This window comes from Stenotrophomonas sp. 85239_Sma (assembly GCF_056481725.1).
Window position 1 is genome coordinate 4,071,657 of record NZ_CM151163.1, and the last position, 111,330, is coordinate 4,182,986.

General features: G+C 65.4%; 108 protein-coding genes, 1 tRNA gene, 2 pseudogenes and 2 riboswitches (2 of these 113 running past the window's edge). Of the genes and pseudogenes, 40 read left to right on the forward strand and 71 right to left on the reverse strand.

Features of this window, described 5'->3' with window-relative positions; translation table 11 throughout:
- The 6 genes from qatD to ACYKG1_RS18890 all read right to left on the reverse strand — a co-directional run.
- Positions 1–96 carry the beginning of a Qat anti-phage system TatD family nuclease QatD gene (gene qatD, locus ACYKG1_RS18865; RefSeq protein ID WP_478471107.1) on the reverse strand. 708 nt of this gene lie to the left of the window's left edge, so the window shows 96 of its 804 coding nt (coding positions 1–96); the start codon lies at positions 94–96; its stop codon lies off the left edge, out of view.
- A gap of 5 nt (positions 97–101) precedes the next feature.
- Entirely contained in the window at positions 102–1,475 is a 1,374-nt protein-coding gene (gene qatC / locus ACYKG1_RS18870) for a Qat anti-phage system QueC-like protein QatC (RefSeq protein WP_478471108.1), read from the reverse strand.
- On the reverse strand, positions 1,472–2,017 hold the full coding sequence (qatB, locus tag ACYKG1_RS18875) for a Qat anti-phage system associated protein QatB (protein WP_478471109.1): 546 nt from the start codon (positions 2,015–2,017) through the stop codon (positions 1,472–1,474). The genes qatC and qatB overlap by 4 nt, the downstream gene beginning before the upstream one ends.
- Before the next feature lie 312 nt (positions 2,018–2,329).
- Positions 2,330–4,276, reverse strand: a complete 1,947-nt coding sequence (gene qatA / locus ACYKG1_RS18880; protein WP_478471110.1) for a Qat anti-phage system ATPase QatA — start codon at positions 4,274–4,276, stop codon at positions 2,330–2,332.
- 405 nt (positions 4,277–4,681) lie between these two features.
- Positions 4,682–5,464, reverse strand: a complete 783-nt coding sequence (locus ACYKG1_RS18885) for a phage exclusion protein Lit family protein (protein ID WP_478471111.1) — start codon at positions 5,462–5,464, stop codon at positions 4,682–4,684.
- Positions 5,465–6,394: 930 nt separating this feature from the next.
- The gene (locus ACYKG1_RS18890) at positions 6,395–6,862 is read right to left on the reverse strand and encodes a hypothetical protein (RefSeq protein WP_478471112.1); all 468 of its coding nucleotides are present in this window, start codon (positions 6,860–6,862) and stop codon (positions 6,395–6,397) included.
- 515 nt (positions 6,863–7,377) lie between these two features.
- Between ACYKG1_RS18890 and ACYKG1_RS18895 the strand changes: the two genes are divergently transcribed.
- Positions 7,378–8,160 (forward strand): hypothetical protein, encoded by a 783-nt coding sequence (locus ACYKG1_RS18895; RefSeq protein ID WP_154264517.1) that lies wholly within the window; start codon positions 7,378–7,380, stop codon positions 8,158–8,160.
- Between the two features lie 6 nt (positions 8,161–8,166).
- Here ACYKG1_RS18895 and ACYKG1_RS18900 read toward each other — a convergent pair whose 3' ends face one another.
- Both ACYKG1_RS18900 and ACYKG1_RS18905 read right to left on the reverse strand, forming a co-directional pair.
- The gene (locus ACYKG1_RS18900) at positions 8,167–9,213 is read right to left on the reverse strand and encodes a YagK/YfjJ domain-containing protein (protein ID WP_154264518.1); all 1,047 of its coding nucleotides are present in this window, start codon (positions 9,211–9,213) and stop codon (positions 8,167–8,169) included.
- Positions 9,214–9,425: 212 nt separating this feature from the next.
- Positions 9,426–9,665 carry a helix-turn-helix transcriptional regulator gene (locus ACYKG1_RS18905; protein ID WP_154264519.1) on the reverse strand — a complete coding sequence of 80 codons (240 nt, stop codon included), beginning with the start codon at positions 9,663–9,665 and terminating at the stop codon, positions 9,426–9,428.
- 489 nt (positions 9,666–10,154) lie between these two features.
- Here ACYKG1_RS18905 and ACYKG1_RS18910 point away from each other — a divergent pair, with 489 nt between their 5' ends.
- From ACYKG1_RS18910 to ACYKG1_RS18925, 4 genes and pseudogenes are all read left to right on the forward strand, one after another.
- A complete protein-coding gene (locus tag ACYKG1_RS18910) occupies positions 10,155–10,514 on the forward strand; it encodes a hypothetical protein (RefSeq protein ID WP_154264520.1) in 360 nt (119 codons plus the stop codon).
- 20 nt (positions 10,515–10,534) lie between these two features.
- Positions 10,535–10,681: pseudogene (locus ACYKG1_RS18915) on the forward strand (helix-turn-helix domain-containing protein); the annotation flags it as partial.
- A gap of 23 nt (positions 10,682–10,704) precedes the next feature.
- Positions 10,705–11,634, forward strand: a complete 930-nt coding sequence (locus ACYKG1_RS18920) for a tyrosine-type recombinase/integrase (RefSeq protein ID WP_154264522.1) — start codon at positions 10,705–10,707, stop codon at positions 11,632–11,634.
- Positions 11,635–11,816: 182 nt separating this feature from the next.
- Positions 11,817–13,280: a KAP family P-loop NTPase fold protein gene (locus tag ACYKG1_RS18925; protein ID WP_164171491.1), complete on the forward strand. Its 1,464-nt coding sequence runs from the start codon at positions 11,817–11,819 to the stop codon at positions 13,278–13,280.
- A 44-nt stretch (positions 13,281–13,324) separates the two neighbouring features.
- Here the strand turns inward: ACYKG1_RS18925 and ACYKG1_RS18930 are convergent.
- Positions 13,325–13,711, reverse strand: a pseudogene (locus ACYKG1_RS18930) (hypothetical protein); the annotation flags it as partial.
- A 212-nt stretch (positions 13,712–13,923) separates the two neighbouring features.
- Between ACYKG1_RS18930 and ACYKG1_RS18935 the strand changes: the two are divergent.
- Entirely contained in the window at positions 13,924–14,145 is a 222-nt protein-coding gene (locus ACYKG1_RS18935) for a hypothetical protein (RefSeq protein WP_152908745.1), read from the forward strand.
- Positions 14,146–14,228: 83 nt separating this feature from the next.
- Here the strand turns inward: ACYKG1_RS18935 and ACYKG1_RS18940 are convergent, their stop codons facing one another.
- Positions 14,229–14,843: a hypothetical protein gene (locus tag ACYKG1_RS18940; protein ID WP_154264525.1), complete on the reverse strand. Its 615-nt coding sequence runs from the start codon at positions 14,841–14,843 to the stop codon at positions 14,229–14,231.
- 62 nt (positions 14,844–14,905) lie between these two features.
- On the opposite strand from ACYKG1_RS18940, the gene ACYKG1_RS18945 reads away from it, so the two are divergent.
- Complete coding sequence (locus ACYKG1_RS18945) at positions 14,906–15,175, forward strand: hypothetical protein (protein WP_154264526.1); 270 nt, start codon at positions 14,906–14,908, stop codon at positions 15,173–15,175.
- Positions 15,176–15,278: 103 nt separating this feature from the next.
- Here the strand turns inward: ACYKG1_RS18945 and ACYKG1_RS18950 are convergent, their stop codons facing one another.
- The 4 genes from ACYKG1_RS18950 to ACYKG1_RS18965 form a co-directional block, all read right to left on the reverse strand.
- Entirely contained in the window at positions 15,279–15,506 is a 228-nt protein-coding gene (locus tag ACYKG1_RS18950) for a hypothetical protein (RefSeq protein WP_197629864.1), read from the reverse strand.
- Entirely contained in the window at positions 15,503–15,814 is a 312-nt protein-coding gene (locus ACYKG1_RS18955; RefSeq protein WP_154264527.1) for a hypothetical protein, read from the reverse strand. Before ACYKG1_RS18955 ends, ACYKG1_RS18950 begins: the two co-directional genes overlap by 4 nt.
- 276 nt (positions 15,815–16,090) lie before the next feature.
- Positions 16,091–16,516 carry a hypothetical protein gene (locus tag ACYKG1_RS18960; RefSeq protein WP_154264528.1) on the reverse strand — a complete coding sequence of 142 codons (426 nt, stop codon included), beginning with the start codon at positions 16,514–16,516 and terminating at the stop codon, positions 16,091–16,093.
- 836 nt (positions 16,517–17,352) lie between these two features.
- Positions 17,353–17,988 (reverse strand): cation efflux transmembrane domain-containing protein, encoded by a 636-nt coding sequence (locus ACYKG1_RS18965; protein WP_154264529.1) that lies wholly within the window; start codon positions 17,986–17,988, stop codon positions 17,353–17,355.
- On the opposite strand from ACYKG1_RS18965, the gene ACYKG1_RS18970 reads away from it, so the two are divergent.
- On the forward strand, positions 17,987–18,484 hold the full coding sequence (locus ACYKG1_RS18970) for a MerR family transcriptional regulator (protein WP_478471113.1): 498 nt from the start codon (positions 17,987–17,989) through the stop codon (positions 18,482–18,484). The genes ACYKG1_RS18965 and ACYKG1_RS18970 overlap by 2 nt on opposite strands.
- Positions 18,485–18,556: 72 nt before the next feature.
- On the forward strand, positions 18,557–20,533 hold the full coding sequence (locus tag ACYKG1_RS18975) for a TonB-dependent receptor plug domain-containing protein (protein WP_154264531.1): 1,977 nt from the start codon (positions 18,557–18,559) through the stop codon (positions 20,531–20,533).
- Positions 20,534–21,161: 628 nt separating this feature from the next.
- On the opposite strand, the gene ACYKG1_RS18980 is transcribed toward ACYKG1_RS18975, so the two are convergent.
- The 3 genes from ACYKG1_RS18980 to ACYKG1_RS18990 form a co-directional block, all read right to left on the reverse strand.
- Positions 21,162–21,794 (reverse strand): hypothetical protein, encoded by a 633-nt coding sequence (locus tag ACYKG1_RS18980; RefSeq protein ID WP_478471114.1) that lies wholly within the window; start codon positions 21,792–21,794, stop codon positions 21,162–21,164.
- A gap of 281 nt (positions 21,795–22,075) precedes the next feature.
- Positions 22,076–22,327, reverse strand: coding sequence for a hypothetical protein (locus ACYKG1_RS18985; RefSeq protein WP_154264533.1), 252 nt, complete (start codon positions 22,325–22,327; stop codon positions 22,076–22,078).
- Positions 22,328–22,620: 293 nt separating this feature from the next.
- Complete coding sequence (locus tag ACYKG1_RS18990; protein ID WP_154264534.1) at positions 22,621–23,292, reverse strand: hypothetical protein; 672 nt, start codon at positions 23,290–23,292, stop codon at positions 22,621–22,623.
- Positions 23,293–23,862: 570 nt separating this feature from the next.
- Here ACYKG1_RS18990 and ACYKG1_RS18995 point away from each other — a divergent pair.
- Entirely contained in the window at positions 23,863–24,054 is a 192-nt protein-coding gene (locus ACYKG1_RS18995; protein WP_154264535.1) for a hypothetical protein, read from the forward strand.
- Here the strand turns inward: ACYKG1_RS18995 and ACYKG1_RS19000 are convergent.
- From ACYKG1_RS19000 to dtd, 19 genes are all read right to left on the reverse strand, one after another.
- Positions 24,051–26,369 (reverse strand): hypothetical protein, encoded by a 2,319-nt coding sequence (locus ACYKG1_RS19000; RefSeq protein WP_154264536.1) that lies wholly within the window; start codon positions 26,367–26,369, stop codon positions 24,051–24,053. The genes ACYKG1_RS18995 and ACYKG1_RS19000 overlap by 4 nt on opposite strands.
- A 3-nt stretch (positions 26,370–26,372) precedes the next feature.
- A complete protein-coding gene (locus ACYKG1_RS19005; protein ID WP_229655253.1) occupies positions 26,373–27,797 on the reverse strand; it encodes a hypothetical protein in 1,425 nt (474 codons plus the stop codon).
- A gap of 201 nt (positions 27,798–27,998) precedes the next feature.
- Positions 27,999–28,715: a hypothetical protein gene (locus ACYKG1_RS19010; RefSeq protein WP_164171490.1), complete on the reverse strand. Its 717-nt coding sequence runs from the start codon at positions 28,713–28,715 to the stop codon at positions 27,999–28,001.
- A gap of 326 nt (positions 28,716–29,041) precedes the next feature.
- Positions 29,042–29,518: a hypothetical protein gene (locus ACYKG1_RS19015; RefSeq protein WP_154264537.1), complete on the reverse strand. Its 477-nt coding sequence runs from the start codon at positions 29,516–29,518 to the stop codon at positions 29,042–29,044.
- Between the two features lie 28 nt (positions 29,519–29,546).
- Positions 29,547–30,128 (reverse strand): HNH endonuclease signature motif containing protein, encoded by a 582-nt coding sequence (locus tag ACYKG1_RS19020; protein ID WP_154264538.1) that lies wholly within the window; start codon positions 30,126–30,128, stop codon positions 29,547–29,549.
- Entirely contained in the window at positions 30,070–30,765 is a 696-nt protein-coding gene (locus ACYKG1_RS19025; RefSeq protein WP_154264539.1) for a phage antirepressor N-terminal domain-containing protein, read from the reverse strand. The genes ACYKG1_RS19020 and ACYKG1_RS19025 overlap by 59 nt, the downstream gene beginning before the upstream one ends.
- Positions 30,765–30,995 (reverse strand): helix-turn-helix transcriptional regulator, encoded by a 231-nt coding sequence (locus tag ACYKG1_RS19030; RefSeq protein WP_100439968.1) that lies wholly within the window; start codon positions 30,993–30,995, stop codon positions 30,765–30,767. The genes ACYKG1_RS19025 and ACYKG1_RS19030 overlap by 1 nt, the downstream gene beginning before the upstream one ends.
- Complete coding sequence (locus ACYKG1_RS19035; RefSeq protein WP_154264540.1) at positions 30,992–31,246, reverse strand: hypothetical protein; 255 nt, start codon at positions 31,244–31,246, stop codon at positions 30,992–30,994. The genes ACYKG1_RS19030 and ACYKG1_RS19035 overlap by 4 nt, the downstream gene beginning before the upstream one ends.
- Positions 31,243–31,443: a helix-turn-helix transcriptional regulator gene (locus ACYKG1_RS19040; RefSeq protein WP_019338908.1), complete on the reverse strand. Its 201-nt coding sequence runs from the start codon at positions 31,441–31,443 to the stop codon at positions 31,243–31,245. Before ACYKG1_RS19040 ends, ACYKG1_RS19035 begins: the two co-directional genes overlap by 4 nt.
- Positions 31,444–31,585: 142 nt before the next feature.
- Positions 31,586–32,518: a DUF6387 family protein gene (locus tag ACYKG1_RS19045; RefSeq protein ID WP_154264541.1), complete on the reverse strand. Its 933-nt coding sequence runs from the start codon at positions 32,516–32,518 to the stop codon at positions 31,586–31,588.
- 28 nt (positions 32,519–32,546) lie between these two features.
- Positions 32,547–33,095, reverse strand: a complete 549-nt coding sequence (locus ACYKG1_RS19050; RefSeq protein ID WP_418080898.1) for a hypothetical protein — start codon at positions 33,093–33,095, stop codon at positions 32,547–32,549.
- Positions 33,085–33,771, reverse strand: coding sequence for a hypothetical protein (locus ACYKG1_RS19055; protein WP_154264542.1), 687 nt, complete (start codon positions 33,769–33,771; stop codon positions 33,085–33,087). The genes ACYKG1_RS19050 and ACYKG1_RS19055 overlap by 11 nt, the downstream gene beginning before the upstream one ends.
- Positions 33,771–34,001, reverse strand: a complete 231-nt coding sequence (locus tag ACYKG1_RS19060) for a hypothetical protein (protein WP_071227852.1) — start codon at positions 33,999–34,001, stop codon at positions 33,771–33,773. The genes ACYKG1_RS19055 and ACYKG1_RS19060 overlap by 1 nt, the downstream gene beginning before the upstream one ends.
- Positions 33,994–34,203, reverse strand: coding sequence for a hypothetical protein (locus ACYKG1_RS19065; RefSeq protein ID WP_154264543.1), 210 nt, complete (start codon positions 34,201–34,203; stop codon positions 33,994–33,996). Before ACYKG1_RS19065 ends, ACYKG1_RS19060 begins: the two co-directional genes overlap by 8 nt.
- 123 nt (positions 34,204–34,326) lie before the next feature.
- Entirely contained in the window at positions 34,327–35,541 is a 1,215-nt protein-coding gene (locus ACYKG1_RS19070; protein WP_154264544.1) for a tyrosine-type recombinase/integrase, read from the reverse strand.
- A gap of 176 nt (positions 35,542–35,717) precedes the next feature.
- Positions 35,718–35,793: transfer RNA gene (locus ACYKG1_RS19075), tRNA-Ile, on the reverse strand.
- A 52-nt stretch (positions 35,794–35,845) separates the two neighbouring features.
- Entirely contained in the window at positions 35,846–36,514 is a 669-nt protein-coding gene (locus ACYKG1_RS19080; RefSeq protein ID WP_478471115.1) for a hypothetical protein, read from the reverse strand.
- 134 nt (positions 36,515–36,648) lie between these two features.
- Positions 36,649–38,502 carry an RNA polymerase sigma factor RpoD gene (gene rpoD, locus ACYKG1_RS19085; RefSeq protein WP_100474042.1) on the reverse strand — a complete coding sequence of 618 codons (1,854 nt, stop codon included), beginning with the start codon at positions 38,500–38,502 and terminating at the stop codon, positions 36,649–36,651.
- A gap of 90 nt (positions 38,503–38,592) precedes the next feature.
- Positions 38,593–39,033 (reverse strand): D-aminoacyl-tRNA deacylase, encoded by a 441-nt coding sequence (gene dtd, locus ACYKG1_RS19090; RefSeq protein ID WP_049401012.1) that lies wholly within the window; start codon positions 39,031–39,033, stop codon positions 38,593–38,595.
- A gap of 61 nt (positions 39,034–39,094) precedes the next feature.
- On the opposite strand from dtd, the gene ACYKG1_RS19095 reads away from it, so the two are divergent.
- From ACYKG1_RS19095 to ACYKG1_RS19110, 4 genes are all read left to right on the forward strand, one after another.
- Positions 39,095–40,015 (forward strand): lauroyl acyltransferase, encoded by a 921-nt coding sequence (locus tag ACYKG1_RS19095; RefSeq protein ID WP_262227898.1) that lies wholly within the window; start codon positions 39,095–39,097, stop codon positions 40,013–40,015.
- Between the two features lie 85 nt (positions 40,016–40,100).
- Positions 40,101–41,237 (forward strand): GTP cyclohydrolase II RibA, encoded by a 1,137-nt coding sequence (gene ribA, locus ACYKG1_RS19100; protein ID WP_478471116.1) that lies wholly within the window; start codon positions 40,101–40,103, stop codon positions 41,235–41,237.
- A 75-nt stretch (positions 41,238–41,312) separates the two neighbouring features.
- Positions 41,313–41,813: a PH domain-containing protein gene (locus tag ACYKG1_RS19105; protein WP_100474045.1), complete on the forward strand. Its 501-nt coding sequence runs from the start codon at positions 41,313–41,315 to the stop codon at positions 41,811–41,813.
- Positions 41,810–43,348: a PH domain-containing protein gene (locus tag ACYKG1_RS19110; RefSeq protein ID WP_478471117.1), complete on the forward strand. Its 1,539-nt coding sequence runs from the start codon at positions 41,810–41,812 to the stop codon at positions 43,346–43,348. The genes ACYKG1_RS19105 and ACYKG1_RS19110 overlap by 4 nt, the downstream gene beginning before the upstream one ends.
- 52 nt (positions 43,349–43,400) lie before the next feature.
- Here ACYKG1_RS19110 and ACYKG1_RS19115 read toward each other — a convergent pair whose 3' ends face one another.
- Positions 43,401–44,459 carry a CDP-glycerol glycerophosphotransferase family protein gene (locus ACYKG1_RS19115; RefSeq protein WP_478471118.1) on the reverse strand — a complete coding sequence of 353 codons (1,059 nt, stop codon included), beginning with the start codon at positions 44,457–44,459 and terminating at the stop codon, positions 43,401–43,403.
- Between ACYKG1_RS19115 and ACYKG1_RS19120 the strand changes: the two genes are divergently transcribed.
- Positions 44,458–45,264 (forward strand): glycosyltransferase family 2 protein, encoded by an 807-nt coding sequence (locus ACYKG1_RS19120; protein ID WP_100474048.1) that lies wholly within the window; start codon positions 44,458–44,460, stop codon positions 45,262–45,264. The genes ACYKG1_RS19115 and ACYKG1_RS19120 overlap by 2 nt on opposite strands.
- 30 nt (positions 45,265–45,294) lie before the next feature.
- Here ACYKG1_RS19120 and ACYKG1_RS19125 read toward each other — a convergent pair whose 3' ends face one another.
- The 5 genes from ACYKG1_RS19125 to def all read right to left on the reverse strand — a co-directional run bounded on the left by ACYKG1_RS19125 (position 45,295) and on the right by def (position 51,326).
- Positions 45,295–46,551: an O-antigen ligase family protein gene (locus ACYKG1_RS19125; RefSeq protein WP_100474049.1), complete on the reverse strand. Its 1,257-nt coding sequence runs from the start codon at positions 46,549–46,551 to the stop codon at positions 45,295–45,297.
- Positions 46,552–46,701: 150 nt separating this feature from the next.
- Positions 46,702–48,411, reverse strand: coding sequence for a glycosyltransferase family 39 protein (locus ACYKG1_RS19130; RefSeq protein WP_478471119.1), 1,710 nt, complete (start codon positions 48,409–48,411; stop codon positions 46,702–46,704).
- A gap of 23 nt (positions 48,412–48,434) precedes the next feature.
- On the reverse strand, positions 48,435–49,766 hold the full coding sequence (gene rsmB, locus ACYKG1_RS19135) for a 16S rRNA (cytosine(967)-C(5))-methyltransferase RsmB (protein WP_100474051.1): 1,332 nt from the start codon (positions 49,764–49,766) through the stop codon (positions 48,435–48,437).
- A 3-nt stretch (positions 49,767–49,769) separates the two neighbouring features.
- Positions 49,770–50,693 (reverse strand): methionyl-tRNA formyltransferase, encoded by a 924-nt coding sequence (fmt, locus tag ACYKG1_RS19140; RefSeq protein WP_478471120.1) that lies wholly within the window; start codon positions 50,691–50,693, stop codon positions 49,770–49,772.
- Positions 50,694–50,813: 120 nt separating this feature from the next.
- Positions 50,814–51,326 (reverse strand): peptide deformylase, encoded by a 513-nt coding sequence (gene def / locus ACYKG1_RS19145; RefSeq protein WP_262083533.1) that lies wholly within the window; start codon positions 51,324–51,326, stop codon positions 50,814–50,816.
- Between the two features lie 126 nt (positions 51,327–51,452).
- On the opposite strand from def, the gene ACYKG1_RS19150 reads away from it, so the two are divergent.
- The 9 genes from ACYKG1_RS19150 (at position 51,453) to ACYKG1_RS19190 (ending at position 60,979) form a co-directional block, all read left to right on the forward strand.
- Positions 51,453–52,583, forward strand: a complete 1,131-nt coding sequence (locus ACYKG1_RS19150) for a LysM peptidoglycan-binding domain-containing protein (RefSeq protein WP_100474053.1) — start codon at positions 51,453–51,455, stop codon at positions 52,581–52,583.
- A gap of 130 nt (positions 52,584–52,713) precedes the next feature.
- Positions 52,714–53,841: a DNA-processing protein DprA gene (dprA, locus tag ACYKG1_RS19155; RefSeq protein WP_478471121.1), complete on the forward strand. Its 1,128-nt coding sequence runs from the start codon at positions 52,714–52,716 to the stop codon at positions 53,839–53,841.
- A 43-nt stretch (positions 53,842–53,884) separates the two neighbouring features.
- Positions 53,885–54,358, forward strand: a complete 474-nt coding sequence (locus ACYKG1_RS19160; RefSeq protein WP_005419622.1) for a DUF494 family protein — start codon at positions 53,885–53,887, stop codon at positions 54,356–54,358.
- A 39-nt stretch (positions 54,359–54,397) separates the two neighbouring features.
- The gene (locus tag ACYKG1_RS19165; protein ID WP_478471122.1) at positions 54,398–55,147 is read left to right on the forward strand and encodes a pilin; all 750 of its coding nucleotides are present in this window, start codon (positions 54,398–54,400) and stop codon (positions 55,145–55,147) included.
- A 49-nt stretch (positions 55,148–55,196) separates the two neighbouring features.
- Positions 55,197–56,126 (forward strand): RDD family protein, encoded by a 930-nt coding sequence (locus ACYKG1_RS19170; protein WP_478471123.1) that lies wholly within the window; start codon positions 55,197–55,199, stop codon positions 56,124–56,126.
- A gap of 200 nt (positions 56,127–56,326) precedes the next feature.
- Positions 56,327–58,804 carry a DNA topoisomerase I gene (locus ACYKG1_RS19175; RefSeq protein ID WP_478471124.1) on the forward strand — a complete coding sequence of 826 codons (2,478 nt, stop codon included), beginning with the start codon at positions 56,327–56,329 and terminating at the stop codon, positions 58,802–58,804.
- 97 nt (positions 58,805–58,901) lie between these two features.
- Complete coding sequence (gene tsaC / locus ACYKG1_RS19180; protein ID WP_478471125.1) at positions 58,902–59,492, forward strand: L-threonylcarbamoyladenylate synthase type 1 TsaC; 591 nt, start codon at positions 58,902–58,904, stop codon at positions 59,490–59,492.
- A gap of 43 nt (positions 59,493–59,535) precedes the next feature.
- On the forward strand, positions 59,536–60,225 hold the full coding sequence (locus ACYKG1_RS19185) for a hypothetical protein (protein ID WP_100474059.1): 690 nt from the start codon (positions 59,536–59,538) through the stop codon (positions 60,223–60,225).
- Between the two features lie 34 nt (positions 60,226–60,259).
- Positions 60,260–60,979, forward strand: coding sequence for a hypothetical protein (locus ACYKG1_RS19190; RefSeq protein ID WP_478471126.1), 720 nt, complete (start codon positions 60,260–60,262; stop codon positions 60,977–60,979).
- 46 nt (positions 60,980–61,025) lie between these two features.
- Here ACYKG1_RS19190 and ACYKG1_RS19195 read toward each other — a convergent pair whose 3' ends face one another.
- Positions 61,026–61,802: an SDR family oxidoreductase gene (locus ACYKG1_RS19195; RefSeq protein ID WP_262083539.1), complete on the reverse strand. Its 777-nt coding sequence runs from the start codon at positions 61,800–61,802 to the stop codon at positions 61,026–61,028.
- 111 nt (positions 61,803–61,913) lie between these two features.
- Between ACYKG1_RS19195 and ACYKG1_RS19200 the strand changes: the two genes are divergently transcribed.
- Positions 61,914–62,129, forward strand: a complete 216-nt coding sequence (locus tag ACYKG1_RS19200; RefSeq protein ID WP_100474062.1) for a hypothetical protein — start codon at positions 61,914–61,916, stop codon at positions 62,127–62,129.
- Positions 62,130–62,227: 98 nt separating this feature from the next.
- On the opposite strand, the gene sppA is transcribed toward ACYKG1_RS19200, so the two are convergent.
- From sppA to ACYKG1_RS19220, 4 genes are all read right to left on the reverse strand, one after another.
- Entirely contained in the window at positions 62,228–64,150 is a 1,923-nt protein-coding gene (sppA, locus tag ACYKG1_RS19205; RefSeq protein WP_100474063.1) for a signal peptide peptidase SppA, read from the reverse strand.
- Positions 64,151–64,265: 115 nt separating this feature from the next.
- Positions 64,266–65,630, reverse strand: coding sequence for an MATE family efflux transporter (locus ACYKG1_RS19210; RefSeq protein WP_100474064.1), 1,365 nt, complete (start codon positions 65,628–65,630; stop codon positions 64,266–64,268).
- A gap of 206 nt (positions 65,631–65,836) precedes the next feature.
- A complete protein-coding gene (locus ACYKG1_RS19215) occupies positions 65,837–66,415 on the reverse strand; it encodes a DUF3106 domain-containing protein (RefSeq protein ID WP_478471127.1) in 579 nt (192 codons plus the stop codon).
- Positions 66,408–67,412, reverse strand: a complete 1,005-nt coding sequence (locus tag ACYKG1_RS19220) for a hypothetical protein (protein ID WP_262083542.1) — start codon at positions 67,410–67,412, stop codon at positions 66,408–66,410. Before ACYKG1_RS19220 ends, ACYKG1_RS19215 begins: the two co-directional genes overlap by 8 nt.
- Before the next feature lie 412 nt (positions 67,413–67,824).
- On the opposite strand from ACYKG1_RS19220, the gene ACYKG1_RS19225 reads away from it, so the two are divergent.
- Positions 67,825–70,002, forward strand: coding sequence for a primosomal protein N' (locus ACYKG1_RS19225; protein ID WP_478472775.1), 2,178 nt, complete (start codon positions 67,825–67,827; stop codon positions 70,000–70,002).
- A gap of 95 nt (positions 70,003–70,097) precedes the next feature.
- Here ACYKG1_RS19225 and ACYKG1_RS19230 read toward each other — a convergent pair whose 3' ends face one another.
- Entirely contained in the window at positions 70,098–70,718 is a 621-nt protein-coding gene (locus ACYKG1_RS19230; protein ID WP_100474067.1) for a glutathione S-transferase family protein, read from the reverse strand.
- Between the two features lie 112 nt (positions 70,719–70,830).
- A complete protein-coding gene (locus ACYKG1_RS19235) occupies positions 70,831–71,610 on the reverse strand; it encodes an NYN domain-containing protein (RefSeq protein ID WP_100474068.1) in 780 nt (259 codons plus the stop codon).
- 123 nt (positions 71,611–71,733) lie between these two features.
- On the opposite strand from ACYKG1_RS19235, the gene ACYKG1_RS19240 reads away from it, so the two are divergent.
- Positions 71,734–73,014, forward strand: coding sequence for an NAD(P)/FAD-dependent oxidoreductase (locus ACYKG1_RS19240; RefSeq protein ID WP_478471128.1), 1,281 nt, complete (start codon positions 71,734–71,736; stop codon positions 73,012–73,014).
- A 103-nt stretch (positions 73,015–73,117) separates the two neighbouring features.
- On the opposite strand, the gene ACYKG1_RS19245 is transcribed toward ACYKG1_RS19240, so the two are convergent.
- The 3 genes from ACYKG1_RS19245 to ACYKG1_RS19255 form a co-directional block, all read right to left on the reverse strand.
- Positions 73,118–73,573, reverse strand: coding sequence for a hypothetical protein (locus tag ACYKG1_RS19245; protein ID WP_262227879.1), 456 nt, complete (start codon positions 73,571–73,573; stop codon positions 73,118–73,120).
- 3 nt (positions 73,574–73,576) lie between these two features.
- The gene (locus tag ACYKG1_RS19250; protein ID WP_100474071.1) at positions 73,577–74,008 is read right to left on the reverse strand and encodes a nuclear transport factor 2 family protein; all 432 of its coding nucleotides are present in this window, start codon (positions 74,006–74,008) and stop codon (positions 73,577–73,579) included.
- Positions 74,009–74,080: 72 nt separating this feature from the next.
- Positions 74,081–74,356, reverse strand: coding sequence for a GIY-YIG nuclease family protein (locus ACYKG1_RS19255; protein WP_014038656.1), 276 nt, complete (start codon positions 74,354–74,356; stop codon positions 74,081–74,083).
- 40 nt (positions 74,357–74,396) lie between these two features.
- Positions 74,397–74,486: riboswitch (glycine riboswitch) on the forward strand.
- A gap of 13 nt (positions 74,487–74,499) precedes the next feature.
- Positions 74,500–74,603, forward strand: a riboswitch (glycine riboswitch).
- A gap of 85 nt (positions 74,604–74,688) precedes the next feature.
- Between ACYKG1_RS19255 and ACYKG1_RS19260 the strand changes: the two genes are divergently transcribed.
- The gene (locus ACYKG1_RS19260) at positions 74,689–75,306 is read left to right on the forward strand and encodes a trimeric intracellular cation channel family protein (protein WP_005411215.1); all 618 of its coding nucleotides are present in this window, start codon (positions 74,689–74,691) and stop codon (positions 75,304–75,306) included.
- A gap of 193 nt (positions 75,307–75,499) precedes the next feature.
- Here ACYKG1_RS19260 and ACYKG1_RS19265 read toward each other — a convergent pair whose 3' ends face one another.
- From ACYKG1_RS19265 to ACYKG1_RS19290, 6 genes are all read right to left on the reverse strand, one after another.
- Positions 75,500–76,573, reverse strand: a complete 1,074-nt coding sequence (locus tag ACYKG1_RS19265; protein ID WP_478471129.1) for a 3-deoxy-7-phosphoheptulonate synthase — start codon at positions 76,571–76,573, stop codon at positions 75,500–75,502.
- Between the two features lie 295 nt (positions 76,574–76,868).
- On the reverse strand, positions 76,869–77,126 hold the full coding sequence (locus ACYKG1_RS19270) for a hypothetical protein (RefSeq protein WP_262083548.1): 258 nt from the start codon (positions 77,124–77,126) through the stop codon (positions 76,869–76,871).
- Positions 77,127–77,292: 166 nt separating this feature from the next.
- Positions 77,293–78,030, reverse strand: a complete 738-nt coding sequence (locus ACYKG1_RS19275) for a DNA alkylation repair protein (RefSeq protein ID WP_478471130.1) — start codon at positions 78,028–78,030, stop codon at positions 77,293–77,295.
- Entirely contained in the window at positions 78,027–78,527 is a 501-nt protein-coding gene (locus ACYKG1_RS19280) for a MarR family winged helix-turn-helix transcriptional regulator (protein WP_478471131.1), read from the reverse strand. The genes ACYKG1_RS19275 and ACYKG1_RS19280 overlap by 4 nt, the downstream gene beginning before the upstream one ends.
- Before the next feature lie 72 nt (positions 78,528–78,599).
- Entirely contained in the window at positions 78,600–79,898 is a 1,299-nt protein-coding gene (locus tag ACYKG1_RS19285; RefSeq protein ID WP_478472776.1) for a sensor histidine kinase, read from the reverse strand.
- 32 nt (positions 79,899–79,930) lie between these two features.
- A complete protein-coding gene (locus ACYKG1_RS19290) occupies positions 79,931–80,638 on the reverse strand; it encodes a response regulator (RefSeq protein WP_478471132.1) in 708 nt (235 codons plus the stop codon).
- Positions 80,639–80,744: 106 nt separating this feature from the next.
- Here ACYKG1_RS19290 and ACYKG1_RS19295 point away from each other — a divergent pair, with 106 nt between their 5' ends.
- On the forward strand, positions 80,745–81,674 hold the full coding sequence (locus ACYKG1_RS19295) for a pepsin/retropepsin-like aspartic protease family protein (RefSeq protein ID WP_478471133.1): 930 nt from the start codon (positions 80,745–80,747) through the stop codon (positions 81,672–81,674).
- A gap of 68 nt (positions 81,675–81,742) precedes the next feature.
- Positions 81,743–82,906: a serine hydrolase domain-containing protein gene (locus ACYKG1_RS19300; RefSeq protein WP_478471134.1), complete on the forward strand. Its 1,164-nt coding sequence runs from the start codon at positions 81,743–81,745 to the stop codon at positions 82,904–82,906.
- Between the two features lie 49 nt (positions 82,907–82,955).
- On the opposite strand, the gene ACYKG1_RS19305 is transcribed toward ACYKG1_RS19300, so the two are convergent.
- The 3 genes from ACYKG1_RS19305 to ACYKG1_RS19315 form a co-directional block, all read right to left on the reverse strand.
- A complete protein-coding gene (locus ACYKG1_RS19305; RefSeq protein WP_014038665.1) occupies positions 82,956–83,567 on the reverse strand; it encodes a DUF6445 family protein in 612 nt (203 codons plus the stop codon).
- 132 nt (positions 83,568–83,699) lie between these two features.
- Positions 83,700–85,349, reverse strand: a complete 1,650-nt coding sequence (gene groL / locus ACYKG1_RS19310; protein ID WP_478471135.1) for a chaperonin GroEL — start codon at positions 85,347–85,349, stop codon at positions 83,700–83,702.
- An 81-nt stretch (positions 85,350–85,430) separates the two neighbouring features.
- Positions 85,431–85,718, reverse strand: coding sequence for a co-chaperone GroES (locus ACYKG1_RS19315; RefSeq protein WP_006396661.1), 288 nt, complete (start codon positions 85,716–85,718; stop codon positions 85,431–85,433).
- 312 nt (positions 85,719–86,030) lie between these two features.
- Between ACYKG1_RS19315 and ACYKG1_RS19320 the strand changes: the two genes are divergently transcribed.
- The 5 genes from ACYKG1_RS19320 (at position 86,031) to ACYKG1_RS19340 (ending at position 94,435) form a co-directional block, all read left to right on the forward strand.
- On the forward strand, positions 86,031–87,821 hold the full coding sequence (locus tag ACYKG1_RS19320; RefSeq protein ID WP_478471136.1) for an endonuclease: 1,791 nt from the start codon (positions 86,031–86,033) through the stop codon (positions 87,819–87,821).
- A gap of 68 nt (positions 87,822–87,889) precedes the next feature.
- Positions 87,890–88,228, forward strand: coding sequence for a divalent-cation tolerance protein CutA (gene cutA, locus ACYKG1_RS19325; protein ID WP_010481118.1), 339 nt, complete (start codon positions 87,890–87,892; stop codon positions 88,226–88,228).
- Positions 88,225–90,606, forward strand: coding sequence for a protein-disulfide reductase DsbD family protein (locus tag ACYKG1_RS19330; protein ID WP_478471137.1), 2,382 nt, complete (start codon positions 88,225–88,227; stop codon positions 90,604–90,606). Before cutA ends, ACYKG1_RS19330 begins: the two co-directional genes overlap by 4 nt.
- A complete protein-coding gene (locus ACYKG1_RS19335; protein WP_478471138.1) occupies positions 90,603–91,166 on the forward strand; it encodes a TlpA family protein disulfide reductase in 564 nt (187 codons plus the stop codon). The genes ACYKG1_RS19330 and ACYKG1_RS19335 overlap by 4 nt, the downstream gene beginning before the upstream one ends.
- Positions 91,167–91,912: 746 nt before the next feature.
- Complete coding sequence (locus ACYKG1_RS19340; protein ID WP_478471139.1) at positions 91,913–94,435, forward strand: PepSY domain-containing protein; 2,523 nt, start codon at positions 91,913–91,915, stop codon at positions 94,433–94,435.
- Between the two features lie 46 nt (positions 94,436–94,481).
- Here the strand turns inward: ACYKG1_RS19340 and ACYKG1_RS19345 are convergent, their stop codons facing one another.
- The gene (locus tag ACYKG1_RS19345) at positions 94,482–97,019 is read right to left on the reverse strand and encodes a methyl-accepting chemotaxis protein (protein WP_478471140.1); all 2,538 of its coding nucleotides are present in this window, start codon (positions 97,017–97,019) and stop codon (positions 94,482–94,484) included.
- A 203-nt stretch (positions 97,020–97,222) separates the two neighbouring features.
- Between ACYKG1_RS19345 and ACYKG1_RS19350 the strand changes: the two genes are divergently transcribed.
- The gene (locus ACYKG1_RS19350; protein ID WP_262227870.1) at positions 97,223–98,065 is read left to right on the forward strand and encodes an arylamine N-acetyltransferase family protein; all 843 of its coding nucleotides are present in this window, start codon (positions 97,223–97,225) and stop codon (positions 98,063–98,065) included.
- A gap of 19 nt (positions 98,066–98,084) precedes the next feature.
- Here ACYKG1_RS19350 and ACYKG1_RS19355 read toward each other — a convergent pair whose 3' ends face one another.
- Positions 98,085–98,456, reverse strand: coding sequence for a VOC family protein (locus ACYKG1_RS19355; RefSeq protein ID WP_100474083.1), 372 nt, complete (start codon positions 98,454–98,456; stop codon positions 98,085–98,087).
- An 83-nt stretch (positions 98,457–98,539) separates the two neighbouring features.
- On the opposite strand from ACYKG1_RS19355, the gene ACYKG1_RS19360 reads away from it, so the two are divergent.
- Positions 98,540–99,256 (forward strand): ABC transporter substrate-binding protein, encoded by a 717-nt coding sequence (locus ACYKG1_RS19360; RefSeq protein ID WP_478471141.1) that lies wholly within the window; start codon positions 98,540–98,542, stop codon positions 99,254–99,256.
- A 54-nt stretch (positions 99,257–99,310) separates the two neighbouring features.
- Here the strand turns inward: ACYKG1_RS19360 and ACYKG1_RS19365 are convergent, their stop codons facing one another.
- Positions 99,311–101,923 carry a TonB-dependent receptor gene (locus tag ACYKG1_RS19365; protein ID WP_478471142.1) on the reverse strand — a complete coding sequence of 871 codons (2,613 nt, stop codon included), beginning with the start codon at positions 101,921–101,923 and terminating at the stop codon, positions 99,311–99,313.
- Positions 101,924–102,059: 136 nt separating this feature from the next.
- Entirely contained in the window at positions 102,060–103,202 is a 1,143-nt protein-coding gene (locus ACYKG1_RS19370; RefSeq protein ID WP_478471143.1) for an alpha-D-ribose 1-methylphosphonate 5-triphosphate diphosphatase, read from the reverse strand.
- Positions 103,203–103,302: 100 nt separating this feature from the next.
- Here ACYKG1_RS19370 and phnF point away from each other — a divergent pair, with 100 nt between their 5' ends.
- Positions 103,303–104,049 carry a phosphonate metabolism transcriptional regulator PhnF gene (gene phnF / locus ACYKG1_RS19375; protein ID WP_262227866.1) on the forward strand — a complete coding sequence of 249 codons (747 nt, stop codon included), beginning with the start codon at positions 103,303–103,305 and terminating at the stop codon, positions 104,047–104,049.
- Positions 104,050–104,088: 39 nt separating this feature from the next.
- Here phnF and ACYKG1_RS19380 read toward each other — a convergent pair whose 3' ends face one another.
- The 4 genes from ACYKG1_RS19380 to ACYKG1_RS19395 all read right to left on the reverse strand — a co-directional run bounded on the left by ACYKG1_RS19380 (position 104,089) and on the right by ACYKG1_RS19395 (position 108,230).
- Complete coding sequence (locus ACYKG1_RS19380; protein WP_262227865.1) at positions 104,089–105,243, reverse strand: TIGR03364 family FAD-dependent oxidoreductase; 1,155 nt, start codon at positions 105,241–105,243, stop codon at positions 104,089–104,091.
- A 10-nt stretch (positions 105,244–105,253) separates the two neighbouring features.
- Positions 105,254–106,549 carry a DUF5690 family protein gene (locus tag ACYKG1_RS19385; protein WP_262227864.1) on the reverse strand — a complete coding sequence of 432 codons (1,296 nt, stop codon included), beginning with the start codon at positions 106,547–106,549 and terminating at the stop codon, positions 105,254–105,256.
- The gene (locus ACYKG1_RS19390; protein WP_100474087.1) at positions 106,546–107,235 is read right to left on the reverse strand and encodes an HAD family hydrolase; all 690 of its coding nucleotides are present in this window, start codon (positions 107,233–107,235) and stop codon (positions 106,546–106,548) included. The genes ACYKG1_RS19385 and ACYKG1_RS19390 overlap by 4 nt, the downstream gene beginning before the upstream one ends.
- Before the next feature lie 89 nt (positions 107,236–107,324).
- The gene (locus ACYKG1_RS19395) at positions 107,325–108,230 is read right to left on the reverse strand and encodes a LysR substrate-binding domain-containing protein (RefSeq protein ID WP_100474088.1); all 906 of its coding nucleotides are present in this window, start codon (positions 108,228–108,230) and stop codon (positions 107,325–107,327) included.
- Positions 108,231–108,328: 98 nt separating this feature from the next.
- Between ACYKG1_RS19395 and ACYKG1_RS19400 the strand changes: the two genes are divergently transcribed.
- Complete coding sequence (locus ACYKG1_RS19400) at positions 108,329–108,472, forward strand: hypothetical protein (protein ID WP_202908131.1); 144 nt, start codon at positions 108,329–108,331, stop codon at positions 108,470–108,472.
- 7 nt (positions 108,473–108,479) lie between these two features.
- Here ACYKG1_RS19400 and ACYKG1_RS19405 read toward each other — a convergent pair whose 3' ends face one another.
- Both ACYKG1_RS19405 and ACYKG1_RS19410 read right to left on the reverse strand, forming a co-directional pair.
- Complete coding sequence (locus ACYKG1_RS19405; RefSeq protein ID WP_100474089.1) at positions 108,480–109,046, reverse strand: GIY-YIG nuclease family protein; 567 nt, start codon at positions 109,044–109,046, stop codon at positions 108,480–108,482.
- 42 nt (positions 109,047–109,088) lie between these two features.
- Positions 109,089–110,642, reverse strand: coding sequence for an alkaline phosphatase (locus ACYKG1_RS19410; RefSeq protein WP_478471144.1), 1,554 nt, complete (start codon positions 110,640–110,642; stop codon positions 109,089–109,091).
- A gap of 118 nt (positions 110,643–110,760) precedes the next feature.
- Here ACYKG1_RS19410 and ACYKG1_RS19415 point away from each other — a divergent pair, with 118 nt between their 5' ends.
- On the forward strand, positions 110,761–111,330 hold the 5' portion of the coding sequence (locus ACYKG1_RS19415; RefSeq protein ID WP_100474090.1) for a D-alanyl-D-alanine carboxypeptidase family protein. The gene runs 225 nt beyond the window's last position; the window shows 570 of its 795 coding nt (coding positions 1–570); its start codon is at positions 110,761–110,763; the stop codon falls past the right edge of the window.

The window sequence follows — 111,330 nt, forward strand, 5'->3', positions numbered from 1 at the left end:
CCTCCGTGCATCGCACTCACGGATGACTCCGAGATGATCCTGGTACAGATCCAAGTGGCAATGGAAGTCGACCCAGCTTGGCGATGCATGACTCATGTCTGTCACTCCGAAGGCCGTGCCTTGACGTTCTCGAGCAGGTCGGCGACCTCTTCCAAGCCATCCCGGTAAACGGCCTCATAGTCCCCCCAATCGTCAGGAAAGTCTATTAGCGGCCCTGGCTTATGGATGTCGAAGCGGGCACGCCCCGGCTTGGTCCGGAGACGCGAGATAGCCAACTGAAACGATCGCACGTGCTCGCCCTCGGCCGACTTGCTGTCGAGCTCGGCATCTTCCAGTTCCTCGAGTTGGTATTCGGTGTCGTCCTCGCCGAATCCACGCTTCAACGCAGCCCGCCTGATCAGGCAGGGAACACAATGTCCGCAGTTCTTCGGCTTCCGCCGCTCCTCGTCCGCGGAGAACCTGGCCTTCGCAGGCGACGAACACGAAATAGTCTCATTGGCATGCTCCCGGAGGAAGTCGATGTCCTCGCACTCCTCGACCATCTCGCCCTTCGTCATATGACGATAGCTATTGTGGAGGGATCCGCCGAGTCCTATGGCTCGCAACAGCTCGTTGAAGCGGGACATGTAATACGGGTGAGTCGTTCGCGTACTCAGCGATCCAAGTCGCAGTGGATCCAGTGGCACGTTCAGCGAGATCAGGCCGTTCTCCGGCACATGGATGGTCACGTTCCTTCCGATGGCGTCCGCTGCGAGTGCGGCCAGGGAGAAAAACAGAAAGGAGCGGGCACGCAAGGTATTCTCTGCCCAACTGCCATCGACCGCTCCCGTCTCGAAACCAACCCGTGCGCGTACCGAAAAGAACGATATGTCTTCATATCGCTCCTCCAGCGCTTTGAGACATACATCCTGGTGTTTGCTGGTAACACTGTCCCAGTAATGACTGATCAGCAGGACGCTTTTTCCCTCCGAAAGAAGGTCAATGGCGCCAATAAAGCTGTCCAGTCCTCCGGAGAAAAGGCACACGTCGGTCGGACGTTCCGCGAGCGTCTCCGTAATCGGCTCAATGATCCGCGCCGCGGACGGCGACCTGGGGCGGAATGTCATCGCCCACCGATCGCCTGTCAGGAAATTCAACGTCCTCTCCAAGAGAGACGCGACCCGCAGCCATGTCTCCTGATCGTGGACCGGAAGACATATCTCCAGTTCCCTCGTCCACCCGTCCTGCCCTTCCTTGCTTCTTTCGACACGTGTATCCGCCGCGGTTATCGCGGCGGCCAGCATCGCCAGGTCCAGAGACCGCTCGGAGGGCTGGAGGCCCAGCCTTTCCAGCTTGGATAGAGCGCCGCCAAGCAGATGGTCGATATCGGCGAATCCATCGAAAGCGAATTCCGTGGCATGCGATCCCTCGAGCCGCGTGGCGACTACCTGCCTGTCATCAACTCCTACCCTGAAAATGATTGATTGCCTGCTCATTCCACATCTCCTGCCATTGCCGAGACCAGTTCGAAAGCGGCTTCGTAGATACGTTCGACAGTCTCCTTCACCTGCTGGTCCGTTTTCTCGACAAGCCCATCGAAATGCTCGCCGAGGTGACCCCGGACGCAGTTGGTTACGAATCCGTGCAGTTGCTCCTGAACCTGCTCGACCCCGTCGACGGTCTCCGGGAAATCGATAGCGTGCGTGCCGATGTCGGCTATCACGCGACCCTCGATGGTGTAGATGACGAAGTCCTGGAAGAACTCGGACAACTGCTCCGGTGTCATCTGCTCGAACGTCTCCCCACCGGCATCTGCAAGATCCGCAATCGCGTCGAGCATGGCCTGCCTCGCGATGGCCTCGTCGATCCGTCCACCGGGTGGACAGATGGTTTCCAGCATCGCGACGAACACGTCCGCCGCCGGCCTACCGGAAAGATGCTGCAGGTTGAGCTTCTGCAACGTCGCAGCCGCGCCCTGCCGGTTGACGTCGCGGATGACCTGCAGCAGCTGGGTTCCGGCGCTGCGGGAGGCGCCCATCCGCCTGGCGGCCTTACGCGCAGACCCGGTCCCATTGCGGACGTACTGCGATATCGATCTACGCAACGTGTCCGAATCACCGCTCCTGACGAACCGCGTGAAGTTGCCCTTTGCGGTGCTGAGCCGACCCGCCGACGAGACGTCCGGCACGGCGGCGGGCACTTTTGGCGCCACCCCTGGCGATGCTCCCGCCGCTCCATCACCACCACCGGGAACAGCTGTGGGCGCGGCGGCGCCTGGCGTGGTGTCGTCAACCCAACTCGGAACAAGCCCACTCGGGGCACCACCGTATCCTTTCGATGTCCCCATGGCTCACTTGTCTCCCATCTTCGAAATAGCGCCGGCCGCAGCCTTGAGGGTGGTGCTGTCTGTCTGCTCGGACCAACTCTTGAGGAGACCTTGGTAATCACGCAAAACGGCGGATTCCTTGAAGACGTTTCCGAACGCTGCGGGTGCCCAGGCCCCCAGCTTGGGCACAGGGAGTTCCTTCGCAAAGTCCAACAACCTCCGCTCCAATTCCGGCCGAATCTTCACCAGCTCCACCAGGCCCCGGGCTCCCGGGGGTTCCTTCGCGAACGCCTCCCCCTGGAGGACGCGCATACGCACGACATCGAAGAGTTCCTCGGCAGCAGCGGCCGTCAATTCCCCCGCCTCCTTCGCGGCAGCCTTCGCCTGGATGGGGCCGGCCATCAAACCGTCCGCGATCTGGTCGAGCCGACTGGCGCTGCCGGAACCACCGAACAGCATCCGCTTGTCGCGGGTGACGAACACGTATGGCCGGAGATCCACGTCGGCCAGCTTGGGTTCGAGAGCTGCCCACGTCCTGATCCAGTCAATCTTCAGCCAGTCCTCGATATCGGTCGGGACCGCCGGTTTGGCCGGCTTGGCACGTATCAGCGTCCCCGCCTTTTGGGGCTCGACAGGCGGCCCATCAGAGTCGGAGGGCGCGGCGATATGCTCTTCGAGGCTCCGAATGCGTGGGGAACGCCCCTCCGCCGCGGCGCTCGCTTCACGCGCAATCTCGTCGAAGAAATCCGGCTTGAATCGCTCCGCCAGCATCAGCTTTGCGAGCACGGGCACGGTTACCTGCGCACCAAATCCGCGCGCCTCACCGATCTCTCTGCGCAACAGCATGGAGTTCAGGAAACGCTTGATCTGGCGAGGGTTGCCCTTGGTCCCCTCCGCAAGCATCGACGTGATCTGGTTCGCCAATACTAGCGCCTGACCGGCGTCCGGATCCTCCTTGCCAAGGGCATCCGCCAACTTTTTCGGCGTAATCCCCTTGCTCAACCAAGGCTGCCGCATATCCTCGCGCGCCTCTTCGAGCAGCTTCTTGAATCCCTCGTCACCCGGGCCCAGCTCTGCTTCGACCAGCAAAAGAGTGATGTAGGTTCGCGTCTCCGCGACGCCGAGAGCGGGAATGCGGAACGGTACCTGGATCAGTTTCTCCAGATAATTCCGTGCATAGCTCACCGGACCCGCAGATGGCGGGAGGTCGGGGAAGTGATCCCTAACGGCATACTCGATCATCATCTCGTCGGCACCAATGACGAATGCGGTTCGATCGACGAAAAGGAAAAGCCGTATTGCCTCCAGCGTACCGATCGCGGTCGGCGGCAGGCACCTGTCCAGATCGTCCACCATCACGACCAACTGTTTCACCTCTGCCGCGTCGAGGAGCTCTAGGAACTCTTCGCGGAACGCGTGGATATGTGCGGGGACGCTGTCTTCCTCGGCCTTCTTGAGAAAGCCGGAGGCTTCGTCCGCGAATCCCTCGATGTCCTCGCGCGAGAGTTCCCCGGCGCTCTTACCGAGCGCGGACCTGGCAGCGCCGATGAGGTCGCCGATCTGACCGAGCGTTGGGATGCCCGTCGCAAGCGTGAATGCGAGTCCACCCGCCTTCTTCGCCGTCTTCAGCCAATCGACACGCTTCAGCAGCTTCTTTGCGGCATCTTTGACTTTCTGTGATTTCGGCCTAGCCCGCTTCAACTCCTCGATGATCGTCTCGAGGACCACGGTCTTCGCGTCCTCGAATCCCTCGAATGCCCAGCCGTTGAACCAGATGCACAGGACACCATCCGTCCCTTCCAAGGAAGATTGCGCCATCTTGAGGACGCTGGATTTACCGGCACCCCAGTCACCATGGACGCCGATAGTGATCGGTACCCCGGGTGATTTCTCGATGAGCTTTACGACGGTCTTGGCGATCGCCTCGTACTGCAACATGTCCGTCGCAGTTTCCTGATCACTGATGAACATCCTTCCCCCTTCAACATTCAGAGCTTCTTTCGACCAAAGCGAACGCATTACCTCAAACGGATCGGACCCAATATCGCCGAACAGGCCTGAAACTCGTGCTGGACAACGACATCGCTCTCTTCTTCCCCCCGAGTATCGGTAAAGTCCGTCTCAAACAACCCGACTCCCTCGGTAAACTCTACAACAGAGGAACCCACAGTTTTTAGCCCATGGAAGTCATAAGGCCAGGTGCCTGAAAGCTAGAGCGTCAGGATATAGAAGCACCCAATGTCTGCTTCGTAGCAACAGTAATAACTCTGCCACAGTTCTGCTTCAACTTGGGGGGAGCTTTGTCGGAAGGATCCGGAGAAGGCCAGAAGCGGACTCTCACGGAGTTGTCTGACGACTAGGCAGGTGACTTTTTGATCAGCGACGCCGTTCTAACAGATCATTAACCAGGTCTGGCACGCTGCGAGGAATCAGTTCTATCGACTGGTGCGTCTCGCGCATTACACCGACTAGCACGCTTGCAGCGACTACCCAAAAGCCCGAGTCAGCGGAGAGGGGAACGTCTTTTATCAAGGCCACCATTCGCTCCCCTACTGAAGGATATTTGTCGGTACCCCATTGTGCCCACTCGTCAGTGATGGTCTGCAGAATCACGCATGCGATGACCATGGAGGCGGCCCTCTTGTAGAGGACCTCTTGGTAGTTGTGATTGTGTTCCTCCGCGTAGATCGCGACTTTGTTCAACAGCATGCCCCGAGCCCAGACGTCGCACGAGATTTCTTCCTCGGGGAAGGAATCTGGGTGCTGTTCGTCGCGGTCCAGCATGACGTGGCGGAACTCGTGCAAGAAAACATAGGCTACAGCTAATAGAGTTAGATCGAACGCCACGCGCTCTTGATCGTTGCGAAGGGCCGCACGGTCATCGGTTGGCTTGGGAATGTCGGGCGGCCATTGGACGACCCCTTTGTCGTCTCCTGCAAGTAAAGTCTTTGCGAGTCGAAGGCGATGCTTATAGTCCTGCTCCAACTGACCCAGTTCGTCATCATCGCGTATCACACTCTCGACACTGCTCTGGGTGATCATCGCGACCACGACGTGTGGTGCGTATGTCTCGATGGCATGCCATGCGCTGAAGCCAATAAGCCAGAATGCGTCCAGCGTCTTGAGGTCAAACCGGATACGTCGCTTATTGGCGTTCATGGTGACGCCGGCGCCATCTGGGACTACCTCTATCGCGGGCGAGTATCGATTCCAAAGTTCTGCGAACTCATCCCGTCTTTCGGGCAAAGCCCCATAGATCAGGTTCCGTACTGCCACGACTGCATGGTCCATAACAAGCAAACGCCTGGCGCTCCACCACGGAGCTGGCTGACAACGATGCCGATTCCATAGCCGACCTGCAACTAGGTGCAAGGCATACAAGACTCGAGACCACGGTGGGTGGTGGGTGACCGTCTTGCGTCGCATCACGTCGGACATCCAAAATCCGTAGAACCCGGACCAACCCCTTCAACAGGAGTTGGTCATGGCAATTCATCACACATCTCAGTCCAACGAGCCTTGGAACAAGGGAAAGTCGATCGGCCAAAAGCCTCCACTCAACTTGAAAGACATCCGGGCCATCCGAATCAGGCTCCAGCTTGGCCAGAAGGTCTGAGATCTAGCCCTATTCAATCTGGCAATCGACTCCAAGCTCCGTGCCTGCGACCTGGCGAAGCTCCGGTTGTCCGATGTATCTCACGGAGCAAATGGCTTCGCGTGCGAGGGTGATACATCAGAAGACCGGCCGACCTGTCCAGTTCGAGATCACCCAAGCGACGTGCGAGGCAGTGCAGGCTTGGATCACCCATGCCGATCTGAAGGCCTCGGATCTCCTATCCACCAGCCAAGTGTCGATCTCGCCCCACCTGTCGACGAGGCAGTACGCCAGGATTGTCCGTCGCTGGGTGGAGGAAGCTGCCCTCGAGTCTGGCTCCTACGGCACCCACACTATGCGCAGGACCAACATGCGGATCGCGGGAGTTGCGACGTCTGCTTGTCGACTCGCAGCAGACACGCCGCCCCAAGAAAGATGCCTCTCACACGAGGAGTCTGCACTACCCAGCGGCTCTACGGTTAGGCTCAATCCTACTAGGCACCGTAAAACTCCTGCTCAGCTGCCATCAGAACGCTGCCAGGGTCCGTCTGAAGAACTTCGATTGGGGTGAATGCACCAAGAAGCACATGGCGGGTCATGAACCACTCCAATTCGCCCCACCCTGTGGACATGCCCTGTGCGCCCAAGAAAAGGCCACTTTGGCGAAGTACTCCTATGATCTCTGCAAGAAATGGTAGCGGTTGACCATCTTTTCCGAATTGCCATTCTGGGTAACGCCAGCTTCCACCGTCCATTTCCCAATAAACAGCCAAGACAGCCCCCGCTCCTCGCAGTTGATTCATCTGCCGAGCCACGTCTTGGTCATCGATTGCGAAGCGCTTGGCCACCTCGACCGAGGTCAGCCAATTGCGCGCAAGCTGGCCTCTCCGCTCTGCGGAGGCCGCCTCCACCGAACACGACGGCTCATCTTTTCCATTCCGTTCTGAACTTTCATGCCCCATGTGGAGATCACCAGAGTTCGCCCCTCGGATCATAGCGCCGTTAACAACCGGTGGCAGTAAGAAACAAGCCCGAGTTTAAGAGGAAGCTCTTTAAGAAGGCGGGGAAAGCACGTCAGCATAAGTTGGCCATTTCGGTCAACTTGTGCCTCACTGGATGATCGTTCGTCGCCACGCCAGGCTTTACTTGGAAATGCCAGCAACTTAGAGCCAACTCATGCTTCGGATGTCAGTACTAGTTGGCCATAACGGTCAACTTGTGCCTCCCCCCACACGGATGATCCAAAGTGCCTGATTCGATGGTGGGCCCACCAGCAACCACAAAGAACCAACAAGTGATTGATATGATTAATATTCAATCCACTTTTATCTACTTTAGACTCACAAAACGACTCACTTCGGCCGGTGCTTGAGAGGCCGGTTCGCGTTGGTTGCGTGCGACGTCGATCGGCCCCAACACTGGCAAACCGAAGGGAAGACCTAGAGAATCTTGGCCCCTTCCACCTTTACGGACAAATATGTTCGGCACAGGAGCCTTCAGGACTGACCTGCCGACGCCCACGCTCCTAGAATGCCTGGAGCGCGCCAAGGCCGAAATCGAGGTCGTATTCTCAGTACGCGGCGTCATCTTCAATCCCGGCGTCACGTTCGCTGATGAATGGGATTGGATACGCAGCGAAGGCGAGGAACGTCCTGACTACGCATCGGAATTTGATGATTGGCTCGAGCTCTTCCGCGCGAAGGGAACCCTACCTGAGGTCTATTTCATCCTTCGAGCTTCGATGAGCCTCTGGTTCGAGGCTGAAAGCGCATACCTCTCAGGCGACCGGGACCGCGCCTGGACGGCACTCGTCCGGTGCAACTTCTTTCTCGGCATGTGCTGTTCACACGAATCCCACCGCGAACGGTCTAGCCGCGCAGGTCGCAATTCTGCCAAGCGCACGCTTCCACTTCGGGAGATGGTCTTGGAGATGCTATCCGCCATGCCCGACAATTCACGAGCCACCAAGCAGGAAATATGGGATGAAATCGTCCCCGCCATGAGTTCTTTCGTTCCTCCTGGAGATGTTCAGGAGGGCCCACTCGATTGGGTGCGCAAATTGGGCCGCCACCCGAAAGAGCAGTACCGAGAATCATTCCATCGACGCGGAAAGGGAGAGAAGAGCAGGCACGGGAGAAGCGCTGACCCGGCGAAGCTCCTACGGACTTGGACCAACAACAACGAAGAAATACGTCAGCAGTTCTTCCGTGTGGTCGCAGGCCCATTGACCACTAGGAGAAAGAGAAGCAGCAACGCGTAGGCTCCCCTACTCTGCAGGTCTGTCAGAGGCGCGTGGGCGACCTGGTCGATAGTCAACCGGGAGCTGCCCCTTGCCAAAGATTCGCCCGATCCCTGGCTCGTTCAATCTGGCGTAGTAGTCGGCCTTAGCAAGATAGAGAATCGCGTGTTTCAGTCGGGCCCTCTTCTCCACGTCATCGTGAGCAACCATGCCGATGCCAACACCGTTGAAGCGTTCGTAGTAGGCCTTATTGGCATTGCAGTTCCAGTAGCCCCCCTCCCCCTTAGTGATCACTTCACGCCAGTACTCTCCAAGCACTTTCCCGATGGCAACATCTTGCCGAATCTCGTGCCCGTTGAAGAGCGCCATCACATGCACGTGATAGGACTTCGAAGGCCCGTACTCAAGCTTCCAGATATACCCGACTAGAGAGGGGAACTTCAGGCGAAGTGCTCGAAGCCAGGCCGTCAGATCCCGCTTAACCCGCTCGGGCGCAATGGACTTCCCTTCAGGCGTCTGCCGATACTCCGCACTGTAGGCCAGATCCACTCGTACCACACAGAGGCGAGAGTAGCGCCTATAGAGCGAGTCCACGTAGTCCACGGCCGACCGGGCATTCTTCCTAGCGCTTCTCTCCTGAGCACTCAGCGCGGCAGTGAAGGAACTATGCAAGGCCTCCTGACGAATCCTGTCCACCCACTGATTGGCAGCAGCGGCATCGACATAGCCCCCGGTAATCACGTCCGCTCTGAATTCCCTGAATTCGCGAGACATGATCTCAAAGTATGGGCTGAGCTTGTGACTGGCGTAGAACTCCTCGATTGCCCAATAGTCCAGATTCTCGAGCATGCGAATTCGCTTGACGACCGGATGGATACGCAGGGCAGCGCGGCGACCCACAACTGCATGCGCGAACAGCTCCCCCTTAGTCCTGACCAACCCCCGCATCGCTTGATCCACCTCGATGATCTGCTGCGGGTAGCTGCGCCATGGTCCCACGACAACGCAGTCCTCACGGTGATCCAGCATTCGATCGCACCACTGGCTAATGAGGTTTTCTTCTTTTCTGTACATGCAGTATCCAGTGCGACATACGTCGCGCTACTACATCTTCCCTGGCGGCTTGATTAGCCCTTCTTTGCCTGGAAGAACGTAGCTAGTTGCCAAGATATAAATGTCCGGAACTACGCTGAACGCCACGCCCTATCGTTCAAGGCCTGGACCATCGTTCGCCCCCAAGAATTGATACCAATTCATCGAGATTACGCGCAGTCGAGTTGGTGTCCCTACGTAATAGGAGCAACACGCTCAGCGATCCTGGCTTGGATCCATCCGTCCACCTCACTCTCAACCCAAACAATCGTGCCGGGACTCAAACGCACGGGCCGGGGGAAGGTCGGGTCATACCTCTTCGAACCCGGCTTGATGGCCGCGTAGATCGTCGAACGACCGAAGCCGGTCCTGCGTTCGACTTCCTGCCTCCTGATGAAGCGCTCAAGAACGCGGTCGTGGCTGGGGGAATTCATCGTGTCGCCTCGTGCTGGAAGGGACACTCAAGCTATGCCCCAAGCTGGCAAGAGTCACGACCGTTAACCGGTTAACGGTCGTTAGCAAAGGCTGCTCGTGACCAAGCTGGCACAAGGGATTCTGTCGAGTTCGTTCCTTTTTCTCGGTCAAGTTGGTTCCATCGGTCCACTTTGGAAAGGCTTGGAAGCCCCGCTGTTGCATGACAGCGGGACTTCCAGCCAGATGGCTACCGAGATGCCTGCCCGCTGATCAAACCAGCAAGGAAGACAACCGCGAACGCGGCCAGGTACTCGAGGGGGGAATTGGATCGTTCGATGAACACGATAGGCTCCTAGTCAGTAGGGAGACGGCATTGCGCCGGCATAGAGGAGAGGCTGATGCCCCTCCGTATCGTGTTATGGGTCTGAAATCCAGTTGATTGATTATCAGGGTTCCGACCTAGCTCGCACTGTGGCAGGGTGCAGGTAGGCACGCAGGATCAGATCCAGATGGACACCCCTGAACCCGACGTCTCCCTACAGGACGAGATCAAAGCTCTCCGACAGCAGTTGGCTGCCCTACGTTTCGACATTCGAGGTAAAGACTGGCTCACCGTTGACGAGGCAGCCCATTACTGCGGCGTGTCGTCCCGCCAGTTTCGACGCAATGCCCCTGAACTCGGCCTTGTGCCCAGAAACTTCATGGGCAAGCAACTCTATGAGAAGAATGAGCTGTACAAAGCAATCGAGAACTCCGGCAACTGGAAATCCCGGGGGACAGCGGGCGCCTCTCTGATCCCGACCTCCCCCCAGATGGAGGAGGCTCTTGCTCGACTGAGGCGCTACGACCAGCGCAGGGGAAAGGGGTAATGGTTCCGACTGACAAGCTAATGACGCTCGCACAGGCTGCGGAGCATTGTGCCTGCCACCCCCGGACACTTCGGCGAGCCATAGACATAGGCGAGCTGGCCGCGTGTCGGCTAGGCCAAGGGAAGAAGTCAGACCGCATCCATCCAGTAGACCTGGCCGCATGGCTGGACAAGTGCAGGGCCAAGACGCTATGCCTATCACCAAGCGCGCCAATGGCCACTATCAAGTTACCGTCGGATACGGCGGAAGAACGCATCGCAAGACTTCTCGACTCTGGTCGTACAAAGACGCGAAAGAGTACGAACGCAGGTACATCTCTGCGCTCAAGGACATTGCGGCCGGTAGAGAACCGGAACGAGTGATCGCCGATGCGGTCGAGCGCTGGCTGATCGACCACGTGCCGCGCCTGCGCTCTGCCACCAAGACGAAGGCCCACGTTCGGGCGCTGCTGCCCTATATCGCAGGTCGGAAACTGGGGGAGATTGCCCAGGTGTGGGCGGAAGTGAAGGCTGCAGAAATCGGCAAAGCCCCGGCCACAGTCAACCACAAGGGGCGCATCTTGCGGCAGATCAGCCGGATGGCGTGGCGTGAGTGGGGGTGGCTGGAGCGGCCTGCCGCTATCGGGCTGCTGCCAGAGAAGCCCCGCGAGACGTTCCTGACGCTCGATCAGGTCGAAGCGCTGGCAAGGGCTTGCCCCAACGCTGCGGCGGGCGACTATGTGCGGCTGGCGGCTTATACGGGCATCCGGCGCGGGCACCTGCTGCGCCTGACGGCTCACGATGTGCGCGGCGGGTTCATCCACCTGGATCGCACCAGCAAGACGCGGACGCTCCAGCTGGTGCCGCTGCATCCCAAAGTGGCAGGTATCGCTGCGCGGCTCCCGCTGGGCGCTAGTGACGATCAGGTCCGGGATTCGTGGGCAAAGGCCCGCGAGTCGTGTGGCCTGCAGCACGTCCGCTGGCACGATTTAAGGCACACGTGCGCCTCATGGCTCGTCATGGCTGGCGTGCCCCTGCACACGGTGTCTGAGGTGCTTGGGCACAGCTCCATGGCGATGACCCGGCGCTATGCTCACCTGTCGCCGGAGCACCTGTCAGACGCAATCAAGAAGATGGCCTAACTCCCGACCGGGTAGATGCTCCTCAATGCGCTCCACACTGGACAAGGAAACCCGGAAGACTTAACAGTTCGACCGCTGCAAACGTGCATTGACGCCCGGTCGTATATCCACGTTGATCGAGGCGATGTCTAAATGGGCAGATGATGGATAGACTCTGGTCAATTAGAGTCAAGGACATTCCAATGATCAGAAAGGAAGCCCCCCCTGTTGTAGACCCAGCCTCACCTTGGAAAGGAGACATCTTCGACCGGACACATGACGGAAAAGTTCTGTCCAACCTAATTGCGAAGAGTGCTGATCAAGCCCTCACCATTTCTCTTCAGGCACCTTGGGGAAGCGGGAAGACCGTATTCCTCCAACGCCTCAAGGAACACATCCGGAATGAATTCCAAATTAAGGCCATTTCAGTCGACACATGGAAATATGACCATCACGGCGATCCCCTTGCCCCGATTCTTGCGCAGCTCCTTGACGTAATTGAGGAACGGGCAAAAAAAGAGCGCCCCAAAAGCACGCTCCGAAAAAAACTAGAGGCGGCTGGCTCCGAGCTAGCAGCTACCGGTGCCAAGTACGTCTTACCCGCGCTAAGTGCTACAGCTAAGGTAACCGTACCTGGCTATGCCCCGTTGGTGGAAGGCGTCGAAAGCCTGGCGGCGAATCTCTTGGAAAGGCAGAGAGAATTGATGAACTCTGAACCAGCCTTCAGATCTGCGCTTGAGGCGGCTAGGGACGCAATCACCGCTCGTAGGCCGACAGGTCCGATCAGACCGATTCTTTTCATCATTGATGAGCTAGACCGCTGCCGACCTGACTATGCCATTCAAACTCTTGAGCGAATCAAGCACCATTTCGATGTGCCAGGGATCATATTCATAGTTGCAACGGACCACGGAAATCTTCCTGCCGCCGTGCAAACGGTTTACGGCGCCCACGTGAACGGGGAAGAATACCTCCGAAAGTTCTTTGACTTTGAATACCACCTCTCCCCAGCATCTCGAGAAGCGGTGACAAAATACTTACTCAGCAGTGCCAGGCTTGGACTAGAAAGCGAGAGGACTTTAGAAGAAATCGTCGGTCACCCGTCGGCCTTTAACATCAAGCAACTCAACGAAGAACAGGTCGAAGAGCTTGACAGGATCGAGTACGGGGTCTTCTTTACAGAGATGTCTTCAGTCTTTCAGCTCTCCCCTCGCGATCAAATTAGAGCATTCACTTTGATATATGCGTTCTACATAACGCGCCCAAAGTCATTCGTCACAATTCCGTTCCTTGACTGCTTTATCGCCTGTCTTAGATTCGGATCTCCACAAAATTACATCCAACTGTCATCGACAGGTGTAATCTCGATTCCGGGCGACTATTCCAACGACCACAAGAATGAGCTCAACTGCCTGAGACCTCAGAACTACAACGAAGTTCTGAACCTTTTTGTTGGAAACAAAGCCAACCACGTCAATTCGTTACGCACAGTGGAAAAGAAGATCAAAGAATCCAATGCGGGCGCAAACCTTGGCGTGCTCGCAGCAGTCACTTCGTTGGCACGGTGCAATCAGTTACGAAATTTTGATTCCTCAGCCTATATCGAGTCTGTGATTCGCCTGAGCAGATCATTAAATAGAGAAGACGAGCTTAGCCAACCCAGCTAGCTTCAATCGCACCAACGACCGCCTGATTCCAGGATATTCCCTCAACGCGCAGCAGCGGCGATGCTCGCTGCTTCCAAGCGCCGTGCCTGTTGCTGCTGCTCGCGGGTAGGCGGCAGGCCTGGCAAAGGCGGCTCCGGCCGAATCGGGGTGCTGTCGGTCAGCCGAGCGACGGCCTCACGCAGCGGCAGCTCAGGATACAGCCTGGCAGCGCACCAACGCTCGGCGTACCGCTTCGCCTGCCGGACGTTGGCGGCGCGCACTTCCTTCACCTGCCACATCTTCTGGCCCTCCATCCATAGCCGGACCCCAGGACCGTCATCAGGCGTGACGCTGGCCGTCTCGCGGCCGTTGTACCAGAGCGCCCAGCGCTCACCGGTCTGGACCCAGCCAGCGGGGATCGGGACGATGCGGAAGCCGTGGGAGGAATACATGGCCGGAAGGATACGACCGGCCGTCTCAATCGCTGCGATTGGCTCAACCGCGAGTCTTAACCTCTCAGGAGGCCCTGCTACACCCCTACCAGCACTGCCTCCTAGGTTGTTCCCTACATGCCAGTGAGCGGTTTTCCTATTGCGAGCATCCAAGTCCGTTGAGATCTTCCAGTTGCCCGCCGGGCATTCATCAACTTGACAATGGAGTGATCATGAAGATCCAAAGTGTCTTGCTTGGTTTGATCGTTGCTGCCGCTGGAGCGGCCGGTGCTGTAGGCGTAGTTCCCGCAGCTAACGCTGCCTCTTTCCACACGTCGTGCGTGCCTGCCGGCGGCGGCATGGCCCGATGCACGCAGACGTTCTGCCACGAGGGAACCTGCTGGGTGACCGACACCTGGACGCAACCGATGCGCGAAGCCATCGAGTTTGATTGATCAAGCGACGGCTTAACTGATGTGCGCGCTGCGGTCCTTGCGGGGACCGCAGCGCATGGCTCCTTCCTGATCGGGCGACGCGCTCAGATTCTGCCAAGGTCCTTCACCACCGCCTGCCCCTGCTGAAGCAACCCGATCAGCAGGCGGCCACCTGCTACTCGCCGGCCCAACTGCTCATTGAGGTAGTTCGCCTGGAGCCTTGCCGCAGCCAGGACATCCTGCGGCGCAAAACTGTCCGGGCGGCCTCTTAGTGGTTCGCCTGGCGAGGCCAAGCCCCCATCGAGCTGTTGCACGACAGCGGGAGTCGCGCTGTCGTTCTTGGCGTAGGCGGTTGCCACCATTCGCCCGCTTTTCGGCGACCAGCCGCCAAGCACAAGCTCTGTGCCCAAGCTCTGCTTCGGAAGGCCCGCGTCGACCGCAGCACGCTCATAGCTCGGCCATACCTTGTCGATCACAAGCCCCAGCTCCTTTGTCAGCTGCTCCATTGTGAAGTCTGCACGGAAGCTTGCCTGGAGGGCGAGCTCGTAGATGCGCAGAAAGAACTGAGTGGACCCGCGTGCCGCCAACACCAAGTTGTACTGAGGGATCAGAAGCATCTTTGCGCCGGACGAATGCGCTCCGGTGCGGGCGTCCTCCGCGAGGGTATCGACCGCGACAAGGAGCTGGTCAGGACGTAACAGAACGTTGAGGATGCTCATAGCGGACTCGCCCAGAGATCGCCAGACTATCGCCCTCCTCGCCCCCGACTGTCGAGACCGCCATGACGACCGAAATCACGGAAATCCTTGATCGCCTTCACGCCTGCGAGGCAGGACTTGAGATGCATCGCGGCTACCTCAAAGCGATGGAGTACGCATTGCGAATCTGCGTACTGACACACCCGGCACCCAACGACCTCTCCAACGCTTGGCATCAGCTTCTGCCAATCCTTGCGGCCAAACACAGGCTGGACAGCAGCGATCTCTTCGCTGCGGCCTTCGAGCAATCGCTGACGGTTCTGACTGAACAAATCGGCGACGCCCACGCCTGATCGTCACTCGTCTGGTGCCGGCGCGGCGCTGCTAACGCGCCTCGGGTTGAGCTGCCTGCGGCCCCGGATCCGACAACCCCAGACTGCCAGCGCGGCCCGACCGTCAGCGGCGATAACGCCGCGCGTGTTCTCGCTCGCAGCTCCCAGGATGGAGGCAGCCCGTCCGAATCAGACAGTGTCGGCGCGCGTCCGGGTCCGCGCTGTAAGCGATGTAGTCGAGAGACTGGGCGAGCATCGCCAGAAACTGATGCTCCGGATAGACCTCGGCCCATTCAGGGAGCCTCTCTTCGAGGCGCCGGAGCATCTCATCGATTTCTGCACGGGTGCTCATGCGGCGTCGGCATAGGGCTCCACCGCTTGGCGAAGCAGGTCCATGCCGGTCTGACTAGGCGTAGCTGGCTCACGACGTTCGCTGAACCCCGTCCAGTCCGCGCGCACGAGATTTTTCAGCTGCGGCGGTTCGATGGGCAGCCAGCGCATCGCGGCTACCTGAAGGCGTTCGAGTACGGACTTCGTGCAGCGGTAATCACCCACCCCAGGCCGGAAGAGCTTTGCCGCGTCTGGACGCAGTTGCTTCCAGGGATTGCAGAGAAACACGCCGGAGATGGCAGCGCCATCTACACGGCGGCCCTGCAGCAAGCGCTCGTGCTGCTGACAGATCAGATCGGGGCACCGACCTAGATCCGCCTTCTCCCTTTCTGTGCGACGTGTGTCGCCACCTCGCAACCCTGCAGATCCCCGCTGGGTATATGGCATGGGGAAAAGACAGTGCGAACGCATCGGAAGCACCATGCGAACGCATTGCGAACGCATGGCCCGAACATGACGAACGCAATGGAAAAGTTAGTTGAGGCGGCAGCGACCGATAGCGCCTCTAGCAAACAGGTCACATTGCGTGATGACCCAGAAGCCTGGTCAAGCCTTCCTTTTCCCACCGTTAGGAGCGTCAGGGGCCTTCTCAAAAGCATCGGCAACCGCTTCGCGCAAGGCGTAACCAACGGTCACGTCGCTCCTCGGAGCACCCGCCCCGGTGGTCTGGCTAACCATCTTCTGCAATTCGCTCTGCTCAGGTTCTTCCTTAGGATTTTTTACGACAGCCTGGTCAGAGACCCCTTTCGTCCCATCGATGATCTTAACCTCCGACTCTTCGACAGACGAATCATCCCCGGATGCGTTGGCGTTCCCTGGACTACCAGTGTCGGTGTCGGTGTCGGTGTCGGTGTCGGTGTTGCCAGTGTTCTGGGAACGCGTACTCAATGACGTGACATCTTGCTCAGTCTCAAGCCCATCCGGACTCGCTTCATCCCCAACCATTTGTGCGTCCTTAGATACTGCGTTCATCGATATCTCCTAGCTCATTTGGTTAGCGGATTAGGCGCTAATCTCCCCCCTTCGGCAAGGAGTGGGAACAACAGGACTTGGCGAATCTTCAGACACTTCACCTCGTCAGCAAGGCTCCATCAGCCAAGACTAGGGATATTCGTAAGCCATTGCTTTTCAAAGAAAACATCGGACTAACCCCTTCCTCATTTACTTCCAGCCTCAGCTCGGCATCGGCCATCAGTCCGCGAGAGTGTCAGGATTGCCCTGACTGGCAGCCACACACGGGCTCTGAGAGGGTTAGGCACACTCGGACAACGATGCGTTCGGAGCCGTATTGAAAATCCTGAACATCTTGGACTTAGAAGCGCCTGTATGGCTGCCCATCTCCCTGTCGCTGTTCTCCTCCGTTCTCGTGGGAGGGATGTACCTTCATGCACAGTTTGAGCTTCACGATCAACGCGCTTGCACAGGGCTCGAGGCGCTTCAAAACGACTCTTTCGCGTTTGAGAAGAGACTGTCCCAATGCCTGAAGGAAGGGCGCACGTTCCCCGCCAGATGAGCTATCCCGTTGAACAAGCCGATCCTTCGGTTCCGCGACCTGCAGGAACTCTGCCAGCCAAGCAAGAGACCTAGGCTCGCCACTGTGATCCGATGGGCTAACGGGTGTGGTATCCGCTTCATGTATGACGGAAGCGGTGGGATCTGGACGACTATGGACGCGCTCAATGAAGCGCTCGGCCTAGCCTCATCAACGCCGCATCTCGATCTGTACGACCCAAGTGATTTCTGAGTCTGAGTAGGCGACGGTCAATGCCCACCACCGTCCCCTGCTCTCGGGCTTTTCTTTAGCGAACTCAGCGTTGCACCGCCCTGGCGGTTCGCCATGCCGGCCACGCCTCGCCAATCACGTCCAATGCAGATTTTAGGAAGAGCAGGGCGATCACCGCGCCTGCTGCGATGTCCGGCCAGCCGCTTCCGGTCAGCGCAACGCCACCGGCAGCCAGCAGTACACCGATGTTGGCGGCGACATCATTGCGAGAACACTCAAAGGTGCTTTTCATGTTGATGTTGAGCGAGCGGAACCGCCACAGCATTGTCAGACACACCAGATTCGCCACCAGCGCAATGGTTCCGAACCCCAGCATCAAGCCGCTGGAAGGCGGCACGCCGTGGATCAGCTTGCTGACCACCTCCACCACGATGAAGACAAAGAAGGCCAGGATCAGCAGCCCCTTGGTGAGGGCCGCACCGGCCTCCCACCGCGCCCCCCGGTTCACTGCCCACAGGCTCAGGCCGTACACGATCGCGTCGCCCAGCATGTCCACTGCATCGGCCTGCAGGGCACTGGAGCGCGCCACGATGCCCGCGACGAACTCGATGAAGAACATCGCCAGGTTGATGATGAGTACTACCACCAGTACCCGGCGCTGCGCACTGTGGAGGGCCAAGGCTTCCAGCTCCTGACGCTTGTGACCGCAGCAGTGGTCCATGGGTGACTCCCGCCAGACTGTGGTCGGGCTTGAAAATGGATGGGGCAACCGTTATCAACCCTGTAGCCCCTACAAGGTCAAGCCCATGTCCACCCACCTCACCATCGGCCAGCTGGCTCGCGAGACCGGCACCAAAGCCGAAACCATCCGCTATTACGAGAAGATCGGCCTGCTGCAGCCGCCGCTGCGGTCGGAGGGCAACTATCGCTACTACGGCGCCCAGGACCAGAGGCGCCTGTCGTTCGTGCGCCGGGCCCGGGAACTGGGCTTCTCCATCGAACAGATCCGCGAGCTGATTGCCTTTGGTGAACAGCGAGAGCACGAGTGCAGTTCGGTGGACGATGTGGTGAAAGCACACATAGCGGACATCACGCGCCGGATCCAGGACCTGCAGGCGCTGCAGGGCGAGCTGGAGCGGATGATCGGCAATTGCCCGGGCGGCCGCGTGGCCGACTGCAGGGTGCTGGAAGCCCTTCAGCCGCAGCCTGCCGCTTGACCTTGTAGCCGCATCAAGGTTTACAACGCCGGGCTACTTCGCCACCGCGCGGCCTTGCCGCTCTGACGATCCATGACTCTCTTGCCCCATCCGCTTGCCCTTGCGCTGAGCGCCGCCCTGCTGTCCGCCGTTGCCGCGGCCAATGCACATGAACCGCCCGCCGCGCAGGACGACCACCACGATGAGGCCGTGGAGCTAGACGCGGTGGTGGTGCAGTCAACCCGGTCAGGGCGTCGCGTTTCCGATGAACCGATCCGGGTAGACGTCGTATCGCAGGAAGAGATCGAAGAGAAGCAGCTGATGTCGCCGGGCAACGTCTCCATGCTTGTGGCCGAGACGGCGGGCGTGCGGGTGCAGAACACCTCACCGGGCATGGGCGCATCCAACATCCGCATTCAGGGCCTGCGCGGCCGGTATACCCAGCTGCTGGCCGATGGCCTGCCGCTGTACGGCGGTCAGTCATCGTCCATCGGCCTGCTGCAGATTCCCCCGACAGACCTTGGCAGTGTCGAGATCATCAAGGGCAGCGCGTCGGCGTTGTACGGTCCGGCAGCGTTGGGCGGCGTGGTGAACCTGATATCGCGCCGACCGAAGGAAACCGCCGAGGCCGAAATGCTGCTCAATGCCACCAGCCGTGGCGGGCAGGACGTGACCGGCTACGCAGCCGGGCCGCTGGCTGAGCACTGGGGCCTCTCGGTGGTGGGTGGCTACCATCGCCAGGACCGCCAGGACCTGGACGGAGACGGCTGGGCGGACATTCCCGGCTACGAGCGTGCCACGGTCCGGCCGCGGTTGTTCTGGGAATCGGAAAATGGAGCGCGTGCACTGCTGACGGCAGGCGCAATGCGTGAGAGTCGGCTGGGCGGAACACTGCCCGGTCAACGGGCGCCCGACGGGCAGCCCTTCGTTCTCACGCAGCGCACGGAGCGCGTTGATGCCGGCGCGGTTGTCGACGTTCCAATGCGCGAGAGCGACCGCCTGCAGCTGCGCGCGTCGGCCATGTCCACCGATCACGACCACGGGTACGGCCCTACGCAGGACAACGACACCCACCAGACCGGATTTGCGGAAATCAGCTATGCGTCCGGCGTAGGCGCCACCAGCTGGCTGGCGGGCATTGCCGCGCAGCAGGACCGGTTCCGTTCCGCCCGATACCCACAGTTTGATTACCGCTACACCGTGCCCGCCCTGTTCGTGCAGGCCGAGCAGGCGCTGCGCGATGACCTTACGCTTTCCGGCAGTGCGCGCTGGGATGACCACAGCGCCTATGGCGGGCATTTCAGCCCCCGCGTGTCCTTGTTGTTCCGCCCTGACGAGTGGACCCTGCGCGCGTCGATCGGCAAAGGCTTCTATGCTCCTACACCCTTCGTCGAACAGATCGAGGCCGCTGGCCTGTCGCGCCTGGAGCCGCTCACCGGCCTTCGCGCGGAGATCGCTACAACCGGGTCCATCGATGCAGGCTACGTGCATGGCCCCTGGGAGCTGAACCTCAGCGTGTTCGCATCCGACATCGACCACGCGGTACGCCTGGTGGAGTCTGCGACCGCGCCGGGTGAACGTGTGCAACTGGTCAATGTGGAGGGCGTCACCCGCACACGGGGTAGTGAACTGCTGCTGCGCTACCGCTGGCAAGACATCACGGTGACCGGCAGCTATGTCTACACCGATGCGCGCGAACCTGGTGAGGAAGGCGCCGGCCGCCGTCTGGTTTCACTCACACCCCGGCATAGCGCAGGCCTGGTTGCCATGTGGGAACAGCATGACCGTGGCCGCATAGGCCTCGAGGCCTACTACACCGGCATCCAGGCGCTTGATGACAATCCTTGGCGTCGACGCAGCCGACCGTATCTGGAAGTAGGTGCACTGGGAGAAATCGTGCTGGGAAGAGTCAGCCTGTTCCTCAACCTGGAGAACATCCTCAACGTCCGCCAGAGCGGCTACAACCCGATGTTACGGCCTCGCCGCGCCGACGATGGCCAGTGGACCGTGGATGCATGGGCGCCGCTGGAAGGCTTTGTGGTGAATGGTGGTGTGAGGCTGAAGTTCTAGGGCATGGCCCAAAGCGGGAGGGAGATGTCCGCTTCAGGTCATAGGGAGACACACGACGACGCTGCGCGGAATGGCTATAGAACGGTTCCTCAGGGCTGCGGAACGGCTCCTAAGCGGTTGGGCTGCCGTGCAGGTGAAAGCCTTCGGTAGAGTCACCTGTCACCTACTTGCCCAACGTCAACCTGCCTGAGGTGTCGACAGCCAGTAAACGCGGCAGCCCCCTTGGAGTTCCTCCACCCGAACCTTTCGCGGGCTGGTCTCCAGCCGCTGGACTAGCGGCGTCTCGGCTTGTCCGACTGCACTCCAAGTCACTTGCCCGGTGAGCGCCGCCAAGTACGCAGATGCAGCAGTCACCCTTGGCTCTTCCTTTTGGCGTTCTTCGGACAGCGCGCGCAAGCGCGCAGAGTGTGTTCTTACTCTCTTTGACATCACCTTGATTCCACCTTGATCAAAACCTTGATAAAGCCTTGATGTCTTCCCAAGGCCAACTATGCCGCTGCAGCTTTGGCATCAGAAATTGACTCGTAGCCTTCAGCAAACCGGGCGCAGGTGTCTTGGTAGTCCGCCCACCAAGCTGAGGTCAGACGCGTATGGGGTCGGTAACGGAGCCGTGCTATCCCAAACATCGTCACCTCAAGCATGTGAGCGGGCGCGGAACCAGCCAGCCACCCCTGCCACTTGTATCGAGCCACTCCTTCTGAGCGACGGTCAGCAGATCGTTGGCTGCAGCCACGCATGCCCCATAGAGCCTTCTCTCTATGTCAATTCCATTCCAAGCGAGCGGGTGGATCGGCTCACCCTTCGGACCTTCGAAAAGGTACGGGACCCACTCAACGAGCCCGAGGCTCTCCAGGATCCCGAATCGCTGAAAGAACTTCTGGCCAGGGGCGTCTACACCCTTCAACCGGTGAGGATCGGTGGCAGCGTTCCCCCATCGAAGGTACGTGTTCTCGACCTCGTACAGCCAAACCACGTGGGCGCCACGCTGACCAATCTTCTCCCGCTTGAAGGCCCTCTCGGTCACCTTGCGGGAAATGCCGCCATCCTCTCGCAGGTTCTGCTGGGCATATAGCTCAACGAAAAGACGAAGGACCATGGGGTCTTGGGTCTGCCGAATCTTGGTCACTGGCGGGATCTCGGATTCGACGCCATCAACGACCGCATTTGGAAGCCAGATATCGTCGCCTTGGCGCTGGATCTTGTACTTCGGCTTCTTGCCGGGCTCGGACAGGACCACGCCTTGTTTGACGAGCGAAGCCACGGCGTCTCGCGCCGTAGTCCAACGTACACCCAGCCTTTTCGAAGCCGCCTCAGCGCTCCACTTGGTGGTGACATTGTCTCCGCCCGTCCCTCGAGCCAGAACAAGAAACGCAGCTCCCTCGTTGATACCAAGAGAGCATGCCTTCAGAAAGCTGTCGCGACCTACAGCAAAGAATCCTTTAGTTGCAGCCATTGATAGATCGCCCCTATTCAACTTCGCTATTTTCATCATTTTGGGCTGTCATACTCGCTCCAAACAAGTGCTACACCCGACCCGCCAAGCTAGTTGATAGGATCAGCCCGATAGGAGTAGTGGCTATCCACCATGACCATGGCGGACCGGCCTACGAAGGCCACGACAAGTCCGCAGGTACACGCCTCACCAACCTCCCCAGGGCACCCGTCCTCATGCAGGAGGTAGTGCCAGTTGATCTTGCCGATCAGATCCTTGGCCAGGCCGGCGCGGGTGATCAGGTCTACGTAGTCCACCTCCCCCTCTGCCGAAAGGACTTGGGGGACATCGCAAAGCAACATGGAATGGCTCCTTTTAGGGACTCCGAATACTGGACGTGGGCTGGCCTAGGCCGTTCCGCTCGCATCGCGCGCCCGCGTAAAGGCGTCGGAAAACTCCGACAACCCGGCATGCCTCGCGCGCATGCGCGTACTGGTCTCGAAACTCCGGGGTGGCGGCCGGCGGGCTCGCGCGCGTAAAGGCGTCCAGAAACTCCCGAGCCCTAGCGAATAAGCCACTGCCTTAGCCCCTGACTTCCCGAAGGACAGCGGCCAGCTGACGGAGCGCCTTCCGCTCCCCGCCCTTCCAGGCGTTCCTAGCCGCCTTGGCTTTTCCTTTGACGCTTCGCGGGCCGGTCGCCCGCTCCCACGGTCGCCACTTCCGGATTGCTTGCGCCTGTTGCCGGCGCCGCTCTGGGGTCCAGCCATTGCGCATCTGGGATTTCCTCCAATAGTTCGTTCGGCCGACTTTTTGTTCCCGCGCGCCCGGTCTCTTCCGGGACCGGCACGGGACTTTCCGGGGCAAGGTTGTTCACCTGCTGGTGGCCACCGGCAATGTTGGCCTGCTTCACGAACGCCACGGCTCTGGGGTTCTTGATCTCGGCCAAGGTCTCCAGAGTCGTCCGGCACTGGGACTGTGCCTTCAGGGCCAGCCGCATGTATGTCTCGGTCGCCCTCAGGTGGCTACCCATGTTGAGGGCCGCTCGCCGACTCATCTCCAGAAATACCGCGTTGAGGGCTATGGCCTGACTGGTGAGAAGTGAGTCGGCCTGCTCGGTTCCTCCACGCTTAGCTCGCTCCACGGCCTGTTGGGTAGCCTCAACCAGTTCGCCTATCTCCGAGCCCTTAGCGAATCCGGAATGCTGAGCGAACAGGAGGGCCAAGAACGCGTTGCTGTTGACCCCGTCTACCAGTTGCTCGGCATGGAGCTCCTCGTCCGATTGGCCAGGCCGGCGGGTGATCTTCAGCTCGGCGATGCTTGGGTCCATTGGGTACTTCCCCCTCAGTTGTCTCGCTCAGACTGCTGGAGCTATGTGGACGCCGCTGGACGGTCCAACGCGCGCGTACTGGTCTCAGAATCGGTGGTAGTCGGCCTACGGCCCGGGCCAGCCGGCTGGTGTACGATCCGCCCAAACAGGGGAGGACTTATGGACAGACTGTTCCCGACCGCGCTCGCCTTTATGGCCCTCTTAGCAATGTCCTGTGTCACCTACGCCCAGACCTATGAGGGAAAGGAGGGAGTCCTGTATGCCTGCGTTCGAGATGGGTTACGGACGTACACCTCTACACCCCTATCGACTGACAGTGGATGCCGGACCATCAAGTACCGCTGGGTAGACAAGCGCCCTGTACAGCCTGATCCGCCCGGGACCTTTATGGGCTACAAGTGCTCCTCAGACTGCAGCGGGCACAGGGCAGGCTATGCTTGGGCCTCAGAGCAAGGCACATCCTCGGTGCAGAACTGCCGAGGGAGCTCCAAGTCGTTCGTGGAAGGCTGCATGGCCTATGTGACATCCAAGACCAAGCGCAACGGCGCCAGGACCAACTGAGGCATCGCGATGGACTGGAAGACCAACAACTACGATCCCCAGAAGAGCTGGGACGCCATGAAGAGCGAGGCCTTCAACCAGCGCTACCCAGAGGGGAAGGCTGGCGGCAGATCCATCGCCCTGGCCATCATTGCCGTCCCCCTGGGTCTCGCCGCAGTGGCTGGGCTGGTGTACTCGGTTCTGACCTTCTTCGGCGGCTAACGGGCGCCGGCCGTCTCAGCCTTCAGACGCTGAGCCAGCTCGACCACCTCGTTGTCGTCCTCTTCCCTGCCAATCTGCAGCAGCGCGTTGATCTGCCCGGCAATGTCGCCGCTATCCCGCTCAGTGTTTCGGGCGAGCCAGCGGACCGTCTTGGGATTGGTCATCATTCTGGCGAGCAGGTTGTTGGCACCTGCCAGGGCTAGAGTCGACGCGACGGTGATTGCGGCCTGGCCCAGATTTCCCTGCAACGCATTCTGTCCAGCGATAAGCCCTGTGCCCCCAAGCGTCACGCCGAGGGCGGTCTGTTTGGCTGTGCCCGGCGGGTTAGCGAACACCTTGCTGCCGCTGCGGATGGAATCGGCCATCCTAGCCAGCTTATTTACGTTCTGGACGTAGTCCGTCCCGAAGCGCGCATTACTGAATAGCTGCTTCTTGGCTTCGGGACTGATGTCCGCCCAGTTGCTCAAGAACGTCTCCATCGAGAAAGCATCGCCGGCAGCGTTCTGGTTGGCTTTGCTAGCGCGCCCCATCCGTTGCAAGAAGGATGCACTGACGTCAGCACGCACCTGAGCAGGGAGCGAGTCCATCACACGCTTCAGGGGAGTGGCGCCATTCCGTGCGCCAGTGAACATGGCCTGGTAGGCAGCTTCCGGGCCCCCTTCCTTTTGAACGATCTTGCCGATAGCGTCCAATCGCTGCTCCCTGAGCCGGTAATAGTTGTTGGCTCTAGCAAACGCCTTCTTGGCCTCCGGCGTCGTGGCGGCAGCCTCCATGTCTCGAGAAAGCGCCGCGTACAGCTTCTTCCACTCAGCATGGGCAGCGTCACGGGTCAGGTACGTCGCCCCGACTTGCTTGCCAACCTTCGAGCGCAGTTCCTTAAGGGCCTGATACGGCAGCGTCCCGTCTGCCATGTTGCCCAAGGTGGTGCTCAGGTTCTGCTCAATGTCAGCTCGGCTCGGCACCGGCTCCATCACAGTCATTCCCAACGACTGCCTGCGCGCATTCCTCTCCGCAGCCTCCTGAGCTTGTCGCTCTAAGTACTGTCTGTAGGCGGCCGCATTCTCACGCATCCCTGGGCGGCTGAGGACTGATGCACCACCGGTGGTATCGCTGACCAGCGCGCGCTCAATCTGCTTGAGAGCCGCCTGATCGAACAGGTGGGAAAGCTCGGGTGCTCCATTGATCGCAGCATTGATTTCCTGGAGCGCGCCTCGGGCATTGGAGACGGGAACCATTTCACCGGCAGGGAGATGGCGATCCAGTTCGCTATACAACCGATCCGAAACCGACTGGGTTCGATCAACAAAGCCACCAGGCCCGTAGATTCCCTGTTGCACGTTCGTTCCGACCTGAGTTGGAGTCAGGTCCGCGCCACCGGCCGATATCCTGTTGGACAGGTCATCTGTGGCGTTACGTGCAGCGGCCGCCTGATCGGCCGCGCGCTGGGCAATCTGGCCCGAGCCACCCGGAGTATTGCCGAGGTAGGTTTCAAGGGCGCTAGCACTACGATTACCAGTGGCTTGCCCGACACTCGGCGAGGTGCCAGAAGCAGCGAAGTCGTCAATCATGCTCTGCACGCCCGAGGCGTCATTCCCCCTCGCCGCCCGGCGCGCGATGCCAGCCGCCGCCGTTGGCACTGTGCCAGTGGCGCTGACACGACCAGCTGTGGCGAGACTGGCAAGTCCGCTCAAGGTGCCAGGTGCAAATCCACCGGCCAGACCGGCCAACAGCTGATTGCCTTGAGTGCCGCCCGCCTCTCGCGCAACAGAAGAGGCTCCTGAGCCAGTAGCAGCAGACACGGCCTGCAGGACCGGCTGAGCAGATAGGAAGCTGGCAAGTTGGTTCGTGACCGGGGCCGCTGCGCTACGGCCTAGGTTTGCCAGCGCGTTAATTCCGCCGCCGATACCAAGGGTCAATCCGGTTCCGGTCAGCGCCTCGCCCACGTCGCCCAACACGCGGTCGCCAGAAGTTTGAGCCCTCGGAAGGCCGAGACGGTCAGCCAGAGCTAAGGCTTCCTCACGGTAGGGACGAGCCTCCTGCATTCCCACAGCGCGCGCGATGGGATTGGCCACGTAGTTGTTGAAAGCATCGCCACCGACAGCGCCGAGCAAGCCGCCAGCACCCTGCAGCACCGAACGAGCGCCATAGGCAAGGTCGCGACTAGGGCCGTATCGCCATCCGTCCGGTGCAACTTGGCTGCGCTGACCGGTGGACGTCGCAGCTGCAGTGGAGCCCGCAGGTTCCACCAGCTCACCAGAGAATCGTGGTTTGCTCTTAACCGGCGAATCTACCGGGATTCCATCGAAACGAGCCATTGCTTACCTCTTTCGGTAGGTTCGACCATCGTCCGGGTCGATGTAGAGAGAGCCGCTGGGAAGAGCCTTGAAGTCCGCATCCGTCTGAGGGCGCGCAGGGCCAACAGGCTGCTCGGGACCGCTACTGACGCTGCCAGTGACCCCGGAGAAATCGGCCATGCCCGTGCCGCGTACCGGGTCGTACCCGTACTGGCGTGCGATCTCCTGGTACTTGCGGGTTGTCCCGGTGATCCGCCCTTCCGCGTTGGTCGCGAGCTGAGCGGCTTGGTTGAGGAAGTCCTGGCGCTGTGTGGGATTCAGCCGCTGGCCACTGATGGCCTTGTTGTAGGCATTACGCACCTGATCCGGAACACCCGCAGCGTTCTGCGCATTGGCAAATTCCTGCTCGCGTACTACTGAGCCCGGGTCCAGCATCTTCATGAACGCGAAGATCAGGCTCAGGTCACCGGCTGCACTCGGCTTGCCGGCCGCCGCCTGGACGTTTCGATACATGGACAGGACGCCCTGATCTTCCTTGAGGTTCTGGGTCACCTCTTTGCGGAGACTCTGCTCTCCCGCAGCAATGGCCTGCGGGGATGAGTTGTCGGCCGGACCTCCGGGGATGGGTGCCAACGCATCTCCCTGATATACGTACCCTTGTGGCGCCTCACGCTGCCTGGGCGGGGTGTACCCCATCCTCCCGGCGGCGGTCAGTTGCTTGTCAGGCAGAATGACATTGTCCAACGTTCCGCCAGCGGCAATATCGGCCTGTGCAGCGGCGAGCTCGTCCGGATTCAAATCCGACCCGAGACTGTAGCGATTGCCTGCCGGGCCTACTCCAGTGGGCGACATCACAGGCTGCTGCCCCGGGCCAGGGAGATCGCTCAGCTTTCGCTCGCGAGGGTCCCAGATCATCTTCACGCTGCCGCCCATTCCATCAGGCATATCGACCATGTTGGCGTTGGCCGGCGCAAACGGCACTTCAGCCAACACCTTACCCGTTGCATCGAAGCGCTTGGATCCCGGCGAAAGGGTGAACTGCTCGCCCTGGGCTGTTGGTTGACCAGCAGCGACAGCCAGTACCTGATCGACAATCGGCATGACCGTGGCCGCGTCGAAGTCGTCAGGGATCTCAGCGCCAAAATTTCGCTTCAAGTACGGAACGGCGCTGCGGTAGATACCAGCTTGCATCTGCGGATTGCCAGCGAACTTAGTGAGCGACTTCGCCAAGCCAACGAGCTTGTCTTGCTGTCGATTTCCTTCGGCCTGATAGGACTGCGCGGTCTTCGGATCAAGGGCAAACGCCCGATCGGTAGCGGGCAAATCTCCCGCGATGACCTTGGGTGCCAGCTGCTGCAACTCTGCCAGCATGTTGCGCTGCGTGACTGCCTTTTGGCGCTCAAGACCGTTCTGCATGCCTTGAGCAAAAGATTCATAGAAGGTGGCCATTAGATTCGGGAGCTCCGTCTGTAGTCGCTTGGCTGCGATTGGGAAGGCGCGCCAGGCGCACCTTCATCGGCAAAAAAAGAAGGCGGCAGCTCTCGGGGGCTGCCGCCTGGACCCGCCCTTGGGGGGACGTGGGGTCCTACTAGATAGGTCGGGATCTGGGTGTTTCTGACTCCCGCGTCCACTGGCGTCCACATGGGTCTACTACTCGCAGGAAGCGCCCATTGCGGCGGCAACTCTCCGGCTGGCGCGGCCCAGCCATTCAAGTAGGCGCCTCTCAGCCGACTGCACCTCGACACGAAACCGCTGCTCTTGGCGGGCGTGGCACTTGGCCGACTCCCGATAAGACTGCTGCTGGCGGCCGGCCAGCAATCTCCGGACCGCTTCCAGCGAAGCCCAGTCTGGGTGTCCGCACGCAGTCATGTGCCGACAGACCAACGGCCAGCTTCTCTCGTCACCGATGGCGTACAGCATCAGCCAGGCGCCAAGTGGACCGTCCAGCTGGGCATCCGCTAGAGCGTGCAGCACCAGCCTGCTCTGCCCCCTGACAGGCGCGGCCTTAAACGATCCTTGCGCCTTCCAGCTCCGTAGCTGGCGAGTACGATCAGCCGCAGCCGGCGAGCGCATCAATGCCTTCTGATCAAAATCCAGCACCGATTGGCGATCCTTCGGGCTGAACCTATCCAGAGCCTGCTTACGGGCCGCCGCCTGCGTCGGCAGGTACTTGGATGCCGCCTGCTCAATCGAGTGCACCCGATGGATAGGCAGGTACGCACCGTCATCCGGGCAGCACTCCTCGCTGGAGCTCCGTCTCGTCGCATGCCGGATTGTGGGGCGTGTTGGCGCCCCGAAGCCAAACGCGCCAGCGATGCTCCTCACCACCAAATCAACTGCCTCGTCCTCCAGCAGCACTACCTCCAAGTACCGCTCATGGTCTCGAGATGCCATGGGCGGCCTCCCAGCGCGACCCGTCCGGCAGACGGACTACTCCGCCTGACGAACCGGTTCGCGCTTCTCCATGGAGGCGTCCAGAAACGACCACCGTGGCTTGAAGCCCTAAAGCCAATGCCTTGGAGCAAGAAGAGCGCGCTCCGCTTGGTATATATCTAGAAGGGTGTACGCATAGCGACCTCGGGGCACTGTGGATAACCGCCTGACTGGCCTGCATTGCGACCTCGTAGGTCTCTATGTGGGCCAACTCAAAGCGGGATTGGCCTGCATAGCGACCACATTGGCCCACATAGCGACTACCCATTGCGATTCCTCCACAGATTCGGTGGAGTTACGGTCGCTGGCTCAAGGTGCTTTTCGGACTCATCGACGGCGTAATAGGTCAGCGCATACAGGCTGCACATGTTCTTGCCACCTTTGCGCGTCTCGATGATCCAGCCTGCGGCGAGGAGCTCAAGCTTGGCGCCGTGCACGGTCGCCTTGCTCCTCCAACCACGGGTCGAGAGCATCGACCAGGGGATGCTCAAATCGCCGTTTTTGCCAGGCCTGTACTGCCGGGCCAGTTCCAGCAGCAGCTTTACGGCGTTACCAGATAGCTGGCCGAACTCCGGCGAGTCGGAAATCCTGTGCTCAAGCATCAGGAACGGCGCGCCCTTCGACCGCCCTACGAGCTTCTGGCGCCGCCTGTCAGTGTTCTTCTTGGGTTGCGCCTGGCCATAGCTTGCGCCGCCCTCTGGAGACCGCTGGGCGCGGTCTTGGCTTGTACTGTGCATGTGCCCCCCAAGGGCAAGGAACACGGCCTCAGCCGCGCTTAGGACGTTTGGCTCTACAGGTCGTCCCTGCGTCCACGTGACGCCAAGTCTTCTTCTTGCGGATGCACCTGATAGTTGAACTATTCACGCCGTAGCGGCGCGCCCAAACCTTGGTTGGAACGATTCCCACCGTGCGCAGGACAGCTTCCACCTCTGCAACGCTGAGCTTGCACTGGGAGGAGGGGCTGCCGAACTTGGCTATGTTCCGTGCGCGTTGAAGTCGGCGATTCTCCGAACCAGTCACCAATTGCAGGTTGTCCAGCCTGTTGTTCGACGCATCACCGTCGAGGTGGTCCACCTCCATCCTCTTGGGTACAGGACCGTGGACGGCCTCCCACACGAGCCTGTGGGCATACCAGGTTGTGCAGGAACCACCTGCCCGGCGGTGAATGACCCTGATGTACCCGTCACGGTATCTCCGGCCTACTGTCCGCCCGCAGGCGCTCCATAGCTCCCCAGTACTCGGCGAGACGAGGAGACCGCTGGCGCAATGCAATAGCCTGTCAGTCGCGCTAGGAAGCATTTGAGGCCTCCCAACCGATCTGCTGAGAGCTGCACCAAATGGCTGCATGCTGCTCAAGGAGAGGCTTGCGCTCACGATATGGCCTGCCCTGCCCGATCCACACCGCGTTCTGCATCCTGAGCTCTTGCTGCAGCTTGAGCTGGTTTGTGGAAAGCGAGTCCTCACAGACGCCGCCAAAGACCCCAGTGATGCAGTGATTCACGAGTCGATGCTCGGTGGCGTAGTCGTAACCCTTCGGGTCCCGGCCCAGCCCAACTAGCGTGTCGTGCAGGATCCGGCACATCACGGTGCCTGCAACGCGCTTTGCCATTGCCGCATCCTGCCTAGTGCCATTCGAGAGGAATGCCGCCGCGAGAACGTCGGCCGCCTGCTCCTGGAACAGAATCACTCGCTCCCTGATGGCAGCCTTCACCTTGTTAGGGTTCACTGTGGCCAGCCAGAACGGGAGCCTAGACAAGGGCAACGCCTGCATCTGGCGACCTTTGCCATCACCGGCAACCATCCCCCTTAAGGCAGACAGTTGCCGGGCCAACACGGGGTGAGATTTCAGCTTCTCGAGCTGCTTGGACCAATCCAGCCCCATGCCTTCCACGATGGGCCGCATGGCCACAAAGGGTTGTCCCTGATGGAGACGGCCGATGAGTTCGGCACCGTGGAAATCGACGTGCACGATTCCAGTGGCCATTAGGCTGCCCTCCCCTCTTCACAACGGGAGTCGATCCAGCACCGCACCGCCTCCGAGTCCCAGGCAGACAAGCGGGCAGCCACTCGAATCGGGCGGGGAAACCGGCCTTCCTTCGCCATCTTGTAGATGAGAGAGCGGGACATGCCGCAAGCGGCGATCACCTCTGGCAGGCGCATTAGGGTTCGGCCCTGAGCGGCCACGCGCCCAAGCCGGATAGCATCGGAGGTCATACCGAGGTCTCCTTATGCTGAGCCCACGCCCGGCGAGCCGTGTCCGGCACCCGGTACTCGGTGAGGGAGTAAGCGCCGTAGCTGTCACGCCTCCGAACGCTGACAGCGAGAAGGAGCCCGCGCTCGATCAAGCCCCAGGCATCCTTACGGCCGGGCTTGGTCTCGGCATGGGGGTGATCTGCGGTCCAGCCACCGAGGTCCAGCAGACGTCGCTGATCTGGGCTCAGATCGGAGAAATCGAATCCGCTCATCGCACGGCCTCCAGTCTGGAGGACAGCACTCGCTGGAGATCGACCTCAGGGATCAGGGATCGAGTTCCAATTTTGACTGAGCGGATCTCGCCCGCTTTGATCAACTCGTAGAGGGTCGTCCGACTGACGCTGAGCCGGCGGCAGGCGTCGGGGATTCGGTGGAGCAGGGGGTCGAGAGCGTTCGTGGAAATGACCATTGTCCGTACCTGTTAGATGGGTACGAACCGGCGTCCGCACCCGCCCGGCCGTGTCCGGGCGGATGTAAAACTAAGCACACAGCATCTCCACTAGAAGGGCCAAATGAGGCCCTCATTTTGTTCCGGCCGTATTGCGACACCTCTACTTTCCGGAAGATTTCTCCGCCCCTGAATTTTCCTGCATCTGTGCCGCATCCTCATTCGCAGCCTGAACTGCCAAAGCCTCTATATTTTCCTTGGAAGCCCAGGCTCGAGCGTTCGGCAGCAGAGTCTTTCGGATGTCATCAACCTCGACTCTACGCCCGACTGGAAACGCCGCGTCGCACATGTCCCCGTAAGTGATCTTGTCCCCCGTGAGTCGACGCCAGTGATCCAGTACAAGCAGTGGCACGTAGCCACTCTGTATCCAGCGGGAATAGTCCGCTCGAGAGAACGGGCGCTTGGCCGCACGATGACTGTCTAGCTGTCTCATCGCCGCCAGCCACTTATCAAAGTCCTGCCGAATGGTTGCATCTGGAACGCTTAGATCAATCGCGACAGCCCTATTGTTGGTCAAAGGCAGTGCAGACTTAGCGAACTCAGGGGAGTCACGGAGCGCGACAAAGAACGGTATACGACCGAATTCCTCATAGGTCCGGACCTGTTCCTTAGCTTCCAGCCACGCTTCGTAATCCGCACTTAGCTCACATTCGATGACGCGTCGAGAGCTACCAACCAATTCCTGGGAACCCTCCAGTTTTTCTAGACGCGCTGCCATTTGCGCGACCGTCCAATTGGTGATCGATGCAACGCTCCCAAAGGCGTAGATCTCTGGGTTGGAGGCATACTTTTCCTTCCACCACTCGTGCCCCTGCCTTCCCAGGCTCTTCTGAAGTGTGCTGAACATCTTTTCGAGCTCCACTCGATGCTCAGCGTCATCCTCTACAACAGAGTGCAGGATCTCGCTGACGTCACTCACGATGGAGAGCTCAACCAGGAGATTCAACCAGTCCTCGGTAGCGAAGTCCGTCAAATCGCCGTAAGCATTCAGATCGAACCAGTCGGGAATTCGGCTGGCGGATTTCGTGCGGGCCACGTAGTTCCTCCTCAATTGAAACTGCCTCTTACCGAGGCCCTATATCCATGGGTGACAATTCAAAGGCGGGATGATCAGACCTATCAGGGATCAGCGACCGGACAGGAACGTTACGCCTTCCTGCGTACTCCTCAACACTGACAGAAGACAGGTCGGTGAGTGCTGCCTCCAGTTGGTCCATTGTGTAAACCTCTTCAACACCCTTGTCAGCGCACATACCGCGAAGCAAGGCCTCTATAAGCGGCGATCCGCACCCAAAGAAGCCCTCTAAGATCCCCTTGTGTACTTCCCCAACGCTACCGCCGTGAGCCTCAGCCACGGAGCAGACAATATCGGCGAGATGGGCACTCCCGCTAGTGCGCGGGTCCGCTGCAGCCGCCCTGAGAGCTTGGAGGAAGGCGATGCAGCAGACCCTCCCAACCTCCCGGCCCATCAGATGCCCACGGGCTTCCGGCATCCTCCAGTAGTCGCCGACCTTGGCATGGCTCTGGCGGTAGAAGGGCAAGCGATGGATGGGGTTTGCACGGGTCCGATTGAATCGGACCGGCCGCCTGAACCTACTTGCATTACTGGCCATGGTTGCCCTCCTGGCTATCTGTGAAGCGTTTCATGACGGTGGCAACGTCCTTCTCCCATTGGTGCATCCATGCCTTTGCCCTTCGCCGCGCGGTCGAAACTGAAATAGGGCGTCCGGCCTGTGCAGCCTCCTGCAGCATCCGTCCTGAGATACGCGTCAAGTTGTCCAGATCAGCTTGGCGGTCTTTGGCAGCCAAGGCTCTGTCCCTCGCCTTCTGCTGGCGACGCAATCGACTTTCAGCCCTCTTAGCCGCTGCTTCCGTCGCTAGTCTGTCTCTCTCCAGGACAGACTTAGGAAACCCGAGTGGGAGCATCCGGTCCGTATCCGAGATAGCGGTCGCGTACCAATGCACGCCTTGTCGGTAGTGATAAAGCGGTTCCTTGAAGAGGTCTGGCCATCCGAGCTCAAACGGTTCTTCATCCAGCGGATGCCAACCTAGCTCCCTGCCACGAGTGAGGAGCCTGGCTGCAGAAACGGACTCAACAATCACTTCACCGCACTCGCCGGGATAGCAAAGCCGGAACTTGTGGTCGATTCGAGCAGCAAGCCAGTCTATGCTGCAGAGCTGATGTCCGATCAAAGTTCGGATCGGTACGCCAGCTTCAAGCAGCGCCTCAATACGGACTTCGAGTACATCCTTTTCCTGCGTAGCCCTCGCTACAGTCGAGCTGAGCATCACAGCACCTCCTGCATCGCGTTTCCTGCAGCAGAAGCCCGCTCGCGGATCATGCTGATGGCAGCAGCTATCGGAGCCGGGAAATCTGCCTCGAACATCGATTGCTCGTTGAAGAGCAGTTGGCAGATCCCCTCAATGTCACCCATGGCAAGGCTTGCTGAGTTCAGCGCCTGGAAAAGGGCATCTTCCCTGCTCAGGGCCGCCGACTCGCCTTGATTGCGCTTAGCCATTGGCGCGCCCCCAGAATTCGAGGGCCAGTGCGGCGGCGAAAAGTGCGAGGCAGACTCGGTAGGTATTGAGGTCGTCGTGGGCGCTGAGCCAGCCGTGGCAAGCGCGGACGATCCTGCTGCTGGCCAGTACGGCCGGAAGTGTGGGCCGGATTTCGGCCGAGCGCGCCCGTTCAGGCGCAACAAGTACAATGCTGCAATCCATGATCGACTCTCCAATAGTCGGTTGTGGTAGGCCGAGCTAGGGGTTCCCGCCCCTTTCTCGGCCGCTTTGTTTATGCCGCTGTGCTTCTTTTTCCGGCCCTCCTTAAAGGCCTATCTCCGGTGATTAGGCGCGCTTGGCTTTGAAGGCCAGCACGTTCGGTTCTGTAACGCGCAGCTGGTCGAGATAGTCAGACCAGGCCTGCATCATCTTCCGGCGTTCCGGCAGGTGGGTTGCCCGGTTGTAGGCCCGCCCAAGCGGATCCTTTACGGCATGCGCCAGCTGATGCTCGATGTAGTCCGGGCGATAGCCAAGCACTTCGTCCAGCACGGTTCTTGCCATCGCTCGGAAGCCATGGCCAACCATCGTGTCTGAGTCGATGCCAAGGTTTCGCAGCGCCGCGTTCAGCGTGTTCTCGCTCATTGGCTTCAACGCGCTGCGGACGCCAGGGAAGACAAATTCGCTCCGCTTCGTATACGGGTAAAGCTCCCGCAGAACCGCAACGGCCTGATCGGACAGAGGGACGATGTGCGGCGTTTTGGTCTTGCTGGTGACGTAGCGCCACTCTGCTGCATCAAGGTCGATGTCAGCCCACTTCGCCTGCCTAAGCTCACCCGGGCGGACAAACACCATCGGGGCTAGCTTTAGAGCGGCTTGCGTGACTAGCGCTCCTTGGTAGCCCCACAGCGCGCGCAGGAGGCCACCTATAACGGCGGGATCGGTCACACTGGCGAAGTGCTTGGTCTGAGGCTGTTCAAGCGCTCCTGTGAGGTCCTGAGCGGGATTACGGTCTGCACGACCCGTAGCAATGGCGTAGCGGAAGACCCGCCCAGCATGCGCGCGGGCGCGATGCGCGGTTTCTACGACACCGCGCTGTTCCAACTTCCGCAGTGCAGCCAGTAGCAAGGGGGCCGTGATGTCCCCAATAGGCAAGTCCGCGAGCCCAGCAAGGTCCTTCTCGATCAGACGACGCTCACGCACGACCGATCCAAGAGAAAGGCCTTCCTTCGTCCGCTTGGCGAGCAACTCCAAGCCGATGGCTCCGAAGGTGTTCGCGGCCCGCTCCCCTTGCGCCGCCTTCTCGACCCTCGCCACCTGAGCGGGATTGGCTCCGCCGCGCAGCAGCGAGCGCAGACGGTCGCGCTCGACGCGTGCAGCCTGCAGCGACATCGACGGGTACTCATCGAGCGTGACGATGCTGGCCTTTCCCAGATAGCGGTAGCGGTAGCGCCACACCTTGGCTCCCGAGGGGCGCACTTCAATGCACAAGCCGTTGGCATCAGCCACACGGAAGGGCCTGGCCTTCGGCTTGAGCGAGCGCAACTTGGTGTCGGTCAGCATGTGAGTCGAGCGCCTGTGAGTCGTCTAGGGGCGTCTAGCCCGCTGACACACAGCCTGACTCACTTTTTTTGTGGATGCAAGTGGATGCCGCTGGACAGCTATGGACGCCTCGCAGGGCTTAAATCAAGCAAATCAAGGGTTTTTCGGACGTCTCTGGACTTCGCTGGACGTCAATGTGGTGGGCCCACCAGGATTCGAACCTGGAACCAAGGGATTATGAGTCCCCTGCTCTAACCGTTGAGCTATAGGCCCGGCGCAGCCTCACAGTGTAGTGAGGCCGGCAAAGGGTTTCCACTGCGCGCCACTACTGCCCCAGGCGCTGCATCAACCGATCCAACGGCGCACGGTTGTGGTATTCACCGCGCAGGCGGCGTTCGCGCTCATCGCACTGTCCGTTGTCGGCCACTACCAGGTCGGTGCCGCGCAGCAGTACTCGCGTCGTGCAGCGCCCCTGATGCAGATGCAGCACGTCCTCATCCTCCTCTGGTGCAGCGCGACCCAGAACCCGCGGCGCCGCTCCCTCGTGGTTACCGGGCACGCTCAGCTCGAATGCGTCCCCCTTGGCTGCGATGTCGATGGCATTTCCGTCACTGTGCTCCCAATGGGCGACCCAGTCGGTCAGGCTGGTCTCGACGTAGCTGCTGGTTTTCATCACGCGCGACTCCGGCGCCCAGCCCACCACCTCTTTGCTCGGCGAACGTGCTTTCACGCAGTAGTAGCTGTTCCAGCGGTCGCCGATCACCAGGCCGGTGCCCAGTTCCATCTCCTCACCACTGCGGCACCCATCCCGTTCCTCGTCCAGGCAGCCTTCTGCCTCGCCCAGCAGCAGCACCTGCCCGGCATCGACCACGCGGCCTACGACATAGTCGAACTGGCTGCTGAAGAAACTCTCGGCATTGCACGGCGGTGGTTGTGGAGTATCCGCCCAGGCAACCAGCGGTGACAGCGAGAGCAGCAGGATCGGCAGTTTCATCGGCATTCCATTGACCAGTGCGAAAACAGGACACGCATCCTTTCCCGTCGCGCGCGACGCGGACGAACGCGGGCAAAAAAACAGACCCCGCTTGCGCGGGGTCTGTCGGGTGCTTCATATGCAGCGGATACCCGTCAATCGATATCCAGGAAGCTGCGCAGCTGCTCCGAGCGGCTCGGGTGACGGAGCTTGCGCAGGGCCTTCGCTTCGATCTGGCGGATGCGCTCGCGGGTCACGTCGAACTGCTTGCCAACCTCTTCCAGCGTGTGGTCGGTGTTCATATCGATGCCGAAGCGCATGCGCAGCACCTTGGCTTCCCTCGGGGTGAGGCCGGCCAGCACGTCGCGCACGGTTTCAGACAGGTTGATGTTAGTGGTGTTCTCGATCGGGGACTCCACGTTGGTGTCCTCGATGAAGTCGCCCAGATGGGAATCCTCGTCGTCGCCGATCGGGGTTTCCATCGAGATCGGCTCCTTGGCGATCTTCATCACCTTGCGGATCTTGTCTTCCGGCATGTCCATTTCCTTGGCCAGCTCCTCCGGCGTAGCCTCGCGGCCGTACTGCTGGAGCATCTGGCGGGAAATGCGGTTCAACTTGTTGATCGTCTCGATCATGTGCACCGGAATACGGATGGTGCGCGCCTGGTCGGCGATCGAGCGGGTGATCGCCTGGCGGATCCACCAGGTGGCGTAGGTCGAGAACTTGTAACCGCGACGGTACTCGAACTTGTCCACGGCCTTCATCAGGCCGATGTTGCCTTCCTGGATCAGGTCGAGGAACTGCAGGCCGCGATTGGTGTACTTCTTGGCGATCGAGATCACCAGGCGCAGGTTGGCCTCGACCATTTCCTTCTTGGCCTTTCGCGCCTTGGCTTCACCGTAGGCCATGGCACGGCTGATTTCCTTCAGCTCTTCCAGGTCCAGCTGGGTCAGCTTCTCGATGTCGATCGTCGCCTGCTGTTCGGCGATGATCTGGTCCTTCACTTCGCGCAGGGCCGACGACCACTTCTGCTTGCGCTTCAGCGCGTCTTCCACCCACTCCAGGTTGGTCTGGTTGCCTTCCCAGGAACGGATGAAGTCCTTGCGCGGCATGCGGGCGGTGACGGTGGCCAGGTTCAGCACGCGGCGCTCATGGGCCTTGATCGACGCCATGGTGTCGCGCAGCTGCTTGGTCAGCACGTCGGTCAGCGGCAGCGGCAGCTTCAGGGTGACGAACACCGCCGACATCTCTTCGCGCAGGCGCGGCAGGTTCTTCTTGTCGCCCTTGGTCGCGGCCTTCCTGAAGGCGTTGAAGGCATCGCTCAGCGCCTGCATGCGCGCAGCGACTTCCTCCGGATCCGGACCGGTCGGCGCGGCTTCTTCATCGCCACCCTCGACATCATCGTCCTCGTCCTCATCGCCTTCGGCGTCGGCATCGCTGCTGTCATCGGCAGCGGCCGCCGGCGGCGCCGGCTCTTCGTCGACCAGGTCGTTGAAACCGACGATCACTTCGGCCAGGCGCTTCTTGCCTTCCTTGTGGGCTTCGTAGTCGGTCAGCAGCGACTCGACCGAGACCGGGAACTGGCCCAGGGCGGCCTGGACCTGCGAAAGGCCTTCCTCGATGCGCTTGGCGATGGCGATTTCGCCTTCGCGGGTCAGCAGCTCGACGGTGCCCATTTCGCGCATGTACATGCGCACCGGGTCGGTGGTACGGCCACCTTCGGTGTCGAGCGCGCTCAGCGCGGCGGCAGCTTCCTCGGCCGCAGTGTCATCGACTTCGCGGTTGCCGGTGTTGCCATCGTTGAGAAGCAGGGTTTCCACATCCGGCGCAACTTCATGGACATCGATGCCCATGCCGTTGATCATGCCGATGATGTCTTCGATCTGTTCCGGGTCGACCATGTCGTCCGGCAGATGGTCATTGACTTCGGCGTAGGTCAGGTAGCCCTGTTCCAGGCCCTTGCTGATCAGTTGCTTGATTTCGGATTGGGCAGGACGTTCGTTGGCCATGTAGTGCTCGCGCCACCGGCTAGGGAGAAATAGGGAACGTAGCATTATACCAGCCCGGGGCCCCGCCTGCCGGGCGGTGGTCCCGGCGGCCTAGGGCCTGAGAAGGAAGGTCACGGGACCGTCATTGACCAGGCTGACGACCATATGGGCACCAAATCGGCCCGTTTCCACCCCTGGCGCGTGATTTTCACGACAGATCTCGACAAATCGATTGAACCCGCGTTCAGCCTCGTCCGGTGGCGCGGCGCTGGTGAAGCTCGGGCGCATGCCCGAACGGGTGTCGGCCGCCAGGGTGAACTGGCTGACCAGCAGCAGGCCGCCACCGGTGTCGCGCAGCGACCGGTTCATCTTCCCGGCCTCGTCGGCGAACACCCGGTAGCCCAGCAGGCGCTCGGCCATCCGCCGCAGCTGGGCCTCGGTGTCACCCGGCTCCATGCCGACCAGGGCCAGCAGGCCGGGGCCAATCTGGCCCACCGCCTCGTCATCGACATGGACGGCAGCCTGGCTGACACGCTGGATCAGGACGAGCATCGTAGGCTTCCAATGAACAGGGCCGGCCACGATAGCAGCGCCCTTGGCTAAACTGGCGCCGATGAATCCGCAACGCAAAGCCCGGCTGGTCTACCGCGCCACCACCCTGTTCGCCCGCCTGCCCTGGCCGCTGCTGCGGGGGCTCGCGCGCGTCCTGGCGTGGACCTGGGTCCGTCTCAATGCCCGTGAAAGCCGCGTCACCCGGCGCAATCTCGAACTGATCTATCCGGAACTGGACGGCGCTGCACGCGACCGCCTGCACCGTGAACTGCTGCGCTCCACGGCGCTGCAGGCCATCGAGACCCTGCGCCTGTGGAGCCAGGAACCGGCCGACAACCTGCGCCTGCACCTGAAGCAGCGCCACGGCGAAGCCCTGTACGACGCGGCACTGGCCAGTGGCAAGGGCGTGATCGTGGCCGCCCCGCACTTCGGCAACTGGGAGCTGCTGAACCAGTGGCTGGCCTCGCGCGGTCAGATCGCCATCGTCTACAAGCCACCGGAGGACGAGGCCAGCGATGCCTTCCTGCAGTTGGTGCGGGGCGGCCAGAACGTGCAGCAGGTGCGCGCCGAAGGCCCGGCCGTGCGCCAGCTGTTCAGGGTGCTCAAGGACGGCGGTGCCACCGGCATCCTGCCCGACCAGCAGCCCAAGGCCGGCGACGGCGTGTTCGTGCCGTTCTTCGGCGTGCAGGCGCTGACCATGACCCTGGTCAACCGGCTGGCCGAGCGCACCGGCGCTACCGTGCTGTATGGCTGGTGCGAGCGCATTGGGCCGGACATGGAATTCGCCCTGCATATCGAAGCGACCGACCCCGCCGTGGCCGACCCGGACCCGCAGGTGGCCGCCACCGCGCTCAACGCCGGCATCGAGCGCATCGCCCGCCGCGACCCGGCGCAGTACCAGTGGACCTACAAGCGCTATACGCTGCGGCCACCGGGCAGTGGCGAGGAAGACCCCTACGCGACCGAAGAGCATCCCCACTGACGGCCGCTCCACCCAGGTCCCCGGCCCCTGCGACCGGCGGCCGCACCACGTTGAATACGACGCCGGCGCCCCCATAGAGACTGCGATGTCCGCCTCCCCCGGTCCTGCCATGCCCGCTGCTTCTTCCCTGTTCGGCGACCCCGCCGCGATCCGCTGCGAACGCGCGGTGGCCGAACTGCGTGCCGGCCGCCCGGTGCTGCTCCACGATGGCCAGGGCCAGCGCCTGGCGGTGATCGCCCTGGACAGCGCCACCGCGAGCAGCTTCGCCGCCTTCGCCGGTGCCGCGCGCGAGCGCCACTACCTGTTCCTGACCGCCACCCGCGCCCGCGTGCTCGGCGTGGAGGCCCCGGAAGGCGCGCGCCTGCCGCTGGCCGGCATTGCCTTCGATGCCCTGCCCTCGCTGGGCTACCTGCGCGAGCCCGGCCCGATGCCGGACGGCTGGAGCGCCGGTGACGCCTTCGATGCCGGCGCAGTGGAACTGGCCCGCCTGGGCCTGCTGCTGCCGGCAATGGTGGCCGTGCGCCTGGATGCCGATGACCGCACCTTCGATGGTGCCGCCGAGGTGGCCCTGTGCGACCTCGCCGAAGGCGCCGCGCATGCCGCCCACGATTACGAACTGGTGGCGCGTTCGCCAGTGCCGCTGCGCGACGTCGGCATGACTACCTTCGCAGTGTTCCGTGGCGGCGTGGCCCAGCGCGACCAGGTCGCGATCATCGTCGGCGAACCGGATCTGTCGGCGGTGGTGCCGGTACGCGTGCACTCCTCGTGCCTGACCGGCGACCTGTTCGGTTCACTCAAGTGCGACTGCGGCGACCAGCTGCGGCACGGCCTGCGCAAGCTGAAGGAACTGGGCGGCGGCGTGCTGCTGTACCTGGACCAGGAAGGCCGCGGCACCGGCATCGCGGCCAAGATGCGCGCCTACGGCTACCAGCACGATGGCCTGGACACCATCGATGCCGATGCACAGCTGGGCTTCGGCGCCGACGAGCGCCGCTACGGCAGTGCGGTGGCGATGCTGCATGGCCTGGGCATTTCGCGCGTGGCCCTGCTCAGCAACAACCCGACCAAGGCACAGCGCCTGCGCAACGCTGGTATCGAGGTGCTGGACTGCATTCCGGTCACCGGCGAGATCACCGCCGAGAACGAGCATTACCTGCGCACCAAGGCTGATCGCGCAGGCCACATGCTGGACGTGGACGCGCTGATCCAGGCTGCGCAGTAACGCAGCCGACCTGCTACCGTCTGCGCGGTGCGGTTTCGGCCGCCATCGCCCGCCCTGCCACCTGACGGAGCCCGCGTGACCGACGTCCCCCTGCCTTCCCCACCCACCGATGCCTGGCAGTCGCTGCCACAACGCGCCGCCCGCCTCGCTGCACTGGAAGGTGCTTTCGGCGGCCTGTTCGTGCCGGGCCTGCCACTGGCTGCGGCCGCCTGGTTTCTAGATCTGCCCGGCGGCCTGTGGACGGCTGCTACCGGACTGTTGATCGGCATTGCCTTCGGTGCATGGCTGGGCCGCCGGCGCTTGACCCGCACCCGCTGGCGGTTGGATGCACAGGGCCTGGGCCTGCGCCGCGACCTGATGTGGCAGCTGGAAACGCGCATTCCCATTTCGCGCGTGCAGCACCTGGACCTGCGTCGTGGTCCGCTGGAACGCCGCGCCGGCCTGGCCACGCTGATCGTGCACACTGCCGGGACCCGCATGAGCGCAGTGACCGTAAGCGGCCTGGATGATGCCGACGCCGAGCGCCTGCGCGACACCCTGTCGCATCAGCTCGACCAGGACGCCGACGCCCTGTGAGCCAGCCACCGCCCCTGCCCGCGTCGCTGCCCAATGGTGGCGAGGATCATCGCCTGCACCCGTGGTCATGGCTGTTCGTGCTGCTGATGCAGCTGCGCCACTACTTCCTGCCGCTGGTCGCGCTGCTGGTGTTCGGCCAGCGCGGCGACCGCGATCCGATGTGGGCACAGTTGATCCCGCTGTCGGCGATTGCCGCGCTGGTGCTGGTATCGGTGCTGCAGTACCTCAGCTACCGCTACCGCATCGGCAACGATGCGATCACCGTGCGCAGCGGGCTGCTGGCGCGCAACCGCCGCGAGATCCCGTTCGCCCGCATCCACAACGTGGAAGTGCGGCAGAACCCGTTGCACCGGCTGTTCGGCGTGGCCGAGCTGCGCCTGGAATCGGCTGGCGGCGTGCGCCCGGAAGCGGAGATGCGCGTACTGAAGCTGGACCAGGCGCTGGCGCTGGAACGATTGGTGCGCCAGCGTGGGCAGGCACCGCAGGCCGCTGACGTTGTCGCCGCCCCCTCGCTCACCGGGGCCGACGCCGAGCACGTGCTGCTGCGCCTGTCGAGCTGGGACGTGGTGCGCATGGGCCTGCTCTCCAACCGGGGTTGGGCACTGGCGATTGCCGCGTTCGGTGTGCTGTTCCAGACCGTGCCGCGGCCGGTGATGGACGCGGCCATCCAGCGTGGCGGCCAGGAAGCCTTCGGTTATGCCAGCCACCTGCATCCCGGCGTGGCCGGCGCCTTCCTGCTGCTGGCTGCCGCGTTGCTGCTGGGCTGGCTGGGTTTGCGAGTGCTTTCGGTGGTGCTGACCCTGTTGCGTTATCACGGCTTCACGCTCAGCGAGCAGGATCGCCGCCTGACCGTGTCGGCCGGCCTGCTCAGCCGCACCCGCAGCAGCGTGGCGCGTCGCCGCATCCAGGCCTGGACGCTGCGCGAAAGCACCCTGCATCGCTGGTTCGGCCTGCGCCAGCTGCGCATCGACAGTGCTGCCGGCGGACCTTCGCGCGATGAGGACCGCGCCCTGCGCGAGCTGGCGCCGCTGGCAACCCAGGAGCGCTGCACGCAACTGGTGCAGCACCTGCTGCCACAGCTGCAGTGGCCTCCGAAGCAATGGCAGTCCATTCCGCAGCGTGGCTGGTGGCGGCTGTGCCTGGGGGCGCTGCTGCTGGTCCCCCTGCTGGCCGCAGCCGCCTACTGGCGCTGGGGATCATGGGGCCTGGTCGTGCTGGCCTGGCTGCCGGTGGCGCTGGTGGTGGCACATCGGCAGATGGCGCGCATGGGCTGGTATCTGGATGACCACTACGTGGCCGTGCGCGGCGGTTGGTGGAAGCGCTGGTGGCGCTGGGCCGAGCTGGACAAGGTGCAGGGCCTGCGCCTGCTGCGCTCGCCGCTGGACAAGCTGCTGGGAACCAGCAGCCTGCAGCTGGATACCGCCGGCGCGCATGGCGATGTGGCGTTGACCCTGCACTACCTGCCGCAGGCGCACGCGCAACATGTGATGGATCAACTGGCGGCGGCGCTGGCACGGCGCAAGCTGCGCTGGTGAGGGTGCACCGCGCATCCACGCATGGCGTGGATCTACTGTAGAACCGAGCCCATCAGCGCTGCGACGGGCCCCAGTACCCCAGGTCCTTGCGGATCTGCAGGTCGCGCACCCAGCTGCCGAATGGCTTGCGCCGCAGCGCGCCCATTTCACCGGACAGGAAATCCTCGGTAGCCGCAATCACCCGCTCACTGGAGCGACCATCGCGATACGGATGGATGGCGTCGGCGTAGCGCACGATCTCCGCCTGCAGCGCAGCGTCCGGATACAGTGCACGCTGCAGCATCGCCGGCAGCTGCGCCGGGTCGTCAAAGTCGATCATGTGCGGCTTGGGCACGCGGTTGCGGAAGGTCACCACGGGCTTGTGCTGGACGATGAACTCCGAAACGATCGACGAGGTATCCGACACCAGCACGTCGGCGGCGCGTTGCGCGGCCATCACCTGTTCGGGCTCAATGAAGCGCGCATTGGCACCGGCCAGCGCGCGGTAGCGTTCGAACAACTCCGCTGGGCACTTCGGGTGCAGGGTCAGCAGCCAGTAGCGGTTGCCCTCGGCAATGTCGGCAGCAATCTGCGCAAGCAGGTGCGGGGCCGCGCTGAGCCGCTCGGTGAAGGTCGAACCAAACAGGATCACCGCACGGTCGCCGGCCGGCGCACGCAGCGCGGCGCTCTCGCCGCCATCGTCGCGGAACAGCGGATCCAGCTTCGGCCAGCCGGTTTCGGCCACCGCGAAGTGGCCCTGCAGGGCGGCGATCTCACGGAACGGCCCGGTGGTGGCCGGCCCCTGCGTGCAGTAGAGGTCGAACATGCCACGCACCCGGAAGTGGCCGCGCGCACTGTCCCGCTTCTCCACGTTGAAGCCATGGAACAGCTGCACCTTGGCGCCAGACAGGAAGGTCGGCACCCAGTTGGCGGCACTGAACACGGCACGCGGCCGCATTGCCAGGGCCTGTTTCAGGCCGATGGTGGGCACCCCGGGCAGGTGGCTGCCGGCGGCGCCGCCCTCGAACCAGGCTGCCACCTCCTGCCCGGAGGCGTGCAAGGCCTGCGCCAACGGGGCGAGAATAGGCAGCGCATAGCGCTCCGTCGCAAACAACAGGTACCCGGCCATCATGTCCTCCACGACCGCTCCCATCGAACGGCCTCGCATCTCGGCCTGCATTATCGCGTTCAACGAGGCCGGCCGCATCGGCGACTGCCTGGCCTCGCTGGCCTTCTGCGACGAGATCATCGTCGTGGACTCGTACTCAACCGATGCCACCGTGGCCATCGCCGAGGCCGCAGGCGCCCGTGTGCTGCAGCGCCCGTTCGATGGCTTCCGCAGCCAGAAGGCCTACTGCGTCGAGCAGGCCCGCCACGACTGGGTGCTGTGCCTGGACGCCGATGAGCGGATCAGCCCGGAACTGCGCGCGGCCATCGAGCAGGTCCGCGACGGCGGCTTCGCCGGCCATGCTGGCTACCGTTTCGCGCGCCTGTCGGAGTACTTCGGCAGATTCCTCCGCCATGGCAATGCCTACCCGGACCGGGTGATGCGCCTGTTCGACCGCCGCCGCGGCGGCTGGCGCGGCAAGCGCGAGATCCACGAGGCGGCCAGCGTCGACGGCAGTGTCGGTACGCTGCGCGGTGACCTGGTCCACTACCCTTACCGCTCGCTGCAGCAGCAGCTGGCCAAAACGGAGAAGTACGCGCGGATGATGGCCGAGCACGAGTTCGCACGTGGCAAGCGGGCCACGCTGGGCAAGCTGGTACTCGCCCCGGCCTGGCGGTTCTGGCGCGGCTTCGTGTTCCGCGGTGGTTTCCGCGACGGCTGGCACGGCCTGGTCTACGCCTACGTGCGCGCCAACTACGTGCGCCAGAAGACCATCATGCTGTGGATGCTGGGCAACGGCCAGGCCGTGGCCGACCCGCCGAACCCCTGATCGCCGGGCCCCGCCCGGCGCGCCGGCGCATCACGTCCCGGTGACTGCCCGGTGGCGCGCGCCTTCGACGATCGCCAGGCCGGTCAACAGGCCGACCAGAGTCACGTAGAAGCTGGCCGTCATCTGGTGCGCGAACATCGACTGGGTCAGGCCGCACAGCGCGTAGGTGATCACCAGCATGACGCCGGCTGCGGCCGGCCCACGGAAGGTCGGCCGTCCGCTGCGGCGATGCAGGCGCACGAACAACCACAGCGGGATGCCGTACACCGCCAGCAGCAGAAGCAGGCCCGGTACGCCCTGGGTCGCCGCCCATTCGGCCACGTCGTTGTGTGCATGCCCCAGGTGGCAGCGCAACTCTTCCGGGTTCTCCCGGCAGACCGGCACGCGCTGCATCGCACTGTCGAAATGACCGATGCCAACACCTACCAGCGGGTGATCGAGGAAAGTCTCCCAGGCAACCTGCAGGCGCTCCACGCGGGCACCGGCGGAGGAATCACTGTCGCCCAGCTCCATCCGCTGCACGTCGCTGTGCAGCTCGCTCAGGCGGACCTGGTGGCGCAGCTCCGGTACCGACAGCAGCAACGTCGCACCGATCGCCAGCATGCCGGCCAGCACCGACAGGCGCGCCGCACCGGTGCGCCAGCGCAGGCTCAGCGCCAGCACCACCAGCAGCGCCAGCAAGGCGGCGAACACACCGCGGCTGCCGGTCAGCACGATGGTGCCGCAGCCGGCAGCCATGCCGAGGATCACCAGCGACCAGCGCCGCGACGGGCGGCAGAACACCAGCAGCACCATCAACACCATCACGATGTCGGCCAGCACGATGGCGTTGGTGAACAGCTCCGCGCGCGGGGCGCCACCCAGCACCTGCCACAGCGACATCGCGAAGGTGGCGAGCAGGCCGGTCAATGACCCATACCAGAGCCACCGCAGGTTGGGACGCAGCGCGCAGACCCACAGCGCGATCCATGGGATGACCACGAACCGCGAACGGTTGTCGACGTCACGCAGTCCCTGCTCGAACAGCACCACCGACAGCACGCCGAGCGCCAGCACCGCCAGCATCAGCCAGGCCAGTACCTTCACCGGCTGACCGGCCATGCCCCGCGCGCGCCACAGCAGCTCCGGCGCCAGCAGGGTGCTGAGCAGCAGCAGGAGACCATACGGCAACAGGTTGATCGGCACGGTCAGCACCAGTGCCGGCAGGCAGAACAGGCCCAGCTGGGCCAGCCCATGTGCTACCCCATGTCGCCCACCGACGGGAACGCCCAGCGGGTCGTCGGCCATGAGGTTCAGGTTGTCCGGTGAAGCTGGCACGTCGGGAAGTATCGCTGCAATCTGCTGGAAGAACGGGACGGACCAACGGGGCGTCCCAGCCTGCTGTTTTACTGCCTTTGGGCCCGCTTGGGCAGACTGGACAAGCGGAAATCGTGGTGGCTAGTCATGTTCCTGCAAACGCCGTCCACGTTCCCGCTCCTCCGCAGTGACCACGCAGGGCACCGTCACCGCCGCCGCCGGCACCAGCCACCAGCGCCGACGGTTGGCTACCCCGGCCAGTTCAGAGCGGTTGCGGTCGACGCACGACAGCATCGCGTACTCGTGCACGAGCAGCCAACGGCGTCCCGGTGCCAGCCGCTGCCAGCGCGTGGCCGCCACCAGCTGCTCGTCCCAGTCAGTCTCGAATCCGAAGGTCGCTGCGGGACGGTCGGCCAGCAGCAGATGCTGTTCCTTCCAGGCCACCAGCCCCAGCTCGGCATCGGGGCCCAGACGTGTACCGACCGTGCGCATCAGGCCACGGGCGGAACTGGAATCGTTCAGCAGCGGGTAGCCGACCAGGCTGTACAGCACCCAGACCACCGCCAGGGTCGACACCAGCGCACGCTGCCGGCGACGGCCACAGGCCAGCAGGCTCAATCCGCCCCACAGGCCCATCGCCAGGATCGTCCACGCCAGCGCGTCGACGGCCCCGGGCGCCAGCCCGCGGCTGTGGGTCAGGCGCAGCTCGAAGGCCGGGTCGCCCAGCAACGCCATCGCGCCGGCCACTGCCAGGCCAAGTGACAACAGGCCGGTGAACAGCCCCACCACGGCCTGCACGTCGCGCCGCTTCAGCAACCCCGGCAACAGCGGTGCCAGCGCCAGGCAGAACATCGGCAGCGCCGGCAGGATATAGACGTCGCGCTTGCCGGCGGGAATCGAGAAGAACAGCACCACCATCAGCCACCAGGCCAACGGCAGCAGATAGCGCGGGTCGTGGCGTTGCAGCCGGCGGCGCCAGGCCGGAATCGCCCAGGGCAGGGCCAGGAACGCCGGGATCCACATCAGCGGCATCGTTGCCAGGAAGTACCAGGCGGGCTGGTGGTGGTCCCAGGAATGGGTGTAGCGCCGCGCCGTCTGCTGGAACAGGATGTCGTCCATGTAGGCGCGGTACTCGTCCGAACCGGTGGCGAAGCCGGCCAGCAGCATCGGCGCCAGCCATAGCGACACCGCCAGCAGGAAGGCCAGCGGCGCCAGCCAGAAGCGCGCGTCGCGCGCGTGCAGGCCCACCCGCGGCCACTGCAGCGCCGCAGCGATTGCCGCGGGCACGATCATCAGCAGCGCCAGCATGCCCACGCCCTTGGTGATCACGCCGATGCCGGCGAAGAACCAGCCCAGCCACCACCAGCTCCAGGCGGGTCCCAGCAGCAGGTGGCGCAGCAGGCCGTAATTGGCCAGGGTGATGAACAGCAGCAGCAGTGGATCGATCTGCGCCTTCTTCGCCTGGAAGGTGAACTGCAGCGCGAACAGCAGCGCCCAGCCGGCATACAGCCCCACGCGCCGCGTCCACAGGCGTCGGCCCAGGTCGACCACGCACCACAGCGTGCCCAGCGCCGCCAGCAGCGACGGCAGCAGGAAGGCCACGCGCCACTGCCCGACCAGGCTGTACAGCGTGGCCTGCCACCACATCAGCATCGGCGGCTTGTCCGAATACAGCTCGGTCCCGCGGTGCGGGAACAGCCAGTGGCCGCTGTCGATCATCTGCTTGGCCACCAGCGCGAAGCGTGGTTCGTCGGACGGCCACGGATCACGAAGGCCCAGCCCGGCGCCCAGCACCAGCAGGGCCATCACCACGAACAACCACGTCTCGCGCGACGCGCGGGATTTCAGCATGGGACTCGGAACGTCAGCGGGGGTCAGGCTGTTTTTAGCAGACGCGCGTAAAAGAAACCGTCAGCATCGCTGTCACCCGGCAGTCGCTGGCGCGCGATCCCCTCGCAGTCCAGGCCGAATGTGTCATCCAGCAGCTGTGCCTGCGCGTCCGGATGCCACTTCAGGAAGGCCCGCACCTGATCGACGTTCTCGGCGCGCAGGATCGAGCACGTGGCGTACAACAGCACGCCACCCGGGCGCAGCATCGACCAGCAGGCCTCCAGCAGGCGGGCCTGCACGCCGACCAGCGCATCGATATCCTCGGCGCGGCGGTGGAACATCACGTCCGGCTGGCGGCGGATCACGCCGGTGGCCGAACACGGAGCATCCAGCAGGATGGCGTCGAACAGGGTGCCATCCCACCAGGCACCGGGGTCGCTGGCATCGGCCACCAGAGTCTGCGCGCCCTCTCCCACACCGGTGCGGGTGTAGGTATCGCGGGCACGCGCCAGGCGCCGCGCATCGATATCCAGCGCCAGCAGGCGCAGGCTCGGGTCACGTTCCAGCAGGTGTGCCGACTTGCCACCGGGCGCCGCGCAAGCGTCCAGCACGCGGGCGCCGGACGCCGGTGCCAGCGCGTCCGCCGCACATTGCGCCGACAGGTCCTGCACCGACAGCGCACCGTCGGCGAACCCCGGCAGCTGGTTCACCGCGATGGGCGCTGCCAGGCGCAGCGCGTCGGCGCTCAGCGGGCTGGCTTCGGCGGCAATGCCGGCCTCGGCCAGCGTGGCCAGCGCCTTGTCACGCCCCCCCTGCTGGCGGTTGGCACGCAGCCACAACGGCGCCGGCTGCAGGCTGGCAGCGAAGATCGCCTCCGCCTGGGCCGGCCAGTCGCGCTCGACGGCATCGGCCAGCCACTCCGGGAAGGCATCGCGCGCAGGCTGTTCCGGGAAACCCTCACGCTGCGCACGGCGCAGGATCGCGTTGACCAGGCCGGCCTGGCGCTCACGGCCCAGCGCGCGGGCGGCGTCGACCGTGGCCGACAGTGCCGCATGCGCCGGCAGTTCCAGCACATCCAGCTGGGCGAAGCCCACCATCAACAGGGTGCGCAGGTCAGCGTCGCGCGCCGACAGCGGCTTCTGCATCCACGACTGCAAGGCGGCGTCATAGGTACTGCGGCGGCGCAGGACCGCAAAGCACAGCGCTTCCAGCAGGGCGCGATCGCGACTGTCGCCCAGCTTGGGCAGCGCCCAGGCCAGTTCCGCCTTCAGCGAGCGGCCACGGGTGAACACCTGCGCCAGCACGCGTGCGGCCAGCATGCGGGTGGCCGCGCCCGGTGCCGCCTTGGCGACGGAGAAATCATTCTGCTTCGACACCGCTCAAGCCCCCACGTGCAGGTCGCGGCGGGCATTGAGGTAGTCGGCGGCAGTGATCGCCTTGCCACCTTCGCGCTGCAGCGTGCGCAGGCGCAGCGCGCCCTGGCCGCAGGCGATGTCGATGCCATCGCGGCTGGCTGCCAGCACCGTCCCCGGCGCCTGGCCATGGGCCAGGTCAAGGGCGACCGCACCGTGGATGCGCACGCGCTCGCCGGCCAGCGTCGCTTCGGCGATCGGCCACGGATTGAACGCGCGCACGGTGCGCGCCAGTGCATCGGCGTCCTGCGCCCAGTCCAGCCGGGCTTCGGCCTTGTCCAGCTTGTGCGCGTAGGTCACGCCCTGCTCCGGCTGCGGCCGCGCGATCGGCTTGATGCCGGCACGCAGCAGGCCCAGGCCATCGGACAGCACCTGCGCGCCCAGTTCGGCCAGCTTGTCATGCAGCTGGCCGCCGGTATCGGTAGCGGCGATCGGCAGCTCCTGGTGCAGCAGCACCGGACCGGTGTCGAGGCCGGCTTCCATCTGCATCAGGCACACACCGGTGGTTGCGTCGCCGGCCTGGATCGCACGCTGGATCGGCGCAGCACCGCGCCAGCGCGGCAGCAGCGAGGCATGCACGTTCCAGCAGCCATGGGTCGGAATGGCCAGTACCGCCTTGGGCAGGATCAGGCCGTAGGCCACCACCACCATCAGGTCCGGCTGCAGGTCGCGCAGCTGCTGCTGGGCAGCCTCGTCCTTCAGCGATTCGGGCTGGTAGACCGGAATGCCACGGGCCACCGCCTCGAGCTTGACCGGCGACGGCGCCAGGCCACGGCCGCGGCCGGCCGGGCGATCAGGCTGGGTATAGACGGCCACGACCTCGTGGTGGCGCGCCGCGGCGCGCAGCGACGACACCGCGAATTCCGGCGTACCGGCAAAGACAATCCTCATGGCTACCCCACTTGCAGGATGGATTCGTGCAGGAAAGAAAACGGCGCCGTCGGCCGGCGCCGTACAGCCCGCGCGCGTCGCGCAGGCACGGGCCACCCGAAGGGCGGCCCGGATGGGCGATCACGCCACGTGCTTGCGCTGCTTGGCCAGCTTCTTGCGCACCATCTCGCGCTTGAGCGGCGACAGATAGTCGATGAACAGCTTGCCATCCAGGTGGTCCATCTCGTGCTGGATGCAGGTGGCCAGCACTTCACCAGCCTCCAGCTGCTGTTCCTGGCCGTTGCGGTCCAGGTACTTCACGGTGATGGTGTCGGCGCGGGTCACGTCGGCGAAGATGCCCGGAACCGACAGGCAGCCCTCCTGGTACACCCGGCCCCCGTCCTTGGCGACGATTTCCGGGTTGATGAACACAAGCGGTTCATTCTTCTCTTCGCTGACATCGATGACCATGAAGCGCTTGTGCACGTCCACCTGGGTGGCGGCCAGGCCGATGCCCGGCGCGTCGTACATGGTCAGGAACATGTTGTCGATCAGCTCCTGGAAGGCCGGCGTGGTGACTTCGGCGGCTTCGATCAACGCAGCCTTGGTACGCAGGCGCGGATCGGGGAACTCGAGAATGGGGAGAAGGGCCATGGCTGTTTCCGGATAGGGGGCCGGCACGCCGGCATACGTCGCAGATTCTAGCTCCAACGCTTGCCTTGCGCCCCGGTTTCTGGACTATAGTGCGCGGACCTGTTGGGGAATCAGGGCTTCACACCTATGTTGCTTCGTTTTCGTACGGTCGTCGCCGCGGCGATGCTGACCGTGGCTGCCTATGCTACCGCCGTGGAAGTGAATGGCGGGCACCCGGACACCTATGTGGTCCGAAAAGGGGATACGTTGTGGGATATCGCCGCACGTTTCCTGCAGAAGCCTTGGCTGTGGCCGGAGATCTGGCAAGCCAATCCGCAGATTGCCAACCCGCACCTGATCTATCCAGGTGACGTGCTGAGCCTGGCCTACCTGGACCGGGTGACCGTGTCCCAGGCCGGTCCGCGCCAGGAGGCCCCGATCGACGCCATTCCGCTGGCCCAGGTCGAGCCGTTCCTGAAGCAGCTGAGCGTGGTCGACAGCGTCAAGCAGCTGCCCTACGTGGTCGGCCTGGAGGACAACCGCCTGCGCGCGTCCGGCGGCGACACCGTCTACGTACGCCTGGCCGATGCCCAGGTGGGCCAGCGCTGGGCCGTGGTACGCCCGACCGTGCGGTACGCCCAGCCCAAGCCGACCGAGGACCTGACCGCCAATGGCGACGTCACCCCCGGCAGCGGAAACCTCTGGAAGGCCTACAACGCGCCCAACGCGCGCCGTGGCGTGCTGGGCTACGAGCTGGCCCAGGTCGCCACCGGCACCATCACCCAGATCGGCGGCGGCAAGGTCGAGGCCTCCACGCTGGTGCTGGACAAGAACGTCGGCGGCCGCGAAGTGCGCGCCGGCGACCGCCTGGTACCGGTCGAGGCCAGGCCGTACGACCTGCAGTTCGTGCCCCACGTGCCCGCCGCGGGTGTCGAAGGCGTGGACGTGCGCGTGCTGGCGGTCACCGACATGTTCACCGCCGGTGGCCCGCGCGATGTGATCGCGATCTCGGCCGGCCGTGCCCAGGGCGTGGACAACGGCACCGTGTTCTCGCTGTGGCGCCCGGGCCGTCATGTGGCGCACCGCATGAAGTACCCGACCTCCTCGCGCATGGACGACTCGCTCAGCACCGGTGCGGGCCGGGTCTCGCTGCCGGACGAGTATGCCGCGCATGCGATGGTGTTCCGCACCTTCGACAACGTCAGCTACGCGCTGGTGATGCAGGGCGTGAAGCCGGTGCAGGTGGGCTACAACGCGCTGCACCCGGACGCGAAGTAACGGTTGCCGGGCTGCCCCGGCCACCGCAGGGAGTGCCGGCCGCTGGCCGGCAGGCACCTCCGGCAAAACCTGACAACCACATGCGAAGGCGCCCTAGGGCGCCTTCGTTGCATGCGGTCGATAGTGGGGAATGACCACGCATGCATATGAGGCGCTGCTGCGCCTGTTGATGGCGGGAGGCGCACTGGCGCCCCGACGGGCCCTGCTGCAGGCCGCAGGCGGTGCGCAAGCCGCCATCGCGCAAGGCACCGCGAACTGGCGCGCGCACGGTTGCACGCCGGAGCAGTGCGCCGCGCTGGAACGCCCCGATACCCGGGCCTGGACAGCCGCCTGGCGCTGGCTGGAGCAGGACAACCATCACCTGCTGCCCTGCATCGATCCGGCCTTTCCGCCATCGCTGCTGGAGGTGCCCAATCCGCCGCTGGCCCTGTTCGTGGCCGGTGACCCCAGCCTGGCCTGGCGCCCATCGGTTGCGCTGGTGGGCAGTCGCTCCCCCACCCCGGGTGGGCGGGCACTGGCCGCACGTTTTGCCGGCTGCTTCGTCGAAGCGGGCCTGGCGGTGACCAGTGGCCTGGCCGCAGGCATCGATGCGGCCGCGCACCAGGCCACGCTGGAGGCCGGCGGCTGCACCGTGGCGGTGATCGGTACCGGCCCTGACCGGGCCTATCCGGACAGCCACGCCCGGCTGCAGGCACGGATCGCCGCCGAAGGCGTAGTGCTCAGTGAGTATCTGCCGGGCACGGCTGCCCGCCCCGGCCACTTCCCCGCGCGCAACCGGCTGGTGGCCGGACTGGCGCTGGCCACCGTGGTGGTCGAGGCCGCCCAGCGTTCGGGCGCGCTGATCACTGCGCGCCTGGCCGCCGAGGCGGGCCGGGAGGTCTGTGCCCTGCCCGGATCGGTGCTCAACCCGCGCGCGGCCGGCTGCCACCGGCTGATCCGTGAGGGCGCGGCGCTGGTCGAGCGCCCCGAGGAAGTACTGGAACTGCTCGCCCCCGCCCTCCGCCAGCAACTGCCGGGCTTGCAATCACGGCTGGCCACCCCCACTGAACAGGCACCGCCGGCACTCCTGCCGGCGCGCTGGGCCGACGACCCTGACTACCAGCGCTTGTGGCGGGCCCTGGACCACAACCCAAGCGGTATGGATTCACTGATCACGCGCTGTGGATTGACGGCGTCACAGGTGTCCTCCATGCTGCTGGCCATGGAACTGGCGGGAATCGTGGTGTGCGTACACGGCCGCTACTGTCGAACTCCCTAGTTTCTTCACCTCCACAGCGTCGCGCGACGCAGGCCGAGGGGCAATGAAAGAGAGCATCCTGGACGTACTGTTGTACCTGTTTGAACACTATTTCAGCGAAGATGCGGACCTGATCCGTGACCGCGATTCGCTCCAGAACGGTCTGATCCAGGCCGGTTTCAGTCCCACCGAGATCAACAAGGCGTTCGACTGGCTCGATGCCCTGGCCGCGCAGCGGCCGAGCGTGGCCCAGGCGCGGGTCGATGGCCCCGTGCGCATCTACCATGGCCCCGAGCTGGACAAGCTGGACGTGGAATGCCGCGGCTTCCTGCTCTACCTGGAACAGCACGGCATCCTCGACGCCGACCAGCGCGAGCTGGTGCTGGACCGCGCGATGGCCCTGGACCAGGACGAACTGGACCTGGACGACCTGAAGTGGGTCGTGCTGATGGTGCTGTTCAACCAGCCCGGCTCTGAAGCGGCCTATGCCTGGATGGAGACGCAGATGTTCATGGACGAGCCAGAACCCCTGCACTGACCGTACACTTGGGGGCATAGCGCATTCAGGAGCGTCCCCGTGAGCGAGTGGTTCCATGCAGAAGGCAACCGGCAGCAAGGCCCGCTGCCGGCGGAACGGTTGGTCGAGTTGTTCCGCAGCAACCAGATCTCCCTGGACACCCTGGTCTGGCGCGACGGCCTGCCGCAATGGCAACCGTTGCGCACCGTCGTCGATGAGCTGGGCCTGATCGTACCGGCGCTGGACGCCGCCGCGCCGGCCGTGGAACCCGAGCCCGAGCCCGAACCACTGCCGCCGCAGCCACCCGTGCTGCCGCCATCCACGCCCTATGCCACCCACACCCCGGCCGGGATCCTGCCGCCGCCGAAGAAGAAGCTCTCCGGCTGCGCCCTGACCGCGATCATCGTCGGTGGCCTGCTGCTGGTGCTGGTACCGATCGTGGCCATCCTCGCGGCGATCGCCCTGCCTGCCTACAGCGACTACACCGTGCGTGCCAAGGTCGCCGCCGCGGTCAATGCCCTGCAGCCGCTGAAACAGCAGGTGCAGCACTTCGCCGACGACGAAGGCCGCTGCCCCGGTGCCAACGATGCCGGCTTCCCGGCCCCGGGTGACTTCACCCAGGCCGGCCTGTCGGCGGTGAACATCGGTCGCTTCAACAACGGCCACTGTGGCATCGAAGCCACGCTGGCCGTGCCCGGCAAGAGCCTCGATGGCGACCTGCTGTGGCTGGAATATGATCGCGACAGCGGCCGCTGGGAATGCAGCGGTGAAAGCGACGACAAGTACCTGCCGCCGTCGTGCCGCGGCTGAGCCACGCGCACGCCAGCGCCTCCAAGGACGATCCAACAGGGAACATGCAATGACCGAGTGGTACTACGCCGAAGGACAGCAACGCCAGGGCCCGCTGCCGGCCCAGGACATCCGCCAGCGCTTCCAGCGCGGCCAACTGAACCTGGACACCCTGGTCTGGCGCGAAGGCATGGCCCAGTGGGCTGCACTTCGCCAGGTGGTCGATGAGCTGGGCCTGCAGACGCTGGCCGACGCCAGCACCGCCACCGCCAGCGGCGGCTTCGATCTGCGCAACGACTACGCTGCCATCGACAACGGCACTGCACCGCTGCCTGGCACGGGTGCGCTCAGCAGCTCGCCCTACAGCGCCCCGGCCGCCGCCGGTGCCGGCGGCCCGCAGCCGGTGATCGGCGGCGAGGTGGTCTACGCAGGCTTCTGGAAGCGCGTAGCGGCCTACATGATCGACTACTTCGTGCTGGCCGTTCCGGGCGGCATCATCGGCGCCATCATGGGCGTGGTGCTCGGCGCCAGCATGGGCGCGGTGGGCAGTGGCGAAACGTCCATTGAGATCGTCGCGCAGCTCGCCAGCGCACTGGTCAACCTGGCCATCGGCGTTGCCTACTACACCTGGTTCCATTCCTCGCAGGGTGGCGCCACGCTGGGCAAGATGGCGGTCGGCATCAAGGTCGTGCGCAGCAACGGTGACCGCCTGACCAGGGGCCGCGCCTTCGGTCGCTACTGGGCCATGCTGCTGAGCAGCTTCACACTCGGCATTGGCTTCCTGATGGCGGCCTTCACCGAGCGCAAGCAAGGCCTGCACGACATGATCTGCGACACCCTGGTGGTCGACCGCTGGGCGTACACCGATCAGCCGCACCTGCAGCGCCATGAGCTGGGTACGGTCACCATCGTGATCCTGGTGCTGACCGGCCTGCTGTCGCTGGCGGGCCTGGTGCTGCTGGTGGCCGCAGTCGGCTTCATCGCCAAGATGGCCTCATGAACGGCCATCCTCACGCCTGGCTGCTTGACAGCCGCTGGCCGGGCGTGATTCCTCTAATAAGTAATAAGGTGAAACCTGAACGCCCGGCACACTACCGGGCGTTCAGCGTATTGATTTGTCCGTGGCCGCTTCACTAATGCGGCCGTTTGCTCCACCCTAGCGGCCCCTCCCCTGCGGCTCGCCCCACAGACACTGCTGCCATGCCCAAGCACCTGCTCATCGTCGAATCGCCGGCCAAGGCCAAGACGATCAACAAATACCTCGGCAAGGACTACACCGTCCTGGCCTCGTATGGGCATGTGCGTGACCTGATTCCGAAGGAAGGCGCGGTCGACCCGGACAACGGGTTCGCCATGCACTACGACGTGATCGACAAGAACGAGAAGCATGTCGACGCGATCGCCAAGGCCGCCAAGGGCGCCGACGACATCCTGCTGGCGACCGACCCGGATCGCGAGGGTGAAGCGATCAGCTGGCATATTGCCGAGATCCTGAAGGAACGCGGGCTGGTCAAGGACAAGCCGATGCAGCGGGTGGTGTTCACCGAGATCACCCCGCGCGCCATCAAGGAAGCGATCAGCCAGCCGCGCGCGATCGCCAGCGACCTGGTCGATGCCCAGCAGGCGCGCCGCGCACTGGACTACCTGGTCGGCTTCAATCTGTCGCCGGTGCTGTGGCGCAAGGTCCAGCGCGGCCTGTCCGCCGGCCGCGTGCAGAGCCCGGCGCTGCGCATGATCGTCGAGCGCGAGGAAGAGATCGAAGCCTTCATCGCCCGCGAGTACTGGTCGATCGCCGCCGAGTGCGCACACCCGTCGCAGCACTTCAACGCCAAGCTGGTCAAGCTGGACGGGCAGAAGTTCGAGCAGTTCACCATCACCGACGGCGACACCGCCGAAGCCGCCCGCCTGCGCATCCAGCAGGCCGCGCAGGGCTCGCTGCATGTCACCGACGTGGCCAGCAAGGAGCGCAAGCGCCGCCCGGCGCCGCCGTTCACCACCTCCACCCTGCAGCAGGAAGCCTCGCGCAAGCTCGGTTTCACCACCCGCAAGACCATGCAGGTGGCGCAGAAGCTGTACGAAGGCGTGGCGATCGGTGATGAAGGCACCGTCGGCCTGATCTCGTACATGCGTACCGACTCGGTGAACCTGTCGCAGGACGCGCTGGCCGAAATCCGCGACGTGATCGCCCGTGATTACGGCATCGCCTCGCTGCCGGACCAGCCGAACACCTACCAGACCAAGTCGAAGAATGCCCAGGAAGCACACGAAGCGGTGCGCCCGACCTCGGCCCTGCGCACCCCGGCCCAGGTGGCGCGCTTCCTGACCGATGACGAGCGCCGCCTGTACGAGCTGATCTGGAAGCGCGCCGTCGCCTGCCAGATGATCCCGGCCACGCTCAACACCGTCAGTGTCGACCTGTCGGCCGGCAGCGAGCACGTGTTCCGCGCCAGCGGTACCACCGTGGTGGTGCCCGGCTTCCTGGCCGTGTACGAGGAAGGCAAGGACAACAAGAGCGCCGAAGACGAGGACGAAGGCCGCAAGCTGCCGGCGATGAAGCCTGGCGACCGCGTGCCGCTGGAACGCATCCAGGCCGAGCAGCATTTCACCCAGCCGCCGCCGCGTTACACCGAAGCGGCGCTGGTGAAGGCGCTGGAGGAGTACGGCATCGGCCGTCCCTCGACCTACGCCTCGATCATCCAGACCCTGCTGTTCCGCAAGTACGTGGAAATGGAGGGCCGCAGCTTCCGTCCCTCCGACGTCGGCCGCGCGGTGTCCAAGTTCCTGTCCAGCCACTTCACCCAGTACGTGGACTACGACTTCACTGCCAAGCTCGAAGACGAGCTCGACGCCGTCTCGCGTGGCGAAGAAGAGTGGATCCCGCTGATGGCCCGCTTCTGGGAGCCGTTCAAGGAACTGGTGGAAGACAAGAAGGAATCGGTTGACCGCGCCGAGGCCAGTGGCGCGCGCGAGCTCGGCACCGATCCGAAGACCGGCAAGCCGGTCAGCGTGCGCCTCGGCCGCTTCGGGCCTTACGCCGCCATCGGCAGCACCGCCGAGGACGCCGAGGAGAAGCCGAAGTTCGCCTCGCTGCGCCCCGGCCAGTCGATGCACACCATCTCGCTGGAAGACGCGCTGGAACTGTTCCTGATGCCACGTGCGCTGGGCGAGGACAACGGCGAACCGGTCAGCGTCGGCATCGGCCGCTTCGGCCCGTTCGCCAAGCGCGGCAGCACCTATGCCTCGCTGAAGAAGGAAGACGACCCCTACACCATCGACCTGGCTCGCGCCGTGTTCCTGATCGAAGAGAAGGAAGAGATCGCGCGCAACCGGATCATCAAGGAGTTCGAGGGCAGCGACATCCAGGTGCTGAACGGCCGCTTCGGCCCGTACATCAGCGACGGCAGGATGAACGGCAAGATCCCCAAGGATCGCGAGCCGGCATCGCTGACCCTGGCCGAGGTGGAGCAGCTGATGGAAGAAACCGGCAAGCCGGTGCGCAAGGGCTTCGGTGCCAAGAAGGCCGCCGCGAAGAAGGCTCCGGCCAAGAAGGCTGCAGTGAAGAAGGAAGCGGCGCCGAAGAAGGCTGCGGCCAAGAAGGCGCCGGCCAAGAAGGCGGTGAAGAAGGCTGCCGCAAAGAAGGCGCCGGCGAAGAAGGCCGTCAAGAAGGTCGCCAAGTAGATTCACGCCATGCGTGGATGAGGGTCAAGGTGTGCGGACCAACGGTCCGCACCTACCGTCCGCACCCACCACCCCTTCTGCACGCAGCAGGGGGATAATGGAGGCCCACGCTGGGCCGGTCGCCGCCATGAAAGAACTCACCCTGGACTCTGCTGTCGCCACGCTCCGCGCCGGCGGCGTGATCGCCTATCCGACCGAAGCGGTCTGGGGCCTGGGCTGCGATCCGTCGCATGAAGCCGCGGTGCACATGGTATTGCGGCTCAAGCAGCGCCCGATCGAGAAGGGCATGATCCTGGTCGCCGCCGAACTCTCGCAGCTGGAGGGCTGGGTACGCCTGCAGGCGCTGCCCGACGCCCGCCAGCGTGCGGTGCTGGCCAGCTGGCCGGGTGCCAACACATGGATCCTGCCGGCCGGTCCGCGCGCCCAACCGTGGGTCACCGGTGAGCACAGCGGCATCGCCGTACGCATCAGCGCCCACCCACTGGTCGCCGCACTGTGCCGCGCCTGGGGCGGTCCGCTGGTCTCCACCAGCGCCAACCTGGCCGGTGAACCACCCGCGCGCAGCCGTGCCGAGCTGGATCCACGCCTGCTGCGCCTGCTCGACGGCCTCCTCGATGGACAGACCGGCGGCCTGGCCCAGCCGACCCCGATCCGCGACGCGCTCAGCGGCAACGTGCTGCGCTCCTGAGCAGACGATTGCACTGCCGCGCACAATCACGCACCCTGCCGCCATGAACCTGCTGCGCACCGCTTTGAGCCTGTGCCTGCTGCTGCCATGGACCGCACCGGCCGCCGAGGACGTGCGCGTCTACCGCTGCGTCGCCAGCAACGGCGCCGTGGCCCTGCAGGACAGGCCCTGCAGCAGCGGCCGGCAGGAAGTGCGTGACCTGCAGCGCCCGCGCGACCCGGCGCCCCGGGTGGTGCGCAGCGATGCGACACCCGCGCCTGCCGACGAAGTCCCGGTGGTACGCGATCGCGAGGTCCGCCACGTCTACATCCAGCCGCCACAGCCGTTGTACGAGTGCGTGAGCGACGACGGGCGCCGCTATACCAGCGACAACAACGAGGGCAATCCGCGCTGGGTGCCGTTGTGGACCAGCGTCTGGCTTCCGCACGGGCACCACGGCCCGGTCCATCCTGGCCCACGCCCGGCCTTCGGCACGCCGGTCGGCACCCCCATCGGTGGAGGAACCGGCTACCGGCCGCCCGCAGTGGGTGTCGGTGTGCAGGTCCCGGCCGGCAGCGTGCTGGTCCGCGACAGCTGCCATGCGCTGCCGCCGCAGGACGTCTGTGCGCGCCTGCGTGACCGCCGCTGGGAACTGGACCGTCGCTACAACAGTGCGCTGCAGAGCGAGCGCACTGCCATCAGCAACGAACAGCGTGGCATCGACGCACGCCTGTCGCGGGACTGCGAACGCTGAGCGCAGCGCCTGCCATGGCATGTACGCTGTGCGCATGAAGAATCCGATCTGGCTGGCCCTGGGCCTGTTCGCCGGCAATGCATGGGCCGACGACGGGGTGATCTACCGCTGTACCTCCAGCAGCAGCGACGTACCCACCCTGCAACGTACGCCCTGCCCCGCCGGCAGCAAGCAGCAGGTGATACGGGTTCCGGCGGCCGCCAGTGCGCCGCCGGCATCGGCCACATCGGCCCCCGTGCCGGCCCCGCCCGAGCCGGAGCCAGCGCTGGCTCCGCCTGCTTCTGCACCCAGCCCGCGACATCCCGGCGATGGCCGCACGATCATGGAGGCCGGCATGGTCGAGCGCGAGGGTGGCGATCTGATACTCGACAGCGCAGCACTGCCGCGCCAGGCCGATGCCACGCCGGACAGCAATGCACCACCGAAGCCACCGCTGCCACCGATCTTCCAGTGCACCGACAATCAGGGCGGGGGCTACCTGCACGAGTACGAAGCCGCCCCCGGGCGCTGCGAACTGATGACCGTACAGGGCCTGGGTGGCGCCACGCCGGTCAATGCCGCCGGCTGCGAAGTGGTGCGCGACCGCTGCGAGGAACTACCGGAGGCACAGCGCTGCAGCAGTTGGCAGCAACGCTTCCGCAACGCGCGCGGCCGTGAGCGGTTCGCCTCGCCGGAAAACCGCGACAACGCCCGTGGGGAACGCGAACGGCTGCAGGGCGTGCTGGAGGCCAGCAATTGCCCGGTACCGGGGTGACAGCCACCCGTAATGCCGGCCAGCGGCCGGCGTTGCCACCGAACGATCAGAAGCCGTAACGCAGGAAACCGCCATCCACCGCGATGCATTCGCCGGTGACATAGCTGGCCGCCGGCAGGCACAGGAAGCCCACGGCTGCGGCCACTTCCTCCGGCTCGCCGATGCGGCGCATGGGCGTGCGGTTGATCACTTCCTCGTAGTAGTCCGGGTCCGACAATGGACCGGACGTGCGCCGCGTGCGGATGTACCACGGCGCCACCGCGTTGACCCGGATGCCATCCTCGGCCCACTCGACGGCCAGGTTGCGGGTCATCTGGTGCATCGCGGCCTTGGTCATGCCGTAGACCACGCCACTGCGCACATGGGTCAGCCCCGACACGCTGCCGACATTGACGATCGACGACGACGCGTGCCGCGCCAGCAGCGGATGCGCGTAGCGCGACAGCTCGAAGGCCGAGAACAGGTTGGTCTCGAAGATCTTGCGCCACTCGTCCTCGGAATACTCCGTGGCCGACCTGGTGACGTTGCCACCGGCATTGTTGACCAGGATGTGCAGGCCATCGCTGTGGTCTTCCACCCAGTCCAGGATCTGGCGGCGGTCCTCGTCATCGGAGACATCGGCCGCCAGCGCGTGCACCTGGTGCTGCGGATACATATCCAGGAGTTCGTCGCGCGCCGTCTCCAGCATGTCGATATCGCGGCCGACGATCATCAGGTCGGCGCCGAGCCCCGCCAGTTCATGCGCGATGGCCAGGCCGATGCCGGCGCTGGCGCCGGTGATCAGGGCGGTCTGGCCGTCCAGGCGCCACCGTTGCTGGGTCATGTGTCCTCCGGGGCCGCGCCCGCTGTGTTTCGATGCCGCAAGGATACGCGCTCACGGCGGGTGCCTGCGGGGGGTGCGACACTGCACGCACGCCCACCGCGGAGAGCCGCCATGCGCATGCTGATCCTGTCCTCGCCCCTCCTGCTGGCCGCCGTGCTGCTGGCGGCCTGCCAGCGGCCGCCGACACCGAACCCGGAGAAGCCACCGGTGCCACGAGCGATGCCGCGCGCGATCAACGAACCGCTGGACCGTGCCAAGAGCGTGCAGAAGACCGTCGATGATGCCGACGCGCGCAAGCGCAGGGCCGAGGCCGACGCGACGCAATGACCGGTGGGGTCAGAGCCTTTTGTGCTGCAAAGGGATCCGACCCCATGAACGAAAACGCCCGGCCTGAGCCGGGCGTTTTCATTCGATACCGTTGCCGGTCAGAACCCGCAGAAGCAGTACGCCAGCGCCTTCACCGGCGCACCGTTGCCCTTCTCGCGAGCCGCGTTTTCGACGAAGCGCAGCTGCGTATCCACTTCCGGCATCGTGCGCGCCAGCATCATCCGCGCCATGCCCGAATCGGACAGCATCCAGGCACCGGCACGGCTGCCAGCGAAGCCGCTGACGAACTGCGCGAACGGCGTCGCCGCCTTCTCGATGTAGCGCACGCGGTAGGCATCGGCCTTGCCCAGCTTGGCACGGCTGGCCGCATCGGCCACCGCATCCTTCAGGCCACCGAAAGCATCGACCAAGCCACGTTCCTTGGCCTGTGCCCCGCTCCACACGCGGCCACGGGCCACCTCGTCCACGGCCTCGACCGGCTTCTTGCGGGCGTCGGCGACGCGACCGGTGAAGTCGGCGTAGCCCTTGTTGATCACCGACTGGATGACCTGGCCCACGGCCGGGTCCATCGGCCGGGTGACGTCGAAGGCACCGGCGAAGCGGGTGGTGCCGACGCCATCGGTATGCACGCCGATCTTGTCCAGCGCGCGGCTGAAGTTCGGGACCATGCCGAAGATGCCGATCGAACCGGTGATGGTCGACGGATCGGCGTAGATGCGATCGGCATTCATGCTGATCCAGTAGCCACCGGAGGCGGCCAGGTCGCCCATCGACACCACCACCGGCTTGCCGGCGGCCTGCAGCGCCACCACTTCGCGGCGGATCTGCTCGGAGGCGAACACTTCACCGCCCGGCGAATCCACGCGCAGCACCACGGCCTTCACGTTGTCGTCGTCGCGCGCGGCACGCAGCAGCGCCGAGGTCGACTCGCCACCGATGCGGCCGGCCGGCAGGTCCCCCGCGCTGATTTCGCCGGCAGCCACCACCACGGCCACCTGCGGACGCGAGTCCACCGGGTTGCGGCGTGCGTCGAGCAGGGCCAGGTAGCGGCCGAAGTCGACATTGCGGAAACCGCCATCGGCATCCTCGTCGGCCACGCCGCGCTCGATCATCAGATCCTCGAATTCCTCGCGGGTCTTCAGCGCGGTCACCAGCTTCTGCTGCAGGGCGAACTTGGCCAGGTCGCCACCGGCGGCAGCGATGCCTTCCGGCAGCGTGTCGATGCCAGCGGCGAGCTGCGCCGGATCCAGGCGGCGGGCCTTGGCGATGTCGCCCAGGTAGCGCTGCCACACGTCGTTCATCCAGAACAGGTCGGCTTCCTTGGAGGCCGGCGACGCGGCGTCGAGCACGTACGGCTCGGCCGCGGACTTGTACTCGCCCACCTTGAACAGGTGCACGTCCACGCCCAGCTTGTCCTGCAGGCCGGTGCGGAAGTACTGGCGGTAGCGGCCGAGGCCTTCCAGCACCACCGAGCCCATCGGGTCCAGGTAGACCTCGTCGGCCTGCGCGGCCAGCAGGTACTGCGACTGGCCCATGCTCTCGCTGTAGGCCACCAGCTGCTTGCCGGAGGCACGCAGATCCTGCAGTGCGGCGGCCACTTCACGCAGCGAGGCGAAGCCGGACGGCTGCAGCTTGTCCAGCTCCAGCACCACGCGCTCGATCTTCTTGTCCTGCTTGGCCGACTCGATCACCCGCAGCAGGTCGCGCAGCTGGATCTCTTCGGCACCGTTGTCACCCACCGCCTTGGCCAGCGCGCGGCTGACCGGATCGGCGCTGAACTGCTCGACCAGGCGGCCTTCCGGCGCGATCACGAGCGTCGTGCGGTCCTGCAGCGACTTGCTGGCGCCGGCGCCCATGCCGGCGGCGATGACGAACATCACCAGCAGCAGGAACAGCAGGCCGAAGAACACCAGGTTGAGAATCAACCGGCGGGTGAAGTTCATGACGTCCCACAGCCCGATGAAGAAGCTGGCGACGGGATTGCGACGCGCCGGGGGCAGCGGGGGCACGGGTTGATTCATGGAACGCTCCGGATGGCTTCTTGCCGTGGTACCAGCATAGCCGGTGCCGCGTGATGCAGCATCGGACACAAGTCAGGGGATCGCCCGTCACGGGTGAACGTGGCGGGCGCGAAGATCAGGACAGCGCGGATTGCCCGATGCGCTGGCTGCTGCGGCGCAGGCGCCAGCCCATCAGGATGGCAGCGGCGGTCAGGCCGACGATCAGGCCGATCCACATGCCCTGCGGGCCCATGCCCAGCCCCAGGCCGAGCCCGGCGCCGAGCGGCATGCCCAGGCCCCAGTACGCGAACATGGCGATGAACATCGGCACGCGGGTGTCCTTCAGGCCGCGCAGCGCGCCGGCCGACAGCACCTGGATGCCGTCCGGGAACTGGAAGGTGGCCGCGTACAGCAGCAGGGTCGAGGCCAGCCCGGCCACTGCCAGGTCGTTGGTGTACACACCCACGATGGCATCGTGGCCGAACAGCAGCACTGCCGCCGACAACGTCTGCGTGCCCATGATGATCGCGTAGCCGGCCCAGGCCGCGCGCCGCACGCCGAAGCCATCGCCACGGCCGACCGCATGGCCGACGCGCACGGTGGTGGCCTCGGCCACGCCCATCGGGATCATGAAGCACAGCTGCGCGACGTTGATCGCGATCTGGTGTGCCGCCGCTTCATTGGCGCCGAGGCGGCCGATCAGCAGTGCGGTGACGATGAACAGGCCGCCCTCCATCAGCACGGTGATGCCGATCGGCAGGCCGGTGCGCAGCAGCTCCCAGATCGCCTTCCAGCGCGGTCCTTCGAAGTGCGAGAACAGCTGCAGGTGGGCGAAGCGCTTGGTGAACCACAGGTAGGTGGCGAAGGCGATCGCCTGCAGCCACATCATCACCGCCGAGGCGATGCCCAGGCCTTCGGCGCCCATTTCCGGGAAGCCGAGCTTGCCGTTGGCCAGCACATAGCCCATCGGTGCCAGCACCAGCAGGCCACCGAAGCCCAGCAACATGGTTGGCAGCGTCCAATGCATGCCCTCGCTGAGATAGCGCATGCAGAAATACAGGGTCAGCGCAGGCCCGCCCCAGCGCACCGCATGCAGGAACGCGGTCGCACCCGGCACGATATCCGGCGCGATGCCGAATGCCGGCAGCAGCGGCGGCACCACGGTGAGGAAGGTGAACATGATCAGGCCCAGGCCCAGCGCCAGCCACAGTGCCTGGCGGAACAGCGGGCCGATCTCGCGCTCGCGGCCGGCGCCATGCAGCTGCGAGACCGAGGCAGTGAGCGAGATCAGGGTACCGATGGGGATCAGCATCGGCAGCCACAGCAGCGCCGTACCGATGGTGACGGCGGCCAGTGTGGCCGTGGCGTGGTGGCCGGCAATCACGTTGTCGACGAAGGAGATCAGACCGGTGGACACATGGCCCAGCACGAGCGGCAGGGCGAGCAGACCGGTGGCGCCGACTTCCTTGCTGAAGCGCGGCGTGGAGGTTGCAGTAGACATAAGGTGCTTGACGCGAACTGCGGTTGCGCGCGAAGGGCACAGGCACCGGGTTGCGGGCGCCCATCTTACGCGGGCGGCGCGTGCATTCCCATGACATGGCGTGAATGCTGGGTTTCAGCAGCCCCACACAAAAAGGGGACGGAGGGGATTAAGTCGCATCCGGCACTAACCGGCCTGAAACGACTTAATCCCCTCCGTCCCCTTTTCTACTGGCCAGCCTGGCGCTTGAGCCAGCTGTCGCGTTCGGCCGCGGGCACGGCGAGGAAGGCGCTGCGCACGGTGTCGCGTTCCTGCGGCGGCGTGCGCTGCGCGACCAGGGTCAGCTGGGCCAGCTGCGCCGGGCTGAGCTGGCGCAGCACGGCCAGCGCGGTCTCGCGCTGCTCCGGCGGCACGAAGCCGAACAGGCCATGCAGCTTGGGGAATTCCAGGCCCAGTTGCGGGCCCAGCCGCCACCCGTCGCGGAACGCCTGGTCCTGATCATGGAACTGTTGGCGCAGGCGCTGCTGCTGGTCTGCGGGCAATGCATTGAATCGCGCAGCCGCCTGCCGGATGCGCTCGCGCTCTCCTTCCGGCAACGCGCGCCAGGCAGCGTAGTCGGCGCGGCGCTGGCGCTGCTGCTGCGCATCGAGCTGGGTGAATCCAGCAGGGGTTGCAGTGGCCGGCGCCGACGCGGCCGGCGAACTTCCCGGGACAGCTGGCGGCAACGGCACGCTCAACGACTGCGGTGCGGCGGACAGCGACAACGGCAGGGCCAGCAACAGGCTGGCGAACACGGGCTTATTCATCGGCAGCAGCGGTTTCCAGCGTGGCGCTGGCCGGCTCCGGCCGGCTCGGCTTGGATTGCGATTCATCCACCGGCAGCGGGCCGCCCGCGGCGGTCCACGCATACAGGTCGGCATCGGCGACCAGCGGATAGTCACGATCGGCCAGCATCGTGGCGTCGTCCGCGGCCTGGGCCGTGGTCGCATCCGGGGTAGCGTTGACCTTGCTCGGCGGCAGGGATTCCACCGTCACCGGACCGGCTTCGCCCACCACGCCCTCCGGCAACGGTGCATCACTGCCGAAGGAATGCCCCTGCCAGTAGCGCCAGCCCAGCGCAGCGGCCAGCAACACCGCCACGGTCACCAGCAGGATCAGCGGACCGCGCCAGCGCGGCTTGGCGTTCGTGCGACGGCGCGTGCCTTCGGCGGTGGCACGCTGATCGCGCTGCGGTGTGCGCCAGCTCGAGGTCGGGGTTTCATTGTGGGCGGCCGGTGCGGCTGGCTGCTGCAGCTGCTGCAGGCGCGTTGCCGGCAGCTCACGGATACGCGCCTGCACCTGTTCGGCCAACTGGCGCCAGGCCGAGGCATCGGGCTGGCCGTGGGCATCACGCGGGCAGGCGTCGGCCAGCAGGTGCTGGTAACCGGCCTCGTCCTGGTCGAGCACGCGCATGGCGATGCCCTCGTCCAGGCTGCCGCCCACCCGCAGCAGCAGTGCCAGGCGCGGCAGCGGCTGCATTGCACCCAGCGCGGCCAACGGTGGTGCCCACTGCCCACCCACCGGCTCGCGCAGCGCCTGGCGCTGGCCCAGCAGGGTCCAGAAACGGGTCGGCCACTGCGCCATCGGCAGGTCGCTGGCGACGGCGGCAAAGGCGCGCATCACCGCCACCAGGGTCTGTTCGGCGCGCGCAGCATCGCCGCATTGCAGTTCAGCGACCACCAGGGCACGGCGCTCGACACCGCGCAGGAACGCCGACAGCGCGCCGGCCGCGGTCGAGGAAACAGGGGCGGGCACAGCCGTCATCGGTCACTCCAAAGGTCTGCCGGCATGATAGCGGCAGGCCATCGATGCCCGTAGGACTTGCGCCCACAGGCACTTCGTGCTGCAGGTTGTGCACAGCACCACGCCCCCGCAGCGAAAAACTGGGCCATCCAGCTGAATCCACTCTGTTTCAGCATTGTTTCACACCCAACCACTTGATTTTGAAGGCATTTATCATATGGCGATTTTTTGACCAACCCGAGCATGAGGCCGTCGCTATCGGCCTTCTGCGCATCCGCTGGCCGTTAACGCACAACGTTATCCACAGAACATGTGGATAAGACTGAATCTCCAATGGACACCGATATTTAGGTGACATTTATGATTCAACAGGCGTCGCGCTGGCGCTCCCGCGCCCGCCATTCGCGCGCGCATGGGCCGTTACACTGGCCCGATGCTTTCACCGATTCCGACCCTGCAGGTCGCCCTGCCCGTCCCCCTGCCCCGCCTGTTCGACTACCTGTCGCCGGAGGGCGATGGCCCTGCGGTCGCGGTCGGCTGCCGCCTGAAGGTGCCGTTCGGCAACCGGGAGCTGGTCGGTGTGGTGGTGGGGCATGGCCAGGCCGACGACGGCCAGGGACTGCGCCAGGCCCTGGCCTGGTGCGACCCGCAGCCGCTGCTGCAGGGTGAGCTGTGGCAGAGCCTGCAATGGCTGGCGCGCTACACCCACGCACCCTTGGGCGAGGTCCTGAGCACCGCCCTTCCCGGCCCGTTGCGCCATGGCGAGGCCGTGCCCGACACCCACCACTGGGGCTGGCAACTGACCGCGGAAGGCCACGCCCAGCGCGAAAAGCTGCGCGCCGGCAGCCGCCCGCGGCAACTGGCTGAACTGCTGGCCGAAGCCATCGTGGATGAGGATGTGCTGGGCGAACGCATGGAAGACTGGCGCGCTACCGCGCGCAGCCTGGCCAAGCGCGGGCTGGCCGAGCGCGTCGCGCTGAGCGTGGCTCCCCATCACGCGCAGCCGTTGCCCGGCCCCACGCTCAACCCGGACCAGGCCGAGGCCGTGGCCGCGATCAATGCCGCCGACGGCTTCCAGCCGTTCCTGCTGGATGGCGTGACAGGTAGCGGCAAGACCGAGGTCTACCTGCAGGCGATCATCCATTGCCTGGCACAAGGCAGGCAGGCGCTGGTGCTGGTGCCGGAAATCGGCCTGACCCCGCAGACGCTGGCACGCTTCCGCGGCCGCCTGGGCATCGCGGTACATGCGCTGCATTCGGGGTTGAACGACAACGAGCGCGCGCGCGTCTGGGCAGCGGCCTCACGCGGCGAAGCGCGCGTCATCGTCGGCACCCGCTCGGCGGTGTTCACGCCGTTGCCCCAGGCCGGCCTGCTGATCGTCGACGAGGAGCACGACGGCAGCTACAAGCAGCAGGACGGCATCCGTTACCACGCGCGCGATTTCGCCCTGGTCCGGGCCAAGTCGCTGGGCATTCCGGTTCTGCTGGGCAGCGCCACGCCCTCGCTGGAAACCCTGCACAACGCCTACGCCGGGCGCTACACCCACCTGCGCCTGAAGCAGCGCGCCGGCGATGCACGGCCGCCACGCGTGCGCATCCTCGATGTGCGCAAGCGGCCGCTGCATGACGGTCTGTCGGCCGACGTACTGGCCGGCATCGGCGAGCACCTGCAGCGTGGCCAGCAGGTACTGGTGTTCAAGAACCGCCGCGGCTATGCGCCGGTGCTGCTGTGCCACGACTGCGGCTGGACCGCGCCGTGCCAGCGCTGCGATGCACCGATGACCGTGCATGGTGGCGGTCGTCGCCTGCAATGCCACCACTGCGGCGCGCGGCAACCGGCGCCGCTGGCGTGCCCGGCCTGCGGCAGCCTGGCGCTGCAGCCGCAGGGTATCGGCACCGAACGCCTGGAAGAGCACCTCACCGCGGCCTTCGCCGATTTCCCGGTGGTGCGCATCGACCGCGGCACCACCTCGCGCCGCGACGCGCTGGAACAGCAACTGGCGAAACTGGGCGACCAGCCCGGCATCCTGGTCGGCACGCAGATCCTGGCCAAGGGCCACGACCTGCCCAAGCTGACGCTGGTAGTGGTGGTGGGCATCGACGAAGGGCTGTTCTCCGCCGACTTCCGCGCCAGCGAGAAACTGGCGCAGCAGCTGATCCAGGTGGCCGGTCGCGCGGGGCGTGCACGTGACCCCGGCGAGGTCTGGCTGCAGACCCACCATCCCGGGCACCCGCTGCTGGAAACGCTGGTGAGTGGTGGCTACCACCCGTTTGCGCAGGCCGAGTTGAACCAGCGCCAAGCCGCCGGGTTCCCACCGTTCGCGCACCTGGCGCTGATGCGTGCCGAAGCGCAGCAGGTGGAGCACGCCAACGCGTTCCTGCTGGCCGCGCGGCAACTGCTGGGCGAGCAGAACGTGGTCGAAGCCTACGGGCCGATGCCGGCGCCGATGCCGCGGCGTGCCGGCTACCAGCGCACGCAGCTGCTGCTGTCGGCCGTGCAGCGGCCGCCGCTGCATGGTGTGCTTTCGCAGTTGGTGCCGCGGCTGTATGCGCTGCCGGAAGCCCGCAAGGTGCGCTGGTCGCTGGACGTGGATCCGACGGATCTGTATTGAGGGTCGGAGCCCACCCGCTGGGTGGGATCCGACCCCGATGGCCAGGGGTCGGATCCCTTTTCGCAGAAAAGGGCTCTGACCCCGAACGCCACCGCTTACGTCAGCGGCGTCATCACGCCGCGCTGGTAGGCCGGTCGCTCGCGCAGGCGCGCATACCACTCGGCCAGGTGCGGCAGCTCCGGGCGCTGGATCGGCAGTTCGAACCAGGCGTAGATCAGCGAACCCAGCGGGATGTCACCCATCGCGAATGTCTCGCCCGACAACCATGGCTGTTTCGCCAGGGTGGCATCGGCCATTGCCAGGTAGTCACCGGCGCGCACGATGGCGGCATTGATCCGCGCTTCGTCACGGTCGGCTGGCGCGGTGCGCATGATGCCCCATACCAGGTCGCTGTAAAGCGGTGCCATCCGCGACGTGCTCCAGTCCATCCACTTCTCGGCCTGGGCGCGCTGCATCGGGTCTTCGGCATACAGGGTGCCCAGTGCGTAGCGCGCGCTCAGGTAGCGCACGATGGCGTTCGATTCCCACAGCGGCAGGCCGTGGTCTTCGATCACCGGCACCAGGCTGTTGGGGTTCATTGCCTGGTATTCCGGCGTCTGCGTGCCACCGTGGCTGCCACCGACTTCGATGGACTCATACGGCAGGCCGATCTCCTCGGCGCACCACAGTACCTTGCGGACGTTGCTGGAATTGCGGCGGCCCCAGATCTTCAACATGCGGGTTTTCCTTGCTGGCAATGCGAGCGGCAACGATACGCCTGATCGGAGATGGAGTGTGGGTGGCGGAAGCCGGATCTGGCACCTGGGCGTTGCCGGCCAGCGGCCGGCACTAGCGGTTCTTTTTCGGCAGCGCGCGCACGTAGGACGACTTGCCGTCCTTCTTCAGTTCGAACAGCCCGATGGCCGCCAGCAGATCACTGAGCTTGCCGTAGCCGTAGTTGCGCGGATCGAACGAGGCCTGGTTGCCGATCTGGCTGCCGACCGGCCCCAGGTGCGACCAGCCGTCCTCGCCCTCGGCCGCAGACACCGCACGGCGCAGCATCTTCACCAGCCGCGTATCGCTGCGCATCTCCGCCCCGCTCTTGCGTGGGCGTGCATCATCATTGGCGACGGGGTCGCTCGATGCCTGTTCGCTCGATGCCTGCTCGGCATCCGGCACGCTGGCATGGGTCTGGCCCAGCGCTTCCAGGTAGGTGAACTTCGAGCACGCGTTGACGAACGGTTCGGGCGTCTTCTTTTCGCCGAAGCCATACACCTTCACGCCGTCGGTCAGCAGGCGCATCACCATCGGGGTGAAATCGGCATCGCTGGACACGATGGCGAAGCCATCAAGGTTGCGCGCGTACAGCAGGTCCATGGCATCGATCACCATCGCCATGTCCGAGGCATTCTTGCCCTTGCTGTAGGCGAACTGCTGGATCGGGCGGATCGCATATTCGTGCAGTACGGCTTCCCAGCCCTTCAACCGCGGGCTCTTCCAGTTGCCATAGGCGCGGCGTACGTTGGCCACGCCGTAGCGGGCCACTTCGGCCAGGACCTCGTCGATCTTCGAGGCCGGCGCGTTGTCGGCGTCGATCAACAGGGCGATGCGCTTTTCCGGTTCGCTCATGGGCTCCTCAGGGGCCGTTGCCTGAACCCGAGTATCGCCGATCCACGCGGGCGCTGACGTGACAGGCAGCCGCCGTGCGAAGATGCCAGGCGCTTCCCCCAATGCCCCCACTGGAGTGAGTCGATGAGTCGCGAGCGCGTTCCCCACCTGGTCGTTGTCGGCGGCGGTTTTGCCGGCCTCTGGGCCACCCGTGCCCTGGCCCGCGAACGCATGCGCATCACCTTGGTCGACCGCCGCAACCATCACCTCTTCCAGCCGCTGCTGTACCAGGTGGCCACCGCCGGCCTGTCGGCGCCGGATATCGCCGCGCCGCTGCGCCACATCCTCGGCCACCAGCGCAACGTGGAAGTCCGCCTCGGCGAAGTGGTCGCCATCGACAAGCAGGCCCGGCAGATCCGCATGGCCGATGGCAGCACGCTGGACTACGACAGCCTGCTGCTGGCCACCGGCGCCACCCACGCCTACTTCGGCAACGACCAGTGGGCCGATGATGCCCCCGGCCTGAAAACCCTGGACGATGCCATCGCATTGCGCCGCAAGCTGCTGCTGGCATTCGAGCGCGCCGAGGCCGAGCCGGACCCGGCGAAGAAGGCCGCATGGCTGAGTTTCGCGGTGGTCGGTGGCGGTCCCACCGGTGTTGAACTGGCCGGCACCCTGGCCGAGATCGCGCGGCATACGCTTCGCAACGAATTCCGCCACATCGATCCGGCCAGCGCCAAGGTGCGGTTGGTCGAGGCTGGGCCGCGCGTGTTGTCCTCGTTCCCGGAAGTGCTTTCGCTGAAGGCGCGCCGGCAGCTGGAAAAGCTGGGCGTGGAAGTGCTGACCGGTACCCCGGTGAGCGACATCGACAGCCAGGGCTTCAAGCTCGGTGAGCAGTTCGTGCCGGCCCGCACCGTGGTCTGGGCCGCCGGCGTGGCCGCGTCACCGCTGGCGCGCACGCTGGACGTGCCACTGGATCGCGCCGGCCGCGTGCAGGTGCAGCCGGACCTGACCCTGCCCGATCACCCGGAGCTGTTCGTGGCCGGCGACCTGGCCGCACTGAACCAGGCCAATGGCAAGCCGGTACCCGGCGTGGCGCCTGCGGCCAAGCAGATGGGCAAGTACGTGGCCGGGGTGATCCGCGCGCGCCTGCATGGCAAGGCGGCACCGGGGCCGTTCAAGTACGCCGACTACGGCAACCTCGCCACCATCGGTCGCATGGCCGCGATCGTGCACCTGGGCCGGCTGCAGCTTTCAGGCGTACTGGCCTGGTGGTTCTGGCTGGCCGCGCACGTGTTCTTCCTGATCGGCTTCCGCAACCGCATCGTGGTGCTGCTGAACTGGGCCGTGGCGTACTGGAGCTACCAGCGCAGCGCGCGCATCATCTTCGGTGATGACCAGGAAGACCGGCGGCCGAGGCGGTAGGGCCGAAGACGGACACGGGTGCTCTGCCTGGGAGTAGATCCACGCCATGCGTGGATGCATGTCTGTGCAGGCCGCATGGAGCTCAGCCACGCATGGCGTGGCTCTACTGCCTCATCGGACCACCCGGCACCCGCCGTCTCGACCATGCCCGGCAGAAATCTTCCTTCCTCGCGGTGTCGGCAATCTGTGCGGTACTCCAATGCCGGGTGATCCAGATCGTCAACGCGGTGCTGCTCAGATGCCAGCGCAGCATGCCGTGCCGAGGCTGCCGCCACAGGTGGCGTCGGGCAATCCAGTAAGCCTCGCGCTCCACTTCAGGCACCTTCTTCTGCCTCGCGTTCGTATCGAACAGCTGCGCGGCGAAGCGCCAGGGATTCATCGTCTGGTATCCCGCCCGCGGTTCACTACTGCATGCGGCCACACCACTGGGCGTGCGGTCGGCAGGGTTCGGTCGACCTTCCACCAGCGCCAGTCCAAGCAGGTACAGCAGGCCAGGCAGCAGTGCGATGCCGGTGACCAGCACGACGACGGAGATCCATGCCTTGCCCGCAGCACGCATCGCTCACGGCGCCTTCGGTTTCGGGTACCACAACGCGTTGACGATGACCCAGCGCTGGTCGAAGCGCCCCATGTGGAAGTAGTCGACGAACCACGGGGTTTCCAGCCGTACCGAGGCCGCGTTGCCGGTCACGTCCAGCACCGTGCAGCGGCGGTCCCATTGATCCTTCGACGTCTTCAGCGCGCCCTGCTTCGTCAACGAGACCAGCTCTTCCTTCGACATGCGGCGCAGGCCCAGGCGTTCGTCGGGTGTATCGCCGAGCACCGCGCGCTTGGCCAGGTCCGGGTGCAGGGAACGGGCGACACGCTTCGGGTCGGCCTCCAGCTGGCCATCGACGTAGTCGTGGCAGGTGGCTTCGATGGCCGCGAGGGTGACCGGGTCGGCGGCAGGGCTGGTTGCTGCGGAGAGAGCGAACAGCAGGGCGATCGTGGACATCCGGGTCTCCAGCTCTGGGCGCGGGGCGATCATCGCATGGGCCGGGCAGGCCCATCCACGCATGGCGTAGATCTACAGAAGCGTCTCGGCAGGTGCCTGCAGCCAGGCCAGCTTGCGTTCGCGCGGCTGCTGCTTGAGCTGCCATTCGGCGCGTGAGGCGGCGGCCCGGTCCGGGTACTCGCGCACGGCCAGTACCCGCAGCGGCGGCCGGGCCCGGGTGTAGCGCGCGCCCTTGCCGGCCTGGTGGGCGGCGAAACGCGCGTCCACGTCGGTGCTGATGCCGGCGTAATAGCTGCCATCGCGGCATTCGAGCAGGTACAGGAACCACGGGCGGAGGGACGGGGCCATGGCCGGATTATGCCGTGCTGCACTGCAGCGGATATACTGGCGCCCGAATGCAGGAGAGAGGCGCCGCGCTGGCGCCCGCCGAAGGCGCAGGCTCCCATGATCGCTCAGGCCGGTGGGCTGGAATCCCACCAACCATGCATTCGACTCGCCGAGCTGGAGAGAGGTCACCGGGCACGCCCGGGACGATCCGCCGAAGGGGCACGCGGCCTACGCCGCTGAACTCTCAGGCAAAAGGACAGCGGGAGCGGCACCGGTCATCGTCATCCCGTCATTGCGCAGGCAGTGGCGATAGTGGCGCATGGCCGGCCCCACCGCGCCCGGAGCCTGTCCCCATGCTGTTGTCCATCATCTACCTGATCGCCATTTCCGCCGAAGCCATGACCGGCGCACTGTCCGCCGGCCGCCGCCGCATGGACCTGTTCGGCGTGGTCATGATCGCCTGCGTCACTGCCCTCGGTGGCGGCTCGCTGCGCGACATCCTGCTTGGCCATTACCCGCTGGGCTGGGTGAAGCATCCCGAGTACCTGGGCTTCACCGTATGCGCGGCGCTGATCGCCACCTGGGTCGCACGCTGGATGCACCACTTCCGCCGCACCTTCCTGGTACTCGACGGGCTGGGCCTGATCGCGTTCACCCTGATCGGCTGCTCGATTGCGCGCGAAGCTGGCCATGCCATGCCCATCGTGCTGATTGCCGGCATGCTGACCGGCGCGTTCGGCGGCGTGCTGCGCGACATCCTCTGCAACGAGGTGCCGCTGATCTTCCAGAAAGAGCTGTACGCGATCATCGCGCTGCTGACCGGTGCGGCCTATCTGTTGCTGCTGCACTGGGGAGTGGCCGATGCCACCGCGATCCTGTGCTGCCTGGGCGGCGGCTTCGCATTGCGCCTGCTGGCGATCCACTACCGCTGGGAAATGCCGAAGTTCGTGTACCACGACGAAGTGCATTGAGGTTCGCGTTCCCCGAGCACGGGGTTCGACGGCGTGGATCTGCTGCACCACCCCGGCGATGTACCTGGCGCTGTCGCTGGTGCGCAGCGCCAGGCGCATCGCCGGTGCAGATGGGCCGGTCTCCAACTCCGGCCGGCCCTGATCGCGGCCGCACCCCCGCAGGCGCTGGCCGCCATCCACACACGTGCCGCACTCAGGCGGCTTCGGACACCTTTACGTCGCGACGGGCGCGCACCGCCGCAGCCAGTCGCTCCAGCACCGTCACAGTGGTGTCCCAGTCGATGCAGCCATCGGTGATGCTCTGCCCGTAGACCAGCGGCTGTCCTTCCACCAGTTCCTGGCGGCCACCGACCAGATGGCTCTCGATCATCACGCCAACGATGCGCTGTTCGCCGTCTTCCAGCTGAACGGCAATGTCGTCGATCACCTTCGGCTGGTTCTCCGGGTTTTTCAGGCTGTTGGCGTGGCTGGCGTCGATCATCAGGCGCGTGGGCAGCTTGGCCTTGGCCAGCGCCTGGCAGGCGTCGGCAACGCTGCCTGCGTCGTAGTTCGGCTGCTTGCCGCCACGCAGGATTACATGGCAATCCGGATTGCCGGTGGTCGATACGATGGCGGTGCCACCCTGCTTGGTGACCGACAGGAAGTGGTGCGGATTGGACGCCGCCCCCACCGCGTCAGCGGCGATCTTCACGTTGCCATCGGTGCCGTTCTTGAAGCCGACCGGGCATGACAGCCCCGAAGCCAGTTCGCGATGCACCTGGCTTTCGGTGGTGCGTGCACCGATCGCGCCCCACGCCACCAGGTCGGCGATGTACTGCGGCGAGATCACATCGAGGAATTCGACACCGGCCGGCAGGCCGAGCTTGTTGATGTCGCGCAGCAGGCCACGGGCAATGCGCAGGCCCTTGTCGATCCTGAAGCTGCCGTCCAGGTCCGGATCGTTGATCAGGCCCTTCCAGCCCACCGTGGTGCGCGGCTTCTCGAAGTACACGCGCATGACGATTTCCAGTTCGCCGGCCAGCGCGTCACGTAGCGGCTTCAGGCGCTGGGCATACTCGATGGCGGCCTTCGGGTCGTGGATCGAGCACGGGCCCACCACCACCGCCAGGCGGTCGTCACGGCCATGCAGGATCTGGTGCAGGGCCGCGCGCGAGGCGCTGACGGTGTCGGAGGCTTCATCGTCACAGGGCAGCATCGCCAGCAGCTGGGCAGGCGGTGTCAGCGGTTCGATGGTGCGGATACGCAGGTCGTCGGTGTGCGGGGGCATTGCGGGAGATCTCCGGAACGTTGGGGGTCCCCAGCGTGGCGGCATGAAAAAAGCCGCCAGGTTCGCTGGCGGCTTTCGGGAATGCGTCTGAAGCTTTCTTCAGGGTGAGCGCAGTCCTTCCTCCGCCAGTGGCTTCGGAAAGTAATACCAGTAAAAGCGGGTGGCGGCTGCGTTCATGGGTTGTATTGATAACACAGCTTTTGCGCAGTGCAAAATGTTTCATCCGCAACTGGGGACACGGTTCAGTGAGGTGCGCTCCAACGCTGCCTACCCGGCAGCAGCCAGCCAATGTTGCTCATCTGCCATGCACTTCCACGTCCAGCAGGAGCCCTTCGTGGATGTCGGCCCAGCGCTCCAGCACGCGATCCAGCTCCTGCCTGGCCTCATCCAGCTGCTCGGGGTTGAGCAGGGAACGGGCGGTGTAGAGGTCGGAGACCAACCGCCGCAGGGCCGCTTCCGGGATGGCGACCGATGGCCCTTCCAGCCCCGGCAACTGCAATGCCGGGCTGTCGCCAAGCGGGCCGAACAGCGTGACCTGGAGCGTGCTCTGCATGATCAACTTCCCTGCGGATGGACATGGGCAATGCACTGTTTACCGCGTCCGGGTGACAGGCGCATGTGCCGGCCCTGCCGTGAATCCGGCACGGTGGGCGTGCACCGCGCTGCTGCAGCGAAGATTCTTCCTTGAGGATCATGGAATTGCCGGCCAGCGGCCGGCACTACCGCAGCGAGCGCATCGCGCGCTTGCGGATGCAGGCGTTGGCGGTGCTGTCGTGTTCGCGCTGCCAGCGCGCGCAGAGATCGCGCAGCCACTGCGGCTGTGTCTTGCCGGCATCATTGAGCCAGTTGCCGACGGAATCCTGCACATAGCGTTCCGGGTCATCGGCCAGTGCTTCCAGCAGCGCCACGGCCTGTTCCGGATGTTGCTTGAACAGGGCGATGTGCGTGGCCCAGACACCGCGTGGGCGCAGTGCCTCGCAGGCGAAGCGGCGCAGGCTGGGCGATCCTTCCTGCGTCCACGGCTGCAGGTACTCCAGCGCCTGCAGTGGTGCGGCAACAATGTCGGCACGCAGCGCCAGCCACGCCCATTCGCGCACGCCGAAGTGTGGGTCATCGGCCAGCGTGCGCATCTGCTGCAGCTTCTCTGCCAACGTTGCGCGAGCATCGCTGCCGATCAGATAACAGGCCCAGCCGCGCACGGTATCGCAGCTGTGATGCTGCCAGAGCGCGGGCGTTCCCTGCCCCGCCTCACGCAGCAACTGCGCGGCCAAGGCCATGCGCTGTGTGATGCCCTTGCCCGCGGCATCGCGCATGCGTTGCAGCGCTTCCGGTTCCAGCAACGGCGCCACGCACCGCAGCAACTCACCGAAGTCCACCGCCAGGCACTCGGCCAGATGGGTCGTCGCAACGCTGCCGCTGTTGAGCGCATGCAGGCGATGTGCAGACATCGCACTCATGCCCCGCTCCCGCGCCCGGCGTCGGTGTGCTGCCAGACCTTGTGCAGCAGCTGCGACAGCTGTAGCTGTTCGTCCGCATCCAGGCCGTTGAACAGGCCGCCGATCCACTGTGTGTGCTGCTCGAACAGCACTTCAGCCAAGCGCGCACCCTTTGCTGTCAGCACGATCTGCAGGCGACGGCCATCTTCCGCATCGCTGCGACGCTGCAGCAGGCCTTCGCGCTGCAGGCCATCAAGCAGGCCGCTGATGGTGGCGCGGGTCACACCGGATCGCGCGGCCAGCTCATGCGGCGGCAGCGCGCCATCGGCCCCGTGCAGCAGGAACAGCACGATGAACCGACCCTCGCTGAGCCCGTGCGGTGCAAGCCGGACAGCGCAGTCGCGATCGATCGACGAGGACAGCGAGAGCAGCCGGAAGCACAGGCGCAGCTGCGCGATGTTGGCGTGGCCGCGTCGCTGCGCTTCCTCCAGCAGCGCTTGGTGCTTGGTTTCGATCATCTCATGCGCGCGATGTAATTAGGCGCCTAATCATACATGCAGGAAGCCGTCATCTGTAGACCACACCGGTTCTCAGGCGAACGGTCCCAGCAGCAGGCGCGCGATCAGCCCGCCACCTTCACGGTGCAGCAGCTGCAGTTCGCCTGCGTGCCGCCTCGCCACATTGGCGGCCACAGCCAACCCCAACCCGGCGCCACCGGTGGCGCGGCTGCGCGAGCTCTCGCTGCGCTGGAACGGTTGCAGCAGGCGTGCACGGTCGGCCTCGGCGATGCCCGGGCCGCGGTCCATCACATCCAGCTGCACCCTGTGGCCGGCCATGGCGAGCTGCAGCTCCACGGCCCCGGCGTAGCGCTCGGCGTTGTCGATGAGATTGTCGATCGCGCGCCGGATCAGCAGCGCATCGCCGTTCCAGCGCAGCGTGTCCGGCCCCTGGAGGGAGATGCCGACTCCGCGCAGCAGCGCGGCCTGCACGCAGTCCTCCAGCAGCGCGGCCAGATCCAGACTGCGCATCTGCAACGGCTGCAGTTCACCGCGTGCGTAGTCCAGTACCTGCTCGATCATCGTATCCATGCGCTCGATGTCGGCCACCATCCGCGCCGCTTGGGGCGCGGGGGCGAACTCGGCGCGCAGGCGCAGCCCGGTCAGTGGCGTGCGCAGGTCATGCGCTACGGCGGCCAGCATGTGGGTCATGTCCTGTGCCTGCGCATGCAGGCGATCGCGACCGGTGCTGATCGCAGCGGCCAGCATCTGTACCTCGCGAGGGCCGTCATCCGGCAAGGGGGCTGCGGCCTGCAGGTCCACCCGTGCGCTGGCTTCGGCCAGGCGTTGCAGCGGGCGTCCCAGCCGGATGGATGCCCACGCCGCCAGCGGCGCCAGCAGGACCGCACCAGCCAGCAGTGCAAGCACTACCTGGCGGCGCCAAGCCGCCAGATCGCTGTGATCGCTGCCGACCACCTGCCAACGGCCATCGGCCTGGCGTACGCCCAGTTCAAACGGCGGCCATTGCATGGCGCTCAGTACCGCCGCCTGCGCCTTCAGTACACCGGCCCGCGCCGTGGCATCGAGCACGGCCCCACCCTCGATGACCTGCACGTCCGGCGCCTTGCCCTGCCCGCTCCAGACCAGGCGTACCTCCTTCGCCGGCAGCCCCATCTGCAGCGCCGCCAACTGCGTGAGCCAGTCACTGGCACTCCCCTGTGGAGGCGCATCCTGCGTCGCCAGATGCAGGCCCAGTGGCGCTGCGGCCTGCTCCCCGCGCAGCACCTGCACGGCCTGGTCCAACCGCATCGGCGGAGGCGCGGGCCGGGGCATCCAGCCAACCACGGCCACGCTGACCAGGGTCGCCAGCAACAAGCTGGCCAAGGCCAGCATCGCGATCCAGCGCGCCGTCGGCCACCGGCTGCTCACAACACCTGTACCTCGGCGTCGAAGCGGTAGCCCTCGCCGCGCAAGGTCTGCACCAAGGCTTCAGCACCGGGAGAGGCCTGCCCGAGCTTGCGTCGCAGCCGACTGATCGCCAGGTCGACCGCACGATCGACGCTGTCACTGGGTTCACCGCGGCTCAGCTGCAGCAGCTGCTCACGCCCCAGCACCCGCCCGGGGCGTTCGGCCAGCGCCAGCAGCAGGCTGAACTCACCGCGGCTGAGCGTCAGTTCGTTTCCGTCCGGTGCCAGCAGGCGGCGTTGATCAGGCAGCAGCCGCCAACCGGCAAAGCGCAGTTCGCTGGTCACCTGCGCGCGCAGCTTGTGCTGGCGGCGCAGCAGCGCGCGCACCCGTGCCAGCAGCTCCCGCGGATCGAACGGCTTGGCCAGGTAGTCGTCCGCACCCATCTCCAGTCCGATCACCCGATCCGGCGCGCTGCCCATCGCCGACAGCATCAGGATCGGGATGGCCCGCGCCTGCAGCCGGCGGCAGACCGAAAGCCCGTCCTCGCCGGGCATCATCCAGTCAAGGATGATCAGGTCGGGCCGTTCGCTCTTCAGCACCACGTCGAGCGCCGTCGCGTCCGCCGCGACCCGCACCAGGAAGCCATGCAGCAGCAGGCAATCAGCGATGGCATCGCGGATGCTGGCGTCGTCGTCGACAACGATGACACGGGCGGGAGTCGTCATGCGGGCAGTATCGGGCCGGTCTGTATCAGGACGGTATCAACAGCGATATTCCCGCGATACGCCGCTGCGCGCCAATGGGTGCCCATGATCACTGCGGAGATTTCCCTTGCGCCTCATCCTCCTGTCCCTGCTTGCTGCGCCGCTGCCTGCGCTGGCGTCCGATGGCCCCGAACACGTGCTGCCGATGTGGATGCAGGGTGGTCATCCGGCAGTGGCCGTCCTGCTGGACGGACGCGCCGAACCGCTGCGCTTCGTGGTCGACAGTGCCGCCGGGGCAACGCTGGTCGATACCCGCGTGGCGAGGCGCTATGGCCTGGAGGATGCGGATGCGGCGGTATCGCACGCCCAGGGCGCAAGTGCGAAGGCGGCCCGGTTGCAGCGCACGCGCAGCACGTCCTGGCAGCTGGGCAGCTGGCAGCTGCAGGCCCGTGGCATGCAGGTCGACCTGTCGTCGCTGTCCAAGGACGATGATCCGGCCATCGACGGCTTGATCGGCAATGACCTGACCGGACGCTGGGACACGCGTTGGGACTTTGGCGGCAATCGCCTGGCGCTGTGGACGCCCGGCCAATTGAGCCTGGAAGGACCGGGTTGCCAACCCAATGCGCTGCCCGGGCGCACCGCCGGCCTGCGCCAGTTCGGCTTCATCACACTGGCACTGGGTACGCCGGGCGTGGAGGCCATTGCCGTGGTCGACACCGGCGCAGCGCAGACTGTTCTCAACGCCGAAGCGGCTCGCGCACTGGGGCTGCGCACCGACGGCAGCGACGCACGGGTACGCATGCGCGAAAAGGGCACCGAAGGGCTGGGCGGCGGTGCGCAGGCCACCTGGCTGTACACCTTGCCCGGGATGACCGGCAGCGGCTGGCAGCATGCGCCGATGGAAGTCCGGATCAGTGAACTGCCGGTGTTCAAGGCGATCGGCCTGGAGGCGCGGCCGGCGCTGATCCTCGGTGCCGATGCGATGCGCGGCGGCCAGGTGGACATCGGTGAGGGCGCCGCACGGATCTGCCTGCGCCCGCCGGTGTCCAGCTGACCCCAGGGCCATGACGCCGGCAGCGGGCTGGCGTAGCATCGCGCCACGTCCAGCCGGGAGTTCCACGCATGCGCCGTGCCGTCCTGTTCTTGCTGACCCTGTTCCCGATGGCGATCCTGGCCGCACCGCCTCCCGTACCCTCGCCCGACCGCATTGACGCCGAAGCACGGCGCCTGATGCAGGCGGCCCATGCGCGTGGCATGGCGCTGGCGGTGATCGATGGCGGCAAGGTGATGCACGTGGCCGCCTACGGTGAACGGAACGCGGCAGGCGAACCGCTGCGCACCGACACCGTGATGTACGCCGCATCGCTGACCAAGATGGCCTTCGGCCACCTGGTCGCACAGCTCGCCCAGAACGGAGCGATCGATCTGGATGCCAGCATCGCCACCGCGCTGGACATGCCGCTGCCAGACTACCCGCCCGAACCGAAGAAGTACGCCGACTACAGCGTGCTGGCCGGTGATGCGCGCTGGCGCCAGCTCACGCCGCGACGGCTGCTGAACCACGCCAGCGGCTTTGCCAACTTCGGCTTTCTCGAGCCGGATGGCCGCTTGAAGTTCCACTTCGACCCCGGCAGCCGCTACGCGTACTCCGGGGAAGGACTGATCCTGCTGCAGTTCGTGATCGAGCGCGGGCGACTTGGCGAGGATGTGGGGGCGTTGATGCAGCAGCGCGTATTCGATCGCTTCGGCATGACGCGGACCAGCATGACGTGGCGTAGCGATTTTGCCGGCAACCTGGCCGATGGCTGGACTGCGGAAGGTACGGCCGAGCCGCACGACGAGCGCAGCCGGGTACGTGCAGCGGGATCGATGGATACCACCATTGCCGACATGGCCCGCTTTGTGGCTGGCTATGTGCGCGGTGAAGGACTGTCGGCTTCAATTCGCAAAGAGCTGGTGCGGCCGCAGCTGCCGATCACCACCACCAGCCAGTTCCCCACGCTGCAACCGGAGCTGCCCGCGGCGCAGCAACACAGGGATCTGGCCGCAGGCCTGGGCGTGGTGACCTTCCGCGGCTCGCAGGGCGCAGGTTTCTACAAGGGCGGCCACGATGACGCGGTCGGCAACACGCTGGTGTGCATCGAGCGGTACAAGCGCTGCGTGGTGATCCTGGGCAACGATGTACGGGCGGAGGCCACCTTCCCCGCGCTGGTGGCGTTCGTGCTGGGCGATACCGGCGTACCATGGCAGTGGGAATACGGCGCGGCGAAGGCATTCGTCGAATGACGGCGCGATGATGCCTGCGTGGCGAGCGCAGCGTGGATGGTTGCCTCGCTCAGCGCGCCTGCTCGAAGAACATCAGGTACACCAGCCGGCCATTCTCCAGGCAGTCGCCGAACGCTGGCCCGGCGGTGTGCCAGAACCAGGGCCGCAGCAGCACCAGCCGGTTGAAGCGCATCGGGATGCGCATGGTCATTTCCCACTGGCTGTCGTCGTTGCTGTCGCGCTCGATGATGTCGCGATGCATGTCGCCACCGTTTGCATAGCCCAACGCGGCCAGCTCCGCTGCATCCAGGGCCATGCGCTCGGTGCCGGTGCGGCGGTGGCGGAAGAACTCGGTGCCGCCCTCGCAGTGCTCCGGTGCACTCAGGTAGAGGATGCCCGACCAGTGCGAGTGATCGGCATGTACCTTGGCGCGGCCGGTATCACCGGCCAGGGTGATCCGGAACTTGCCGTGCGACTGCAGCGGGTTGACCGGCCGCAGCGGTTCGTTGACCAGCCGCGAGACCGCACCGGACAGTCCATCCAGATCCAGCCGCTGCTGCGAATTGCGGCCGGGGAACGCGCCCTCCTGCACGGGATAGGTCAGGCCCAGCGCCGCCTGGCGCAGCCCCTGCGCATCGGCAGGAGAAAGGAAGTCGTCGACGATGATGAACGAGGTAGGCATGGCCACCGAGCGTAGCGATGCGCTGCGGCGGCGGCAACCGGGCAACGAAAAACCCCGCCTTGCGGCGGGGTTTTTCTTTGCATCGGGACGGCGCGCCGACCAGGGTCGGCAACGACCGCCGGGGGCGTGGACTTAGAAGTCCATGCCGCCCATGCCACCCATGCCGCCCATGCCACCGGCGCCGCCCATGGCCGGCTCGTCCTTCTTCGGAGCTTCGGCAACCATGGCTTCGGTGGTGATCATCAGGCCAGCGATCGAGGCAGCGTTCTGCAGTGCGGAACGGGTCACCTTGGTCGGGTCCAGGATGCCGAACTGCAGCATGTCGCCGAACTCGCCGGTGGCGGCGTTGTAGCCGAAGCTGCCGGTGCCTTCCTTGACCTTGTTGATGATGACCGACGGCTCTTCACCGGCGTTGGCCACGATTTCGCGCAGCGGGGCTTCCATCGCGCGCAGGGCGATCTGGATGCCGTGGTTCTGGTCTTCGTTGGCACCCTTCAGGCCGGCCAGTGCGGTGACCGCACGGACCAGGGCAACGCCGCCGCCCGGGACCACGCCTTCTTCAACGGCTGCACGGGTGGCGTGCAGGGCGTCGTCGACGCGATCCTTCTTTTCCTTCATTTCGATTTCGGTCGACGCGCCGACCTTGATCACGGCAACGCCGCCGGCCAGCTTGGCCACGCGTTCCTGCAGCTTCTCGCGATCGTAGTCGGAGGAGGTGTCCTGGATCTGGGTCTTGATCTGGCGGACGCGTGCATCGACGGCAGCCTTGTCACCCACGCCATCGATGATGGTGGTGTTTTCCTTGGAAACCTGCACCTTCTTGGCGCGGCCCAGGTCCTTGATGGTGGCCTTTTCCAGCGACAGGCCGACTTCTTCGGAGATCACGGTGCCGCCGGTCAGCACGGCCATGTCTTCCAGCATCGCCTTGCGACGGTCGCCGAAGCCCGGCGCCTTGACGGCCACGACCTTGACGATGCCACGGATGGTGTTGACCACCAGGGTCGCCAGCGCTTCGCCTTCGACTTCCTCGGCCACGATCAGCAGCGGCTTGCCGGCCTTGGCGACGCCTTCCAGCACCGGCAGCAGGTCACGGACGTTGGAGATCTTCTTGTCGTGCAGCAGGATGTACGGGTCATCCAGGTCAGCGGTCTGCGACTGCTGGTTGTTGATGAAGTACGGGGAGAGGTAGCCGCGGTCGAACTGCATGCCCTTGACCACGTCCAGCTCGTTGTCCAGGCCCGAGCCTTCTTCAACGGTGATCACGCCTTCCTTGCCGACTTCCTTCATCGCGTCGGCGATGATCTGGCCGATCGACTCGTCCGAGTTGGCCGAGATGGTGCCGACCTGGGCAATTGCCTTGTCGTCGGCGGTCGGCTTGGAGATGTTCTTCAGCTCGGAGACGGCGGCCACGACGGCCTTGTCGATACCGCGCTTGAGGTCCATCGGGTTCATGCCGGCAGCCACGGCCTTGGCGCCTTCGCGGATCAGGGCCTGGGCCAGCACGGTGGCGGTGGTGGTGCCGTCGCCGGCGTCGTCGTTGGTGCGCGAAGCGACTTCCTTCACCATCTGCGCGCCCATGTTCTCGAACTTGTCAGCCAGTTCGATTTCCTTGGCGACGGAGACGCCGTCCTTGGTGATGGTCGGTGCGCCGAAGCTCTTTTCCAGCACGACGTTGCGGCCCTTCGGGCCCAGGGTGGCCTTGACGGCATTGGCGAGAACGTTGACGCCGCGCACCATGCGCGAACGGGCGTCTTCACCGAAACGAATATCCTTGGCAGCCATTGCATTTACCTCATTGGTAGCGCCGGACCAGGCCCGGCGGCTGGGATTTGGGGATCAGGTTGAAACAGGTCGCGCCGGGGCTCAGCCGATGACGGCGAGCACGTCGTCTTCGCGCAGGACCTTGTACTCGACGCCTTCGCTCTTGTACGAGCTGCCGGCGTACTGGCCGTAGATGACCTTGTCGCCGACCTTCAGCGACGGAGCGCGCACGCTGCCGTTGTCCAGCGGCTTGCCCGGGCCAACGGCCACGACTTCACCCTTGGTGGACTTTTCCTTGGCCGAATCCGGAATGACGATGCCACCGGCGGAGATTTCGTCGGCTTCGATCGGCTTGACCACAACGCGGTCGTGCAGCGGCTTGATGCTCATAAGAGACCTCTTAAGTTATTGATTGGTCTGAAAAAGTCCGGCGATGTTAGCACTCGCTCATGGCGAGTGCCAGAACCGCACGTGAAGAAACCCGACAACGTCGGGAGCAGGGCAGAGATGGAGCCCACCGATCCCCTTTCAAGGGCGGGAGGCGAAAAAATTTTTCCGTCTCGCTCATGCGGCGACGCAGCGGATCCGGCCAGATTCAGTGACCAGCGTCGCACTGTCAGATATCTGACGTTCATTTACGACAAAGTGTCACTGGATCGGCCTTAGGCTCGGCCGCGCATTCCCAATCACAAGGAGTAGTCGATGCGATTGCTGTCCCCGCTTGCCGCCGCCTGCCTGCTGGCCCTGGCCGCTGCGCCGGCCCAGGCCGAGGTCTTCATCAATGAACTGCACTACGACGACAGCACCGCCGCCGGTGACGTCGGCGAAGCGATCGAGGTCGTGGCCACCGCAGGTGAGGATCTGTCCGGCTACCGCCTGTACCTCTACAACGGCAGCAATCCGTCGGCGGCCGTGGTCTACGCCAACAACCCGGTGCCTGCCGGTAGCGCCGCAGGGTGCGGCAGCGCGACCATCGCCGTGGTCAACTACCCGACCAACGGCCTGCAGAACGGCGCGAACGACGGCATTGCCCTGGTCGATGCCAGCGGCAAGGTGGTCCAGTTCCTCAGCTACGAGGGCGCCATCACCGCCTCCGCTGGCCCTGCCGCCGGCATGACCAGCCAGAACATCCCGGTGGCCGAAACCAACAGCACCGCGGCGGGCACCTCGCTGCAGCTGACCGGCAGCGGCAGCCAGTACGCCCACTTCACCTGGGCCGAGTCGGCCACGCAGACGTTCGGCAGCTGCAACAACGGCCAGACCTTCAGTGGCGGCGGCACCCCGGGCCCGAACACGCCGCCGTCGGTCTCCACCACCACCCCGGCGCAGGGCAGCGGCACCTTCCCGGCCGCCGCCGACCTGGAAGTGGTGTTCAGCGAGACGGTGAACCTGGCCAGTGGCGCCTTCGCCCTGAGCTGCGGCACCTCCGGCAGCGTGCCGCTGACCTTCCCGGCCAGCGGCCGCAGCGTGAAGCTGTCCACCAACACCGCGCTGGTGGCGGGTGAGGCCTGCCGCTTCGACATCCGTGCCGCGCGCATCACCGACCTGCAGGGCGCGCATCCGGCCGCCGACAGCCGCATCGCCTTCACCGTAGCCAGCACCGGCGGCAATCCGGACCCGGGCAACCCGGGCGTGCCGGCCGGTTACTACTCCAAGGTCAACACCAGCAGCCCCAGCCAGCTGCGCTGCTCGCTGCACGCCACCATCAAGGGCCACACCGCCTACCCGTACAGCGGCTCGGGCACCAGCACCTGGACCATCCTGGAAATCGCCGACGAGGATCCGAACAATGCCGGCAGGATCCTGGATGCCTACCGCAACCGCAGCTACGCCAAGGTGACCGATCGCGCCGGCAGCGGCGGTGGCCTGAAGTACAACCGCGAGCACACCTGGCCGAACTCGCTGGGCTTTGCCACCACCACCGGTGACAAGGGCCTGCCGTACGCGCCCTACACCGACACCCACATGCTGTATCTGACCGACGCGCAGTGGAACGCCGACCGTGGCAACAAGCCGTTCGGCAAGTGCGACGCCAACTGCGGCGAGCGCGCCACCGAGGCCAACAACGGCCAGGGTGGCGGCAGCGGCGGCTATCCGGGCAATTCGAACTGGGTTCGCACCCCGGACGGCAACGGTGGCACCTTTGAAGTGTGGGGTGCACGCAAGGGCGACATGGCGCGTGCGGTGCTGTACATGGCGATCCGCTACGAGGGCGGCAAGGATGCGGCCACGGGACAGTCCGAGCCGGACCTGGAGCTGACCGATGACCGCAGCAAGATCGTCAAGACCAGCAGCTCGCCGGCCTACATGGGGCTGCTGTCGACGTTGATCGACTGGCATCTGGCCGACCCGCCGAGTGCTGCAGAACGCGCCCGCAACGACGTGATCTACAGCTTCCAGGGCAACCGAAACCCATTCATCGACCATCCCGAGTGGGCGACCCCGGCCCTGTTCACCTCGGCCAAGCCGGCGACCTGCCAGCTGGCCAACTGACCGCGCAACGCAGCGGTCCACTGCCGCCGCCGGGCCCTGACCCGGCGGCGGCCCTATACTCGACGGTCATGTCGACCGTCGATCCTGTCCTGCTGCTGTTGACCACCTGCCCGGACCGGGCCAGTGCCGAGCGCATCGCGCACGCGCTGGTCGGCGAGCGCCTGGCCGCGTGCGTCACCCGCCTCGATGGCGCGCAGTCGACCTACCGCTGGCAGGGCGAGGTGACCACCGACGCCGAACTGCAGCTGCTGGTGAAAACCACCGCGAGCCGCGTCGATGACGCGATTGCCCGGATCGTCGAACTGCATCCGTATGAACTCCCGGAGTGCATCGCGGTCGAAACCCGGGCCGGCCTGCCGGCGTATCTGGACTGGATCCGGGCACAGACCCGGGAGGACACTGATTGAAGACTCTGTTTGCGCGCGGCGCCGCCTTGTGCGCCCTGTTGTGGCTCTCGCTGCCGGCCTTCGCGCTGGATGAGAAGGACCTGCTGCCGGTGGACCAGGCGTTCGCACTGACCGCCAGTGCTCCCGAACGGGGCCAGGTACAACTGCGGTTCAAGATCGCGCCGGGCTATTACCTGTATCGCCACCGCACCAGCGTCAAGGCCGACCCGGCCTTCAATGCCGGCGCGCTGCAGATGCCCAAGGGCGACAAGCACCACGACGATTTCTTCGGCGAGGTCGAGACCTATCGCGAGCGCCTGCAGGCCACCCTGCCAGGCACACCGACCGACGCTGCCGGCACCATCAGCCTGGAAGTGCGTTACCAGGGCTGTGCCGACGCCGGTGTCTGCTACCCGCCGCAGAAGCGCGTGGTGCAGGTCACCCTGCCGGGCGCCGGTGCGGCAGCCGCGGTGCCTGCCGCGCGTGCCGGTGCAGCGAACCCATTCAACAATCCGTTGGCCGGCGCCGGCAACGCGGGCGGCCTGCGCCTGCCGGGGGCAGCCAATAACGGCCAGGCACTTCCGCTGCCGTCGGAACAGGCGTTCGGCTTCGATGCCATCGCCAGTGACGGCAATACCGTGCTGCTGCGCTTCAGCCCAGCGCCTGGCTACTACCTCTACCGCGACCGCACCTCGCTGAAGCTGGAAGGCAGCGCCGGCGTGCTGGCCGACAAGCCGCGCTGGCCGGCCGCGCAATCGCATCGCGACGAGCACTTCGGCGATGTCTCGGTCTACTTCAACCAGGTGGAAGTGCCGCTGCCGCTGCGCCGCACCGTCACTGATGCAGTCGACAGCACCCTGGTGGTGACCTTCCAGGGCTGCCAGACCGATGGCATCTGCTACCCGCCGATGACCCGCCGGGTGAAGCTGTCGATTCCGGCTGGCAAGCTCTCCGCCAGCACTGACCAGGCACCAGCGCGCAACGAGGTGATCAACCCGCTGCGCGCCGCCGGCGCGCCGCGTGAATCGGCCAGCGGCGCACCGCTGCGCCTGCTGCCGACCGTCCCCAACGATGGCAACGCCGCTCCCGCCGCCACCGGCAGTGAGGGTGCAGGCAATGAGCTCGCCGCCGATGCGCGCGATGGCAACGCCCTGCGCACGCGTCCACCGGCGACCACGCCGAACCCGGACCGTTCGTTCGTCTGGGTGCTACTGCTGGCGCTGGCCGGTGGCCTGGTGCTTAACCTGCTGCCCTGCGTGCTGCCGATCCTGTCGCTGAAGGTGCTGAGCCTTGCGCAGAGTGGCGAGAGCCCGCAGCGTGCTCGCAGCCATGCACTCTGGTACACGCTGGGCGTGCTGGTCGCGTTCGCGGTGATCGGTGCGCTGATGGTGGGCCTGCGTGCGATCGGCAACGCGGTTGGCATCGGCTTCCAGCTGCAGCACCCGGGCGTGGTGGCCGCACTGGCGTACATCATGTTTGCAGTGGGCCTGAGCCTGTCGGGCGTGTTCACCCTCGGTGGTGGCATCGGCAATCTTGGCCAGTCGCTGGCCAGCCGCAGCGGTCCGGCCGGAGATTTCTTCACCGGTGCGCTGGCCTGCGTGGTCGGCAGTGCCTGCGTCGGCCCGTTCATGGGCGGGGCGATTGCCTATGCCTTCATTGCCCCGCCACTGAAGGCGATGACGGTGTTCCTGTTCCTCGGCCTGGGCCTGGCGCTGCCGTTCCTGCTGATCGGCTTCGTGCCGGCACTGGCACGCCGCCTGCCCAAGCCCGGCCCGTGGATGGAAACGCTCAAGCACGTGCTGGCCTTCCCGATGTATGCCACCGCGCTGTGGCTGCTGTGGGTGCTGGGCAAGCAGCGCGGCGTGGACGGCATGGCACTGGTGCTGGGTGGCCTGCTGCTGTTCGCCTTCGGCCTGTGGCTGTTTGAACGCAACCGCTGGACCGGCTCGCGCGCGGTGACTCTGCTAGGCGTGCTGCTGGCAATCGGTGCGCTGGTTCCTGCCTGGGGCGTGACCCAGCTGGCACCGCCGGCACGGGCCGCGCAGTCCGCCAGCGAGAACGTGGTCGAGTATTCGCCGCAGTTGCTGGACCGCCTGCGCGCCGACAACCGCGTGGTGTTCGTCAACATGACCGCCGACTGGTGCGTGAGCTGCAAGGCCAATGAACGTGCCGTGCTGTCGCGGCCGGATTTCAAGGAACTGCTCAAGCGCACCAACGCGGTGTACATGCGTGGTGACTACACCAATGTCGACCCGCAGATCACCACGTTCCTGGAAGAACACAAGGCCGTGGGCGTGCCGCTGTACGTGGTGTACGGCCCCGGCGCGCCGCCGACCGTGCTGCCGACCCTGCTGACCCAGGCGGTGGTCGAGGAAGCGCTGCTGCGCACCGCACGATGAAGTGGCAACGGCCAGCGCTGCTGTGGACAGCGGTGCTGGCCGCCGGCATCGGCCTGTGGGCCGGGCATCGATTGGCACCGGCGCCGGCTGCACCCGGGCCCATGCCAGTGGCGCCTGCTGCCGCGGTTGCGGCACCCGCCCTGCAGGTCGGCGATAGTCTCCCCGCGTTGTCGCTGCCCGATCTTGAAGGCCGGCCGCTGGACCTGCGCCAACACGCTGTCGGCCGCCCGCTGCTGATCAACGTCTGGGCCAGCTGGTGTGCGCCCTGCGTGGAAGAAATGCCCGAGCTGGCGCGCTTTGCCGCTGCCCAGGACGACCAAGGCGTGCAGGTGCTTGGCCTGGCGCTGGATACGCCGGAGGATGTGCGCCGCTTCCTGCAGCAGGTGCCGGTAGACTACCCGATCGTGATCGAGGCACCCGGGCCACGCGATGCCAGCGTGCAGCTGGGCAATGCGCAGGGCCTGCTGCCTTACAGCGTACTGTTCGATGCACAGGGGCGGCTGGTGAAGGCGAAGCTGGGACCGTTCGCCCACGGCGAGATCGACAGCTGGGTGAAGTGAGGGTTCGGCAGGGCTGCGCCCTGCACCCGCAGAGGCCTTCAAGCAACAGCAACAGCGACAGCCAAAGCCAATGCGGCTCCGGATTGCTGATGGCCTGGCGGGGCGGTGCGGCTGGGCAGGACACGCCGTACCCCCCCTCCGGGGTCCGGCCCAGCCGCTGGCGGCTGTGCGTTCGGGCGCTTGCGAAGCAGTGCTTCGCAAGCAAAGCGCCCTCACCCATGGGGGCTCGATGGCGCCATCCATGGCGCCAACGGTCCTGCCCAGCCACGCCGCCCCGCCTCTGACAGACTCCCGCAGCTGTTGGTAGGTGTCGACCTTGGTCGACACGGTAGATCCACGCCATGCGTGGATGACTCTCCAACGAAATCGAATATTTCGACGTTTGAACGAAAAGCGTCCATGCATGGCATGGATCTACGGCAGGTCCCGAGAAACTGTCGAAGGCGGGGTGGGTCCGGTTGAGGGGGCGTGAGCCGCATGGATGCGGCGACCGAGCTTACATGGATGTACTTGCAGCGTCCCCCTCAACCGGACCCACCCCGCCAATCCACGGAATTCACGCTGTTGCTTCGGCTGTTGCTTCTGAGGTTGCCGGCCAGCGGCCGGCACTACCGCGGGTGCCGGGCGCCGCCCGGCTGATACCCCCTGCTTGACCGCAGGCAGGGCGCCACGGAGAATTCCGCGACTAATTCTCATTTGCTGTTGCGCAGGATGCGGGCGGCAGCCTTCCGGGCCCTCCTCCTTCGATGTTCAAGAACGCCCTGTTCCAACTGCACTGGCTGCTGGGCATCACCGCCGGTGCCGTCCTGGCCGTGATGGGCCTCAGCGGCGCCACGCTGTCCTTCGAGGACGAGCTGCTGCGCGCGGCCAATCCCGGCTTCGCCGAAATCGCCGAGCACCATGCGGACGGCCAGCATCCCCTTGCACTCAGTGAACTGGTGCCGCTGCTGCAGGCCGGCAGCGAACGCCCCCTGCAACGCCTGCGCGTGGATGCCACCGGACAGCGGCCGTCGGTCGCGCGCTTTGCCGGCGGCAAGGAACACTGGGTGTACTTCGATCCCTACAGCGGCGAGCGTTTCAGCGCCCTGCGCGGGCAGGCGTTCTTCGACTTCGTCGAGGACCTGCATCGCCACCTCGCCGCTGGCGAACGCGGCAAGTGGATCACCGGCAGCTGTGCCATCGCGCTGCTGTTCTTCACCCTGTCCGGTCTTTACCTGCGCTGGCCACGACGCTGGTGGCACTGGCGCAGCTGGCTGGCGGTGGAGTGGAAGCGCAGCGGCCGCGGCTTCCTGTGGAGCCTGCACTCGGTGATCGGCACCTGGGTGCTGCTGATCTATTTGATGAGCGCGCTGACCGGCCTGTGGTGGTCGTTCGACTGGTACCGCAATGCCGCCAACACCCTGCTGGGCGTCGCACCGGCCGCCAAGCACAAGGTCGCCACCGACGCCGCTCTGAACCTCAATCGCATCGAGGCCACGCTGTACGCGCTGCCCGGCGTGCGCACCGGCTTCATCGACCTGCGCCTGCCGGAGAAGCCGGGGCAGGCACTGAACGTGCGGGTGATGGCCGGTGATCCGTCGCAGCGCGGCGGCCACCACGATCGTGCGCATGACCTGCTGCAGCTCGATCCGGCCAGTGGTGCGGTGCTCGATGCCCGCCCCTATGCACGCCAGGGCACGGGTGGCCAGCTGGCCACCAGCGTGTTCGCGCTGCACTCGGGAAGCTACTTCGGCGTCCCCGGGCGCGTGGTGGTGATGCTCAGCAGCGTGGGCATGAGCCTGTTCTTCATCACGGGCTGGATGCTGTACCTGGACCGGCGCCGCAGCCAGCGTGCCGCGCGCGGGCTGCGCCAGTCGCTGCCCGCGACGGCTGCCGAGGGTGTTGGCCTACCGTGGCTGGTGGTGCACGCCAGCCAGAGCGGGTTGGGCGAACAACTTGCATGGCGCGCAGCCGCGCAGCTGCAGGCGTCCGGTCACGCAGTGCAGGTACTGCCGCTGGCGCACGTCGATGCCGCGCAACTGCTGCGTGCATCGAAGGCACTGTTCGTGCTGAGCACTTTCGGCGACGGCGAGCCGCCGGATGCGGCGCGCCGCGCGGCGCGGCTACTGCTCGCGCAACGCCTGCAACTGTCGTGCCTGCAGTTCGGCCTGCTCGCGCTGGGTGACCGCCAGTACCCGTATTACTGCGGCTTCGGCCGACAGTTCGATGGCTGGCTGGTCGCCAACGGCGCGCGTCCCCTGTTCGAGCGCATCGATGTCGATGCCGCTTCGGTGCCGGCGCTGCGCCAGTGGCAGCAGCAGCTGGGTGCGCTCACCGGCATCACCACCGATGACAGCGTGCTGCCTGCGGCTACGCAGATGCATGAGTGGCGCCTGCTCGGCCGCGACCGCCTCAACCCGGGCAGCATCGGCGGGGCCATCTGGCGTATCCGTCTTGCGGCACCGGCCGACGTGCAGTGGCAGGCGGGTGACATCCTGCACATCTCACCCCGTCACAACGCGCGGCATGCCGGTGCCGTGTTGAAGGCACATGGGCTGGACCCGCTGCAGCCACTGCTGGTCGATGGCCATCCGCGCACGCTGCTGGCGCTGGCCAGCGAACGCGAGCTGCCGGAGGCCGAGGCCGCGCTGGCGGTGCAGGATGCCTGCCTGTGGCTGGCCGGGCTGCCGCTGCTGCCTGGCCGCGAGTATTCGATCGCCTCCTGTACGGATGACGGTGTGGTGGAGCTGGTGGTGAGGCTGGTGCATGACGCCTCCGGTCGAGCCGGGCTGGGCTCGGGCTGGTTGTCGCTGCATGCACCGATCGGTGCCAGCATTGTGGCCCGTGTGCACCGCAATCCTGGATTCCATCGTGTCGGCGCTGCGCCGATGCTGCTGATCGGCAACGGCACCGGCATCGCCGGGCTGCGCAGCCTGTTGCGCGAAGCCGCGCATGCAGGTGAGCACGGGCACTGGCTGCTGTTCGGTGAACGCCAGCGTGCGCGCGACTTCCTGTTCGCCGACGAGATCGAGGCCTGGCAGGCCCAGGGCCATCTCACGCGGGTGGACCTGGCGTTCTCGCGCGATGGCGAGGGGGGGTACGTGCAGGATCGCCTGCAGGCGGCCACCGATGCGCTGCGCGAGTGGATGCAACGCGGTGCGGTGATCCATGTCTGCGGCTCGCTGCAGGGCATGGCCGAGGGCGTGGACCAGGTGCTGCGTACCGCGCTGGGTGATGACGCGGTGGAAACGCTGTTGGAGAACGGGCGCTACCGCCGCGACGTGTATTGAGCCACCCGGGTAGTGGCGGCCAGCGGCCGGCACTACCCGGGCAGCTTCAGGCCGCCGCGCGCGCCTGCGGCATCGACTGCAGGCGGAACGCGCCCACCGCTTCGGCCAGGGCATGCACCTGCGCCTGCATCTGCGCAGTCGAGGCCCCCGCCTCTTCCACCAGGCTGGCATTGCGCTGGGTGCTGGCCTCCATCTGCACGATGGTCTGGTTCACCTGTGCGATGCCGGCATGCTGGTCCTGCGACGCACTACGGATGCCAGCCAGCAGGTCGGCCAGCTGCTGCACGCTGCCGACGATCTCGCCCATCGTGGTGCCGGCCTGTGCGGCCTGCTGGTTGCCCTGGCCGACACGCGCCACCGAATCCTCGATCAGCCCCTTGATCTGCTTGGCCGCCTCGGCGCTGCGCTGCGCCAGCAGGCGTACTTCCGCAGCCACCACGGCGAAGCTGCGGCCCTGCTCGCCGGCGCGCGCCGCTTCCACCGCCGCGTTGAGCGCCAGGATGTTGGTCTGGAAGGCGATGCTATCGATCAACTGAGTGATGTCACCGATCCGCCGTGACGCTTCGCTGATGCCGTGCATGGTTGCAACCACCTGGCCAACGGCCTCGCCACCCCGCTGGGCCACCGCTGCGGCGCCCTGCACCAGGGCATCGGCGCGACCGGCGGCATCGGCGTTGCGGCCCACGGTGTCGGTCAGCTCCTGCATCGACGCTGCGGTCTCTTCCAGGTTGGCGGCCTGCTGCTCGGTGCGCTGCGACAGATCGTGGTGGCCGGTGACGATTTCGCCGACACCGGTATCCAGGCTGGACGTGGCCTGCTGGATGCGGCTGACGATGTGGCCCAGCTGCGCGACGGTGGCATTGGCATCGTCACGCATGCGCGCGAACACACCCTGCAGGTCACCCTCCATGCGCACGCTGAGGTCGCCGCGGGCCAGCGCAGCCAGCAGTGCCTGCAGGTCACCGAGGTTGGTTTCAAAGGTGGCCAGCAGGCGATTGATGCTGGTCGACAACGTGCGCACGAAGCCCTGCTTGCCCTCCAGCGCGATGCGGCCATGCAGGTCACCGTGTGCCGCCGCATCGACCAGCGCAGCCACTTCGGTTTCCAGCAGGGTTTCCAACGCACGGCTGCGCCATTCCACCGCTATGCCGAGGAACTGCCCTTCGTCGATGATGGGGTTGGCAATCAGCTGGTAGCGCACGCCGGCATGACCGATCTCGCGCTCCTCGCGCTGACGCACGCCGGCCAGGCTGGCCAGCGCCGGATGCAGGCGCACTGCATCGCTGCCCACCAGGTCTTCGAGATGGCGTTCAAGCTGCTGCAGCAGTGCCGGATTGACGTATGCCACCTGGCCCTCGGCATCGATCACCATCAGACCGGTCTGCGCGCTGTCCAGCGCCTGGCGCACCCGGGTATTGCCCCGCGCAACGGCACGCTCGGTCCCGATGCGCGCACGCAGGCGCTGCTGCATGTCGACCAGGCGCTGTGCCAGTTGGCCGATCTCATCATTGGCGTTGTAGACGCGCAGGGTGGTGTCCAAGCGGTCGTCGGCGATATCGCTGGCAAAGCGCAGGGTGTCCTGGATCGGCTGGCGCACCGCACGCAGCACCAGCACCAGGCTGGTGATCAATACACCGGCGACCAGCAGCAGGGTCACTGCGAACAGCACGCTCATGGTGCGTGCGCCGGCCTGCTGGCGCGCCTGTGCCTTGGCCAGCGCCGCCACCTGGGCCTGCTGGAAGGCGGCCAGCGCCGGCGCCACGCCAGCGGCGGTATCCAACAGCGATTGCGCCTCCACATCCAGGCCAACGCGGGCGGCGGTATAGCCCAGCAACGCGACCTGATAGGCCTCCATGCCGTTGCGAAGGGCGTCCTGCGCATCGGTCGGCAAGCCCACCAGCGCCAGATCGAACGGCAGTTTCTCTTCGCTTGCACGGTCGGCATGGGTGGAGTCGCCATCGAGCAGCAGCAGTGCCTCCTGCCGGCGCATCCTCTGCAGGGACAACGCCAACGAAGGCCGCTGCAGCGCATCCACCTGCGCCTGCAGGCTGTCGGCGGCCTGCTGCAGCTGGGCGGCAAGGCCGGCATCACCACGCCCCATCTCATCGACGCGTTCGAACAGGGCGGCCACGCCCTGCGAGAACGCGCTGGCGGCTTCGGTCAGTGCCTGCAGTGCCTCGCGCCGGCCGGCATCCATCGGCATCGCGCGCAACGCCTGAAGATCGGCCTTCAGCGCCTGCTGCGTCGCCAGCAGCTGCGCGCGGTCGGCATCGTCGAAACTGCGTGCATACTGGGTCTGCAGGCGACGCGCCTCGGCCACCCGCGTGGCCAGGCTCGCGGCCAGGTCGCTGCCGTGCTGGTAGCTGGCCTGGCTGCGCGCCGCCTGCGTGCTGGCATGGGCGGTCCAGGCGTAGACGGCGGCGATCGCCACCAGGCCCAGGCCACAGACCCACAGGGTCGCCTTGAGCTTGTTGGCTACGCTGAGCCGGTGTGGCTGCAGCCAGCGCAGCAGGCCAGGGGACGCCGAGCGCAGCGCGGCAAGCCGCATGCGCAGGGACCGGAGGTGGGGGACGACGGCCGACATGACAGACTCCAGGCGGAAGGACGCACCTGTATCGGCTGGAAACGGAGCAACTTTAGGGCGTTCTTACTTCAGTCCCACCGATTGCTGGCGGACGCGGCCTTTGTACCCGGCACAGGCGACGGGGGGATGACACCCGCGCAGTGCTTGACCTCAACCCCGGTTGGGGGAGCACAGTGGACGTCCCTCCCCTGCCCGGTGCCCCCATGCCGACGCTCGATGTCCCCCGCTACCTGCAACGCCTGCAGCTGGATGCACCGCCACCGCTGACGCTGGCGGGCCTGACCCTGCTGCAGCAGCGCCACAACGCATTGCTGCCGTTCGAAACCCTCAGCTGCCTGCTGCGCGATGCAGTGCCGATCGACCTGGACAGCATCCAGCGCAAGCTGCTCGACGACCGCCGTGGCGGCTACTGCTTCGAACTCAACGGCGGCCTGCTGGCGCTGCTGCAAGCGCTGGGCTTCGATGCGCAGCCGTTGAGCGCGCGCGTGCTGCTGGCCGCCCAGGACGGCGAACTGACGGCACGGACCCACCTGCTGCTGCGCGTGCAGGTGGACGGCGACGACTGGCTGGTGGATGCCGGTTTCGGCAGCCTGACCCCGACCGTGCCGCTGCGCCTGCAGGATCCGCAGCCGCAGGCCACGCCTCACGAGCGCTTCCTGCTGCAGCGCCTGCCTGGCGAGGGGGATTTCGTGCTGTCCGCCGAGTCCGGCGATGGCTGGCGGGCGATGTATCGCTTCGACCTGCACGCGCCGGCACCGATCGACAACGTGGTGGGCAACTGGTACGTGTGCACCCATCCCGATTCCGGTTTCCCCGGCCAGCTGCGCGCGTCACTGACCGGGCCGGACTGGCGACGCACCATCGGCAGCGGCAACTACACCGAGTATCGCCCCGGGCAGGCACCGGACAAGCGCCCGCTGCACGACGTCGGCGACGTGCGCGACGTGCTGCAGCAGCGCTTCGGCATCCAGCTTCCAGACGACCCGCGGCTGGATCCGGCGATCAACGACTGGCTGCAGCGCTCACGCGCCGCGACCCACGTGTAGGGTCGAGCATCGCTCGACGCTACACAGCCGCGCGCGCCTGCAATGCGATCCGGTTGCCTTCGCTGTCGCGGATCTCGGCCACGCGCCAGCCGCCGGCGTCGGCCGGGCCGAAGCGCAGCTCGGCCCCGGCGCGCAGCGCACGCTCAAGACTGGCATCCAGGTCATCAACCCCGATGTAGATGCGGGCACCCTGTTCGGACGGCAGATAGTCCGCCCCTTGCACCAGCGCCATGCTGGCCCCCGCCGCTTCATCGGCGAACGGCAGGTAGGCCATGCGGCATTCGTGCAGCACGATCGGTTCGTCCATCTCCACCTGCAACCACTGCTGGTAGAAGGTAATGGCACGGGCCAGGTCACTGGCTGGGATCTCGACATGCAGGATCAGGTTCATCCGCGCAGGATAACCGGACGCTGACGCCGCCTGCGCAGGAGCACTGGCATGCTGGACGTCCCCCCTGCCCCGTGGAGTCCTGCATGTCCCTGGCCGACCACCGAAGTACGCTGGCACCGCACGGCTTCCTGCGCGTGGCGATCAACCTGGGCAATCCGGTGCTGGCACAGGGCGATGCGCGCTCACCGCGCGGCCCCTCGCTGGAACTGGCTACCGCATTGGCGCAGCGGATGGGCGTGCAGGCCCGTTTCACCTGCCACGACGCCGCAGCCTCGGTGGTCGCCGCAGCAGGCGAAGACGGCTGGGACCTGGCCTTCCTGGCCATCGATCCGGCGCGCGCCGACCGCGTTGCCTTCAGTGCCCCGTACGTGGAGATCGAAGGCACCTATCTGGTGCGCGAGGACAGCCCCGCGCAGCAGGCAGCCGACCTCGATCGCGATGGATTGCGCATCGCGGTCGGCCGTGGTGCAGCCTACGACCTGTTTCTCAGCCGTGAACTGCGCCACGCCATGATCGAGCGGGCGCAGACGTCGGCAGCCGCTATCACGTTGTTCGATCAGCAGCATCTGGATGCCGCCGCCGGTGTACGCCAACCGCTGCAAGCATGGGCGCAGACGCATCCCGGCCACCGCGTGCTGGCCGACCGTTTCACCTCGATCCAGCAGGCAGTGGCGGCGCCGGCCTCACGCCCGGCCGACGCATTGCGGGCGTTGTTCGAGGAGGTGGAAGCGATCAAGGCCGGCCCGTTGCTTGAGGAAGCGTTCGCGCGCGCCGGGCAGGCAGTCACGCTGGTTCGGTGACTGTAGAGCACACGGAGTCGAGCATGGCTCGACGCTACAGGGCGCGCGTACGGCTTACTGGAACAGGTACTTCAAGCCGATCTGCGCGCGGCGGCCGTAGTACTCCACCTGCAGCGGGCGCTGCGGGCTGCCCTGGTAGTACTTCAACGGCTCGTTGGTGAGATTGCTCAGCTCGGCGAACACCGTCCAGCGTTCAAAGGTATAGGACGCACTGAAATCGACCGAGGTGTTGGCGCCGTACCAGGCGTCGGTGGCGCTGCTGTCGCCGTGCGCTTCGATGTAGGCACCCTTGTGGTTGGTGGCCAGACGAGCTGCGAACGCGCCGTCGTCGTAGTACACCGTAACGTTGTACAGGCGGTCGGCCTGGCCGGTGATCGGCACGTTGCCGCTACGACCCGGAATGCGCATGCGCGAATCCATCAGGGTCAGGTTGGCGTTGATGCCGAAGTTGCTCCACAGGCCGGGCAGGAAATCGAAGCGGCGCACGAAGGCGAACTCGGCCCCCCACAGCTTGGCGTCGTCACCGTTCTCGGGCCGGTAGAAGGTGACGTTGGGGTTGCCGTTGAAGCTGCCGGTGCTGCTGCTCTGGAACACCGGATTGCTGATGTTCTTGTAGAACACGCCGCCGGACAGCAGGCCCAGCGGACCGGCATACCATTCGGCCATCAGGTCCAGGTTGTCCGAATAGGTCGGGTCCAGGTTGGCGTTGCCGGAGGTGAAGGTGCCATCGGCCTCCATGAACGAGCCACCCGGGTTGATGTCACCGAAGTTCGGCCGGGCGAAACTGCGGGTCAGGCCCAGCCGCAGGTTGAGATCGCTGCGGGGTGAGAAGCGTACGTTCAGCTGCGGCAGCACCGAGGTATAGCGCTTGCGGCCCAGGTTGGGCACCAGCGTGCTGGTGCCATCGGCATCGCGCTCCAGCACCAGCCCGCGCACGTCGGTGGCGGTCCGCTCCAGGCGCACACCGCCGACCACGTCCCAGCGTTCGTCCGGCGTCCAGGTTCCCATCGCATAGGCCGCGTACTGCTTCTCGGCCACGTCGAAGTTGCGGCCCAACGCCGCGCCATTGGCCACCAGCGCCGAGTCGGCCGGTACCAGCACCAGATGCTGCCTGTTCTGCCGGTACCACTCGGCCAGGGCCTGCATCGGCACCACCTGCGAGAAGTCACGGGCGTAGTCGCGGCCATTGCCGGTGTCATAGCCGCTGCGGCCGGGCTGGTCCATCAACGGGAAGTCGGCCAGGGTCGGCACCGGGCCGCCGGTAGCAGTGTTCCAGGCATAGAACTCGTCGGAGAAACGGGCGCGGCGCTGCTTGTCGCGGTACTTGGCACCGGTCTTCCAGGTCAGCGTATCGCTGGCATCGAAGGTAAAGTCCAGTTGCGCGACGGCCTTGTCCTTCTCATTGATCGCCACCCGATACAGCTCCACCGCGCTCAGCGGCATCTTCCGCGGGTCCATCGAGAAGCCAGGCGGCAGATGGGTCTCCGGGGTATCGGCGGCGACGTTGCCGCCATCGATGGCGTTGTACGAGTTGCGCCCTGCGCCGCGGTCCTGCAGGCCCTGGTAGCCGACCTTGCCCTGGTTGAACTGGACCACGAAGTAGGCGTTGTCGGCACAGGTGGGAATGCAGCCATAGCGGAAGTCGTTCTCGGCGCTGGCCAGCTTCCAGTCCACCTGGCCGCGGCCGAAGGTGTGCTGGCCGCCGAATTCGATGGTCTTGAACTCGGTGATCAGCTCGTTATGGATGTTCTGCAGCTCGACGCGATCCTTGTCGAAACGATAGCGGTGCTTGTAGTGGGTCTCGTCATCGCTCAGTTCACCATACTGGCCGCGCACGTACAGCCGGTGGCCGTCCGCTGGCAGGAACTCCATGCCGCCATTGACGCCGCGGGTGGTGCGCTCACCGGTGTAGTCACGCAGCTCCAGGCGGTAGATGCCGAGGCCATCGGCACTGCGCCGCGGTTCGAAGTTGTCGGTCGCCCAGGGGCGCTTCCAGTAGGTTCCGTTGATCAGGAAGCCGAAGCGGCCATCGGCGCTGCGGTCGCCATACAGCACATTGGCGCTGGTGCCGGTATCGACGGCCTTGTCGTTGTAGTTGCCGGCCACGCTGGCGGCAAACGTGCGGCGCGCAGGCGCGGTGCGGGTAACGAAGTTGACCTGGCCACCGATGGCGTCGCCTTCGCGATCCGGCGTCAGCGTCTTGCTCACTTCAATGCGTTCGATCAGCTCGGTCGGGAAGAAATCGAACGCGGTGGCGCGGCTGGTGGTTTCCTCTTCGGCCGTCGGCAGACGGTCACCGTTGAGGGTGGTCGAGTTCCACTGTGCGGGCAGGCCTCGCACCGCGACGAAGCGGCCTTCGCCCTGGTCGCGTTCGATCGACACGCCCGGTACGCGCTGCACGGCTTCGGCGGCGTTGTGGTCGGGCAGCTTGCCGATGCCATCGGCGCTGACCACGTTCATCAGGTTGCTGGCTTCGCGCTGGGCGTCCAGTGCCTGCTTCTCGCCGCTGACGATGCTGCCGACCACGGTGACGGTATCCAGATCAACGGCAGAGGGGGCGGGTGCGGTATCGGTCGCGGCCGGAGACGCGGCCTGGACGGCCAGCGGGGCATGCAGCAGGGCGAGCAGGCCCAAAGTGAGCGGATGGCGCGTAGGCAGAGTGGACATGGCGATGGCGGTGGCAAGGGAAAGTGGACCGCTACAGCGGGAGCGGCGATGGCGGCCACTTTCAATCAGCGCGGTGAAGCGCAGGCGGCATCCACTAGGCAGGTCGGGGCAGCTGTCTAGGTGATCGCGAGGGTGGTCACTGGGCCAGCAGGCGGCGGCCGCCCACCCAGACCTCGGCCACGTAGTCCGGCATGGATCCACGCACCCGCAGCAGATCGGCGCGCAGGCCTTCGCCGATGCGGCCCCGATCCGGCAGGCCCAGCGCCTGTGCCGGTGCATGGCTGACCGTGCCCACCGCACGCGGCAGGCTCCAGCCCAGCTGCACGCACAGTACGCCCAGCGCCGGCAGCAGGCTGGCCGGCACATAGTCCGAGGACAGCACGTCGAGGCAACCGGCGCGGGCCAGTTCCAGCGCCGCCACGTTGCCCGAATGCGAGCCGCCCAGCACCAGGTTGGGTGCGCCGGCAACGATCGTCAGGCCGGCCGCGCGCGCGGCCGCAGCGGCCTCCAGCGTGGTCGGGAACTCGCAGATGCGCGCACCGCAGGCCACGGCTTCATCCACATCCGCAGCCACCGTGTCGTCGTGGCTGGCCAGGCACAGGCCGCGCCCGCGCGCCCACTGCAACACCTGTCGCAGGTGTGCAGGGCGAAAGCGCGCCTGCTGCGCGCGGCGTGCCTGCAGCAGGTCTTCCAGATAACCGGTCTTCGTGTCGGCCGGCAAACCATAGTAGGCCGCATAGCGCTGCAGGTTGCGGAACTGGCGCTGCCCCGGTGTGTGGTCGGTCAGCGACAGCAGGCGCACCGCCGGATCATCCAGCAGTGGCTCCAGCAGCGGCAGCAACCCGGGATACGGCAGTTCGGCACGCAGGTGCAGGTAATGGTCGCTGCGCAGGCCGCCGGCACGGCGCGCCTCGGCCAGCGCCGCATGGGCGGCCTGCAGGCTGCGCACGCGCACGCTGTCGGCTTCCACGTCGCCCACTGCCAAGGCATCGCAGGCCGTGCTGATGCCTGCGGCGAGCAGCTGTGCATCGTGCGCCTGCACCGCCGCCGCCGCCGGGAAAGCCACGCCGGGGCGTGGCACCAGGTGCTTCTCCAGATTGTCGGTATGCAGCTCGACAAACCCTGGCATCAGCCAGTCGCCGCCACAGTCTTCGGCGCCCGGCAGCCCCACCCGCCCCTGCCCCACCGCGCGGATGCGTGCCCCATCCAGCACCACATGGCCGTGCACGACCTCGTCGGCCAGCACCAGCTTCAGATTGTCGAGGATGCGTTCGCCCATGGATTCCACCGTCTGTGTCATGCCGTTGCAACCGCAACGCGTTGATATGCCTGCACGTGCAGTGCACCTGTCTAGTCCAGCAGCCGCAGATGGAGGTTTGATGACCATGCCCGCCCCGGCCCCGACGCCGCGCGATTCGGTCCTGCCACTGTGGCAGCAGATCGAACAGGCGCTGCTGCGGCAGATACGCGAACGCCAGCTGGTGGAAGGCGATGCACTGCCCTCGGCGCAGGTGCTGGCCAAGCGCTTCGCGGTCAACCGCCACACCGTGCGGCGCGCGATCGAGGCGCTGGAGGAGCGCGGCTACGTACGCACCGAAACCGGCCGCGGAAGCTTCGTGCAGGAGCATCCGTACCACTACCCGATCAGCCGGCGTACCCGCTTCGGCCGGGCCATGCATGACCTGAACGTGGAAAGCCACTACACCCTGCTCGATGCCCGCGTGCAGGTGCCGAGCCGCCAGGTGGCCCGTGCGCTCGGCCTGATTGCCGGCGAACGCGTGCATCGGGTGGTGTACTCCAGCCAGGTGGAAGGCCGCACGGTGGACCACAGCGAAGCCTATTTCCCGGCCACCCGCTTCCCAGGGCTGGGCGAGGTGTTCGCACGCACGCCGTCGGTGACCCGCACGCTTGCCGCGTTCGGGGTCACTGACTACCTGCGCCGGCATACGACGGTGATGGCGCGCCTGCCCGATGCCGAGGTCGCACGCGTGCTCGGGCAGTCAACGCGACGGCCGGTGCTGTGCGTGCACTCGCTCAACGTCGATCCGCAGGGGCAGCCAGTGCAGTTCGGCATCACCAGCTTCGCCGGTGACTGGGTGCAGCTGATGGTCAGCAGCGACCTCTAGGGAAGGCGCGGCGGGCGTTGCACCCGCCGCGCGCAGGCTTCACGCCGCGCGGCGCAATGCCGCGTAGCGACCGTCCACCAGTTCCTCGGCCAGGCCGAAGCTGAGCGTCATGCCCAGGCCACCGCCGCCGATGGCGTTGACGATGGTCACGCCCGGTGCCGGCTCGGCGACGAACTCGCTGCGGCCGTCCAGCAGCTTGGGATAGATGCCGTGCCAGGTCTGCGCGATGCGCGCGTCCGGAACCTGCATGAAACGGGACAGGTAATCGAGCACCTTCTGGTTGATGGTGTGCTCGTCGAACGGATCATGCGTATGCGCATAGGCATGCGAATCACCAATGGTGATTTCACCCAGGCCGTTCTGTGCGGCCATCACGTGGATGCCCAGCTCGATCAGGTCGGCATGCTCGGCCTGGTAGCGCGCCTGCAGCGGAGCGACATCGGCGGCCTCGCGGAAGCCAGCATAGTGCACCAGCGACAGGCCGCCACAAAGCGCAGCGCCCAGGCGGAACGCGGAGGGTTGCGCCGCCAGCCGCAGCATCTGCAGCTTGCAGCGTGTCAGCGGGGCCGCCGCGTACAGCTCGGGATACAGTTGTTCAAACTCCGGGCCGCTGCAGACGAACACCTGGTCGGCCTCGAACAGGCGGCTGCCGGACCATACCCGGCCGCTCTCCACCGCCGTCACCGGCGTGCGCCACTGGAACTGCACTCCATGGCACTGGTGAAGCACATCCGGCAGCGCGCGGATCGCCTGGCGCGGATCGACCACCAGCTCATCGGCATTGAACAGTGCGCCACGCAGTTCGCGCGCAACCAGCGCCGGCGACTTCACCAGTGCCGCATCCCGATCCAGCAGGCGGCAAGGGCGCAGCTGCGCATTGGCTGCCGCATACTGCTGCAGCACGGCCCATTCGTCGTCGGCATGGGCAACATGCAGCGAGCCGCTGGGATCGTGCCAGAGGCCGGCGACGTCGATCAGCTCCTGCCAGATCTGCCGCGAGCGCAGCGCGCGCTCATACAACGGGCCATTGGGCACGCCGATCGGCCAGACCATGCCGAAGTTGCGGATGGAGGCGCCGACAGCGCGTTCATGGCGTTCCAGCACGGTGACCTTGCAGCCACGTACGGCCAGCGCGCGGGCCACGGCCAAGCCGACGATGCCGGCACCGACCACGAGGGCGGTTGTGTTCTTCATGGGGATGGACTCAGACGGAGGCGAGTGCCGGCATGCGGGCCAGGCGCAGCGCCTTGTGGTGGAAGTACAGCAGCGACAACAACAGGCAGGCACCGCCCAGCAGCGACAGATGGATGACCGCACTGGAGAAGAAACGCACCCACGACAGCTGCAGGCCGGAGAATTCGTGGCCGAGCAGGACCAGCACGCTGCCCAGGTAGCCGAATGCATCGGCCAGGTACATCACGAAGCCGACGTTGCCAGCGACCTTGAAGGTGGCGATCAGGCGTTCGAAGAACACGCAGTTGAACGGCACGTAGGCCAGGTACAGGCCGAAGCCCACCAGGCCCAGCCACGCCAGCGGATGCAGCATGCCCTCGCGGAACGCCAGCGTGCTCAGTCCTGCAGTGGCCAGGCCGATGAACATCAGCGCGTGCAACGCCATCAGGCCGTTGAGGTTGTTGCGGAACCAGGTCAGGCCGGCGGTCAGTGCCAGCACCGCGAACGCCACCGGCGTCTCGATGGCGGCGAACACGCCGGCGCTGCCACCATAGCCCAGCTCGCGGAACAGCTCGGCCTCGAAGCTGTCGCGGAAGTCGCGGACCACCGTCAGGCACACATAGCACAGGATCATCAGTGCCAGCCCCGGCAGGAAGCGGCGCACGAAGGCACGGCGCTGCGTGCGATCCATCGGCAGGCGTGGCGAGCGCTCGCGCAGGTCGGCGGCATCCGGAGCAGGAATGCGTTCGAGCATGCGCACCGACACCAGCAGCAGCGGCAGGAACAGCAACCCGCACAGGAACGGCATCCAGAACTCGCTCACGCCCTGCAGCAGCAGCCACTTGCCGACCGACTTCACCACGCCGGAGGCCATGATGAAGCTGGAGGCGAGGATCGCACCCATCGCTTCGGTGGTCCGCCGCCCTTCCAGGTAGCTGAACACCAGGCCCCAGACCATGCCCAGCGGCAAGCCGTTGAGGAACAGGAACGGGATGTTCCAGGGCGCCGGCACCAGCGCGAAGCCAAGCAGGGCCAGCCAGGAGATGCCGATCAGGCCCAGCAGCAGGCTGGCGCGGCGCTCGGCGCGCAGTTCGCCGATCACCCGCACGCCGATGAACTTGCTGCACATGTAGCCCAGCACCTGCGCCACCACCAGCCACACCTTGTAGTCGGCGCCGAACAGGTGCTGGCCATCGAACGATGCGGCGGCGAATGGCTTGCGGAAGGCGTACATGCACGCATAGGTGGACAGTGCGGCACTGCCGGCGAACACCGTCAGCGCCAGCGGATGCCCCTGCAGCCGCGCCCGCAGCGAGGGCCGGCTCATGCAGCGGCGACCGTGCCGGAACGTGCCAGGCCGAGCAGCGCCGGCAGGCGCTCGAGGTGGTCGATGATGTGGTCCGGACCATGCGGCAGCAGTTCGGCACGGGTGAACGCGCCAGTGGTGACCGCCACGTTCAGGCCGACACCAGCATTGCGCCCTTCATTGATGTCGACCTCGGTGTCGCCCACCTTCACCACCGTCGCGGCATCGTCGACGCTGGTGCGCTGCATCAGCGCCTGGATCATGTAAGGTGCCGGTCGACCCGCCGGCACCTCGTCGCTGGCCACCAGCGCATCGATGCGATCCTGCCAGCCGAGCCGCTCGATGATCACCTCGGCGATGTCGCGCGAGAAGCCGGTGTCCAGGCCGATGCGGATGCCATGCGCGCGCAGCGTTTCGAACAGAGCCTCGGCACCCGGCAACGGTGCGATGCCCGGCGCATGGCGATAGCACTCGAGCATGCGCGCCACGAAGTCGGCGTGGATCGGTGCCACGCGCGGGTCGTCCACCGCGGTGCCCAGCAGCCGCGCGATGGCCTGTGGCTTGGGGTAGCCCATCAACGGGCGAACGTCCTCCACGTCGATGGGGTGGCCGGCGGCGGCCATCGCTTCGGCGAAGGCGCGGGCGACCAGCCCCGGGTCGGCAACGGTGGTTCCGGCGATATCAAGGACGACGAGGCGGTAGCGCATGGCGGCAGGTGGTGTTGAGCGGAGGTGCCCAGCTTCGCCGCGACCGGCCACACGCTGATGACAGCGCCCGGACAGGCCGGTGCACCTGTCTAGCCGTGCGGCCCCTGCGCTGCCATGTGCCGCACGTGCTCGGCGGCCTGCGCATGCAGCCAGTCGCGGAAGGCGAGGAAGCCACGATGGCTGGCCGAGCGCTGCGGGTACACCAGCCAATGCGGCCACGCCGTCTTCAGTCGCAGCCTGGACAGCGCGACCAGCTGGCCGGATTCCAGCAGCAGGCGTGCCCGGGTCACCCGTCCGAGCGCCACGCCTACGCCGTCCAGCGCCGCGCGGTGGTGTGCCTCCGAATCATCCAGCACCGCCACGAAGCGCGGCGGAGGGTTCTGCCCGCTCAGCGCGAACCAGGCACCCCATGCGCCGTCGGGATCACCCAACAGCGGCCACTGGTTCAGCGGCACGCGGTCGATGCCGCCCATGCGTTCGATCAGTGCCGGGCTGGCCATCGGCAGCAGCCACTCGTCGAACAGCGGCTCCACCACCAGGCCCGGCCACTGCCCGCTGCCCAGCCGCAGCGCGGCGTCGAACTGGCGCTGCCGCTCGAAATCAACCAGGCGTTCACTCGACTGCAGGTTGATCTCGATCTGCGGGTGCTCAGCTACGAAGTGACCCAGCCGCGGCACCAGCCACGCCGACGCCATCGACGGCACCGCGCTGATCGTCAGCACGTGCTCGGCGCGTGCGGCATAGGGCTGGAAGGCCTCGTTGATCGCATCCAGATGCGGGCCGACCTGGTCGAGCAGGCGCTGCCCTTCCAGGGTGAGGGTGACGCCACGCGGCTGGCGGACCAGCAGCGGCTGTCCCAGCCGCTCTTCCAGCTGGCGCATCTGATGGCTGAGCGCGCTGACGGTCACATTCATCGACGCGGCGGCGCGCGAGAGGTTGCCCAGCCGGGCGGCGGCCACGAAGCCCTGCAGGGCATGGAGCGGAGGGCGGGACATCAGGCTTGAATTCCTCTCAAGGCATGCTTGCGGAAATGTCGCTTTGTGCCTACCCATGCTGCCCGTATCGTGCAATCCACTCAAGTGGAGGCACGCTCATGAACATCTACAGCAGCCTGTTGTTCCTGCACGGCCACGTAGCCAACGCCGAGCTGGCACGGCAGCTGGCCAGCCCGTCTGCACCTGCCCCGCAGTGCGCGCGGCAACCGGCCGCGCCGGTTCAGCCGCCGCGAACCCGTTGAACGCTCCTCAACCTGCATACCAGCGTTGGACGTGTTCAGGCAGCCACGGGATCGGATCGATATCCAATGCCCGGCAACCGTCGAGGGTGTCACGCAGCGCGCCCTCGCCGGGGCCACCGGGCATCCGCAGGCCTTCCTCTTCTGGAAGCTGCACCGCAGCCCAGTCGTGCAACCGGTCCATGCGCAGGCGCATCGCCGCCCGCAGCCACGCCTTCAGTGGATAACAGCGATAGCCTTGTTCGCCCAACGCGGCAATCGCACGCGACAACGCCGGGTTGGCACCACGTACCCATTCGGTACGACCTCCAGCCTTGTCCTGGACCGTCATCGGCGCCGGTGCGCGGTGCGCCTTGAACGGCGAACGCAGCTGCAGCTCAAGATCCCGCGCATCACGCTCGCTTTCCGCTTCCACGAGTGCACCGGCGTCGAGGTCGAAGAACTCGAACCAACGCCGGTGCAATGCGCCGATGCGTCTGAGCGGATCACGTGAAAAGCCGATCTTGGCGTAGTCCTCCCAGGCACAGGGGAAGACGTAGGCGAAGACACGACCGTCGATGCGGATATCCGATTGCATGTGCGCAGGCTGCCTCGACAACAGCCCAGGTGCAACCGGGCGTTACCGTGGATGCTGCAGCGCCTCCTGCACCGCCGCAGCCACGTCGGTGTTGTCGATGTAGCTGCCGTCGTTCCAGCGCACGTGCTGGCGGTAACCGGCATCGACACCCCGCACGCGCTTTCCAAGCAGCTCCGCGCCAGCGCCCTTTGCCCACAGCGGCACCAGCGCATTGGAATGGTTGCCGGTGGGGCGGAAGCTCATCCCCGGCATGCGCCCACGACCCTTGTTGCGTACCGGCTCGAAGGCAACGTTCTGTGCATCCGGGCCCATCGGCATGCTGTTGTCGTGGTCGGTGGTGACGATCAGCAGGTTGCGCTCCCAACCACCGTTGCGCTCGATCCATTCAACCACTGCCGCCACTGCGTCATTGAACTCCACGGTTTCCTCGATCAGGCGGCCGTATTGCGGCTGGTCGCTGCATTGACCGTAGTGCCATTCGGTACCGCAGGCGCTGGTATGCGCGGCCCAGTCGGTGGCCCCGCCTTCCACCATCAGGAACAGGCCCTTGGCCGAACGCTGCTGCAGGAACTGCAGCGCGCCGCGCGTCATGGTCGCAAGATCGGGCACGCTGTCGATCTTCCTCACACCGGAAGGCGTGGCCGCATCCTTGCCCAGCACCTGCAGCTGGCGCGCCTGCTGCAGCGTATTGGCCACGCGCGGCACGCCAATCAGCGGCCGGTCGGCCGGCAGCGTTCCCTGCGCCAGCGCAGCGAACGCTTCCTTGCTACGGATAAGGCGCCACGGCCCCGCCGGATTGCCGGCAATGGTGCTGCCCGCTTCCAGCTGCTGCCAGTCCTGCTGCGATACCCATTCCCACGGGTTCGCGCAGCCCTCGGCCTTCGTCGCACCGGCACCCTCGTCGCAGGCGCGACCATCGACGCTGTAGCCGGGGCCGCCGGTGCCCATCACCAGGTCCATGTGGCCCTGCGCCAGCATCTGGTGCGCAATGGCGTGATAGTTGTTGCGCGATGCGTTCTGCGCCGCGAACGCCGCCGGCGTGGCGTGCGCGAACGGTACCGAGGTCACCACGCCGGTGGCCATGCCCAGGCGCTTGGCGCGCAGCGTGTTGAACTCGACCGCGTTGCCATCGTTGTTGTAATTGATGGCGTTGTTGTAGGTCTTGATCCCCGAGGACAACGCCGTACCCGCCGCAGCACTGTCGGTCGCGACCGCCGCCAGGTACTGGTAGCCGGCGAACGGCAGGTCCTGCGCCGGCACTGGGGTTTCGTCCCACGCCCTGGCTGCGTCGTAGCCGAGGGCCTGTGCGTGATCGCGGGTCGGCTGGCTGCTGGCGTTCAGCGGGAAAGTGGTCACCGCCAGGCGCTGTGGGAAATCGGCATAGGGTGCGCCTTCGCGGCTGCCGTATTGCCAGTAGGCGGCCGCGTCCCAGGTACCCCAACCGGCACCGTCATTGATCATCACGATCACGTTGTGCGGGCGGGCTTCGGCGGAGGAAACGGCCTCGGCGCGCAGGTTGGGCTGGCAGCCGCCAAGCGCGGCCAGCGCGAGCAGCAGCCAAGAATGAAGCCGGCGGCGAGGAACAGGTGCAGTCATCGGATATCCCATCGGGCCATCGGCGGCCCACAATGACGATACGTTATATCGTTTCAATATTGCAGCTTGGTGCAGCCGCCACGGGCTATCCTGCAGGCCCTCCTCCATCGCCCTCTCCATGCCGTCTCCTGCTCCTGCGCGCGCGCCGCTGTCCTCGATCACCCTCGATGCGGCAACCTTCGCGGTGATCCACCAGCACCACGCGGACGTCGCGCGGCAACCGGCCTCGCTGACCAAGCTGATGACGGCCTACGCCGCTTACGAATGTGTCGAAGAGAACGGAAGGGCGTGGGACGAAGCGGTCATCATCGCCGCCGAGGATGTGCATGCGGTGGCCGACGATGAAACGCGCATGGGCCTGGTGCCCGGCGAATCGGTCAGCCTGGCACGCCTGCTGGAAGGGCTGATGATCGTCTCCGGCAATGATGCGGCGCTGGCCATCGCGCGCCATCTGGACGGATCACAGCCTGCGTTCCTTGACCGCATGAACCGGCACGCACGCCAGCTTGGCCTGCGCGACACCTGGTTCGCCAGCGTCTCCGGCATCACCACGCCGCACCATGCGTCCAGCGCGCGCGACATGGCAGTGCTGGCCGCCTGCCTGCTGAATGACCATCCGCAGATACTGGCCATCACCGCGCAGCGCGCATTCGCGCATGGCAGCTTCAGCCGCAGCAACCAGAACGCA

Coding starts and splice junctions, on each gene's coding strand:
- ACYKG1_RS19385 (WP_262227864.1), bottom strand. CDS start 106,549: ATGAGCCGGCCCTCGCTGCGGGCGCGGCTGCAGGGGCATCCGCTGGCG.
- ACYKG1_RS19190 (WP_478471126.1), top strand. CDS start 60,260: ATGAAGAATCCGATCTGGCTGGCCCTGGGCCTGTTCGCCGGCAATGCA.
- ACYKG1_RS18990 (WP_154264534.1), bottom strand. CDS start 23,292: ATGGACCCAAGCATCGCCGAGCTGAAGATCACCCGCCGGCCTGGCCAA.
- ACYKG1_RS19300 (WP_478471134.1), top strand. CDS start 81,743: ATGCGCCGTGCCGTCCTGTTCTTGCTGACCCTGTTCCCGATGGCGATC.
- ACYKG1_RS18905 (WP_154264519.1), bottom strand. CDS start 9,665: ATGAATTCCCCCAGCCACGACCGCGTTCTTGAGCGCTTCATCAGGAGG.
- ACYKG1_RS18960 (WP_154264528.1), bottom strand. CDS start 16,516: ATGAACGCAGTATCTAAGGACGCACAAATGGTTGGGGATGAAGCGAGT.
- ACYKG1_RS19040 (WP_019338908.1), bottom strand. CDS start 31,443: ATGGTCATTTCCACGAACGCTCTCGACCCCCTGCTCCACCGAATCCCC.
- ACYKG1_RS19175 (WP_478471124.1), top strand. CDS start 56,327: ATGCCCAAGCACCTGCTCATCGTCGAATCGCCGGCCAAGGCCAAGACG.
- ACYKG1_RS19070 (WP_154264544.1), bottom strand. CDS start 35,541: ATGCTGACCGACACCAAGTTGCGCTCGCTCAAGCCGAAGGCCAGGCCC.
- ACYKG1_RS19055 (WP_154264542.1), bottom strand. CDS start 33,771: ATGCTCAGCTCGACTGTAGCGAGGGCTACGCAGGAAAAGGATGTACTC.
- dprA (WP_478471121.1), top strand. CDS start 52,714: ATGACCACGCATGCATATGAGGCGCTGCTGCGCCTGTTGATGGCGGGA.
- groL (WP_478471135.1), bottom strand. CDS start 85,349: ATGGCTGCCAAGGATATTCGTTTCGGTGAAGACGCCCGTTCGCGCATG.
- ACYKG1_RS19060 (WP_071227852.1), bottom strand. CDS start 34,001: ATGGCTAAGCGCAATCAAGGCGAGTCGGCGGCCCTGAGCAGGGAAGAT.
- ACYKG1_RS18945 (WP_154264526.1), top strand. CDS start 14,906: ATGACGACCGAAATCACGGAAATCCTTGATCGCCTTCACGCCTGCGAG.
- ACYKG1_RS19005 (WP_229655253.1), bottom strand. CDS start 27,797: ATGGCCACCTTCTATGAATCTTTTGCTCAAGGCATGCAGAACGGTCTT.
- ACYKG1_RS19390 (WP_100474087.1), bottom strand. CDS start 107,235: ATGCGCTACCGCCTCGTCGTCCTTGATATCGCCGGAACCACCGTTGCC.
- ACYKG1_RS19350 (WP_262227870.1), top strand. CDS start 97,223: ATGCCGACGCTCGATGTCCCCCGCTACCTGCAACGCCTGCAGCTGGAT.
- rpoD (WP_100474042.1), bottom strand. CDS start 38,502: ATGGCCAACGAACGTCCTGCCCAATCCGAAATCAAGCAACTGATCAGC.
- ACYKG1_RS19235 (WP_100474068.1), bottom strand. CDS start 71,610: ATGAGCGAACCGGAAAAGCGCATCGCCCTGTTGATCGACGCCGACAAC.
- ACYKG1_RS18910 (WP_154264520.1), top strand. CDS start 10,155: ATGGACACCCCTGAACCCGACGTCTCCCTACAGGACGAGATCAAAGCT.
- ribA (WP_478471116.1), top strand. CDS start 40,101: ATGTCCGCCTCCCCCGGTCCTGCCATGCCCGCTGCTTCTTCCCTGTTC.
- ACYKG1_RS19240 (WP_478471128.1), top strand. CDS start 71,734: ATGAGTCGCGAGCGCGTTCCCCACCTGGTCGTTGTCGGCGGCGGTTTT.
- ACYKG1_RS19265 (WP_478471129.1), bottom strand. CDS start 76,573: ATGCCCCCGCACACCGACGACCTGCGTATCCGCACCATCGAACCGCTG.
- ACYKG1_RS18970 (WP_478471113.1), top strand. CDS start 17,987: ATGGGTGACTCCCGCCAGACTGTGGTCGGGCTTGAAAATGGATGGGGC.
- ACYKG1_RS19340 (WP_478471139.1), top strand. CDS start 91,913: ATGTTCAAGAACGCCCTGTTCCAACTGCACTGGCTGCTGGGCATCACC.
- ACYKG1_RS19370 (WP_478471143.1), bottom strand. CDS start 103,202: ATGGGCGAACGCATCCTCGACAATCTGAAGCTGGTGCTGGCCGACGAG.
- ACYKG1_RS19380 (WP_262227865.1), bottom strand. CDS start 105,243: ATGAAGAACACAACCGCCCTCGTGGTCGGTGCCGGCATCGTCGGCTTG.
- ACYKG1_RS18890 (WP_478471112.1), bottom strand. CDS start 6,862: ATGGGGCATGAAAGTTCAGAACGGAATGGAAAAGATGAGCCGTCGTGT.
- ACYKG1_RS18900 (WP_154264518.1), bottom strand. CDS start 9,213: ATGTACAGAAAAGAAGAAAACCTCATTAGCCAGTGGTGCGATCGAATG.
- ACYKG1_RS18895 (WP_154264517.1), top strand. CDS start 7,378: ATGTTCGGCACAGGAGCCTTCAGGACTGACCTGCCGACGCCCACGCTC.
- ACYKG1_RS19320 (WP_478471136.1), top strand. CDS start 86,031: ATGCGATTGCTGTCCCCGCTTGCCGCCGCCTGCCTGCTGGCCCTGGCC.
- ACYKG1_RS18965 (WP_154264529.1), bottom strand. CDS start 17,988: ATGGACCACTGCTGCGGTCACAAGCGTCAGGAGCTGGAAGCCTTGGCC.
- ACYKG1_RS19260 (WP_005411215.1), top strand. CDS start 74,689: ATGCTGTTGTCCATCATCTACCTGATCGCCATTTCCGCCGAAGCCATG.
- ACYKG1_RS19130 (WP_478471119.1), bottom strand. CDS start 48,411: ATGCTGAAATCCCGCGCGTCGCGCGAGACGTGGTTGTTCGTGGTGATG.
- ACYKG1_RS19305 (WP_014038665.1), bottom strand. CDS start 83,567: ATGCCTACCTCGTTCATCATCGTCGACGACTTCCTTTCTCCTGCCGAT.
- ACYKG1_RS18885 (WP_478471111.1), bottom strand. CDS start 5,464: ATGAACGCCAATAAGCGACGTATCCGGTTTGACCTCAAGACGCTGGAC.
- def (WP_262083533.1), bottom strand. CDS start 51,326: ATGGCCCTTCTCCCCATTCTCGAGTTCCCCGATCCGCGCCTGCGTACC.
- ACYKG1_RS18935 (WP_152908745.1), top strand. CDS start 13,924: ATGAAGATCCAAAGTGTCTTGCTTGGTTTGATCGTTGCTGCCGCTGGA.
- ACYKG1_RS19215 (WP_478471127.1), bottom strand. CDS start 66,415: ATGAATAAGCCCGTGTTCGCCAGCCTGTTGCTGGCCCTGCCGTTGTCG.
- ACYKG1_RS19030 (WP_100439968.1), bottom strand. CDS start 30,995: ATGACCTCCGATGCTATCCGGCTTGGGCGCGTGGCCGCTCAGGGCCGA.
- ACYKG1_RS19185 (WP_100474059.1), top strand. CDS start 59,536: ATGAACCTGCTGCGCACCGCTTTGAGCCTGTGCCTGCTGCTGCCATGG.
- ACYKG1_RS19150 (WP_100474053.1), top strand. CDS start 51,453: ATGTTGCTTCGTTTTCGTACGGTCGTCGCCGCGGCGATGCTGACCGTG.
- ACYKG1_RS19315 (WP_006396661.1), bottom strand. CDS start 85,718: ATGAGCATCAAGCCGCTGCACGACCGCGTTGTGGTCAAGCCGATCGAA.
- ACYKG1_RS19050 (WP_418080898.1), bottom strand. CDS start 33,095: ATGGCCAGTAATGCAAGTAGGTTCAGGCGGCCGGTCCGATTCAATCGG.
- ACYKG1_RS19245 (WP_262227879.1), bottom strand. CDS start 73,573: ATGCGTGCTGCGGGCAAGGCATGGATCTCCGTCGTCGTGCTGGTCACC.
- ACYKG1_RS19290 (WP_478471132.1), bottom strand. CDS start 80,638: ATGACGACTCCCGCCCGTGTCATCGTTGTCGACGACGACGCCAGCATC.
- ACYKG1_RS19285 (WP_478472776.1), bottom strand. CDS start 79,898: ATGCTGGCCTTGGCCAGCTTGTTGCTGGCGACCCTGGTCAGCGTGGCC.
- ACYKG1_RS19170 (WP_478471123.1), top strand. CDS start 55,197: ATGACCGAGTGGTACTACGCCGAAGGACAGCAACGCCAGGGCCCGCTG.
- ACYKG1_RS18950 (WP_197629864.1), bottom strand. CDS start 15,506: ATGAGCACCCGTGCAGAAATCGATGAGATGCTCCGGCGCCTCGAAGAG.
- ACYKG1_RS19065 (WP_154264543.1), bottom strand. CDS start 34,203: ATGGATTGCAGCATTGTACTTGTTGCGCCTGAACGGGCGCGCTCGGCC.
- ACYKG1_RS19160 (WP_005419622.1), top strand. CDS start 53,885: ATGAAAGAGAGCATCCTGGACGTACTGTTGTACCTGTTTGAACACTAT.
- ACYKG1_RS19275 (WP_478471130.1), bottom strand. CDS start 78,030: ATGAGTGCGATGTCTGCACATCGCCTGCATGCGCTCAACAGCGGCAGC.
- ACYKG1_RS18920 (WP_154264522.1), top strand. CDS start 10,705: ATGCCTATCACCAAGCGCGCCAATGGCCACTATCAAGTTACCGTCGGA.
- ACYKG1_RS19335 (WP_478471138.1), top strand. CDS start 90,603: ATGAAGTGGCAACGGCCAGCGCTGCTGTGGACAGCGGTGCTGGCCGCC.
- ACYKG1_RS19220 (WP_262083542.1), bottom strand. CDS start 67,412: ATGACGGCTGTGCCCGCCCCTGTTTCCTCGACCGCGGCCGGCGCGCTG.
- ACYKG1_RS19200 (WP_100474062.1), top strand. CDS start 61,914: ATGCGCATGCTGATCCTGTCCTCGCCCCTCCTGCTGGCCGCCGTGCTG.
- ACYKG1_RS19365 (WP_478471142.1), bottom strand. CDS start 101,923: ATGTCCACTCTGCCTACGCGCCATCCGCTCACTTTGGGCCTGCTCGCC.
- cutA (WP_010481118.1), top strand. CDS start 87,890: ATGTCGACCGTCGATCCTGTCCTGCTGCTGTTGACCACCTGCCCGGAC.
- ACYKG1_RS19400 (WP_202908131.1), top strand. CDS start 108,329: ATGAACATCTACAGCAGCCTGTTGTTCCTGCACGGCCACGTAGCCAAC.
- ACYKG1_RS19250 (WP_100474071.1), bottom strand. CDS start 74,008: ATGTCCACGATCGCCCTGCTGTTCGCTCTCTCCGCAGCAACCAGCCCT.
- phnF (WP_262227866.1), top strand. CDS start 103,303: ATGACCATGCCCGCCCCGGCCCCGACGCCGCGCGATTCGGTCCTGCCA.
- ACYKG1_RS19270 (WP_262083548.1), bottom strand. CDS start 77,126: ATGCAGAGCACGCTCCAGGTCACGCTGTTCGGCCCGCTTGGCGACAGC.
- ACYKG1_RS19080 (WP_478471115.1), bottom strand. CDS start 36,514: ATGAAACTGCCGATCCTGCTGCTCTCGCTGTCACCGCTGGTTGCCTGG.
- ACYKG1_RS19035 (WP_154264540.1), bottom strand. CDS start 31,246: ATGAGCGGATTCGATTTCTCCGATCTGAGCCCAGATCAGCGACGTCTG.
- ACYKG1_RS19405 (WP_100474089.1), bottom strand. CDS start 109,046: ATGCAATCGGATATCCGCATCGACGGTCGTGTCTTCGCCTACGTCTTC.
- ACYKG1_RS19025 (WP_154264539.1), bottom strand. CDS start 30,765: ATGGCCACTGGAATCGTGCACGTCGATTTCCACGGTGCCGAACTCATC.
- ACYKG1_RS19345 (WP_478471140.1), bottom strand. CDS start 97,019: ATGTCGGCCGTCGTCCCCCACCTCCGGTCCCTGCGCATGCGGCTTGCC.
- ACYKG1_RS19115 (WP_478471118.1), bottom strand. CDS start 44,459: ATGATGGCCGGGTACCTGTTGTTTGCGACGGAGCGCTATGCGCTGCCT.
- ACYKG1_RS19210 (WP_100474064.1), bottom strand. CDS start 65,630: ATGTCTACTGCAACCTCCACGCCGCGCTTCAGCAAGGAAGTCGGCGCC.
- ACYKG1_RS19360 (WP_478471141.1), top strand. CDS start 98,540: ATGTCCCTGGCCGACCACCGAAGTACGCTGGCACCGCACGGCTTCCTG.
- ACYKG1_RS18995 (WP_154264535.1), top strand. CDS start 23,863: ATGGACTGGAAGACCAACAACTACGATCCCCAGAAGAGCTGGGACGCC.
- dtd (WP_049401012.1), bottom strand. CDS start 39,033: ATGCTCGTCCTGATCCAGCGTGTCAGCCAGGCTGCCGTCCATGTCGAT.
- ACYKG1_RS19095 (WP_262227898.1), top strand. CDS start 39,095: ATGAATCCGCAACGCAAAGCCCGGCTGGTCTACCGCGCCACCACCCTG.
- ACYKG1_RS19395 (WP_100474088.1), bottom strand. CDS start 108,230: ATGTCCCGCCCTCCGCTCCATGCCCTGCAGGGCTTCGTGGCCGCCGCC.
- ACYKG1_RS18925 (WP_164171491.1), top strand. CDS start 11,817: ATGATCAGAAAGGAAGCCCCCCCTGTTGTAGACCCAGCCTCACCTTGG.
- ACYKG1_RS18985 (WP_154264533.1), bottom strand. CDS start 22,327: ATGTTGCTTTGCGATGTCCCCCAAGTCCTTTCGGCAGAGGGGGAGGTG.
- ACYKG1_RS19410 (WP_478471144.1), bottom strand. CDS start 110,642: ATGACTGCACCTGTTCCTCGCCGCCGGCTTCATTCTTGGCTGCTGCTC.
- ACYKG1_RS19125 (WP_100474049.1), bottom strand. CDS start 46,551: ATGGCCGACGACCCGCTGGGCGTTCCCGTCGGTGGGCGACATGGGGTA.
- ACYKG1_RS19020 (WP_154264538.1), bottom strand. CDS start 30,128: ATGCAGCCATTTGGTGCAGCTCTCAGCAGATCGGTTGGGAGGCCTCAA.
- sppA (WP_100474063.1), bottom strand. CDS start 64,150: ATGAATCAACCCGTGCCCCCGCTGCCCCCGGCGCGTCGCAATCCCGTC.
- ACYKG1_RS19230 (WP_100474067.1), bottom strand. CDS start 70,718: ATGTTGAAGATCTGGGGCCGCCGCAATTCCAGCAACGTCCGCAAGGTA.
- ACYKG1_RS19120 (WP_100474048.1), top strand. CDS start 44,458: ATGTCCTCCACGACCGCTCCCATCGAACGGCCTCGCATCTCGGCCTGC.
- qatA (WP_478471110.1), bottom strand. CDS start 4,276: ATGTTCATCAGTGATCAGGAAACTGCGACGGACATGTTGCAGTACGAG.
- qatC (WP_478471108.1), bottom strand. CDS start 1,475: ATGAGCAGGCAATCAATCATTTTCAGGGTAGGAGTTGATGACAGGCAG.
- ACYKG1_RS19195 (WP_262083539.1), bottom strand. CDS start 61,802: ATGACCCAGCAACGGTGGCGCCTGGACGGCCAGACCGCCCTGATCACC.
- ACYKG1_RS19255 (WP_014038656.1), bottom strand. CDS start 74,356: ATGGCCCCGTCCCTCCGCCCGTGGTTCCTGTACCTGCTCGAATGCCGC.
- qatB (WP_478471109.1), bottom strand. CDS start 2,017: ATGGGCGCCTCCCGCAGCGCCGGAACCCAGCTGCTGCAGGTCATCCGC.
- ACYKG1_RS19225 (WP_478472775.1), top strand. CDS start 67,825: ATGCTTTCACCGATTCCGACCCTGCAGGTCGCCCTGCCCGTCCCCCTG.
- ACYKG1_RS18940 (WP_154264525.1), bottom strand. CDS start 14,843: ATGAGCATCCTCAACGTTCTGTTACGTCCTGACCAGCTCCTTGTCGCG.
- ACYKG1_RS19015 (WP_154264537.1), bottom strand. CDS start 29,518: ATGCACAGTACAAGCCAAGACCGCGCCCAGCGGTCTCCAGAGGGCGGC.
- ACYKG1_RS19355 (WP_100474083.1), bottom strand. CDS start 98,456: ATGAACCTGATCCTGCATGTCGAGATCCCAGCCAGTGACCTGGCCCGT.
- ACYKG1_RS19280 (WP_478471131.1), bottom strand. CDS start 78,527: ATGATCGAAACCAAGCACCAAGCGCTGCTGGAGGAAGCGCAGCGACGC.
- ACYKG1_RS18975 (WP_154264531.1), top strand. CDS start 18,557: ATGACTCTCTTGCCCCATCCGCTTGCCCTTGCGCTGAGCGCCGCCCTG.
- ACYKG1_RS19000 (WP_154264536.1), bottom strand. CDS start 26,369: ATGGCTCGTTTCGATGGAATCCCGGTAGATTCGCCGGTTAAGAGCAAA.
- fmt (WP_478471120.1), bottom strand. CDS start 50,693: ATGAGGATTGTCTTTGCCGGTACGCCGGAATTCGCGGTGTCGTCGCTG.
- tsaC (WP_478471125.1), top strand. CDS start 58,902: ATGGAGGCCCACGCTGGGCCGGTCGCCGCCATGAAAGAACTCACCCTG.